The sequence below is a fragment of the Devosia sp. LjRoot16 genome, from assembly GCF_964252795.1.
GTDB lineage: Bacteria > Pseudomonadota > Alphaproteobacteria > Rhizobiales > Devosiaceae > Devosia_A.
Genome location: NZ_CAXUPH020000001.1, coordinates 1,361,088 through 1,471,899 on the forward strand (window position 1 = coordinate 1,361,088; position 110,812 = coordinate 1,471,899).

Consider the following 110,812-nt stretch of genomic DNA (forward strand, 5'->3'; position numbering starts at 1 on the left):
TGCCGAGGTCGGTGAGCTGTTCGGGGGACAGGCTGCTCGAAACGAGTATGAGCCCATCCATCTGCATGTCGATCATCGCCTGGGTGAGGTCGCGCTCGTTTGATTGGGAGGCGATGCCTTGCACCGCCTGGTAGGGGGTGCGCTCGAATCCCGCACTGATGCCGGCAAAGATGTCGGCGAGGAAGGGATTGCGCATATCGGGAAAGACCACGCCGACGACGAATGAGCGTCCGCGCAACCCGCGGGCGGCGGTGTTGGGGGTGTAGCCGAGCTTCTTTATCGACGCGTTCACCCGCTCGCGAAGCGACTCGCTCACCCCATAGGCGTTGCGCAACACCTTCGAGACGGCTGCGAACGAAACGCCGGCATCTGCGGCTACCTGCAGGATAGTGACGCGCTTCGGCTTTCCGTTGGTTTGGCCAGGCCGATTTCCCTCGATTTTGTTCATGTCACGCTCCCTTCAGCTGTCGATAGCAGAACTGTTGGATTTTCGGCAAACGGCGAGGTTCCGCTGACGATGCCGCCTTATCCTTCACCCGCAAGTCCACTCCCTTCCGTAGAAACAGCCCGTTGTATTGTCGTTCGAACGACGTTACACGACCCCGATGTGCAACCTTGCACGTTTTTTCATTTGAGCGTTGGGAGGTCGGAATTGATCAAAGGGGCTAAAGGCGTTGAGGCCATCGGTTGGGCAGCCAAGATGATCCGCCCCCTGGCCGATGGTGGTGAAGGCGCCCCGGCCAGCCAGATCACCCGAGAGTTCCATGTCGCCCGGCTCAACGGGAACGAGGTACTCCGGATATCGGCCCTCGGGCTCTATCGGGCATTCATCAACGGCCGGCGGGTCGGCGAGGACGTACTGACGCCCGGCTGGACGAACTATGACGCAAGGCTCTCCTATCAGGTCTACGACGTGGCCGGCCTGCTCAAGCAGGGCGCCAATACCATTACGATTTGGATCGGCGATGGTTGGTACCGATCGCCGCTGATGTGGATCGAGGAGCGGCGGAAGAACATCTGGGGCACCAGGGTTTCCGCAATCGCCGAGATCAGAGGCGGGGCAGATCTGGCCGATATCGTGGTGTGTACGGATGAGCAGTGGGGGAGCGGCGAAACACCCGTCCGCAAGTCGCAGATCTATTTCGGCGAGATCTTCGACGCGACCCTGGCCCCGGAAACACAAGAGGGCGTCGAGGTTGTCGATTTCGATCCTCGCAAGCTCATTGCCCATGAATGCGATCCGGTGCGCGAGCTTCTGCCGCTCGATCCGGTGAAGCAGTGGCAAGACAGCGAGGGCCGCACCCTTTACGATTTCGGACAGAACACCGCAGGATACGTTCGGCTCAGCCTCGCGGCCGAGGGGCCGTCGCAGGTTCTCATCGAGCACGCCGAAGTGCTCGACAAGCACGGGCAGTTCTACAACGGCAACTACCGCAGCGCCGAAGCAATCATCAGGCTGCACCTCGACGAGCGGGGGCTCGCAGACTATAGCCCGCACTTCACCTATCAGGGCTTCCGCTACGCCCGCGTCACCATCAGCGGGAGCGCGCGTGTCAGGCGCATCCAGTCCGTGCCGATCTCGTCCGTCCCCGAGGCGACTGCCTCGTTCTCGAGCGGCAACCAGCTGGTGAACCGCTTTTTTGAGAACGCTATCTGGTCGCACCGCTCGAATTTCATCGATGTGCCGACCGACTGCCCGCAGCGCGACGAGCGGCTTGGCTTCAGTGGCGACGCACAGGTGTTCGCCGGCACCGCCTGCTATCTCGCGGACAGCCACGACTTCCTGGTCAAGTATGTCCGCGAGCTGATGGTCGACCAGGCGCCGGACGGGGCCATCTCGCATACGTCCCCGCATATTGTGCGCGTGAAGCCGGGCAAGCGCATGCAGTACGGCTCGACCGGGTGGGGCGACGCTATCACTGTCATTCCGTGGCGGCTCTACCTGCAATATGGCGACAAAGACATCCTGGCCGAAGCGCTGCCGGCGATGCTCAAGTGGATCGATTTCGTCTGGTCGTTGACCAAGGACGGGATCGTGCGTCCGCCTGCGACGCCTGGAGCGCGCGGCTTCTGCCTTGGCGACTGGCTTCAGCCCAAAGGCCCTAGTTCCAAGCCGCTGCCGACGATTGGCGACGATGCGGCCGCAACGCTCTACCTCTTTATCAGCCTCGGAATCGCAGTCCGAGCCGCCGAGCTCGTCGGAGAACCAGAGATCGCCCGGCGGCTGTCGAAGCTGCGTTCGGAAGTCGAGACTGCTTTCCGCAACGAGTTTGTCACCCCCTCCGGCCGACTCGCCTACGACGACCAGACGTCCTACGCGCTGGCGCTGCTCCATGGCCTGGTCCCGAGCGACAAGCTGGCCGCGGCGACGAGATACTTCAGGAGCGCCATCATGCGGACGGGAGGCAGGCTCGGAACCGGCTTCATCGGGACACCGGCTTTGCTTCCGGCCTTGGTAAAGGTCGGTGAGGGGGCCCTGGCCGGTGAGGTGTTCCTGCAGGAGGATGTCCCCGGCTGGCTCTATCAGGTGCGGATGGGGGCAACGACCGTGTGGGAGCGCTGGGATGCCATCCAAGCCGACGGCACGATCTACAATCCGCAGATGAACTCGTTCAACCACTACGCGTTTGGGGCCGTGTGCGAGTGGCTGTTGGAAGGCGTCGCAGGCTTCCGGCCTGACGAGCATGCGCCGGGCTTTGAAAGCGTCATCTTCTCGCCAACTGTCGTGGATGGATTGTCCCCGGTCGCGGCCCACTACGACTCGATACGGGGCCGGATTTCGGCGTCCTGGACGCTGACGGGTGACAAGGTTCGCTACGAGTTCGTCGTGCCCGCAGGAGCGCGGGGCACGCTGCGCCTCTCTGCGGACTATCGGGACGCCGAGCTCGACGGGGCGCCGATCATGGTTGGCGCTCACCCGATCGTCGGGCCGGGTCGGCACGTCGCCGTGTTCAAATACGCTACACCGGCCAAGCAATTGGTTCATGACTCCCCGCTTGCGGCGAACATGCCCTGAGATTGCGCACGTGCAACGTTGAATGTGCAACCTTGCACACAGACAGTTTGTGGGTTAAGTCAGACAGGTATGCGCTCGTTAAGAAGCGCGGGGTGGAGCAGGGAAAGGTGCGGCGGTGCGCCTCCAGCAGACAGTGACTGCGACCAACCCGGCGAACGAGGGCACGAGGAGATAACGGAGGATTTGAATGGCTAAACTATCGATCCGCAACGTGCTGGCGGGCGCCAGTCTGTTTGCGATGGCGCTGATTGCAGGGGGCGCTAATGCGCAGCAGGTGACCCTATCGCTGCTCGTCGACAACTCGCCTGAAGTGCTGACGCGGTTCGAGGCTCTCGTGGCGGGTTTTGAAGCTGCGAACCCCGATGTCAACATCGAGATCGAAACGAGGCCCGGCGGCGAGGAAGGGGGCAACCTCGTAAAGACCCGTCTTGCAACGGGTACGATCACGGACCTTTTTACCTACAACTCGGGTTCGCTGCTCAGGGCACTCAATCCCGGGCAATTCATGGCCGATCTCAGCAACGAGCCATGGCAGGCAGATGTGCAGGAGACGTTCAAGCGCGTAGTCTCGACACCGGAGGGCGCCATCGTAGGGGCGCCATTCAGCACCGCTTCTGCCGGCGGCATCCTTTACAACAAGCCCGTCTATGAGCGGCTTGGTCTCTCCATTCCCAAAACCTGGGACGAGTTCCTCGCGAACAATGAGGCAATTCTCAAAGACGGCAAGGTCGCCCCGATTATCCAGACCTACAAGGACAGTTGGACGAGCCAGATACTGATCCTCGCCGACTTCTACAATGTCCAGGCGGCCGAGCCCGATTTCGCGACGCTCTACACCGAGGGCAAGGCGAAATTCGCGACCGACGCGGCAGCGCTTCGCAGCTTCCAGAAGCTGCAGCAGGTGTATGAGGCCGGCCTGTTCAACAAGGATTTCGCCTCGGCCGGCTACCAGGACGGCATTCGCATGCTGGCAACTGGAGAGGGCGCGCACTACCCAATCATCAGCGGTGCGCTGCGGGCGATGGGAGCAACCTATCCGGATCAGCTGAAGGATATCGGCTACTTCCCGGTGCCGAGCGATGACGCGTCCAAGAATGGCCTCACGGCCTGGATGCCGCAGGCGCTCTATGTGTCGAAGAACACGCCCAATCTCGATGCTGCCAAGAAGTTCCTGGCTTTCGTTGTAAGTCCCGAAGGCTGCGAGATTCTCAAGAGCACCGGCGGCGGCACGGGTCCCTTCCTGGTCAAGGGTTGCGTGCTCGAGGGTGCGGCGCCCGCCGTCTCCGACATGCTTCCCTTCTGGGACAGCGGTAACAACTCTCCGGCCCTGGAGTTCCTCTCGCCCATCAAGGGCCCGGCGCTCGAGCAGATCACCGTCTCGGTCGGTTCCGGCATCATGACGGCCGAAGAGGGTGCCAAGCTTTATGACGAAGACGTCCGCAAGCAGGCCCAGCAGCTCGGCCTCGCCGGCTGGTAATCTCGCCCAATTGCAGCTCCGGAGCAGTCCGGAGTTGCTCCTCGTGAAGCAGTTGGTGACGATGAGTGATTTGTCGATGACGGGGCTTGCGACGCAGCGTTCGACGCCCAGGCCGCGGTTCAAATCCGGTGGGCTGTACCCCTATTGGTTCTATGCCCCGGCGGCGGCCATCTACGTGGTGCTGTTCCTGTTGCCGACCGCGTCGTCCTTCTATTTCAGCCTGATGCGGTGGTCGCTGTTCGACGCCACCTTCATCGGCCTCGACAATTTCGCGCAGTTCCTGCGCGAGCCGTTCCTGCTGCAGGGCCTTGTCAACACGCTGACCTTCGCTGCGATCAGTGCTAGCCTCAAGGTAGTGCTCGGGCTCGGCTGCGCGGTGCTGCTGACCTCGCAGATCATCGCTCGCGGCTACCTCAGGGCGGTGATCTTCTTTCCAGTGGTCGTCTCCACCGTCGGCGTCGGCATCACCTTCACGGTGCTCATGCATCCCACTGAGGGCGCCATCAACCAGGCCCTTGCGGCTATCGGCATCGTGGGCCCCGATTGGCTGACCAACCCGCGCCTTGCCCTCATCTCCGTCGCGTTGGTCGATGTGTGGAAGGGTGTCGGCATGGCGACAGTGATCTACATCGCGGGGATCGTGTCGATTCCCAAGGACTATTTCGAGGCCGCCCGCATCGACGGTGCCTCCAAGCTGCAGAACTTCCTCTACGTGACGCTGCCGCTCTGCCGTCCCGCCACTGTGACGATCGTCACGCTCAGTCTGATCGGAGGTCTCAGGACCTTCGAGCTCGTGTGGACCATGACGCGTGGCGGCCCCGGCTTTTCATCCGACGTCATCGCCTCGGTGATCTACAAGCAGTACCAGTCGGGCTTCTACGGTCTCTCGACCGCCGGAAACGTGGTGCTGTTCCTGTTCATCGTGCTGCTCGTCGTCCCGTTGACGGCCTACTTCAACCGGCGGGAGGGCCACGAATGAAGCTGATCAAGGACTACTGGCTGGGCGTGCTCGCCATCATCGTTACGGCAGTGGTGTTCCTCGTGCCCTTCGCCTTCATCGTGCTGATGGCGTTCAAGGACCAGCAGCAATCGGCCCTTCTCGATTTCTCGTGGCCGCAGGTGAACAACCTGTGGGCGAACATTGTCGAGGTCGCTTCGACCCGCAACTGGATGCTGATCACCGCCTTCGTCAACTCGACAATCCTCACCGTCTCAGGTGTGACACTACTCGTGATCTTCTCGGCAATGGTCGGCTTCGTCCTGTCGCGCCGCCGGAGCCGCTTCAACCGCCTCGTCGAGTTCCTAATCCTCGCCGGGCTGATGATCCCGCCGGCGGTCGTGCCGACCATCTGGGTCCTGCAGGGGCTCGGCCTCTTCGGCAAGCTGCACGGCCTCATCCTGATCGAGGTTGCCTATCACCTCTCGTTCTGCGTGCTGCTCTACAAGGCCTTTATCGCCACGATCCCACGCGAGCTCGACGAGGCCGCGATCATCGACGGCGCGCGGCCGCTCGATGTCTTCTTCCGGGTGATCCTGCCGCTGCTCTGGCCGGTGACGGTGACGATCATCGTCGTGCAGACCGTCACGATCTTCAACGACTTCACCAACCCGCTGTACTACCTGCCGGGCAACCAGTTCGCGACCGTGCAGCTGACGCTCTACAACTTCCAGAGCCAGTTCGAGACGTCGTACAACCTGCTGTTCACAAACATCCTGTTGATCACCATCCCGCCGCTCGTCGTCTTCCTCTTCTTTAATCGGCAGATCATCGCAGGCATGACCGCAGGCGCCGTGAAAGGGTAGGGTTGCGAACGAGGCGAAATCTATCGCGGATCGGTCGAGATCAGCGGCGACTGCTTGCATTGCGCGTGGGCTCGTCGTTAGGCACGATGGGGCTCGTGGCGGACAATCGGGAGCGACTGCTTCTGGCGCAGAGAGCAGCGCGGTTGAACTTCTGACGTTTCATGGTGATAGCTCGCCACCTCGCCCGCCGCGTCGCTCGCAAGAGCGGCTGCCAGGCTTGCCGCCGTCCCAGGGAGAGCACGGAATTCCAGTACATGTTCGGCGATCTCCTGGCCTTTGGTGGCCAGACCGACATGAACCGCAAACTTCTCTTCAGGCTCTCGCTCACCGGCACGGCTGCCGTCCTGTTGTTGCTGGCGCTGGCCTACTGGTGGCGAGGCATTGGCACACGAGGTGGCAGGCACGCTCATGTTCGCGCTGCCGCTCGGGCACAACCTGATCAACCGCCGGTGGTAGGGGATGCTTACTCTTCCGAGGCCACCGCTTCGCACTGAGCTGCGGCATGGCTCCGGGAACAACAGCCTCCAGCGATCTAAGACGGAAGAATCTTTCAGTCTTTTGGCTTTTCGTGTCGAAGACGCCCCGGGCCGATGGAATAGTAGAAAGATACGACGCACCCCGGACCAAAGTGCGGAAGCACCTTTCTCGCCGCTGTGGCTATGATTCAGCATCGATTTTGCAGTTGCGGGTGCCTGCCGAAACTGCGGATCGAATGAAACAGTCATGGGTACGAGAGGAGTCTCCAATGGTTGACACGTCGCATGCCAACTCCGTGAAGAATGTGGTTCTTGTGCATGGCGCATTCGCCGATGGTTCGGGCTGGCGCAGGGTCCACGATGACCTGACGCAGCGCGGGTTTTCTGTGACCATCGTGCAGAACCCGCTGACCTCGCTTGCAGACGACGTCGCCGCAACCACACGGGCACTCGACCGACAGGATGGTCCGGTGATCCTGGTCGGCCATTCCTGGGGTGGAACAGTCATCACGGAAGCGGGCGTCCACCCGCGCGTGGTGGGCCTCGTCTACGTCTCGGCCCTTGCCCCGGACAAGGGCCAGACAACCAGTGACCAGTATGTCGGTTTCGCCGGAACCCCCAACTTCGTGATCGATGTGCAGAGTGACGGCTTCGGCTATCTCAACCCCGAGAAGTTCAAGGCCGGCTTCGCACATGACCTCAGCGATGAGGAAGCCGCCTTCCTGCGCGACTCGCAGGTGCCCATCAACATGTCGGTGTTCGGAACCGCCCTGACCAACGCCGCCTGGCGGATCAAGCCAAGCTGGGCCGTAATCGCGACCGAAGACCAGTCCTTCGATCAGGCGATGCTCGTTCACATGGCTGAGCGCGCCGGCGCGCAGATCACCAGGGTTTCGGCCAGTCACGCGCTCTACATTTCCCAGGCGAGCGTGGTCGCGGACGCCATCCAGGCTGCCGCGCAGGGCTCGGCTCACTGAAGAGCGCGGGCGCAGGTCTGAAGGGTTGCCGGCATCGGTCCTCGACGCCGGCAACCGCTGAGCTGCCTCAGCTCTTGGCAGCGATGAACTTCGCCAGCGTCTGGTATTCCTTGCAGCTCGTATTGCCGCAGAGCTTTTCGAGGGTTGCCAGCTGCTTGTTGGCCTTGGCCAGCTGGCCGATCTCGACATAGAGCTCGCCCAGGTATTCGGTGGCGCCCTTGTGGCGCGGGTCGAGCTTGAGCGCCTTGAGGTAGAAGCCCTGGGCGTTCTTGTAGTCGCCGGTTTTGCGCAGCGAGTAGCCGAGCAGGTTGTTGGCCTCGGCGCTGCGCGGGTCGGCGCGGACGATCTGCTTCAGCATGGTCGCCGCCGATTTCCACTTCTGGGCACGGATCAGCGCTCGTGCATCGTTGAGCGATGGCCCGCTCACGCTCTGCGAGGTGGAGTTCGATTCGTAGCCACCCCCACCGCCGCCGCCACCATCGACAGCGCGCACCGGCGCGGTGGCCAGCATGCCGACGACGAGCGTCGCGCCAGCCAGCACAGTCAGAGTCTTCGTGAGCAATTTCAATGGCATCTGGGTCTCCATTCGGCCATGCTCCCCCTAGCCACCGCATTGGGTGGCTGATGGGAACAACACCCGGGACCCGAGTTTATTCCCTTGGGAGCTCGTGGCTGAGCAGCCCCATGATCAGGTCATCGCGCCAGGCGCCATCGAGGAACACCGTCTCGCGTTCCCTGCCCTAGACCTGAAAGCCGCATTTCTCGTAGCAGCGGATGGCCCGGATGTTGCCGGCGAGAACGCGCAGCGAAACGCGGTGCAGGCCGAGCTCGTCAAAGCCATATTCGAGCACCCGGCGTGCCGCCTCTGTGCCGAGGCCGCGCCCCTGATCCTGTTGCCGCAGCAGGCCGATGGCGAGCGAGGCGCGCTTGTCGACCAGGTCCACCCGGTCGAGCCGAACCGAGCCGAGCAGCGACGCGGCCTCGATGATCCAGGCATGGGGATGCTCGATGAGAGCGCCAACCCAACGCTCAGCTTCCTTGCGGCCGAAGGCCGCGCCGTTCGGCTCCACACCATAGAGCCTCAGGTTCTCGTCGGGCTCGGCGCCGAGGGCCAAGCGTGCCTCAACGTCTGCGGCGGTCGCAGGCCGCATTGTCAGGTTCTGCGAAACGAGTATGGGCGGCATCTGGCTCCCCAGGCAATGCCGCCCTGATTAACCGTTCTCAGGAGATGCGGCGATAGCCGCCGCGTACGCCGTCGGGGCTCAGCACCAGTTGCCAGAGGTGGATGTTGCGGGCCCGGAACATGGCGGCAAACACCTGCAGGTAGAAGCGCCACATGCGCCAGAAGCGGTCGCCGTACTTGTCACGCAGACTGGGCCAGGCGGCGTCGAAATTGGCCCACCAGGCCATCAGTGTCTTATCGTAGTCGGCGCCGAAATTGTGCCAGTCCTCCATCACGAACAGCCGCTCGCTGGCGGCGGCGATCTGCTTGATCGAAGGCAGCATGCCGTTGGGGAAGATGTACTTTTCGGTCCACGGATCGCCGTGGGTGGAGGTGAAGTTGTTGCCGATGGTGTGCAGCAGGAACAGCCCGTCGGGCTTCAGCAGCGCGCGGACCTTGCTGAAATAGGCCTCGTAGTTCTTGTAGCCGACATGCTCGAACATGCCGATCGAGATCACCCGATCGAACTGGCCCTCGAGCGCCATGTAATCCATCAGCCGCGTCTCGATCGGCAGATTGCCCTTGCTCGCCTCGGCGAAGGCTGCCTGCTCCTTCGAAATGGTGATGCCGACGCCTTCGACGCCGTAGCGCTCGGCGGCGAACTTCAAAAACCCACCCCAGCCAGAACCGATATCGAGGATCTTCATCCCCGGCTCGAGCCCGACCTTCCTGCAGATCAGATCGAGCTTGGCCTCCTGCGCCGCGTCGAGCGTCGCCGCCTCGGCCCAGTAACCGCACGAATAGATCATCCGCTTGTCGAGCATGGCGGCATAGAGGTCGTTGCCGATGTCGTAGTGCCGCTCACCCACCTCGGTGACGTGGGCGCGCTGCAGGTTGAGCAGCTTGCCGCGCACGAAGCTCAGCGCCAGCCCGATATCGGGCTTCAGATGCGCATAGATGTCGTACTCGAGCAGCTTGTGGATGAACTGGTCGAGCGCATCGGTATCGAACCAGCCATCCATATAGGCTTCGCCGAAGCCGAGGGTGCCGTGGCTGATGGCGCGGCCCCACAATCGGTCGTCATGCACGGTGACATCGAAGGGCCGGCTGCCGCCGAGTTCGATACCTGCGTCTTTGAGGATGGAGGTGAAATAGGACTTTGGCCCGGCGCTCATCGCGGAACCTCGATAGTTATGATCCTAACGAAATTCTAACGCCACTCCAGCTGCCGGGCAAGCCCCGGCAACGCCATGCTGCCATTCGCTATTCTGGGTTGTCAGCGTGAAAACGCCTCGAACGGATTGCTGACGGTGAGTTGCCGGATCACCGCCTCATCGATCCCCCCGGTGCGCAGCAGCGGCAGCATAACGTCGCTCAAATGGGTGTAGGGGGTCGGGGTGCCGCCGCCGGGGATCGCCGGATCGTACCAGCCGCGGTCGTGGCTGAGCAGCAGCTGCGAGCCGAGGTCGGCATCGAGGGCGCGGAGGATCAGTTCGCTCACCGCGGCATCGGGGGCCCGGCCGACATGGTCGTATTCGATCCAGGCGCCACGCTGCGCCACGGCGATGTTGAGGCCGAAATCCTTCTCCTCCTGGGTATGGATCGAGATGAAGCGGTCGGCGCGATAGCCCTCGGCCTCGATGATATCGAGCTGGTCCATCACCACCCGGCCCTTGATGGTATGGCTGCCGATCACCGCGCCGGCGCGTTGCGCCGCCCGCGCCGCGGCCCGGAGGATCTTGGCCTCGAGGGGCGTGATGCCGTCATCGCCGGCCGAGATCTTGATCCAGGCGGCTTTGACCCCGGTATCGCCGACCCCCTCGGCGAGATCGCGATACATCTGCGCCTCGAGTTCGGCCTCGCTGGCATCGCGCACCCAGTCGGGGATCCACGGTTCGCGGTAATTGCCGGTGGGGACGACGATCGGCAAGCCGGTGGCGCGGCTGACGGCGAGATCGATATCGACGCGGAGGCCGACGCCGCCGGTCGAGCATTCGACCAGCGCGGTGATGCCGCGCGCCTTGATCGCCTCGATCTCGGGGCTCATCACCCGCACCACGTCCTGAGGATCGGCCTCGGCATAGCCGGGCTGATCGGGGGTGCGCAGATCGACGAAGACGTGCTCGTGCGGCAGGATCATGCCGAGCTCGTCGGCCCGCTTCGGCCCGAGCGTGGTGTGCAGCAGTTTCATGGATGTCTCCTCGGGCCGAACATCCCCGAGTTCGGCGCCAAAGGCAAACCTCCCAAAGCGCTTCAGGAAAAGTTGCAGACTTTTCCGGTTCGAAGCGCGTCAAGTTAAGGACTTCGGCTCGTCCGCCTCGCCCGGCACGAACTTCAAGAGGTCACCCGGCTCGCATTTGAGGTAGATGCAGATCGCTTCCAGCGTATCGAAGCGCATGCCCTTCACCTTGCCCTGGCGCAGCAGCGACAGGTTGGCCTCGGTGATGCCGACAAACTCCGCCAGATCCTTGGACTTGATGCCGCGTTCGGCCAGCAGCACGGCGAGATTGACCTTGATCGGCATCAGATGAACTGCGCATTTTCTTCGGCGATGGCGGCGGCCTCGGCCAGCGCCCAGCCGACCAGCGTCAGCACAGCGCCGACCAGCAGCATCAGCAGCATGTCGGAGCTCACCGAAATGGCCAGCTGCTTCTGCCCCGCTGGCGCCTTCCAGCTCAAGACCACGCTCAGCAGCGCGCCCGACACCAGCTTCAATACGGTGCAGGCGAACACCCCGATGGCGAAATCGCGCATCCCGGTCGCAGCGACCAGCCCGAACGGCCGGCCCTGCCGGAAGGCTTCGAGCGCCGAAGCCAGGCGCAGCAACCCCCAGCTGAGCGGCAGCACCGGCAGCAGCGCCAATGCGGTGGCGAGCAGGCGCTGACCCAGTCCGAACTCGGTGAGCCAGGCGGGAGGCACCAGCGCGGCGCCGGCCAGTTCTTCGGCCGGCGCAAAGCCCCAATAGGCGAGGCCAGCAAGCGGCAGCGCCACCGCGATGACCAGCGCAGCGACGCGCGTCATCTGGCTCAGGGTGGCAATCCGCTTGCGGCGGACGTCGTCGGGAACGGCTGGTCGGGCGGTCGTCATTGATGGCTCCTCGGGATCGGCATGCAAGCCATACAGCAATATATTATTGTTGCACAATAAGAAATCGCTGTGTAACAAGCTCGCCGTTCGCTTTTTCAACAGGAGCTTCCCATGCCTCGTATCCGTTTGTCCCTCCTCGCCCTGCTGCTGGTCGCCGTCACCGCACCGGCAATCGCCGCCACATCGAGCACCTCGAAAGGGCAAATCTCCGTCGCGCAGGTGATGCAGATGCTTGATCGCGCCGGTAGCGACCAGCATGCCGGGCAGCTGCTGCAGGCCTATCTGGGCGGAGTCGGCGAGTCGGCCGGCGTGCTGCTCAACGCCACCGATGCCAAGGGCAAGCCCTATGTCAGCTGTTCGAAGCCGATGGCGCTCAATGCCGGGCTGGTGCGCGACGTGCTGGCCAATGGCGCGCCCAACGCCAAGAGCTGGGGCGAAACCGCGGCGACGCCGCTGCTGGTCAACGCCTTGGTCAGCATGGCCGACTGCCGCTGAAACACGCGAGGCGGCAGTCGCCTGCCGCCTCGCAGTTCTGTCACTCGACCGGCTCAGCCCCAGCTGCGCAGCCCGAGCAGCTTCTCGCCCAGTTCGGTGAGCGTGGCGGTTTCGGCGTGCTTTTTCTCCCACTCGCGCGGGTCGCCGGGGAAGGCGTCACGCTGGGGGTGGTCCAGTTCGCGCCACAGCCGTACCCGCTCGGCCCGCTCGAATACGTCGTCCTCGTTGGCCGGGAACATCGAGATGTACTGCGCCATGCGCACGCGGTTGCCCGAGTTGATCGAGTGGTTGGGCCTGACGCCGTGCGCCAAGAGGGTATTGAAGATCATCAGGTCGCCCGGCTCCATCTCGATATTGGTGATCGTGAGGCCGGTGGTATCGGGATGCATCGGATCGCGGTCGGCCGGCTGGGTCTTCACCCAGGTGTCGAAATCGTAGAACAGCTCCGGAATGCACTGAAAACCGCCGATGTCGCCGTCCTGCTTGACGAGGCTCAGCACGCCCTGCACGCCGATCGGCAGCGGGTCGAGCGAGGTATCGCTGTCCCAGTGGATGAAGCCGTTCTGGTTGGGACCCGGCACCTGTTTGGGCGGGTTGAGGTTGGCGCGGTCGATCGACACCCACAGCTCCTCGATATCCCAGATATCGACGAAGGCATCGTAGACCCGCTGCTGCTGGCGGTTATCCCACAGGTACTGGTGGTTGTAGATCTCCACCATGCCGGTGCCGTTGAGCTCGGTCATGATGTGGTCGCGCCGTTGCGGCGTGTACCAGGTCGCGGGATCGTTGGGGTCCTTCTCCTCAAATTCCCAAAGCAAGGCCTTGAGCCGCTCGACATGCGCCGCGTCGACTGCATTGCGAACAATCACGTAGCCGCGTTCCTGCCAGTGCTTGAAATCCGCTTCGCTCAGCACCCTGAGCGGCAGGGTCTTGTTGATGTCCTTGAGCTGCGTCGTGACCTTCTGCGTGGTGGGATGCGAATCCCGCTTGATCCCGGCCGCCATGCCTTGCGGTGCCATGCCCTGAGCCATCGACATCATAATCCTCCATCTGATGTTCCCCTCGGGGATTGCTTCGATGCGAGGAGGCTAAGCCGGTAGAGGCGGCCGATGTTGCCGCGCTTCGGCGAATTCTGATACTATTCTGGCGTTGATGGAACCACGATGGCGCGATGAAGCCGCTTCTTGAGAAGGTGATGCCGCCGGATGACGCCTCCTGGGCCTGGCTCGATCGTCGGCTCGAGGATGCCATCCCGTTCCAGTGGCACCACCACCCGGAATTCGAGCTGACGCTGACGCTCAACTCGGTGGGCCAGCGCTTTATCGGCGATCACATCGGCGACTATGACGACGGCGACCTGGTGCTGATCGGCCCCAACCTGCCGCACACCTGGGCCAGCCGCGACAAGCGCAACCCCGCCGCACCGCACGTGGCGCGAGTGATGTGGTTCCATCCGGATTGGGCCGCCGGGCTCACCGCGTTGCTGGCCGAATTGCGTGGGGTCGCCGAGTTGCTGGCGCGGGCGCAACGCGGCCTTCGCTTTTCGGATGGAGCGGCCGCGGCGGTGCGGCCACTGATCGACGAGCTGTTCGCCCGGCCACCGGCCGATCGGCTTTCAGTGCTGATCGATATCCTGCGCCGGCTGGCCGATGACGGCGACGCCACGCCGCTGGCCAGCCCGATCGCTGCCGTGCCACAGCACTCCGCCGATCGCACCCGGATTGATCGCGTTCTCGATGTCATCCATCAGCGCTACATGGAACCACTGGCGATCGGCGAACTGGCTGACGTCGCGGCGCTCTCAGCCTCGGGCCTCCATCGGATGTTCGTGCGCCATGTGCGCAGCCCCGTATCGGTCTACATCACCCGCCTCAGGCTCGGGGAAGCCTGTGCTTTGCTCTCGGCTACGACACGGCCGATAGCCCACGTCGCTTCCGACGTGGGCTATGACTCGCTTGCCAATTTCAACCGCCAGTTCAAGGCGATGAAGCAGATGACGCCGCGCCAGTACCGGCAGAGATTCGCGGCCGGCCGCCGCTAGAGCCCGGTCGGCTTGACCGAGCAGGGCGCGCCAGCCTTGGCCGCCGCGTTGAGCACGTCAGCAACGCGCACATCCGCACCGGCCTGAAGGCCGCGCTTGAGCTGAACATAGCCCTGGGCGCCATGTTGCTTGACGCTCCAGCGCAGCTTGGTGCCGGCCGGAACATCGATGGTGCCGACATTGGCGACCAGCAGATCGGCGCCACCGACGCGACAATCGAGGGCGAGACTGCCGTTCCGTACCGCCAACCGCAGCTTTGCGCCGCGAAGCACGGCGTCGTTGAGGCCGGCCTCGGGGTTGGTGAGGACCGCCCGGTTGATATGATCCTCGGTCGTGGGCATCACCGCGTCGTTGAGGCTGTCCTGCGGCGAGGGACTGATTTCGCTATTGAGGCCACCGATCGGATCGTAGGCCGAAGCAACGCCGGTGCCGAGCAACAGCGTGGTGATCGCCGCGAGGGCGATACAGTTCATCTTATGCATTGGGATTTCCCTTAGAGCGGCAGGGGTTGCCGCCTCGTTGGGCGCCGTATCGCTGCCGCGGCTTGAACCCGGATTGAGCAGCATGTTCAGGCGAAGTTCACAGGCTGAGGTCCCGGCGACGACCGGGACCTCGCCGTCGGTCAAAGCCCGATTGCCTTGGCCGAGCAGACGGTGCCGGCTTCGACGCCGCCCGGCAGCACGTTGCTGAGCTTGAGCGCCTTGCCCGGCTGCAACGTCTTGCCGAGGCTGGCGACGCCGCTGATCCCCGCCGCCTTCCACTTGAACTGGGTGCCAGCCGGCAGCGCCACCACGCCGGCATTGGCAATACGCAGGTCGTCCGGGAACTCGCTCGGCGTCCCCGAGACGACGCAGTTGAGCGCCGCGCCGAGCTTCACGTTGGCGCTGAGCTGGCTGCCCTTTGCCTTGCCAGCTTTGCCGGGCGCGCCGTTGCCCATGTCGATGCCCAGATCGACGACGTCGAGCGGCGGATTGAGCACCTCGAAGAGGTCTTCATTGACGGTGACCTCAAGCTCAGGCTGCGGGTTGAAGATGCTGCCGAAATCTGGCGGATCACTATCCGGCCTCGCATCGTCGAAGATGTCGATGGAGTGCGAGTCGTCGCTCGAACCCGAGTCGCCGAGGCCCGGGATGTGAATACCACCCGCCGAAGCGAGGCTGGTGCTGAGAAGGATCGCCGCGAGGGCAAGGCTTGCCGATCTGGTCACGTTCATTTCAGTCTCCTGGTGCCGGGAGGGGACGGCGCCGGTCATTCGGTCGCCGGTCCAGTATTCCCGGTGGATGACTGGACGGCGGCCTTATGACGGGCTTCCACTGAACCGCCTTTGAGTGCAGTGTTTATTGCGCATTCATAATAGTTGTGGATTTGCAATGGTTCCAAATGTGCAAGTAATAGCTGCCGCCGACCCGCAAAGCCCGATGGCGCAGTTCCTGCGGCTGATGTCGGCGCAACTGCTGTCGAGCACCGCCCGTGACCTGCGGCACGAGAATATGTCGCTGGCAGAAGTTGCCTCGCTCTACCTGCTCGATCGCGACAAGGCCCTGAGGATCAACAGCCTCGCTACCGCCCTGGCGCTGTCGCTGCCGGCGGCGAGCCGGGTCGCCAGCACCCTGGTGGAGCGCGGCTTCGTCGCGCGCGCCGAGGACCCGGATGACCGCCGCGCCAAGGTGCTGACCCTCACCGCCGAGGGCACCGGGCTGCTCAACACCCTGAGTGGGAACCTCGTGGGCGAAGTGTCGCGCGTCCTCGCCACCGCCAACACGCCGGTCAGTAACCGGTTGGCGCAGCTGTTCGGCAGCATGGTCGCCGACGGCATGGCCGCTCCGACGAAGCCCGCCGAACCCGGAGACAGGCGATGAGCACCGCCGGCCGCATCATGCGCAAGCTGGCGCAGAACAACCGCCTCGCCAACCAGCGGCTGCTCACCGCGTGCCTCGGGCTGCAGCCGGGCGAGTTCGAGGCGACGAGGGTGAGCTTCTTTCCCTCGCTGAAATCGACGCTCAACCACATCCTCACCATCGACTGGTTCTACGTCGATGCGCTGGAAGGCGGCACGCTGGGTCCCAAGGCCTGGGATCCGGAGGAGCCGTTCGACGCCATCGGCCCGCTGGCGGAAGCGCAGTTTGCGGTCGACCAGCGCCTCCTCGCCTTCTGCACCGGCCTCACCGATGCGCGGCTCGCCGCCGAAACGCGGGTCCACCGTACCGGTCGCATCCAGGTCGAGCGCACCGACGACCTGCTGCTGCATCTGTTCATGCACCAGACCCACCACCGCGGCCAGGTGCATGCCATGCTGGCCGGCAGCTCGGTGCAGCCGCCGCAGCTCGATGAGTTCCTCACCGCCAGCGATTTCCGCGACCGGGTCGACGACATGGCGGCGCTCGGGTGGAGCGAAGCGGAGCTCGGCAAGTAACGATGGCTCGGCAGCATGGCGAACTGGTGCAGTGGAACGACGAGCGCGGCTTCGGCTTCATCGCGGCAGACGATGGCGAGCGGCGCTTCGTGCATATCAGCGATATCGGCCGGATCGCCACGCGACCGCGCGCCGGCGATCGGGTGTCGTTCGCACTGGGCCGTGGCAGCGATGGACGGCTGGCTGCCAGGGAGGTGAAGATCGCCGGCGCCAACCCTCTCGACGCGGAGGCGAGACGCCGTAGCGCCCCAACGCCCGCCGCACCGAGCATCGGCGTGCGCGGGGTGACAGCCGGCATCATCGTTTTGCTCGCCTTCGCCGATTATCTGCTTGGTCGGGCGCCCGCCTGGCTGCCCATCGCCTACCTGGTGCTCGGGGTGGTTGGCATCACCGTCTACTGGTTCGACAAGCGGGCAGCCAGAACGGACCGCTGGCGGGTCACAGAGCAAAGTCTTCACATCATCGATGCGATCGGTGGCATCGCTGGCGGGCTCGTCGCGCAGCAGCTGCTCCGCCACAAGACCAGCAAGCAGAGCTTCATCGTGGTCACCGTGCTGATCGCCGTCATGCACGTCGCGGTTCTGGCGAGCCTCGGCCTCGGGTGGTGGACATTCGCCAAAGTCCTGGCTTAGCCCATTGACCGTGGCGGCGCCCGCACTTACTAAAGCCGTGACTTAAGTGAGACTCGTGATGGACGATCTGGCATCCGTGCACGACCACCGCTACGACATCGTCACCAGCCGGGTGCTGAACGCCTCGCCGGCGGCGGTGTTTGCGGCCTTCGCCGATCCGGCCGTACTGTCCACCTGGTGGGGACCCAAGGGGTTTCGCGACACCATCCATGCCTTCGATTTTCGCGTCGGCGGGGTCTGGCGGCATACGCTGCACAATCCCGATGGACGCGAGCATGAGAACGAAGCGCGTTTCACCGTGATCGAGCCCGATGCGCGCGTCGAATTCGACCACAACTCGGGCAAGCATTTCACCTTGAGCTTCAGGCCGGCACCGGGCGGCAAGACGCTGTTTTCGCTCGGTATGACGTTCGAGAGCGCCGAGGCGCAGCGCGCGGCGCGGGAGCTGGTCAGCCGCTCCAATGACGAGAATATCGACCGGCTGGCGACGGTCCTCAGACAGTAAGGGCGGGCCAGAGAGCGTGTGGGACCAGTCGGTCCGAACGGCAAGGACTGCCGCACGGCCACCCCGCTATCGTGGCTTTCCCCTCATCCGGCGCTACGCGGGCGAGGGCTACGCCTTCGTCCCGCGACCCCGACGGGGAGAAGAATACGGAGAGCGCGGTGGCCACCCTTATTCCTCTCCCCGTCGGGGAGAGGGTGGATCGGCCGCAGGCCGAGACGGGTGAGGGGTTGGTGGCCACCGGCTGGCGCATCGGCGGGGTCGCTTCTAGATCAGCTTGCCGAAGAACGTCCTGATGTCCTCGACCAGGAGGTCCGGCGCGTCTGTCGCGGCGAAGTGGCCACCCGAGGGCATCTCGGTCCAGTGCACGATGTTGTTGGCCCGCTCGGCAAAACTGCGAACCGAGCGGAAATCCCACGGGAACACTGCGACGCCGGTCGGCGTGTCGTTGCGTTCCTCGCGATAGCCCGAGCCGGAGCGCGCATCCTCGAGATAGATATTGCCGGCGGAGCCGCCCGAGGCGGTGAACCAGTAGACCGAGACATGCGCGAGGTAGCGGTCGCGATCGACATATTGCACCCCTTCGCCCTCGAAGCCGAAGAACAGCTCGGTGTTCCAGGCCAGCTGGCCGACCGGCGAATCGACAAGACCGTAACCGATCGTGCCGGGGCGCTTGGACTGGATGTCCTGGTAGCCGTTGTATTTGAGGAAGCCGTCGAGATTGGCGAAGCCCTCCTTCTCGAAGGGCGTGAGCTTCTCCATCTCGCCCGGCGCGCCGGTCGGGAAGGCGAAGATCTGCTGCAGGTGGGTGCCGACCAACCCTTCCGGCGCGAGGATGCCGAGCTCCTTGCCGACGAGCGAGCCGACATCGCCGCCCTGCGCGCCATAGCGGCTGTAGCCGAGCCGCTGCATCAGCGTATCCCAGGTCTTGGCCACCCTCGCGGTATCCCAACCGGGCGCCGCCAGCGGCGTCGACCAGCCATAGCCGGGGAGCGAGGGGATGACGAGATCGAAGGCCAAAGCCGGATCGAGCCCATGGGCGCGCGGATCGCTCAGCGGCCCGATCACCTCGAAGAACTCGATGACGCTCGAGGGCCAGCCATGGGTGAGGATCAGCGGGAAGGCGTTGGGTTCCTTCGACTTGATGTGGAGGAAATGGATGGTCTGCCCGTCGATCTCGGTGAGGAATTGCGGGTAGGCATTGAGCTTGGCCTCCCAGGTGCGCCAGTCGAACTGGTTCAGCCACTGGTCGGCCAATTCCTTGATGAAGGCCACCGGCTGGCCGCGGCTCCAGTCGGTGGTCGTGGCATGCGGCCAGCGCGCCATGGTCAGGCGTTCCTTCAGGTCCGCGATCTCGTCGTCGGACACCTGAACCTTGAACGGGGTGATGGTCATTTCGTCTGCTCCGGTTGCATGGGAAACAAAGGCGCCGAGCGCCGGGACGACTGCCGCCGCAGCTGCGGCCTTCAAGAAGCTCCTGCGATCCAGATCGGTCATTGTCGGCTCCCGTTTCGCGCCGAACCACCATGGCCCGGCGTCTGAGGAGACCTTGCGCCCATCCTGCTGACAGGGCGTGGCAGCAGCGTTATCTCGTTGTGATGAAACAAAAATCCCCGCACGAGGCGGGGATTTCGAGAGTCATCGGCGCAGCAGGCGCGCCTCGAGAAAATCGCCGGTGGCGACGATCAGGGCATCGAGGGTTTCCGGCCCCGCCTCGATGTTGAAGACGTGGTCCATCGCCGCCGTCCACACCAGCTCGTCGCCCGCATGCGCATCGATCAGCCGCTCGACGCCGTCGGCGCTGACCAGCACGTCGTTGCTGCCCTGGGCGACCAGCAGCGGGCCGGCATAACCACTGAGTTCGGTCGCCGGATCCAGCGCCCGGAGCTCGGCGATCATCGGCCGGCCCAGCTGGATCGGCTGACCCCAGGGCATGGTCACATCGAGCGGGGCGCCTTCCGGCTCCGCAGCCATCACCTCGTTGCCGAAGAAGCCGGTGAAAGTTGCCATAGGATCGTTGACGCCGTTCCACAGCACCAGCGCGTCGGGCTGGCTTGTCCTGGCCACTGCCGATGCCACAGGACCGCCGAGGCTCCAGCCGAGGACGGCGAGGCGCTCGCCGTCGAGACGCGGATCGGCCTTGAGAAAGGCGATGGCGCCGATGCCGTCGGCGGCTTCCGAACTGACGGTCGCCTCGGCGAAGCTGCCGGCGCTCTCACCCGAGCCGCGATAGTCGATCCTGAGGCTGGCGATGCCGCGGTCGGCCCAGAGCCTGGCAGCGCGCGCATAGGGCCCTTCCTCGGTCCCGGTGATCGCCCACTCGCCGCGATGCCCGAGAAAGCCGAACAGCATCAGCACCACCGGGGCGGGCTCGTCGGTCTCGGGCAAGGTGAGCGTTCCGACCACCGTCTGCCCGTCGACCTCGAACCGCACCACTTCCTCGCGCGATGCAGCTGCTGCCGGCAGGGCGGCGGCAATCAGGGTCGCGGCAAGCGCGGCTGCCAGCGTCTGTTTCATCTTCGTCATTTTGAAAGTCCCTCAGTTCTGGCGGGCCAGTCCCGCCGTTGAGGGAGGTTGTCGGCCAACCCTGCTGACAGAGTGCGGCAGGAGCAGAGAGCGCCTGCTCAGAGAATTGGGTGTGTGGCCACCCCCACCCTTGATCCCTCCCCACAAGGGGGAGGGAGACGCTGGTCCGAGACCTTGCAGCTATCGCCTCCCTCCCCCTTGTGGGGAGGGAATGAGGGTGGGGGTGGCCACACGCGCCGGCCTTCGGACAGCCTCAGCCCGGCTGGCTCGCCCAGTCCGGGTGCTGCCGAGCCCATTCCTCGCGCCATTCCTTGGCCAGTTGCAGGCGGCGGCGGCCGTAGCGCTGCTCGGTCTCGGAGGCCGAGACGATGCGGTCGGTGCGGAAGTTGCGGAAGGCCTCGCGCATGCAGCACCAGCCTGCGACGATCTGCTTGCCCTCGTAATAGGCGAGTTGAACCGGCCAGATGTCGCGCTCGGACTGCCTGCCGCTCTCATCGGCATAGCCGATATGCAGCGCCTTCTCGTTGCGCATCGCGGCGCGCACCAGCCCGAGCACCGGGGTCGGCTCCTGTGGCCCGCGCATCAGCACCGGCCAGAGCCCGGTATCCTTGATGCGGTCACGCAGGTCGTCCGGCGAGGCGGTGGCGATTTTGGCCAAAGCGTTCTTTGCCGCGCCGGCAAGGCCCGCATCGGGCTGCGACTGCACCCAGCGGCCGCCCAGCACCAAAGCCTCGAGCTCCTCTGGCGTGAACATCAGCGGCGGCAGGAAGAAGCCGGGCCTCAGCATGTAGCCCACCCCGGCCTCGCCATCGATCGGCGCGCCCAGCCCGATAAGCGTCTGCACGTCGCGATAGAGCGTGCGTACCGAGACGCCCTGCTCCTCGGCCAGCGCCGCCGCGGTGACCGGGCGGCGGTGACGGCGCAGCGCGTCCATGACGGAAAACAGGCGTTCGGTCTTGTCCAAGCAATCATCTCCCAGGTCCTTCGGTTCTACCGATATTCGGCGCGCTGCACCATGCGACGGTGCTGCTGCCAGAGCCTGTCAGCAGCAGCGATTGACATTTCGGGATATCCCGAAATATGTTGATGCGAACGACAGGAGATCCCGATGAGCGGCAAACCGCACAGCCTCAACGGCATCGGCCATTTCGATATTGCCGGTCCGGATTTCGGGGCGTTGCAGAGCTTTTATTCCGGCGTGCTCGGCTGGCAGGTGACGCCACGCGGCCCGGGCTACGGCATGATCGCAACGCCCGCGGGCGGACCGGATGGCGCGCTGGTCGAGGCGGAAACCGCTTCGCTCACCCTCGGCATCGTGGTGCCCGATCTCTGCAAGGCGCTCGAAGCCGCCGAAGCCGAGGGCGGCGCCATTGCCATGCCGGTGGTCGACAATGGCTGGGTGAAAAAGGCGCAGGTGCGCGACCCCGCGGGGAACCTCCTCACCCTGATCCAGGGCTGACTGATATCGACGATTTCGACCTCGACGAAGTGCTGCGCGCCCTGTCGCATCCCGACCGGCGCGAATTCGTTGCGGCCTGCAAGGGCGAGGCGAAGGCGGCGGGCGAGCTCGCAGCGCTCTCCGCGCTTTCCCTCGCCACCGTCTCGGAGCACCTCAAGGTGCTGAGGAAGTCCGGCCTGCTGGTGCTCGAAAAACGTGGCCGCTTCTGGTTCTACCGCACCGATGCGGCGGTGGTGGAGCGGGCGGCGAAAGAGGTGGCCGCGCTGACGACCACCCCAGACGAAAAGCGCTAGCTGCGCCGTGTGATTTCGCGATGGAACGCCCGGATGTCATCGGCCAGCACGTCGGGCACTTCCAGCGCCGGAAAGTGCCCGCCCTGCCGCGCTTCGTTCCAGTGGAGGAGGTTCTGAAGGTTCCGCTCGCCCCAGGCGCGCGGCGCCGGCAGGTCGCAGTCGGCCGGCACCAGCACGCCCTGCGGCACGTCGTGCCGGGGCATCGGCGTCATGATCTCCTGATCGGCGAAGGCTTCCTTGTAGAGCCGCACCGAGGAGCCGATGGTCTGGGTGAACCAGTAGACCGAGAGCAGCGTCGCCAGCGTTTCGAACGGGAAGACGCGTTCGATGTCGCCGCCCGTATCGCCCCAGCGATGGAATTTCTCGAGGATCCACGCGGCAAGCCCGGCGGGCGAATCGTTCAGCCCCATCGCCAGCGACGTCGGCTTGGTGCCGTGCACCAGGGCGTAGGCGCCTTCAACGAAGCCGGTATAGGCGACCTGCTGAAAATACCGGGCCTCCTCCGGCGTCGGATCGTCCGGCTTTGGATAGCCCGAAAAGACATTGCAGTAGTGGGCGCCGAGCAGCCGGTCAGGATGGTGCCGCACCAGGCCCAGCATCGCGCCGGTACCGAGATCCGAGCCCGAGGTGAGAAAGCGCGGGTAGCCGAGCCGCTGCATCAGCCTGGCCCAGAGCTCTGCCGTCCGGGTCATGTTCATGCCCTTGTGGCTGGGTCGGCCGGAAAAGCCGTAGCCGGGCAGCGAAGGGATGATCACGTCGAACGACACACCGTCGATCTCGGCGGTCAGCCGGTCGACCAATGGCAGCAGCTCGACGAAATTGCTCGGCCAGCCATTGGTCAGCAGCAGCGGCACGGGGTCAGCGCCCTTGCCGCGCCCGTGGACGAAATGCACGGTCTCGCCGTCGACCAGTTCGGTGAACTGCGAATAGCGATTGAGTCGCGCCTCGGCGGCGCGCCAGTCGAACTCACTGCCCCAGTAAGCGACGAAGCGGCGGAGAAAGGCGAGGCTGGTGCCGTAATCCCAGCCGGCATCCGCAACTTCATCGGGAAAGCGGGCGTGTTGCAGCCGGCTCTTGAGGTCAGCGATGTCGGCGTCGGCAATGGCGATGGTGAAAGGGGTCATGCACTCGTCTCCATATTGGGTATGCGGAGATCGATGCCTGAAGCCTGCTGCCAGATGCTGTCAGCAGTGCGGTGAATGCCGGCGGAACTGTTGCGCCGGAGGCGGGCAAGCGGCGATGATGGGCCGAACCGGAGCGTCACAGTGGATCAGATGGTTTTCTGGATGGCGAGCGCCGCTGGGCTGGCGGTCGCCTATCTGCTGGGCGCAACGCCCACCGGTTACCTCGCCGGGAAGCTGCTCAAGGGCATCGACATCCGGCAGCACGGCTCGGGATCGACCGGCGCAACCAATGTCCTGCGCATACTGGGGAAATGGCCGGCGCTCGCGGTGCTTGTGGTCGACGTGCTGAAGGGTGCGGCGGCAGTCGCCTTTGCCGGCTGGTTCACCCAATGGCTGTCATCGGCCGTGGCACCTGCCGATCTCGATCTCAAAAACCTGCTGCCCTGGGCAATCTGCCTTGCCGGCCTCGCCGCGTTGCTGGGACACAGCCGATCGGTGTGGCTCGGTTTCAGCGGTGGCAAATCCGTCGCAACGGGGCTGGGCGTGGTGCTGGCGCTGTCGTGGCCGGTCGGCCTCGGCGCGCTGGCAGTGTTCGGCGTGGCGCTGGCCGCCTCGCGAATCGTCTCGCTCAGCTCGGTGCTGGCGGCATCTGCCGCGATCGTCCTGGTCCTGGTGCTGGAGCAACCGCTGCCCTATCGGCTGCTGGTGATCGCCGGCGGCCTCTATGTGATCGTGCGGCATCGGGCCAACATCCGGCGGCTCCTCGCCGGTACCGAGCCCCGCCTGGGGCAGGCCAGTCCGATGCCGAGGGCGGAGCTGTAGGCTCAGGCCTTCGCCAGCGCCGCGCCCTTGCCGGCAAGGCCGGCGAACACCGTCCAGTTGCGCTGCGTCATGCGCGCGCCGAGGCGCTTTTCGATATTGAGTTTCGTCGTGCTGATGCCCTTGGGATAGGCGACGATCAGCTGTGCGCCAACCATCGCCAGGAGCTCCGGCCCGTCCCAATCGCGGAGCGGCGTCCAGTCGGGCGCCTTGTGGAAGGAGCAGACGCCGAGTTCGTGCGGACGCTCTGCCGCCACCTCGGGGAACGGGTTGGCCGCGACCACCGCCGCCATATCCTTCGGCTTGACGACAAACACCTCGTTGGCCGGGCCGAGCCCGAAACCATCGACCGCGCCCTGGACGAGCTTCCGCACCGCGGCCAGGGTCTGGGTGGAACGAAGGATGATGTTGCCGGTATTGCCGATGGTCGAGACCTCATCGAGCCCGGCGGCGGCGCAGGCATCGCGCAGCGCCGCCATCTTCATTTTGGCGTGCGTCACCGGACCGATCGCACGGATCAGGGCAACGTAGGCCGCCATCAGGCGATCTCGATATCGACGCGGTGGCTGTAGTCGCGGTCCGGCCCGTAGATGGTCGAGGGGAAGTGCGGGTGGTTCACCGCATCGGGCAGGTCCTGGTCTTCGAGGCAGAAGCCGCAATGGTTGCCATAGTGCTTGCCCTCGGCCGAGACGTCAGTGGTCACCGAGTTGTAGACCTGCAGCCCCGGCCGATCGGTATAGAGCTTCAGGGTCAGGAGCTTATCCGGCCCGGTCACCACCGCCACCGGATCCTCGAAGCGGCGGTCGGTGTTGAGTACCACGTTGCCGTCATAGTCGATCGGCTTGCCGGCGGCGTCGCGCATGCTGCGCCCCTGACGGAAATCCCAGATGGTGCCATCGACCGGCAGGATGGCGCCGGTCGGGATCAGCGGGCCGCCGAGCTCGGTATAGGCCGCAGCATCGATCTTGTAGCTGTGGTCGAGCACGTCGGGGCCGGTGCCGAGGTTGAAATACTGGTGCTGCACCACGTTGATCGGGGTGCGGCGGTCGGCCTTGGCGGCAAGATCGAGGCGCAGCCGGTTGCCGGTGAGCGTATAGGTGGCGGTGAATTTGACGTTGCCGGGAAAGCCCATGGCGCCGTCGGGCGAATCAAGGGTGAAACGCACGGCGTTGTTGGCACTGTCCGCCTCACCATCCCACACCAGCCGGCCGATACCCTCCGGCCCGCCATGCAGGGTATGGCCGACGAAGTTGGTCTTCAGCTGGTAGGTTTTGCCGTCGAGGGTGAATTTCGCATCCTTGATGCGGTTGGCGACTCGGCCGGCGAGGGAGCCGAAATACGGCGAATGGGCGGGATAGCTGTCGAATTTGTCGTAGCCGAGCACCACCGAACGAAGACCGCCGGCCACCGGCACGCGCCAGTCGCGCACCAGCACGCCCCACGAAATGATGTCGACTTCGACCCCGGTGTCGCTCCGAAGCTTGAACTGCTCGACCCGCTTGCCATCGAAGCTGCCGAACTCTTCCACCGCGACGCTCATTGCCGTTATCTCCTCTTTCGTGCGACGGGTTGATAACCGCAATCCGCAAGAAGCGGAAGACTGAGCGGAACTACCAGCGGAAGCCGGAGAGGGGGAGGCGATGGACGAAGTGAAGCGGCGGGCCACCGTGCACGATGTGGCGCGCGAGGCCGGCGTGTCGCTGGCGACGGTCGATCGCGTGCTCAACGGTCGCCCCGGCGTGCGCACCGAAACCGCCGACAAAGTGGCCGAGGCGATCAAGGCGCTCGACTTCCGCCGCGACCTCTCGGCCTCGCTGCTGGCCCGGGCCCGCGATCTCGGCGTCACCTTCCTGATCCCCGATGGCCGCAACGAATTCATGCTGGGGCTGGTCGACGCCATCGCCCGGCGGGCCCGCACCACCAAGGGCGAGCGCCTGTCGATCACCACCAAACTGGTGCATGCCTTCGACGCCTCGGCGCTGGCCGGCGCACTCGGCAGCCTCGACCCCAAGAGCTGCGACTGCGCCGTGGTCGTCGCTACCGAGGACGACAAGGTGCGGCGCGCCATCGACCAGGCGTCGCGCCGCGGCATCGCCGTGGTGACGCTGGTCTCCGACCTGCCCGGTTCGGCCCGCCGGCATTTCGTCGGCATCGACAATGTCGCGGCAGGACGGACCGCCGGCTCGCTGATCGGCCGCTTCTGCCCCGCAGGTGGGATCGGTCTCATTGCCGGCTCGCTCAGCCTCGCCGACCACCACCAGCGGCGCGAGGGGTTTGAAGCGGTGCTGCGCGCCGAATTCCCCGGGCACGAGATCGTCGGCCCGCTCGAGGGGTTCGACGATGATATCAAGACCGAAGCAGCGGCGATCGAGCTGCTGAAGCAGCCGCTCACCGGCATCTACAATATGGGCGGCGGCTATGCCGGGTTGCTCAGGGCGCTCGAGCGCACCGGCAAGACCGGCAAGGTGCGCGTCGTGGCGCACGAACTCACCGAGGCTACCCGCATCGGCCTCGCCAGCGGCGCCATCGACGTGGTGATCGACCAGAACCCGGATGGCGAAATCGCCGCGGCGCTCGCCGTCGCCCGCGCCCTGGCGCTGGGGCAGGACGTAGAGCGGCGCCCCGCCCCCATTGAAATCGGTCTTTATCTGCGCGACAATCTCCCCAGAGGGTAATCCATCATAACGACGCCCCGGGAGGACTACGGCATGTTCTGTCTGCGCGGTCTTGAGGTACGTGCCTCATGACCTATCTCGGCATTGATATCGGCACTTCGGGCGTCAAGGCGCTGCTCATCGACGGGGCCGGCCAGCCGCTCGGCGAGGCCACGGCAAAGGCGGTCGAACCTACCCGGCCGCACCCCGGCTGGTCCGAACAGAACCCGGCCGACTGGTGGAACGCCACGCTCGAAGCCATCGACAAGCTGTCGAAGGCGCATCCATCGGAACTGGCCAAGGTCCGAGGCATCGGGCTTTCGGGCCACATGCATGGCGCCACGCTCGTCGACAAGAATGACCAGGTGCTGCGCCCGTGCATCCTGTGGAACGATGGCCGCTCGGCCGCCGAATGCGCCGAGATGGAAGCGGCACTGCCGGCGCTGCGCGACATCGCCGGCAACATCGCCATGCCCGGCTTCACCGCACCGAAGATCGCCTGGGTCAGGAAGCACGAGCCGGACATCTACGCCAAGATCGCCAAGGTGCTGTTGCCCAAGGCCTATATCCGGCTGCTCTTGACCGGCGAGCATATCGAGGAGATGTCGGACGCCTCGGGCACGCTGTGGCTCGATGTGGGCAAGCGCGACTGGTCGGACGAACTGCTGGCGCTCACCGGGCTCAACCGCTCGCACATGCCGCGGCTGGTCGAAGGGTCTGCGCCCTCCGCCAGGCTGAAGCGCGAATTCGCCAGCCGCTGGGGCATGGCTGATGACGTCGGGGTCGCCGGCGGCGCCGGTGACAATGCGGCGGCGGCCTGCGGTATCGGCGCCATCCAGCCGGGCGAAGGTTTCGTCTCGCTCGGCACTTCCGGCGTGCTGTTCGTCTCGAACGATCGCTTCCGCCCCAACACGAAGGGCGCGGTGCACGCCTTCTGCCACGCCATCCCCGACACCTGGCACCAGATGGGGGTGATCCTCTCGGCCACCGACAGCCTCAACTGGCTGGCCAAGATCACCGGCCAGGATCCGGCGAAACTCGCCGGCGCCGCCGAGGCCGGGTTCAAGGGCCCGGGCGAGGAAATCTTCCTGCCGTATCTCTCGGGCGAACGGACGCCGCACAACAATGCCGCGGCGCGCGGCAGCTTTACCGGCCTCAGCCACTCCACCGATCCGGCCTTGCTGGCGCAGGCGGTGATGGAAGGCGTCGCCTTTGCCTTCCGCGATTGCCAGCGCGTGCTCAAGGACGCCGGCACCGAGATGGGCCAATTGCTCGCCGTCGGCGGCGGTTCGAAATCCGAACTGTGGCTGAAGCTCATCGCCACCAATCTCGATACCGAGATCGCGCTGCCCGAGGACGGCGATTTTGGCGGGGCGCTGGGCGTCGCGCGGCTCGGCCTCTGCGCCGCCGAAGGCGCCGACCCCACGGAGATCATGACCATGCCGGCGATCAAGCGGGTGATCACACCCGACGCCGGCTTGAAGACTGCCTATGCCGATCAATATGCGCGCTACCGCGCTCTTTACCCCGCCATCGAGGAGGCCCGTAAGTGACTGATTTCTTCAAGGGACTGAAGCCCGTAAAGTTCGAAGGACCCACATCCGCAAACCCGCTCGCCTACCGGTTCTACAACAAGGACGAACTGGTGATGGGCAAGCGGATGGAAGATCACATCCGGCCGGCCATCGCCTACTGGCACACCTTCGCCTGGGAAGGCGGCGACCCGTTCGGCGGCCGCACCTTTGACCGTCCGTGGTATGACAAGGGCCTCGAGGGCGCCAAGATCAAGGCCGACGTCGCCTTCGAGTTGTTCGACCTGCTGGATGCACCGTTCTTCTGCTTCCACGACGCCGACGTCGCCCCCGAGGGCGCGACGCTCAAGGAGAGCAACAAGAACCTCAGGACCATCACCGACATCTTCGCCAAGAAGATGCAGAGCTCGCGCACCAGGCTGCTCTGGGGCACGGCGAACCTGTTCTCCAACCGCCGCTACATGGCGGGCGCCGCCACCAACCCCGACCCCTACGTCTTCGCCTATGCGGCCGGACAGGTGAAGGAGATGCTGGAGATCACCCATGAGCTGGGTGGCTCCAATTATGTGCTGTGGGGCGGTCGCGAGGGCTACGAGACGCTGCTCAACACCCGCATCAAGCAGGAGCAGGACCAGGCGGCCCGCTTCCTGTCGCTGGTCATCGAGCATGCCAAGAAGATCGGCTTCAAGGGGCAGCTGCTGATCGAGCCCAAGCCGCAGGAGCCGACGAAACACCAGTATGACTACGACGTCGCGACGGTCTACGGCTTCCTCAAGACCTACGGCCTCGAGAAGGACGTGAAGGTCAACATCGAGGTCGGCCACGCCTTCCTCGCCGGCCACAGCTTCGAGCACGAGCTGGCGGTTGCCGGCGGGCTCGGCATCCTCGGCTCGGTCGATGCCAACCGCAACGACCTGCAGTCGGGCTGGGACACCGACCAGTTCCCCAACAACCCCGGCGAGATGGCGCTGGCCTTCTACCAGATCCTCAAGGCCGGCGGCCTCGGCAAAGGCGGTTTCAACTTCGATGCCAAGGTGCGGCGCCAGTCGATCGAGCCGGCCGACCTGCTCTATGGCCATGTCGGCGGCCTCGACGTGCTGGCCCGCGGCCTCAAGGCGGCCGCCGCCATGATCGAGGACGGTACCTTCGACAAGGCGCAGGACGTCCGCTACGCCGGCTGGAATGAGAAGGGGGCCGCCGCGATGCTGAAGGGGGAACGCACGCTCGCTGAGATCGCCCAATGGGTGGAAGCCGACAACATCAACCCCGAACCCCGGTCCGGCCAGCAGGAATATCTCGAGAACCTGGTCAACCGGTTCGTGTAAGCCGATGGCCGAGTCAGCTGAGGAGTTTAGTCGCAAGCTCGCAAGGCAAGCCTTGCTGAAGTCTCTTGGCAAGCAAGCCGAGCCGCAGTTCTCAGCGGTCCGGATGCATAGCTGGACCATACCTGGCCTCGGCAGTGGCTATGGCTTCAGCGGCATCGTGGCAATCACAGGTAAGGATGGAACGCACCGATCGGTGCGTTTCATGGCCGCCCCGGGTGGGGCTGGCACCGAGGACCAGATGGCCGCGTCAGACTTCGATACCCTTTGCGACACGTACTGCCCGGATGCGGGCGAACCGTCCACCTTCTAGAGTTCTATTCAGCATGCCCACCATCCGCAATCCCATCCTCCCCGGCTTCAATCCCGATCCCTCGATCCTCAGGGTCGGCGACGACTATTACATCGCCACCTCCACCTTCGAGTGGTACCCGGGCGTGCAGATCCATCACTCGAAGGATCTCGCCAACTGGGAGCTGGTGACCCGGCCGCTGACCCGCAAATCGCAGCTCGACATGCGGGGCGATCCGGATTCGTGCGGGGTGTGGGCGCCCTGTCTCAGCCATGACGGCGAGCAGTTCTTCCTCATCTACACCGACGTGAAGCGCAAGGACGGCTCGTTTAAGGACGCGCATAACTACCTCGTCACCGCGCCCTCGATCGAGGGGCCGTGGTCCGACCCGGTCTATATGAACTCCTCGGGGTTCGACCCGTCGCTGTTCCATGACGACGACGGCAAGAAGTGGTTCGTCAACATGCTATGGGACCATAGGACCCGGCCGCTGCTGTTCGCCGGCATTGCGCTGCAGGAATATGACCATCACCAGCGAAAGCTTGTCGGGCCGATCAAGAACATCTACCAGGGGACCGACCTGAAGCTGGTCGAGGGCCCGCATCTCTATAAGCGCAACGGCAAGGACGGGCGGCCCTGGTATTACCTGCTCACTGCCGAGGGCGGCACGGGCTACGAGCACGCCGTCACCTTCGCCCGTTCGCGCCAGATCGACGGGCCGTATGAGACGCACCCGATCAAGCACATCCTCACTGCCAAGGATGCGCCGCTCAACCCGGTGCAGCGGGCGGGCCATGGCGATATCGTCGAGACGGCTGACGGCAAGACCTTCCTCGTCCACCTGATGGGTCGCCCGACCACCCAGAAGCGCCGCTGTGTGCTCGGCCGCGAGACCGGCATCCAGGAAGCCTATTGGGGCGCCGATGACTGGCTGTGGGTGAAGAACGGCCCGGTCCCCTCGCTCGAGGTGGAAATCCCGGGAGCCCGCGACGACAGCGGCTACTGGGCCGAGCAGCGTTACCAGTTCGATAGTCTGCACCCGGATTTCCAGTGGCTTCGGACGCCGGAAACCGAGCGCATCTTCTCGGTGGGCGACAACCAGCTGACCCTGTTCGGTCGCGAGTCGATCGGCAGCTGGTTCGAGCAGGCCCTGGTCGCCCGCCGGCAGACGCACTTCTCCTACGATGCCGAAGTGACGCTCGATTTCGCGCCGGTGGATGAGCGCCAGTTTGCAGGCATAACGGGTTATTACGGCCGCTACAATTTCCACTATCTCACAGTCACCGCGCATTCGGACGGCAAGCGCGAGCTCTTGATCATGAGCTCGCTTGCCAGCCACCCCGACGGCAAGCTCACCTACCCAGCGGCCCCGATGCCGCTGCCGCAGGAGGGGCCGGTGCGGTTGAAGATCGAGATCCGCGGCCCGAAGCTGCAGTTCTTCTACGCTACGGGCGATGCCAGCGCGGCCGGCAACTGGCAGCCGGTTGGCGGCGCGCTCGACGCTTCGATCCTCTCGGACGAATGCGGCGGGCATGCCGAGCATGGCAGCTTTACCGGAGCGTTTGTCGGCATGGCGGCGTCGGATCTGAACGGGACAGCGAAGCCGGCGGTGTTTTCGGACTTCGTCTACCGGCCGGTGCGGGATCCGAGCGATCGGTATTGAGGGCTGGCGCCGAGGCCGGTGCGGGCTGACCCCCACCCCTGTCCCCTCCCCCTCTAGGGGACGCGTAGCGCCCCGGAATGGGGAGGGAGACCAAAACACTGGCATTCGTGGGGAGCGTCTCCCTCCCCATGTTTAGGGGGAGGGATCAAGGGTGGGGGTCAGCCCGCGCCGGCTCCTCATTGTGGAGCGCGACCCCGACTCAGTTGCTCGCTCCACCCAAACCCCCTAACGTCCCGGCCTCCCTGTCTTTGCTGCCGAGCCGATGGACCAAGCGCCCTATTCCGCCCCCAATGCCCTAGAAAGCGCGCCCATCACGCCGATGATGTCGCAGTTCCTCGAGATCAAGGCGGTCAATCCGGGGTACCTGCTGTTCTACCGGATGGGCGATTTCTACGAGATGTTCTTCGAGGACGCCGAGATCGCCAGCCAGGCGCTCGGCATCGTCCTCACCAAGCGCGGCAAGCACCAGGGGGCGGATATCCCGATGTGCGGGGTGCCGATCCACGCGGCGCAGGATTACCTCAAAAAGCTCATCGGCTTAGGGCACCGGGTCGCCATCTGCGAGCAGGTGGAAGATCCGGCCGAAGCCAAGAAGCGTGGCTCGAAATCGCCGGTGAAGCGCGACGTGGTGCGCCTGGTGACCCGCGGCACCATCACCGAAGACGACCTGCTGCCGACCCGCGGCTCGGCCTACCTCGCCTCGCTCAGCATGGTGCGGCACGGCGAGACCGATTTCGCCCTCGCCTGGGCGGACGTGTCGACCGGCGAGACCGCGGTGCTGGACGTCTCGGCGCTGGCGCTCGGCGACGAGCTGGCCCGTATTGCTCCGGCCGAACTGCTGCTCACCGACGCGACCCGCATCGCCCTCGCCGAGTCGAAAATCCCGCTGCCCGATGCGGCGCTGGTCAGCCTCGACGGCGCCCAGTTCGACAGCGAGCTGGCGAGCAAGCGCATCGCCGCCGCCTTCCCTGGCGGCGAGGTCGACCCCACCGCCTATTCCCGCGCCGGCCGCGCCGCGCTTGGCGCGCTGCTCGACTACATCAGCGACAGCCAGAAGGGCGTACCCGTCGCGCTCCGCCCCCCGGCTGCCGAGCGGCTCAGTGCCCATATGGCGATCGATGCGGCGACCCGCGTATCGCTCGAACTCCTCGAAACGCAGCGTGGCCAGGAGAAGGGCTCGCTCCGCCACGAGATCGACCTCGCGGTCACCCCGCCCGGCTCGCGCCTCCTGGCGCGCCGGCTGGCGGCGCCGCTCTGCGACGCCAACCAGATTAACGCCCGGCTCGATGCGGTCGAGTGCCTGGTCGCCGATGGCCTCCTCACCCAGCGGCTGCGCAGCGATCTCAAATCGGTGCCCGATCTCACCCGGGCGCTGACCCGGCTGGCGCTGGGCCGGGGCGGCCCGCGTGACCTCCGCGCCACTGGCGGCGCCATTGCCGCCGCCATCGCGCTGGCCGAGCGCCTCGCCACCCTCGACCGGCCGCCGGCCGAGCTCAAAGCCATCGCTGCCCGCCTCGCCGATGCGCCGGCGGCACTCGCCGCCGAACTGGGCGGGGCCATCGATGACGAGCCGCCGCTGCTGGCGCGCGACGGCGGCTTCGTCAAACGCGGCTATGATGCGGGGCTCGATGCCGAACGGGCGCTGGCCACTGAAACCCGCGGTGTGGTGGCGGCGCTGCAGGCCCGGCTGATCGAGGAGACCGACGTCCGGTCGCTGAAGATCCGCCATAACGGCGTGCTCGGCTATTTCGTCGAAGTGCCGGCCGGGCATGGCGGCAAGCTCCTCGAAACTCCGCACCGCGAAACCTTCATCCACCGCCAGACCATGGCCAATGCCATGCGCTTCACTACGGCGGAACTGGCCGAACTCGAGGGTCGTATCGCCAAGGCGCACGATGCCTCGCTCGCCATCGAAGCAACGATCTTCACCCGCCTCGCGGGCGCTGTCGCTGCGGAGAACACCCGGCTCAGGGCCATCGCCGATGCGCTGGCCGAACTCGATGTCTCCGCGGCTTTGGCGCAGCTGGCGATGACCCGCAATTTCTGCCGCCCCACCATCGACGACAGCCTCGCCTTCTACATCGAAGGCGGCCGGCATCCGGTGGTCGAAACTAATGTGCGGGCGCAGCACGAGGTATTCGTCGAGAACGGCTGCGACCTGACCGGCGGGGCGCTGTGGCTGGTCACCGGCCCGAACATGGGCGGTAAATCGACCTTCCTGCGCCAGAACGCGCTGATCGCCATCCTCGCGCAGATGGGCAGCTATGTGCCGGCCTCGGCCGCGCATATCGGCGTCGTCGATCGGGTGTTCTCGCGCGTCGGCGCCTCGGACGATATCGGTGGTGGCCGCTCGACCTTCATGGTCGAGATGGTCGAAACTGCCGCCATCCTAAACCGCGCCACGCAGCGCTCGCTGGTGATCCTCGACGAGATCGGCCGCGGCACCGCCACCTTCGATGGACTCTCGATCGCCTGGGCGGCGGTCGAAGCGCTGCACGACCAAACCGGCTGTCGCGCCCTGTTCGCGACGCACTTCCATGAGATGACGGCGCTTTCGAAGACCCTCAGGCGCGTTTCCAACCACACCATGAAGGTGCGCGAGTGGGAGGGGGAAGTGGTGTTCCTGCACGAAGTGGCCGATGGCGCTGCCGATCGCAGCTACGGCATTCAGGTGGCCAAGCTCGCCGGCCTGCCCGAATCCGTCCTCGCCCGGGCCCGCCAGGTGCTGGGGGTGCTCGAACAGCGCTCTTCCGGCGGAAAAGCCGTCGTGCTAGACGATCTGCCGCTCTTTGCGCATCAACCGCCCACCCCGAAGGCGGCCGTTAATCCCATCCATGACATGCTCGATCAGGTGCGCCCCGACGACCTTACGCCCCGCGCGGCCATCGACCTGATCTACGAGCTTAAGAAAATCCGCGATGCAGCTCGCCGAAATTGACGCCCGACCGCGAAAACCGGCCTTCCAGTTGACTTCGGCCGAGACCATTCTCGGCGATATCCGGCGGCTCGTCGCTGGTCAGGACCCCAAGTCCGCCGCGAGCCGCGGCATTGTGCTCCAGCATGTCCGCTCCGTCCTCGCCGACGCCCGCACCGGCGCCGAGGCCGAGCTGATGGCGACCGGCAAGGGCACGCGCTGCGCGATGAACCTCAGCGCCGCCGAAGACGAGATCATTCGCGCAGTGCACCATTTCGCGGTGCGCGACGTCTACCCGGTCGACAACCCCTCCGGCGCCGAGATGATCTCGATTGCCGCGGTCGGCGGCTATGGCCGCGGCACGCTGGCCCCGGGCTCCGACATCGATCTGCTCTTCATCCTGCCCTACAAGCAGACGCCCTGGGGCGAGCAGATCACCGAATACATCCTCTACATGCTGTGGGATCTCGGCCAGAAGGTCGGGCACGCCGTGCGCTCGGTCGACGACTGCATTCGCATGGCCCGTTCCGACATGACGGTGCGCACCGCGACGCTCGAAGCGCGCTACCTCACCGGCGACCGGAAGCTGTTCGACGAGCTGGTGCGCCGGTTCGAAAGCGAAATCATGCCCAAGACCGGACCGGAGTTCATCGCCGCCAAGATGGCCGAACGCGACGAACGGCACCGGCAGATGGGCAACACCCGCTATGTGGTCGAGCCCAATATCAAGGACGGCAAAGGGGGCCTGCGCGACCTGCACGCGCTGTTCTGGATCGGCAAGTATTTCTACCGGGTCAAATCCAGCGCCGAACTGGTGGGCAAGGGCGTCTTGAGCGCCGAGGAATACCGGCTGTTCCAGCGCGCCGAGGATTTCCTCTGGGCCATCCGCTGTAACCTCCACTTCCTGACCGGCCGGGCCGACGAAAAGCTGACCTTCGACGTGCAGCCCGATCTCGCCCAGCGCCTCGGTTACAACGACCGCGCCGGCATGCTCGGGGTCGAGCGCTTCATGAAGCGCTATTTCCTCGTCGCCAAGGATGTCGGCGACCTGACCCGCATCTTCTGCACTTCGCTCGAATTCGACCACGCCAAGCCGCTCGACATGGTCGGGCGGGTGCTGGCGCCGTTCAAGCGCGGCAAGGTGTCGATCAAGGGCGAGACCGATTTCGTCATCGAGGGCGGCCGCCTGAATGTTGCCGGACCCGAAGTGTTCCAGAAGGACCCGCGCAACCTGATCAAGGGTTTTATGCTGGCGGGGCGGCACGATGCGCACCTTCACCCCGACGCCATCAAGCTGATCCGCCGCTCGTTCAAGCTGATCGGCCATGACCTGAGGAACGACAAGCAGGCCAATGCCTGGTTCCTCGAGATCCTGACGGCGCCGACCTATGTCGAGCGCATCCTGCGCCAGATGAACGAAGCGGGCGTGCTCGGCCGCTTCGTGCCGGAATTCGGCAAGATCGTCGCGCTGATGCAGTTCAACATGTACCACCACTACACGGTGGACGAGCACCTGATCCGCGCTGTCGGCGTGATGGCCGACATCGCCAATGGGGGCCTGCGTGAACAGCTGCCGCTGACGCATGAACTGCTGCCGCATCTCAACGATACGCGGCTGCTCTACGTGGCGCTGTTCCTCCACGATATCGCCAAGGGCCGGCCCGAGGATCACTCGATCGCCGGGGCGCGCGTCGCCCGCCGCTTCTGCCCGCGGCTCGGGCTCGATCCGGCCGAGACCGACACCGTCTCATGGCTGGTCGAACATCACCTGTTGATGAGCGAGATCGCCCAGAGCCGCGATATCCAGGACCCCGAAACCGCCCGCTCCTTCGCCGACGTGGTGCAATCGCCGCAACGGCTGGCGCTGCTGATGATCCTCACCGCCTGCGATATCCGGGCGGTCGGCCCCGGGGTATGGACCGGCTGGAAAGGCTCGCTGCTGCGCGCCCTCTACTACGCCACCGAGCCGCTGCTCTCGGGCGGCCATAGCCAGGTGACGCAACGTGACCGCATCGAGGCGGCAAAGACCGTATTGCGCGGCGCGCTTTCGGCCTGGCCGGCGCCGGAAGTCGATACCTATGTCGGCCGCCACTACGACCATTACTGGCTGCGCGCCGAGCCCGAACTGCAGGTCGAGCATGCCCGGATGATCCGCGCCGCCGACCAGGCCGGGCAGATGTTCGCCGGCTCGATCCGGGTCAAATCCTTCGAGTCGATCACCGAGGTCAGCTTCTACACCCCGGACCACCCACGGCTCTTGTCGCTGATCGCCGGCGCCTGCACCATGGCTGACGCCTCGATCATCGGGGCGCAGATCTTTGGCACCCGCGACGGCCGCGCCGTCGACACTTTTAGGCTGCGACGCTCCTTCACCTCGGACGAGGACGAAAAGGTCCGCGCCACCCGCATCATCGATACGGTGAAGCAGCTGCTGCAGGGCAAGCGCCAGGTGCTGATCGACCTCGGCAAGGAAAGCCGCCACAACAAGCGGCTCAAACCCTTCACCCTGCCGGCACAGGTGGCGGTGTCGAACACCATCTCGGAGAAGTTCACCGTCATCGAGGTGATGGGGCTCGACCGCACCGGCCTCTTGCATCAGCTGACGCGGCAGATCTCCGACCTCAACCTCACCATCGGCTCGGCCCATATCGGCACCTATGGCGAAAAGGCCGTCGACGTCTTTTACGTCACCGACCTCACCGGCCATAAGATCGAGTCGAAATCGCGCCAGAAAAAGATCCACGACGCGCTGCTGGCGGTGTTCCAGGGCGGGGACGAAAAGGCGGCCAAGGTGGCGAATGGGTAGCGGCCTGCTGGACGCCAACCACCGTTCCGTCCCCATCTACGGTGTCATCCCAGCGAAAGCTGGGACCCAGCTCGCCGCTGGCGCGGGCTGTGAAATGGGTCCCAGCTTTCGCTGGGATGACATCGAGTTTGAGGCGCTGATTCAGCTAACCACTCGACGCGACAGATGAGTCTCTACCGCAATTTCCTCTCGGTCGGCGGCCTGACGCTCGTCTCGCGCATTTTCGGCTTTGCCCGCGATGCGCTGATGGCGGCGGTGCTTGGCATCTCGCCAGTGTCGGATGCGTTCAACGCGGCGTTCCGCTTCCCCAACCTGTTCCGCCGGCTGTTCGCCGAGGGGGCGTTCAACACCGCCTTCGTGCCGATGTTCTCGACTGCGCTCGAAACCGAGGGCAATGAGGGGGCGAAGGAGCTGGCCGGCCGGATCATGAGCTGGCTGGTGGCGGCGATCCTCGTCGTTACCATCCTCGTCGAGATTTTCACGCCGCAGATCATGGTGCTGTTCGTCCCGGGCTTTGTCGGCGACCCCGAGAAGTTCGACCTGACGGTGTTTCTCACCCGGATCATGTTCCCCTATCTCGCCTGCATGTCGCTGATGGCGGCCTATGCGGCGATCCTCAACAGCCTGGGGCGGTTCTTTGCTGCCGCCTTCGCGCCGATCGTGCTCAACATCGTCAATATCGGGGCGCTGATCCCCCTGGCGATCCTGACGCTCGAGGCGCCGGACACGGCGTTCTGGGTGGCGATCGCCACCATGCTCGGCGGCATCGCCCAGCTGGTGCTGGTCTACTGGGCGATCCGCCGCGCCGGCTTCGTGCCGAAACTGCGCTGGCCGCGCTTTGATACCGAGGTCCGGCGATTCTGGATCCTCGCCGTGCCGGCGATCATTGCGGGCGGCATCACCCAGATCAACATCTTCGTCGGCACCATCATCGCCTCGGGCGCCGATGAGGTGATGTCGATCATCTACAATGCCGACCGGCTGTACCAGCTGCCGCTCGGCATTATCGGCATCGCCATCGGCACGGTGCTGCTGCCCGAATTGAGCCGCCACCTCAGCGCCGGGCGCGAGCTCGAGGCGCGGCAGAGCCAGAGCCAGTCGCTGTTCCTCTCGATGCTGCTGTCGATGCCGGCAGCCGGAGCGCTGATCGCGCTCTCCCTGCCGGTGGTGCGGGTGCTGTTCGAGCGCGGCGCCTTCGGGCCGACCGACAGCGTCAACGTCTCGCATGCGCTGATCGCCTTCGCGGTGGGCCTCCCGGCCTTCGTGTTGATCCGGGTGCTGCAGCCGGGGTTCTTCTCGCGCAAGGACACCAAGACGCCGACCTGGTTCGCCTTCGTCTCGCTGATCATCAATATCGTGTTGTCACTGGCGCTGTTCCCGACGCTGAAGCATGTCGGCATCGCGCTCGCCACCTCGATCGCCGCCTGGGCCAACGTCGTGCTGCTGGCCATTTTCCTCGCCCGTCGCGGCCATTTCACCATCAGCGGTGCGGAGTGGCGGCAGGAGGGCATGATCGTGCTGCTAACGCTGGTGATGTCCAGCGCGCTCTATGGCCTCGTGCTGCTGCTCGGGCCGGTGTTCGACCCCGGGTACTTCTTCCCGGTGCAGGCGCTGGCGCTGCTGGCGCTCTGCGTGTTCGGGGCGGGGCTCTACTTCGCGCTGGCGCACCTCACCGGGGTGCAGCGGCTGGGTGGGTTGTTGCGCCGGTTGCGGCGGAAGGGCTGAACGGCCGGTGCATCTGGCCACCCCCACCCAGCGACGCTAGCTCGCTTCGCTCGCAAGCTTTGCTGCCCTCCCCACAAGGGGACGACAAGAGGTCGCCCCGGGGGAGGGAGGGCGATGGCTGCACGATCTCGGTTCAGGCGTCTCCCTCCCCCTTGTGGGGAGGGATCAAGGGTGGGGGTGGCCACACGCTCAAGGTGTGCGGCTACTCGTACACCACCACCATCAGCGCCCGGGCCGGCAGCTTGCCGTCGTTGGCGATCTCATGCTCGACATCGGCCCGGTAGCGGGCCGTCTCGCCCGCACCTAGCGTTTGTTCGCCCAAAGCCGTCTTGACCCGCAGCCCGTCGGTCTGCGCCGTCAGGTGCTCGTAGGTGCCGACGGCGTGCGGGGCGCTGTGCAACCGGCTGCCCGGGGCAATCTCGACTTCGTACCACTCGACGCGGCCCGCCATCGAGGTCGGGCTCAGGATGCGCAGCCGCCAATGCCCCTCGGGGCTGTTGATCTCCGGCGTCAGCGGCACCGTCACCACATCGACCGGGGCCGCGCGCCGATGCGCCACGCCGCCGGCGATCAGATCGGCGAGGTCGATCTTCAGCGCCTGGGTCAGGCCCCAGAGCACCGCGAAGGTCGGGTTGGATTCGCCGCGTTCGATCTGGCTCAGCATCGAGCGCGACACGCCCGAGAGGGCTGCCAGCCGCTCCAGCGTCAGGTGCCGGGCCTTGCGTTCGCGCTGGATGATCGGGCCGATATCGGGGGCTTCGGTGCTTGCCATGCTGCCTTTATCGCCAAGTAGGCTCTGGCTGCCAAGCGGAAATTCCGCGATCACTTGACTATCTGTCCGTTATAGCGGAATTTCCTCCATATCGGAGGAATGACCATGCAGACCGGATATCTCGATCACCTCAAGACCGTGCTTGATGACATCGAGGCGCAGGGCCTGATGAAGCGCGAGCGCCAGATCACCTCGCCACAGGGCGGCCAGGTGACCGTGGCAGGGCGACAGATGGTCAACCTCTGCGCCAACAATTATCTCGGCCTCGCCGACCATCCGGCGATCGCCGACGCCGCCGCCGCGGCGCTCGAGCAGTATGGCTTCGGCATGGCCTCGGTCCGCTTCATCTGCGGCACGCTCGACCTGCACCGCGCGCTCGAAACCGCCATAGCGCGTTATCTCAAAAAGGACGACGCGATCCTCTTTGCCGCCTGTTTCGACGCCAATGGCGCGCTGTTCGAGACGCTGCTGACCGAAGACGACGCGATCATCTCCGACAGCCTCAACCACGCCTCGATCATTGACGGGGTGCGGCTGAGCAAAGCCAAGCGCTACCGCTTCCAGACCTCCGACATGGACGACCTCGAGACCCAGCTGCAGCAGGCGGTCGCCGACAATGCGCGCTTCCGGCTGATCGTCACCGACGGGGTGTTCTCGATGGATGGCTATATCGCCAAACTACCGGAGATCCGCGCGCTGGCGGACAAGTATGGCGCCATAATTGCCGTCGACGATTGCCACGCCACCGGGCATCTCGGCCCCGAGGGGCGCGGCACCGGCGCGCTTACGGGCGCCGAGCCCGACATCATCACCGGCACCTTCGGCAAGACGCTTGGCGGCGCGATGGGCGGCTTCATCACCGGCCCGCAGGCGGTGATCGACCTGCTGCGCCAGCGGGCGCGGCCCTACCTGTTTTCCAACGCCCTCGCCCCGGCGGTCACCGCAGGGGCGCTGAAGGCGATCGAAATCGCCCGAGGGGCCGACGACCTGCGGCAGAAGCTCAGGGACAATACCCGGAGCTTCCGCCAGCGCATGGGTGAACTCGGCTTCGATCTCCTCCCCGGCGAGACCCCGATCATCCCGGTGATGCTGGGCGAAGCAACGCTGGCGCAGAACCTCGCCGCCGCCCTCGACCGGCGCGGCGTCTATGTCGCCGGGTTCTTTTTTCCGGTGGTGCCTAAGGGCAAGGCCCGCATCCGCACGCAGATGTCGGCCGCCCTGTCGGCAGCCGATATCGACTTCGCCATCGGCGCCTTTGCCGAGGCCGGCAAGGAAGTAGGAGTGATCTGATGCGCGCCCTGGTCAAAGCCAAATCCGAGCCGGGCATCTGGATGGAAGAGCGGCCGATCCCCGAGATCGGCCCCGAGGACGTACTGGTCAAGGTGCACAAGACCGGCATCTGCGGCACCGATATCCACATCTACAACTGGGACGACTGGGCCAAGAAAACCGTGCCGGTGCCGCTGGTCACCGGCCACGAGTATTCGGGCGAGATCGCCGCCGTCGGCGCCGAGGTCCGGAACCTCAAGGTCGGCCAGCGCGTCTCGGGCGAAGGCCATGTCGTCGGCATGAGGAGCCGGGCCTCGCGGGCCGGCAAGTTCCACCTCGACCCCGACACCAAGGGGATCGGGGTAAACCTCCCTGGCGCCTTCGCCGAGTTCGTCAAAATCCCGGCCTTCAACATCATCCCGCTGCCCGACGCGATCGACGACGAACTGGGCGCTATCCTCGATCCGCTCGGCAATGCCGTGCACACGGCGCTCGCCTTCGACATTGTCGGCGAGGACGTGCTGGTCACCGGCGCCGGGCCGATCGGCATCATGGGCGCGGCGGTCGCCCGGCATGTCGGGGCGCGCCATGTGGTGATCACCGACGTGAACCCCGAGCGGCTCCGGCTCGCCACCGAAGTCGCCGACGTGGTGCCGGTCAATGTCGCGACCGAGGACCTCCGCGCCGTGATGAACAAGCTCGGCATGAAGGAGGGTTTTGATGTCGGGCTCGAGATGAGCGGCGCGCCGGCGGCGCTCGACCAGATGATCGACCACATGGTGATGGGCGGCCGCATTGCGCTGCTCGGCGTGCCGGCCCGGCCGTTCATCTTCGACCTCGGCAAGATCGTGTTCCGGATGATCACGCTACGCGGCATCTACGGCCGCGAGATGTTCGAGACCTGGCACAAGATGCTGGCAATGCTGGAGTCGGGGCTCGACGTCAGGAAGGTCATCACCCGCCGCATGTCGGCCGACGACTATGCCGAGGCGTTCAAGCTGGCGGCCGGGGGCGAGAAGGGCAAGATCGTTTTGGAGTGGTGAGATCGTGCGGTTGGCACCCCCCTCCCCAACCCTCCCCGCGAGGGGGAGGGTGTCCGCCGGTGTGCCTGGCACGATCAAGCCACAGGCACGAAACGGCACCTCCCCCCTTGCGGGGGAGGTTGGGAGGGGGGTAGAGGCAAACCCCTGATCTATAGGGACTCCCCTCATGGCTTTCACCCCGCGCGTCTTTTCCGGCATCAAGCCGTCCGGCGACCTGCATCTCGGCAACTACCTGGGCGCCATCCGGCGCTTTGTGCCGCTGCAGCAAACGCACGAGACGATTTACTGCGTCGTCGACATGCACGCGATCACGGTGTGGCAGGACCCCGAGGATCTCAGGCGCTGGACCTACGAGATCGCTGCGGCCTACATCGCCGCCGGGCTCGACCCCAACAAGTCGATCATCTTCAACCAGAGCCAGGTGGTCGAGCATGCCGAGCTCGCCTGGATCTTCAACTGCGTGGCGCGCGTCGGCTGGATGACGCGCATGACCCAGTTCAAGGACAAGGCCGGGGCCGAAGGCGGCGAAAACTCCGAGGCGGTGTCGCTGGGGCTGTTCGCCTACCCCTCGCTGATGGCGGCGGACATCCTGCTCTACAAAGCGACGGGCGTGCCGGTCGGAGACGACCAGCGCCAGCACCTCGAGCTGACGCGCGACATCGCCAAGAAGTTCAACCACGATTTCAAGAAGCAGATCAAAGGCCTGGGGGTGAAGGACGACTTCTTCCCCTTGACCGAGACGCTCTCCACCGGCCCGGCAATGCGGGTGATGTCGCTGAAGGACGGCAAGAAGAAGATGTCGAAATCCGACGCTTCCGACATGTCGACCATCTACATGATGGATGACGCCGATACGATCGCCAAGAAAATCAAGCGTGCCACCACCGACGCCGATGCGCTGCCGACCGAGGCCGCGGGTCTCGCCGGGCGGGCCGAGGCGGAAAACCTCGTCGCCATCTACGCCGCGCTCTCCGACACCTCGGTCGATGGCGTGCTGGCCGAGTTCGGCGGGAGCGGCTGGGGCAAGTTCAAGCCGGCGCTGGCGGAGCTCGCCGTGGCCGTGCTGTCGCCGATCGCCACCGAGATGAAGCGGCTCGTCGCCGACACGGGCGAAATGGACCAGATCCTCCGCCGCAACGCCGACCGGGCCCGCGCCATCGCCGTGCCTGTCATGGACGACGTGCGCAAGATCGTCGGCTTCGTCCGCTGATTTGCCCCGCTTGCGGCCCTGCCGCGCATTTGGAACAATGCCGCATCTTCAGACTTGAAGGTGCGGCGCTTTGGCTGACAGCATGAGCGAATACAAACGCAAGTTTCTCGTTGTCATCGACGAGAGCAAGGAAGCCGATCGCGCCATCACCTTCGCTGCCAACCGGGTGAAGCGGACCGGCGGCACGGTGGTGTTGCTCTCGGTGATCGACAGCCAGGATTTCACGCAGTTTCTCGGCGTCGAGGAAGTGATGCGCGCCGAGGCGCGCGAGGAAGCCGAGCGGCTACTCGATACCAAGCGCGCCCGCATCGGCCAGATCGGCGAGGGCATCCGCACCGAGACGGTGATCCGCGAGGGTGACCTGGTCAGCGAGATCGAGCGGCTGGTGGCCGAGGACGCCGGCATCGCTATCCTGGTGATCGCCGCCGCCGGCGGCAAGGAAGGCCCGGGCCCGCTGGTCAGCAGCTTCGCCACCCGCGCCGGCCAGGCGGCGCTGCCGGTGATCGTCACCATCATCCCGGGCACCATGACCGACGAGCAGATCGTCGCCGTGACGTGATGGCACGTGGCCGGACCCTTGCATTTCGGGCTCCAAAACACTAGTTTGGAATTGTTCTAACACGAGTCCGAACCTTCAGATGTTCATCCAGACCGAAGCGACGCCGAACCCGGCGACCCTGAAATTCCTGCCCGGCCGCGATGTGCTGGTGGGTGAACCGCGCGATTTCCGGCAGGCCGAATCGGCCGCCATCTCGCCGCTGGCCGCGGCGCTGTTCGACGTCCCAGGCGTCGAAGGCGTGTTCCTCGGCTCGGACTTCATTTCGGTCACCAAGGACACGGCCGAGTGGAGCCACATCAAGCCGGCGATCCTCGGCGTGATCATGGAGCACTTCCTCTCCGGCAAGCCGGTGCTCGCTGACGGCACGGCGGAAGTGGTGACCGGTGAAGAGTTCTTCGAGGAAAGCGATGCCGAGACTGTCGAGGTGATCAAGGAGCTGCTCGCCACCCGCGTGCGTCCGGCCGTCGCCATGGATGGCGGCGACATCACCTTCAAGGGTTTCAAGGAGGGCACGGTGTTCCTCCACATGCAGGGCGCCTGCTCGGGCTGCCCGTCCTCGACCGCGACGCTGAAGAGCGGCATCGAGAACCTGCTCCGGCATTTCGTGCCGGGCGTCGAGGCCGTGCAGCAGGTCTGAACGCTGCGAATTGAGTTTTGAATCGCCCGGCCCTGTGCCGGGCGATTTGTTTTTGAGGGCGGGCGCAAGCGGCCACCCCCACCCAGCTTCGCTACGGGCTACGCCCGAGCTGCGCTACCCTCCCCACAAGGGGGAGGGAGATCCGACTGCATGCTGCGGTTCTATCGTCTCCCTCCCCTCGATGGGGAGGGTAGTGGAGCTTGGCGGCTTGCCGCCTAGCGTAACTGGGTGGGGTGGGGCCCACACACCAGCCCCCGTGACAACCCACCGCCGAACCCCTATCTCTCCCACATGTCCAGCGTCCTTCTCGCCATCGATACCGCCGCGCCGCGCCTGCAACTGGCGCTGCTGGTGGACGATCATGCCGACACGCTGGTCGAGGAGATGGCGCAGGGACAGGCCGAACGGATCTTTCCCGCGATCGACGAGCTGCTGGGGCGCAACGGCGTTGCCTACAAGGACCTGACCCGCATCACGGTCACTACCGGCCCCGGCTCGTTCACCGGGCTCCGGATCGGGCTCAGCGCGGCGCGTGGGCTCGGCCTGGCGCTTGGTATCCCGGTGGTCGGCGTGCCGTCGCTGCTGGCGCTGTCGCTTACGACGCAATGCGAGGCCACCGCGGTGCTGCTCGATGCACGGCGTGAGGAGGCCTATTTCCAGCTGTTCAGCGGGCCGGCCATCCCGATCGGCGAACCGCAGGTGCTGCCGATGGACGAAGCGCGTCGCCGTGTGCCCGCCGGCGCCGGGCTGATCACCTCGCCGCTGGTCGATATCGCGGCGCTGGCGCGTTTCGCGGCCGGTGCCGACCCCAAGGGCTACCCGCCCGAGGCGGCCTATATCCGCGATGCCGATGCCAAGCCGCAGGAAAAATTCCGCGTCGCGAGGGTCGGACAATGAACTTCTGGCTGTCGCCGAATACGCTGCATGTCGAGCCGGCCCGCGGCGCCGATACCGAGACCATCGCGCGGCTCCACGCCGAGGGGTTCTATCGCGGCTGGACGCGTGAAGAGTTCGCCGCCTATGTCGCCGGCAAAGACACACCGGTCTATGTCGCCTGCGACAGCCGCCGCCGTATTGCCGGCTTCGCCATGCTGCGGCACCTGGGCGAAGAGGTCGAGCTGATCAGCATCGCGGTCGATCGCAAATGGCGGAACAAGGGCGTCGGCGCGCTGCTGATGCGGGCGCTGTTCGAGGCGGCGCGGATGAGCCCGGCCAAGCGCATGCTGCTCGAAGTGGCCGCCGACAATACCGCGGCGCTGAAGCTCTACGGCAAGTTCGGCTTCACCACTGTCGGCGAGCGCAAGGGCTATTATCCGCGTCCCGACGGCACGCCGGCCACCGCTATTGTCATGGCGAGCGATCTTGGCTAACCGGGATGTAGAGCGTGATCAGGAAGAGTGGCAGACTTTTCCACCTCCAGAGCGCGACCAGACAAATTTCGTAACGGGGGACGCCCGATGAGCAAACCCGGCATTCAAACTCTCGAAGAGCAGTGCGCCCAGAAGGGCATGCGGATGACCGACCAGCGTCGGGTCATCGCGCAGGTGATCGAGCAGGCGGTCGACCACCCCGACGTCGAGGAGCTGTATCGCCGCGCCTCGGCCATCGACGCGCGCATTTCGCTCTCCACCGTCTACCGCACGCTCAACCTGTTCGAGGAAGCGGGGCTCGTCACCAAGCACGACTTCAAGGATGGCCGGGCGCGCTTCGAGCTGATCCCGGATGAGCACCACGATCACCTGATCGATATCCGCTCGGGCAAGGTGATCGAGTTCCGCAACGAAGAGATCGAAGCCATCCAGGAGGTGATCGCCAAGCGCCTGGGTTACCGGCTGGTCGACCATCGGCTGGAGCTCTATGCTGTGCCGCTCAAGTCGGACGAGAACAAAAAATGATCCTGCGCGTCCTGCTCTTCGTCTTCTGCTACGTGCCGTTCCTCATCGTGTTCGTGCCGCTGCAGTTCCTCGTTTCGCGCAGCCCATGGTTCAACAACCAGATCCCGCGCTGGTTTCACTGGTTCGGCTGCACCTTCCTCGGGATGAAGGTGAACGTCATCGGCACGCCCTCCACCGACCGGGCGACGCTGATCGTTTCCAACCACATCTCGTGGACCGACATCATCGCCATCGGCTCCAAGGCCGACGTCACCTTCGTCGCCAAATCGGAGATCCAGAAATGGTTCTTCGTCGGCTTCATGGCCTCGTTGCAGCGCACGCTCTATGTCGATCGCAAGAAGCGCAGCGACGCCAAGCGGGTCAGCGAGGAGATGGGCAAGCGCATGGCCTCAGGCGGCGCGGTGCTGCTGTTCGCCGAGGGCCAGTCCGACCTCGGCACGCACGTGCTGCCGTTCCGCTCGGCGCTGATCGGCGCCGCCCAGCACGCGATGGAGGAAGCCGGCGCCGGCGAGGTGATGATCCAGCCGCTGACCATCGCCTATACCAAGCTGCAGGGCCTGCCGGTCGGCCGCACCGACCGTTCGTTCATCGCCTGGATCAAATCCAAGTCGGTGAAGCAGAACATCAAGGAAATCCTCACCGGCGGCACCCGCGAGGTGACTCTCGCCTTCGGCACGCCGCGCCCGCTCAGTTCCGGCACCAACCGCAAGGAACTGGCCAAGCAGACCGAGAACGAGGTCCGCCGCATGCTGGTGGCGCTCAACCGCGGCACGCCGCTGCCGGTCGCGGCGGAATAGGCTTCAGCCCAAGGCTAGTCGACGAGGCAGAAGTGGTTGCCTTCGGGGTCAGCCATGACGGTGTAGCCGTCGGCTTCGCGCAGCACGGCGGCGCCGAGGCCGATCAGCCGGGTGCGCTCGGCCGGCCGATCCGCCACTTGCACATCGAGATGGATGCGGCCCTGCACCCGGCCGCGTTCGATCTCGTGGAAGCAGAGCGTCGGACCGGGGCCATCGACCATTACCACCGGATCGGTTTCGGGGGTGAGGCCGAGCGCGGCGAGCCGGGCGATCTCCTCGTCGTCATAGGGGCGCACCGCATAGCCCTGGATCACCTCTGTCCAGAATCGGGCCAGCGGCGCGGCCCGGGTGCAATCGAAGACGATCTCCTTCAGCGTACCGCTCATTTCAGCGCCTCATCGAAATCGGCGATGATCGCGTCGGCGTCTTCGATACCGACCGAAACGCGGAACACTCCCTCGCCGGCCCAGTCGCGATAGTTCCGCTCGTCGGCAAGGGCGAAGGAGGAGCGCAGGATATCCTCGGTCGGGATGTAAAAGCAGAGCGACTTGGTCTTGCCCAGCGACACGGCGTAGCTCACGAGCTTCAGCCGTTCGGCCAGCTGCCGCGCCATGCCGGCGCTGTCGGAGTTGACCGAAAAGCTCAGCAGCCCGGAGAAATTGCGCATCTGCCGCCGCGCCAGCTCCGCCTGCTCGTGGCTGGCGAGCCCTGGCCACAGCACGCGCCGCACTTTCGGGTGCCGCTCCAGCCACTCGGCCACAGCCCGGGCATTGGCCTGGTGCTTGTCCATCCGTAAGCCCAGCGTCTCGATACCGCGGAGGATCAGGTAGGCGGAGAATGGCGACAGCACCGCGCCGTGGTGGATCAGCACCTCCTTGCGCAGCGCGGCGATCGGCACGGCGCGGCCGATCACCGCCCCGCCCAGTGCGTCGCCGTGGCCGCAAAGATATTTGGTCAGCGAGTTGCAGACATAGTCGGCGCCCAGCGCGATCGGGTTGGTACCGACCGGCGTGGCGATGGTCGAATCCACCGACAATTCGGCCCCGCCGGCATGAGCGATGGCGGCGACCGCGGCGATGTCGGTGAGCTTGAGGATCGGGTTGGCCGGGGTCTCGATATGCACCAGCCGGGTGTTGGGGCGCAGCGCGGCCGCGACATTGTCGGGGTTGGAGCTGTCGGCGAACGACACTTCGATCCCCTGCCGCGGCAGGGCATGCCGGGCATATTCTGCGACCCCGGCATAGCAGACGTCGGAGAGCACCAGGTGATCGCCGGCCTTGAGCAGGCCGGCAAACAGTCCGGTGATTGCCGCCATGCCCGAGCCGAAGCTCAATGCCGCCTCGCCACCCTCGAGCAGCGCCAGGCGCTTTTCCAGGAGCTCGAGCGTCGGGTTGCTCCAGCGGGTGTAAAAATGCGGCGCATCGGCCTCGAGGTCCGAAGCAGAAAAGCCCACCGCATCGGGGTGGGTGAAATAGGTGGTCGACAGCACCGGCGCCGGCGCCAGTGGTTCGCCGACGACGCGGGCGCCATCGCCGCCATGCAGGGCCAGAGTATTGAGGTGGTTGGTCATGGTGGTTTTCTCCGAGCAGGGAACGTGCCTCAATCCGGCGCGTGGGGCCACCCCCACCCAGCTTCGCTATGGCTTCGCCGAGCTGCGCTACCCTCCCCACAAGGGGGAGGGAGGATGCGAGAACCGAAGCTTCAGTCGTCTCCCTCCCCCTTGTGGGGAGGGATCAAGGGTGGGGGTGGCCAGGCGCACCAGCCCAGTGCTTTTGCACTCCACCCCACTTCGGTGTATTCACCCGCCCATGACCGAGCACACGCCCAAGAAGCTGTTCATCAAGACCTACGGGTGCCAGATGAACGTCTACGATTCCGACCGCATGGCGGATGCCCTGGCGCCGCACGGCTATGAGCCGGTGCAGGTGATGGAAGATGCCGATCTCGTCGTGCTCAACACCTGCCACATCCGCGAAAAGGCCTCCGAGAAGGTGTTCTCCGAGCTCGGGCGGCTGCGTGACCTGCGCGAAGAGCGCCGGGCCAATGGCCAGGACCTGATGATCGGCGTCGCCGGCTGCGTGGCGCAGGCCGAAGGCGACGAGATCGTCCGCCGGGCGCCGGCCGTGGACCTGGTGTTCGGCCCGCAATCCTACCACCGCCTGCCCGAGCTCATCGCCCGCGCCCATAATGGCGCGAAGGTCGTCGACACCGACTTCCCCGAGGAAGACAAGTTCGAACACCTGCCGGCGGCGAAAAAGGAAGTCACCCTCGCCCGCGGCCTTACCGCCTTCCTCACCGTGCAGGAAGGCTGCGACAAGTTCTGTTCGTTCTGCGTCGTGCCCTATACCCGTGGCAGCGAAGTGTCGCGCCCCCTCGAGCAGGTGCTGCGCGAGGCGCAGAACCTTGCCGAAGCCGGGGTGCGCGAGCTCACCCTGCTGGGCCAGAACGTCAACGCCTATCACGGCCTTGATGCGCGCGGCCGTAGCGTCGGGCTCGGCGAACTCTGCCATCGGCTGGCCGAGATCCCCGGCATTGCCCGCATCCGCTACACCACCTCGCACCCGCTCGACATGACCGACGAGCTACTTGAGGCGCATCGCGATCTCGAGGCGCTGATGCCCTATCTGCATCTGCCTGTTCAGGCTGGCTCCGACCGCATCCTCAAGGCGATGAACCGCCGCCACACCCGCGCCGACTACATGCGGGTGATCGAGCGCATCATGGCGGCCCGGCCGGACATGGCGCTGTCAGGCGATTTCATCGTCGGCTTCCCCGGCGAAACCGATGCCGATTTCGAGGAGACAATGCAGGTGGTCAAGGATGTCGGCTATGCCTCGGCCTATACCTTCAAGTACTCGATCCGCCCCGGCACGCCCGGTGCTTCGATGGACGACCAGGTTGCCGAAGCGAAAAAGACCGAGCGCCTGCAGCGGCTCAACGACCAGATCAACGCCCAGATGCATGCCTTCCATCGCTCGGTGGTCGGCCGCACCCTGCCGGTGCTGATCGAGAAGGCCGGCCGGCAGCCCGGCCAGATCGGTGGCCGCTCGCCCTATCTGCAGGCCGTGCATATGGATGGCCCGACCCGGTTGATCGGCCAGATCATTCCGGTCGAGATCGTTGAAGCCCGGAATAATTCCCTCATCGGCAAGATTGTCACAGTCGCGGAACCGAATCCTGCTAGCGTTATTGAGTCTCAAGCCATCGCGGCCCATATCTGAGAGGCCGCCCTTAGGAGCCCCAGAGATTTGAGCAGGCATTTGCCCCCGTCTACCGACCACGGCCCGTCCTCCCAGCTTGAACTCGCCTTCGAAGACAACAAGCTCGCCGCGCAACTCTACGGCGATTTCGACCAGCACCTGGCTTTGATCGAACAGCGATTGTCCGTACAGGCGACGCCGCGCGGCAACCACGTGATGCTGAAAGGCGGCGCCACTTCCGTCGACCAGGCGCGGCGCGTCCTCGAGTCGCTCTATGAGCAGCTCGAAGAGGGCCAGCAGATCGAGGTGTCGACCGTCGACGGCGTCATCCGCATGATCGAGACCGAGGACAGCCAACTGAGCCTGCCCACGCTCGAGAAGAAGGGCAGGGTGCGCATGGCGCAGATCGCGACCCGCAAGGCCACCATCGTCGCGCGCACTCCGGCGCAGGACGCCTATATGCGCGCCATGGACCGGAGCGAACTGGTGTTCGGCGTCGGCCCGGCCGGTACCGGCAAGACCTATCTCGCCGTCGCCCACGCCGCGACGCTGCTGGAGCGCGGCGATATCAACCGGATCATCCTTTCCCGTCCGGCTGTCGAAGCCGGCGAGCGTCTCGGGTTCCTGCCCGGCGACATGAAGGACAAGGTCGATCCGTACCTCCGCCCGCTCTATGACGCGCTCTATGACATGATGCGCCCCGAACATGTGGAGCGCTGCATCACCTCGGGCATCATCGAAGTGGCGCCGCTGGCCTTCATGCGCGGCCGCACCCTCGCCAATGCCGTGGTGATCCTCGACGAAGCGCAGAACACCACCTCGATGCAGATGAAGATGTTCCTGACCCGCCTGGGCGAGAACAGTAAGATGATCGTCACGGGCGATCCGACCCAGGTCGACCTGCCGCGCGGCGAGAAATCCGGGCTGATCGAGGCGGTGCACCTGCTCGATGGCGTCGAGGGCGTGCATATCTCGCGCTTCAACGATAAGGACGTGGTCCGTCACGCGCTGGTGGGCCGGATCGTCCGCGCCTACGAAGCCGATACGGCGCGCCGGCTGGCCGAGAACAACACGAAGGCCTGATGCAAGCCCCATTATCAATCGCCTTCGCGGTCAACGCGGAGGGCTGGCCCGAGAGCCTCGAGGCCGTGGCCGAAACCGCCATTCGCGCCGCGCTGAAGCAATCGGAAGCCGAGGTCATCGGCGTCACCGAGGTCTCGGTGGTCTTGACCGACGATGCCGAGCAGCGCGAGCTCAACCGGCAATGGCGCGGCTTCGACAAATCCACCAACGTGCTGAGCTTCCCGCAGATCGAGCCGTTCGCGCCGGTTTCAGGGCTGCTCGGCGACATCACGCTGGCGCGCGAGACGGTGGAGAAGGAGGCCGAGGAGATGGGCATTTCCTTCGAAGCGCATTTCACCCACCTGGTGGTGCACGGTTTCCTGCACCTGTTGGGCTACGACCATATCGAGGAAGAGGACGCCGAGGAGATGGAGGGGCTCGAAACCGAGATCCTCGCGAGCCTCGGCATTGCCGATCCCTACGCCGATAGCTAAATTACACCCTCCGATGAATTGAAGGCCGCACGCGGCCATACCCGATGAACGACTCCGACAGTCCGTCCGCGCCGCCCAAAAAGCCGGCGCAAACCAAGTCCAACAACGAGCCTCCTTCTAGTCCCGCCCCCGCGGTCACGTGGGGGCAAAAGATCTGGAATCGCCTGCGCGGCCTCATCGCCATGCGCACCGTGTCGCTGCGCGATGACCTCGAGGTGGCGCTCGAGAGCGAGAACAATGGCGGCACCGCCGATTTCACCCAGTCCGAACGCACGATTTTGAAGAATGTGCTCGATCTCGCCGAGAAGCGGGTCGAGGACGTGATGATCCCGCGCGCCGATATCGAGGCGATCGAGACTTCCGAGACGCTCGGCGTGCTGGTCACCCGCTTCCGGCAGGTCGGCCACTCGCGCATGCCGGTCTATTCCGACAGCCTCGACAACATTACCGGCTTCATCCACGTCAAGGACGCGTTGCGCCGGATCACCGAGCCGGCGACCGACCCCGAAGCGACGGTGCCGGTGAAGCTGGTTTCGACGCCGCTGCGCAGTAGGCTCGAAAAGCTCGACCTGGTGCGCCAGGTGCTGTTCGTGCCGCCGCTGATGCCGGTGGGCGACCTGTTGCAGCAGATGCAGCTCAAACGCGTGCACATGGCGGTGGTCATCGACGAATATGGCGGCACCGACGGCCTCGTCACCATCGAGGACCTGCTCGAAGCGGTGGTCGGCGAGATCGAGGACGAGCACGACGACGACGTGGCGCTGGTGCGCAAGGTCAACTCCAACGTCTTCATCGCCTCGGCCCGCGCCGAACTCGAGGAAGTGCGCGAGGTGATCGGCCCGGATTTCGACCCCGGCAGCCATGCCGACGAAGTCGATACGCTGGGCGGCCTGGTGTTCGAACTGGCCGGCCACGTCCCGGCCAAGGGCGAGCACGTCAACGGCATCAAAGGTTTCGAGTTCGAAATCCTGCAGGCCGACAGCCGGCAGGTCAAACGCGTCAAGATCAAGCGGCTGAAGCAACCGAAACCGCGGCCGCCCAAGCCGCCGGTGGCAAAGGCGCCGGAGGATACGCCGGCGCCGGCGGCGGAGTAGGCTCGCTGAGGGATATCCCTGTCCGCCGACGCTTGCAGTCGGGCGCCCTCTCCCGTTTACGGGGGAGGGGTGCCGACTGCCTGCTTCACGGGCTCACGCCCGCACCAGGTTCCCCACCACGATCTCGCGCCAGATCCGCACCGGCGTTACCCAGCGATCGAACTTGTTGTAGTCGCCGGCGTTGATGACGCAGGCGATGCCGGCTTCGGGGGCCAGCCAGAGCCGCTGGCCGCCATTGCCGAAGGCGCCGACCCAGCGCAGCGGCTTGTCGTAGCCGGGTGCCGGCGCTTCGTGGATGTACCAGAGCCGGCCATAGCCCAGCCCGTCCCAGGTCTGGATGGCGGGCGTCCATGAGGCTTCGATCCACGCCGCCGGCACCACCTGCCGGCCTTCGTGGCGCCCGCCATCGACCAGCATGGCGCCGATCCGCAACAGGTCCGGCGCGGTGAGGCGGAGGCCGGAGGCCGGCGACACCACGCCGTCGCTTCCCGCCATCCAGTAGAAATCGGTGATGCCGAGCGGCGCGAACAGCGCTTCACGCGCGAAGTCGGGGAGCTTCTGGCCGGAGCCGCGTTCGATCAGCGCACCGATCAGCGCCACGGCGCCGCCGGAATAGACCCATTTCTCGCCCGGGGCGCCGGTGACCGGCCGATCGAGGATGAAGCGATAGCGATCCGGCGCCATTTCCATGGCGATCTCGGAGTTGGTCGGGTCGGTATAAGGTTTGTTCTCATCCCACTCCATGCCCATTGTCATGTTGAGGGTATGCGCCACCGTCACCTTGCGCCGCTCGGGATCGGCGACGAGATCGGGATACTCGGGGAAGCCGTCGATCACCGGCGCATCGAGCGCCGGCACGAGGCCGCGCTCGAGCGCGACGCCGTAGAGCAGCCCGACAATGCTCTTGGTCACCGAGCGGAGGTCGTGCAGCACCTCCGGCCCGAACTGCACGCGGCCCAACGAATCACCCCAGCTTTCGTCTTCGCCTTCGAAATACTGCTCGAGCACCAGCTTGCCGGCGCGGCTCACCAGCAGGGCGTGGATGGGCAGCAGCAGCCCCGATTCGAAGCCCGCCGCCAGCTTCCGCTCGAGGTTGGCGGCAAAGCCCGCCGCTTCGGGCGTTGCCCTGTTCCAGTTGGTCACCGTCGTCTCCTCTTTTTTCTGTCGGGCGCGATGCTGGGGCCCGGCCGGGCAGCTCGCTTGATCACGGTTGCGCTAGCGCGGTCATTGAGTTTGTCGCGCTTTCGAACCGGAAAAGTCTGCAACTTTTCCTGAAAGCGCTCCGGCGTTGTCGGCTTGACCCGGCGCGCCCACCTCGCGACGTTGCCACATGCCCTGTGATTCGAGCGCCGCATGACCTGGCTGGCCGAGACCGTGATGCTGAGCCATGGCTGGCGACGCTTCCTCATCGTCGTCGTGGCCGGGGTGATCGCGGCGGCTTCGGTGCCGCCGTTCTTCCTCCTGCCGGCGCTGTTCCTTGCCCTTCCCGTCTGGGTCTGGGCGCTCGATGGCGCGGAACATCGGCGTCAATGGCGCCGGCTGGTCGGCCCGGCATTCCAGATCGGCTTTGGCTTCGGGCTCGGCTATTTCACGGTGGCACTGCACTGGCTCGGCGCGGCGTTCCTCCAGGAAGGCGGCGTCTTCCTCATCCTGATGCCGTTCGCCATCGTCGGGCTGGCAGCAATTCTCGCCATCTTCTGGGGGTTGGGCAGCGCACTGGCGCACCTCGTCTGGTCGGGCGGCGCCTTTCGTATCGTCACCCTGGCCAGCTTCCTGGCGCTGGCCGAATGGGCGCGCGGGCACCTGTTCTCGGGCTTTCCGTTCGATCTCATCGGCTACGCGCTGACCGCCAATGACGAGATGCTGCAGCTCGCTTCGGTGGTCGGCAGCTATGGGCTCACCTTCATCGCCGCACTGATCGCCATGACGCCGGCGCTGATCTGGCCGGCCGACCAGCGCGGGCTGGTGCGCCGGCTGATCCCGATCTTTCTCGCCATCGCGCTGATCGCGGCGCAGGTCGCCTATGGCAACTGGCGGCTCACCAGCACCACCCTCACGGCGCGCACCGATATGAAGGTGCGCATGGTGCAGCCGATGGTGCTCGAGCACGCCGACTGGTCGGTGGCCGATCCCGATGCGATCATCAACCAGCTGATCGGCCTCTCCGAAAGCAAGCTGACCCCCGCCGATCCGGGTCTCAGCGGCATCACCCACCTGGTGTGGCCGGAATCGGTGTTTCCGTTCTTCCTTACCAACTACCCCGATGGCATCGCCCGCATCGCCCGCATGCTGCCCGACACCACGCTGCTGCTCACCGGCGCGCCGCGCGAACCGATCGGCGACGACGGCCTGCCGATCCCCGACAACCCGGGCTACAACTCCATCCTCGCCATCGACAGCAGTGGCGAGGTGGTGGCGAGCTACGACAAATCGCACCTGGTGCCGTTCGGCGAATATCTGCCGCTCCAGAGTTTCTGGCGGCTGTTCGGCATCAACCAGTTCGTGCCGGGCACCAATGGCTGGGCCGCCGGCGACGGCCGCCGGCTGATGACGCCGCCTGGCACGCCGCCGTTCCTGGCGCTGGTCTGCTACGAGGCGGTGTTCCCCGGCGATATCGGCGACCCCGCGCAGGCGCAATTCATCCTCAACGTCACCAACGATGCCTGGTTCATGGGTTCGATCGGCCCGGCCCAGCACGCCCACCATGCCCGGATGCGGGCCGTCGAGACCGGGCTGCCGATGCTGCGCGCCGCCAATACCGGGGTGACGCTCAGCGTCGATCCACTCGGCCGCGTCGTCGCGCAACTGGCCGAGGAGCAGGTCGGAGTGCTCGACGTGGTGCCGTCCGAGCCGCTGCCCGGCGGCACGCTGTTCAACCGGATCGGCGACTTGCCGTTCTGGGTAGCGGTGGTTCTCGGCATCCTCGGCTCGCTCGTTGCGGCGCGGCGTCCGCGTCGCATCGCATGAATTTTCTGCAACAGCGCCCCTGGGGGACATAAAGCTTCCTTTATATGACTTGACCGCGCGATGCCCGAGTGGCAAAACACCGCTCAACTGTGCGAATTTCGCACTTTTTGACCAATTTTCGGGGGTTTCGCCTTGGCTCGGTCTTCTTATCTGTTCACCTCGGAGTCGGTTTCGGAGGGTCATCCGGACAAAGTTTGTGACCGGATTTCCGACGAGATCGTCGATCTGGTGTTCCGTGAGGCCAAGAAGGCCGGCATGGATCCGGCCAAGGTGCGCATCGCCTGCGAAACGCTGGCGACCACCAACCGTGTGGTGATCGCCGGTGAAGTGCGCGTCCCCGAGACGCTGCTGAAGCGTGGCAAGGACGGCAAGGTGCTGCTCGATGCGGCCGGCCACCCGGTGGTCAATCCGGCCAAGTTCAAGTCGACTGCCCGCAAGGCGATCAAGGCGATCGGCTACGAGCAGTCGGGCTTCCACTGGAAGACCGCCAAGATCGACGTGCTGCTGCATGGCCAGTCGGCCGATATCGCGCAGGGCGTGGACGAATCGGGCAACAAGGATGTCGGCGCCGGCGACCAGGGCATCATGTTCGGCTATGCCAGCCGCGAGACCCCGGAACTGCTCCCTGCTCCGATCTACTACGCCCACAAGATCCTCGAAGCATTGACCATCGCGCGCAAGGCCGGCGAAGGCGCGGCGATCAAGCTCGGCCCCGACGCCAAGAGCCAGGTCACCATCCGTTACGAGAACGGCAAGCCGGTCGCCGTGACGCAGATCGTGGTCTCGACCCAGCATGTCGATGCGAGCCTCTCGTCCGAGGACGTGCGCAAGATCGTCGAGCCCTATGTCCGCGCCTCGCTGCCCGAAGGCTGGATCTCCAAGGACACCGTCTGGCACGTCAACCCGACCGGCAAGTTCGTGGTCGGCGGCCCGGATGGCGATGCCGGCCTGACCGGCCGCAAGATCATCGTCGACACCTATGGTGGCGCGGCCCCGCATGGCGGCGGCGCCTTCTCGGGCAAGGACCCGACCAAGGTCGACCGCTCGGCGGCCTATGCGGCGCGCTATCTCGCCAAGAACGTCGTCGCCGCCGGCCTCGCCGACCGCGCCACCATCCAGCTGAGCTACGCCATCGGCGTCGCCAAGCCGTTGTCGATCTATGTCGACCTGCACGGCACCGGCAAAGTCGCCGAGGACAAGCTGGAGATCGTGCTGGGCGAGGTGTTCGACCTGAGCCCCCGCGGCATCCGCACCCACCTCGACCTCAACAAGCCGATCTACGCCAAAACCTCGGCCTATGGCCATTTCGGCCGGAAGCCCGGTCGCGACGGCTCGTTCAGCTGGGAAAAGACCGACCTGGTCCCGGCGCTGAAGGCCGCAGTGAAGGCTGCTGCCTGACGACTTCGGCGCTACGCAGACTCCTCCAATCAACCAGGCCATCCCCGCGAAAGCGGGGATTGCTGTTTTTGGCAGCCGGGGCCGGAACGCCGTGCTAGTGGACCCCATGACCTCCAAACCCCACCATCCCCTCAATGTCGATGGCGAGCCGCGAGCCTTTTTCGGCCGGCGCTCGGGCAAGCGCCTGCACAAAGGGCAGGACCAGCTGTTCAAGGAATTGCTGCCTGAGCTGGAGATCGCGCTCGGCGATGAGGTGCTCGATCCGACGGCGCTGTTCCCTGAGGCGAGACGGCGCGAGATCGAGATCGGCTATGGCGGAGGCGAACACCTGTCGCTCGAAGCCAGCCGCCATCGGGATACCGGCTATATCGGCTGCGAGGTGTTCTCCGGCGGCATCGCCAAACTGCTGCAGCAGATCGACGAGGAGGAGCTCGGCAATATCCGGCTCTACACCGACGACGCGCTGAAGCTGTTGCAGAAGCTGCCCGACGCCAGCCTCGATGGCGCCTTTTTGCTCTATCCCGATCCGTGGCCGAAGACCCGGCACCACAAGCGCCGCTTCATCTCGCCGCTGACGCTCGCGCAACTCGGGCGGACCCTGAAGCCCGGCGCACCGTTTCGCTTCGCCACCGATATCGAGGACTACGCGAACTGGACGCTGGCGCATATTTTGCGCGCGCCCGACTTCATTTTCGCGCCCGAGCGGCCGCGAGTCTGGCACGAGCCTTATGCTGGCTGGGAGCCGACGCGATACGAAGAAAAGGCCCGCGCTGCCGGCCGCAACACCAGCTTCTATCTGAGCTTTCTGCGCCGCTGGAACGCTGCAGGCCCGTCCTCATCCGCCGAGCGTTAATAGAACGTTCAGGCAACCGAGCACTGAAATCTGGCCACTGCCTCTGGTAAACGGCGCCTCGTGAACGATATGCGACGATGGGGATCTCGCGCCATCCGGTAACGGCTGGCCACTATTGTGCGTGGAGTTGGCGTATGCGTCAGCAGAACCGTTCGCCCGTCAACCAAGCCGTGATCGAGGAACTCTTGACCACTCGAAACAGCAAGTGGACGCTGACCGTCGTACTGCATCTCAGGCATGATACACTGCGGTTTTCCGAGCTGCATCGTGAGATCGGCAGCATTTCGCAGAAGGCGCTGACCTCAAGTCTCAGGGCGCTGGAACGCGATGGCTTTGTCAGCCGCACCAGCTATGCGACGATTCCGCCGCGGGTCGATTATGCGCTCACCGAGCTCGGTGCCGAGGCGCTGAAAGCTTTCGAGGCCTTCGAGGCTTTTGCGGCGCGCCACTGGCATCGGGTGCTGGAGGCGCGGCAGCTGTTCGACGCCCGTGACGCCGATCAGCTCGAGCCTCCGGTGCTGCGGATCAGCACCGGCCGTTGATCCCCGGGTCTTAGCCTCTGTCACGCTTTCGAGGTGGAAAGTCTCACAACTTTTCCTGAAAGCGCTCGACGGCAGTCTGCCCGGGATCAGCGAGCCGGCAGGCACGTAGCCCGCCGGCTCGGGGGATCGTCATCAGTCGAAGAAGTTATCGACGAGGAGCGAGCCCTCGTTGACCGGAGCCTTGCGGGCGCCAGTGTCAACCTTGCTCAGCACGCGGGTGTTACCGCCCACCGAAGCCTTCACCGGGGTCAGCGTATCCTTGTAGAAGTACTCGAAGGTCGAGGAACCGTCGGCCTGCTTGACCACGGCGCGGATGACGTTGTCGGTGTTCTCGTACACGTCGGTGGCTGCAATGCCCTTCTGGTTGAGCTGGGTCACCAGGAAGTCGCTGTCGAAGCTGGAATCCTCAGACGCCGCAAAGGCGGGAACCGAGAGACCGCCGACGACGAGCAGAGCGGCAAGGCCAAGAGCAGAAGTCTTCATTTTTCATGTCCCTTTCGTTTTCTGGACAACAGGGAGATCGGACTCCGCCGGCCAACTCGCAAGGCACTAAATCTGCACTCATGGCCCTTGAAATTCGATAATGCGTGCAGAGGGTTACACCAGGGAATGCCACCATCTTGTGAGAAACCCACCTCCCTCGAGGGGGGTTGGTTGCCTAAAGGAAACCATTGGTGGAAGCTGGCTTTGAGGATGATTTTGCGCGCCGATTGACCATGGTTTGATGGGAACCGGCGGCGCATTTTCAGCGTCTCAGAGCGACAAGGAGACGTGTCGTGCACCAAACCGTGAGAATCCTAAATATTCAGCAGGTGACGCATAATGTGCGCCGCTACGTGCTGGAAAAGCCCGCCGGCTACCGGTTCGAACCGGGCCAGGCCACCGAGCTGTCGCTCGATGAGGAGGGTTGGCGCGACAAACGGCACCCCTTCACCTTCACCGCGCTCAACGACTGGGACGATCTCGAATTCACCATCAAGAGCTACTTCAACACCGGCGGCGACGGCATGACCGAGCGGCTGTTCGGTTACGGCCCCGGCCAGAAGCTGGTGCTGCGCGACCCGTGGGGCACCATCACCTACAAGGGACCGGGCACCTTTATCGCCGGCGGCGCCGGGGTGACGCCATTCATCGCCATCCTGCGGCAGCTCCACCAGGACGGTAAGCTCGCCGGCCATCGGCTGATCGCGTCCAATCGCAAGGCCGAGGATATTATCCTCCGCGACGAGTTCGAAGCGATGGCGGGGCTCGAGGTCACCTGGACGGTCACTGACGAGCCAAATGCTACGGGGGTCCTGCACGAGCGGATCGACGAGGCCTTCCTCAAGCGCCACGTGCACGACATCAGCCAGAACTTTTACCTCTGCGGTCCGGATCCGATGGTTGCCGACCTCAAGGCGGCGCTGGGCGGGCTCGGGGCGGCGGCGGAAGCGCTGACCTGGGAGAAGCCCTAGGCCACCCGGGTATGTTGTTGAGCAAGCCCCATAGGCTGGCGCGGGCCGCCCCACCCTTGATCCCTCCCCGCAAGGGGGACGCGGTAGCGCCCCGAGGGGAGGGATACGCAAACTGAGATACTGGTGTGAGCGTCTCCCTCCCCCTTGCGGGGAGGGGACAGGGGTGGGGGTCCGCCCGCACCGGCGTTTCGGTTAGGGGCTCAGCCCTGCGGCTTATTCGGCCGGCTGCGGTCCTGCCTCTGCCGGGAGGCGGCTGCCGCGACCGGCGAGGGTGCGTTGCCCCAGCAGCACGGTGAGCAACGCCAGGGCGCCCGACACCACCGAGACGACGAAGCCGTTGCTGGCGCCATAGCTATCCACCACCCAGCCGGTGACGAACGAGCCCAGCGCCATGCCGATGCCGATGCCGGTCATCACCCAGGTGATGCCTTCAGTCAGCATCGCCGCCGGCACCCGGCGCTCGATCAGGCCGAAAGCCGTGATGAAGGTGGGCGAGATGGCGACGCCGCTCGCGAACACGGCGAGCGCCAGCATGGGCACACTGTCGACGAACAGCAGCGGCCAGGCGGTGATGGCGATGACGGCCAGTGCGATCGCCAGTTGCTTTTCGAGCGCCAGCTTGAGGTTGAGCGCCCCGACGATCAGGCCGACGACGAACGAGCCGACGGCATAGACGCCGATGACGAGGCTGGCCGCGCCGGGCTCGCCCAGCTTTTCGGTGATCGCCACCGCGCTCACTTCGGCCGTGGCGAAGATCGCGCCGACGAAGATCAAGGCAAGGGTGATGATCTGCACCGGCCGCTGCCGGATGGCGGACTGCCCGCCGCCCGCCATGGCGCCGCTGGGCCTCGGCTCGGTGCGGCGCTGCGCGATGAAGGCCAGCCCGCCCAGCCCCAGGAACAGCGTGCTGGCGAGCAGCCCCGCCTCGGGGAACAGCGCCACCGCGAGCCCCACCGACAGTGATGCGCCGGCAATATAAACCAGCTCATCGGCCGAGGATTCAAAGGCGAAGGCGGTGTTGAGTTCGGGCCGATCGCGGAACAGTTCGCTCCAGCGCGCCCGGATCATCGCCGGAAAGCTCGGCATCAGCGCCGCAGCAAGCGCCGCGGCGAACAGCGTCCAGATCGGCCAATCCTGATAGGCCGCCAGCATCAGGACGATGAAGGCGGCCAGAGCGACGAGCGTCGTCGGGATCAGCACGCGTGACTGGCCCAGCCGGTCGACGACCCGTGAGATCTGCGGGGCGAATAGGGCATTGGCCAGCGCGTAGGTGGCGGACACCGCTCCGGCGAGCCAGAACTCGCCATGCGTCTGCGACAGCATGGCGACGATGCCGATCGGCGCCATCGCCATGGGCATGCGGGCGACGAAACCGGCGGCAGCAAAGCCCTTGGCGCCGGGCGCCCCGAAGATCTCTAGATATGGATTCGGCATGACGATCCCTCGACATTTCGGAAGCCGCGGATTACATGATTGACATACGCGGCGTATGTGAGACATCTAGTTACATACGTAGCGTATGTCAATTAGCATACGTGACGTATGTAAGATAGGCAGAGCATGGCCCAGAGAACCCGCAGTGAAATGATCGTCGAAACCCGCGCCAAGCTGATGGCGGCAGGTCGCAAGGCCTTTGCCGAAGTCGGCTATGCCGAAGCCTCGATGGATCACTTCACCTCCGATGTCGGGCTGACGCGCGGCGCGCTGTACCACCATTTCGGCGACAAGCGCGGGCTGTTCGAAGCCGTGGTCACCGAGATCGACAGCGAGATGACGGTGCGGCTCAAGGCGCGTGCTGCCAAGGCGCCGAACGCCTGGGAGAGTTTTGTCGAGGAGGGCATCGGCTATATCGAGATGGCGCTCGAGCCCGAGATCCAGCGCATCATGCTGCGCGACGGCCCGGCAGTGCTCGGCGACCCTTCCTCATGGCCCAGCGCCAATGGCTGCATCACCGCGATGCGGCAGAGCCTCGAGGGTCTGCTCGCGGCCGGGGTGATCGCCGATGTCGACTGCGAAGCGACCGCGCGGATGATCACCGGCGCCTCCTGTTATGCGGCGCAGTGGATCGCTAATGCCGACGACCCGGTGGCCATTTCCCACCGCGCCACCGCTGGCTACCGGCGCCTCGTCGAAGGGTTGCTGCGCAACGCGCCGCTCCGCCACTGACGGCGGCCGCTGGTCTTTGATTTCGTTGCGGGCGAACTACTCGACCGCGGCTCCGGCAACGAACGCCGTCACCTTGTCGACCGGCATCTCGCAGGGTTTCAGCGCCGGCTCCATGCTGCTGGGCGGGCGGTAGATATTCAGGCTGATGCGGTCGCTGCCACCCAGCTCCTCGGCATAGAGCTTGAAGCTCTTGCCATTGGCATGCGCCGTGTTGGTCACGCCGTAGCGCCGGCCCTGATAACGGGCTGTGAAGTAGCCGCGCGGCCACGATGTCAGGATCGTCCAGACCGCGACCGGCGAAACATCCAGGGAAATCGTCATGCCCCTGATATGGGGTCGCCCGGCGCACTCGCCAATTCCCATAGGCCACAAGGTGCCAGTATTGGTGACCAGGCCATGGCGGTATAGCCTGACAGCAGCTGGCAGCCTTACCGTCGTACCATCCTGCCAACGATGGACGAGTTGAAAGGAACGCCGCATGTCAGGCACAACGCCAATGCGCGCAACACGCCGCGAGTGGATTGGTCTCGCGGTCATTGCCCTGCCCTGCATCCTCTATGCCATGGACCTGACGGTCCTCAACCTGGCGGTGCCGTCGCTGACGGCTTCGCTTAATCCCACGGCGGCGCAGCTGTTATGGATCGTCGATATCTACGGCTTCTTCGTCGCCGGCTCGCTGCTCACCATGGGAACGCTGGGCGACCGGATCGGGCGGCGGAAGCTCCTGCTGATCGGCGCCGTCGCCTTCGGCGCGGCCTCGATCCTCGCCGCCTTCGCCCCGACGGCGGAGACGCTGATCTTTGCCCGGGCGCTGCTCGGCATTGCCGGCGCGACGCTGGCGCCCTCGACGCTGTCGCTGATCACCAACATGTTCCGCGACGACCGCGAGCGGACCATCGCCATCAGCGTCTGGGTCGCGAGTTTTTCGACCGGCGGGGCGATCGGACCGGTAGTGGGCGGCATACTGCTCAACTATTTCTGGTGGGGCTCGGTGTTCCTGATCGCGGTGCCGATCATGGTGGTGCTGCTGCTCGTCGCACCGCGGCTCCTGCCTGAGTACAAGGATCCGCAGGCCGGCCGGCTGGATATCCTCAGCGCCGCCCTGTCGATGGCGGCGGTGCTGTCGATCATCTACGGCATCAAGTCGCTGGCCGAAGGCGGCGAGTTGGCGATCAGCATCGGCGCCATCGCGCTGGGACTGGCGGTCGGCATCGTTTTTGCCTGGCGGCAATTGCGCCTCACCCACCCGCTGCTCGACTTGAGCCTGTTCGCCCGCCCGGCGTTCAGTGCGGCGCTCAGCATCAACGTCTTCGGCTTCTTTGCGCTGTTCGGCATGTTCCTCGTGGTGGCGCAGTACATGCAACTGGTGCTGGGGCTGACGCCGTTCGAAGCGGGCATCTGGAGCCTGCCGGTCGGCCTCGGCTTCGTTGCCGGCTCGTTGCTCACCCCGCTGCTGCTGAGCCGGATGCGCCCGGCCTATGTGCTGGCGCTGGGGCTGACCGTCGCGGCCCTGGCGCTGCTGGTCATCGGGCTCACCGCCCCGTCGCGCGACCTGATCACCCTGATATCAGCCGACACCTTGCTGTCGCTCGGGCTCGCCCCGGTGGCGACGATCGCGGCGGACCTGGTGATGAGCTCGGCGCCGCCGGAGCGGGCCGGCGCTGCTTCCGGGCTCAACGAAACGAGCTCGGAGTTCGGAGGGGCGCTTGGCATTGCGCTGCTCGGCAGCATCCTCACGGTGCTGTATCGCGGCGGGCTCGGCGAAACCCTGCCGCATGGCCTGTCGGGTGAAGCGGTGGCGATGGCGCTGCGGGGCATCGGCGGCGCTCACAGCGCCGCGGAGACGCTGCCGGAGGGCGGCGTGGCGCTGCTGGAAGCGGCCCGCGTCGCTTACGCCGACGCCATGCTGGTGACTTCGCTCTTGGGCGCAGCGATCGTCTTCATCGCGGCGGTGACCACCATCGCGATGTTCCGCGGCATGCGACCGGCGACGGCGTAGGACGCGGCGGTCCAACACGATCGCGGATTGCGAAACGCCCAACGGCCGGCCTTCTCCCCTTGTGGGAGAAGGTGGCGCGCAGCGCCGGATGAGGGGTCCGCGCAACGAAGTGTAGCGCGCTCGGAGCCTAAGCGACGAGCGACTGGAGTACGCGGAGAGAACCCCTCATCCGGCCTTCGGCCACCTTCTCCCACAAGAGGAGAAGGCACCTAGTCCACCGCCGGTGGTTCCATACTGCGGAAGGCGCGATACCCCTCAAGCAACAGAAAAGGCCCGGGATCGCTCCCGGGCCTCTTTGCATTGGAAGAGTGCTGCCGATTACTCGGCGGCTTCCTCGGCGATTTCCTTGCCGGTCGCCTGGTCGACGACCTTCATCGAAAGGCGGACCTTGCCGCGCTCGTCGAAGCCGAGCAGCTTGACCCATACCTTGTCGCCTTCCTTGACGACGTCGGTGGTCTTGCCGACGCGCTGGGCGGCGAGCTGCGAGATATGCACGAGGCCATCCTTGGCGCCGAAGAAGTTCACGAACGCGCCGAAATCGGCGGTCTTGACCACGGTGCCCTGGTAGATGGCGCCGACTTCGGCTTCATCGGTGATCGACTTGATCCACTTGATGGCCGCATCGATCGAGGCGCCGTCCGAGGACGAGACCTTCACCGTGCCGTCGTCGTTGATGTCGATCTTGGCGCCGGTCTTTTCGACGATCTCACGGATCACCTTGCCGCCGGTGCCGATCACTTCGCGGATCTTGTCGGTCGGGATGGTGATGGTCTCGATGCGCGGAGCGAACTCGCCCACCGTGGCACGCGAGGTGTCGAGCGCCTTGGCCATTTCGCCCAGGATGTGCTCGCGACCGCCCTTGGCCTGACCGAGGGCGACCTTCATGATCTCCTCGGTGATGCCGGCGATCTTGATGTCCATCTGCAGCGAGGTGATGCCATCGGCAGTGCCCGCCACCTTGAAGTCCATGTCGCCGAGGTGATCTTCGTCACCCAGGATGTCGGAGAGCACCGCGAAGCGGTCGCCTTCGAGGATCAGGCCCATGGCGATACCGGCCACCGGCTTCTTCAGCGGCACGCCCGCATCCATCAGCGCCAGCGAAGTGCCGCAGACGGTCGCCATCGAGGACGAGCCATTCGACTCGGTGATCTCGGAGACGACGCGGATGGTGTAGGGGAACTCTTCCGCCTTGGGACGCATCGGGTTGATGGCGCGCCAGGCGAGCTTGCCGTGGCCGATCTCGCGACGGCCGGGCGAGCCCATGCGGCCAGCTTCACCGACCGAGTAGGGCGGGAAGTTGTAGTGCAGCATGAAGTTCACCTTGCCGGTGCCTTCGAGGCTGTCGACGAACTGCTCGTCGTCGCCGGTACCGAGCGTGGCAACGACGAGGGCCTGGGTCTCACCGCGGGTGAACAGCGCCGAACCGTGGGTGCGGGGCAGCACGCCGACTTCGGCAACGATCGGACGGACCGTGGTCAGGTCACGGCCGTCGATGCGCGACTTGGTGTCGAGGATGTTCCAGCGGACAATCTTGGCCTGGAGGTTATGGACGACTTCGCCCAGGTCCTCGGCCGAGACGGTGCCGGCTTCGATCTGCGACGCGTAGTGCGCCTTGACCTTGGCGTTGGCGGCATCGACCGCAGCGTAGCGCTGCGCCTTGTCGGTGATCTTGTAGGCGGCGCGGAGGTCCGCCTCGGCCACCTTCAGCACGTCGGCTTCGAGCGCCGAGTAATCCGGAGCAGTGAAATCACGCGGCTCTTTGGCGGCCAGTTCGGCCAGCTTGATGATGGCGTCGATGACCTTGCGCGAGGCTTCGTGACCGAACATCACGGCGCCGAGCATGATCTCCTCGGAAAGCTCCTGGGCTTCCGATTCCACCATCAGCACGGCGTCCTGGGTGCCGGCCATGACCAGATCGAGCTTGGACTCGGCGCGACGGTCGACGGCGAGGTTGAGGACGTATTCGCCATCAATATAGCCGACGCGGGCGGCGCCGATCGGGCCCATGAAGGGTACGCCCGAGATGGTCAGGGCCGCAGAGGCGGCGACCATGGCGAGCACGTCCGGGTTGTTTTCCATGTCGTGCTGCAGAACGGTGACGACCACCTGGGTCTCGTTCTTATAGCCGTCGGGGAAGAGCGGGCGGATCGGTCGGTCGATCAGGCGCGAGGTCAGCGTCTCGTTTTCAGTCGGACGGCCTTCGCGCTTGAAGTAGCCGCCCGGGATCTTGCCGGCGGCGAAGTACTTTTCCTGATAGTTGACCGTCAGGGGGAAGAAGTCCTGACCGGGTTTGGCGGATTTCGCCGAAACGACGGTGGCGAGCAGCACGGTCTCGCCGAGCGTGGCGAGCACGGCGCCGTCGGCCTGGCGGGCGATCTTGCCGGTCTCGAGGGTGAGGGGCTGGCCGCCCCAGTTCAGCTCAACTTTGTGGTAGTCGAAGTTGATGGGCATAGCATTGTCTTTCCATTCTGCCGGAAAGAGCGGGAACGCGGGGGCGTAGCCACCCCGCGAACTCTTCCGGTGTGCCAGCCGCCCGCCGCACCCCATGTGCGACTACGGCCCAAAATCGGCACGGTTCCGCGCTGACACCCCCCGGTCGAGGAGGGGCGGAACATGGACAAGACGATGAGCCGCTCATGTCTCTGGGAGAGGGCACCCGCTGGTGCCGTGAGCGGCCGATGATCTCGCCATGCTCCGCGTAGTTCGTCAGCCTACGCTGGTATCCGGCATAGCTGCCGGAGTGGACCCGCGAGGCGTGCCTCGTGGGTCCGGGTAGTCGTCGTAACCGACCCAGCCTTAACGGCGCAGGCCCAGACGCTCGATGAGCGCCTTGTAGCGCGCTTCGTCCGACTTCTTGACGTAGTCGAGGAGACGACGGCGCGTCGAAACCATCTTCAACAGGCCACGGCGGGAATGGTTGTCCTTGCCATGCAGCTTGAAGTGTTCGGTGAGATTGGCGATGCGTTCGGAGAGGATCGCGACCTGGACTTCCGGCGAGCCGGTATCGTCCTTCTTGGTGGCGTAATCCTTGATGAGCGCAGTCTTCCGCTCTGCGGTAATCGACATCGGAAAGGTCCTTTCAAACAGAGGATCATCGGGACGCTGCCGCCCGGGATGTCGTCCAGGTGGAGCCATGAATAAGCGCCGGCCGGGCCGGAACTCGCGCGCTCTATAGGGGAAAGGGGCTGAGAACGCCAGTTATTTGTCGGTCGCCGGGGTTTCGGCCGCGCCGTTGAGACTGTCGGAGGGGTCGAGCGAGCTCAGCGGAATAGTGAAGCGCCACTCGATGCCCAGCTCATGCACCTCGCGCTCGACCTCGCCATTGAGCGAACGGCCGACCATGTTCTCGAGCACGGTGGTGCCGAAGCCACGGCGCGGGGAGGTTTCGGCGGGGGTGCTGCCGCTTTCGTGCCAGATGAAGCTCACCGCGTCGCCAAGCCGTTTCCAGGTCAGCTCGAGCCGGCCGCCATCCTTGGCGAAGGCGCCGTATTTCACCGCGTTGGTCGCCAGCTCGTGCGCCGCCATGCCGAGGATCTGCGCCGCCTGGGCGTTGAGCCGCAGCGCGGGGCCGTCAACGATCACCCGTTCGCCATCGACCGGGCAGAACGGATCGATCTGGCTGACCAGCAGCTCCTTGAGATCGACGCCGGCGACGCCATGCGCCAGCAGCAGATCGGTGGAACGGGCGAGCCCGAAGATGCGGCGCTCGAAGTTCGAAACGAACTCGGGCACCGTATCGGCGCCGCGCGCCGTCTGCTTGGCCATGGCCGCGATCACCGTCATCTGGTTCTTCGAACGGTGCGCCAGCTCGCGCATCAGGAAGCGGACCTCGGTCTCAGCGGCCTGGCGTCGGCGCGAGGCATCGCCCAAGGCGCTCGATACGGTCTCGATCTCTTCGATCGGGAAAGGCCGCGCCTCGACCGGCTGGCCGGCGCCGAGCCGCTTGGCATCGGCCTCGAGGCCATGCACCGAGCGGCCGATCTGCAGGCTCACGCCATAAACCACCAGCACCACCAGCGCCGCCAGCAGCACACCGCCAGCGAGAAGTGACCAGAACGCATCGGCCAAGGGCTTGGCCACGACGCCGCGATCAGCCCAGGCCACCAGGGTCCAGCCGGTGAGGGTCGAGCGCTGCGCGACAACGAGGTAGTCCTTGCCCTCGGAGACGAGGCTGCGCCAGCCGACCGTCGAGCCGAGTTCATCGATCGGCGCCAGGTTGAAGGCGTCGCCGGTGTTGCCGCCCTGGTCGGCGGCGGCGATGATCACGCCTTTCCTGTCGACCAGCGCCACATGCCAGCCCTCGGGCATGCGGCTCGCCAGCAATGTGTTCGACAGCTGGCTGGCGGCGCGGCTCAAGCCGAGGATCAGCGGCTGCTGGTTGGCCGGAAAGATCGGCTGCAGGATGTTGACCACCCATTGCTGCGACACCCGTCCGAATACCGCATCCGAGATCGCCACATCGCGACTGTCGAAAGCCCGTTGCGCGGTTTCGACATCGCCGATCGGATTGGCCACCTGCTCGGATATCGGGACCCGGGTGGACAAGTCCGAGGTCATGTCGGGGTGGACGAGGTAGACGTAGGACGCAGTGTTCTCGAGCGCCACGCTGACCCGGGCGTGAAACTCAGGATAGGCGGCCGGGCTGAGCGGCGGCGTGGTGGCGAGGACGCGCAACGTGGTGATGTTGGCGTTGATCTCACGATCCACCGCCTGGACGATCGAGCGGGCATTGCCGGTGATCAGCGTCTCGACGACGCGCTCCTGCGCCTCGTTGTTGCGTTGCAGCAGGATGGCGGAGAAGACGAATGCAGGGACCAGGGCCACCAGCGCCAGGACGAAGAGGTAGACAGCAATAGGCCGCGCCGTCGGGCCACGCCGACGCGCAATAGCACTGCTCTCAGCCGGGCCCGGCCCGTCAGCCATAACGCACCCCGGCGAAAATCAACCCAAACCCCTGCTGTCTTAGAGCACGAGAACGCCCGGTTGGGCTATTGGTTCCAACGGCAGCCAGCGCTAGATGATAACGCGCTGGGGCTTGAACATGCCGGCTTCAACCCGCCCCAGCGCCACGGCGACGCCGGCGCTGCTGGCCCAGGCGCTGTCCAGCGCGATCGGCGCCGATGCGCCGCCGAGCAGCACGGGGTTGCCGTGCCGGACGGCGCTCACCTGGTCCGGGGTGAGGCGGATTTCGGGCAGCAGCGACAGCCCGGCGGAAACCGGCAGCAGCAGCGCATCGCGATCCGCGGCGGCTTCCAGCGCTTCGAGCGTCACCGCCCGCGCCTCGGTGAACGGGCCGACGGCGGTGCGACGAAGTTCGACCACGTGGCCGCACGTGCCAAGCTGGCGGGCCAGGTCGCGGGCCAGGGCCCGCACATAGGTGCCCTTCTCGCAGGTCATTTCCAGCCGGCTGATTTCGCCGGCATGTTCAATGAGCCGGAGGGCTTCGACGTAGACCGGGCGGGCCGCCAGCTCGACCACCTCGCCGGCGCGCGCCAGGTCATAGGCGCGTTCGCCGTCGACCTTGATCGCCGAAAAGGCCGGTGGGGTCTGCATGATCTCGCCGGTGAAAGCGGGGAGCGCAGCGAGGATTTCGGCCTCCGATGGCCGCACCTCTGAGCGGGCGCTGACCTCGCCCTCGGTGTCGTCGGTGGTGGTCTCCTCGCCCCATTTGATGGCGAAGCGGTAGACCTTGGTGCCGTCCTGCACGGCGGGCACGGTCTTGGTCGCCTCACCCAGGGCGATCGGCAGGATACCGGTCGCCAGCGGGTCGAGCGTTCCGGCATGACCGGCTTTCTTGGCGCCGAACAGCCAGCGGAGCTTGCCCACCGCCTGGGTGGAGGTCATGTCATAGGGCTTGTCGAGAACCAACCAACCGGAGACGTCGCGCTTTAGGGATTTTGTTTGGGACACTGGACGTGGCCTCTTTCGCCTCCCTCCCCCCGGGGCGCTACCGCGTCCCCTGGGGAGGGAATGAGGGTGGGGGTGGCCACTCGCGCCGGAGCGTGGGGCTCCACCCCACCCTTTATCCCTCCCCATCATGGGGAGGGAGACGACTGCGAGCGCAGGCTTGTTCCGGCAGGACGCTACTCTTCGTCCTCATCCTTCAGGATATCGCGCTGTACGCGGTCGGAACGCAGCAGGGCGTCGATCTTGCCGAACTCGTCAAAGGTGTTGTCGACGAAAAAGCGCAGATCCGGCGCGAATTTCAGGTCGAGCTCGGGCGCCACGCGGCCGCGGATGAAGCGGTGGTGGCGGTTGAGCGCCTCGACGATCTCCTCCGCCCCCGCGCCGCCGAGCGGCATGATATAGGCGCTGGCGAGCTTCAAATCCGGGGTCATGCGGACTTCGGGCACAGTGATGACCTTGCCTTCAAGCAGCGGATCCTCGATCTCGCCGCGGGCGAAGACGCCGGAAAGGGCGTGGCGCACCAGTTCGCCGACGCGCAGCATGCGCTGGCTGGGACCGGTGGGCTTGTGGGTGTCGCGTTTCATCGGGCTGAGTTAGGCGCTTGGCGGCTTTCCGTCAACGGTAGGGGCCTATCCGGGGTGCTGAGGAACGCCATTCGCCACACACTCGGTGTCATCCCAGCGAAAGCTGGGACTCAACTCACAGCCTGCACAAGCGGATGATTGGATCCCAGCTTTCGCTGGGATGACGGCCGGTGGGTTGGGAGACTTCTGCCACGCTATGGCAATGGTGGACTATCCCGCTTGCTCTCGACCAGCCGCTCGAGTCCGTCGAGGATGCGTTCCAGCCCGAAGTCGAAGGCCAGATCGGGGTCGCCGAGGCCATAGAGTTCGCCGACTACCGCGCCGACCCGGCTCGCCACCGGATAGGGCGAGAAATCCATGGTCGAGAGGAACGGCTCGATGGTGTACCACCACTCATCGTCGCTCATGCCGGTCTGCGCCTTGACCATATTGGCGCGCACCACGTCGCGGACCGCGCCATGCACATAGTTGGCGACGAGGATGACACAGAGATCCATCTCGACTTCGCCGAGGCCGAGCCCGTCGAAGACGCTGAGGAAGTTGTCATAGGCGCGGATGGTGTTGGGGCCGAGCACCGGCCGGTGCGTGCCGATCTGCAGCGCCCAGGGATGGGCGAGGTAGAAGCGGCGAAAGCTGCGCGCCACCAGGGTCACGTTGGCCCGCCAGTTGGCCGGGTGAAATTCCGGCGTCACCTCGCCGGCCTGTCCGGTGGCGACGGCATCGAGCATCAGGTCGAGCAGCACCGCCTTATCCGGGATGTGAGTGTAAAAGCTCATCGGCGAGATGCCGACCGCTTCGGCAACCCGGCGGGTCGAGACGGCATCGATGCCCTCGGCGTCGGCGATGGCAACGGCGGCAGCCACCAGCTCGGCGACGCTGACCCGCGATTTGGGCCCGCGCCTGGGCGCCGGGGCCCTGCCCCACATCAGTTCCAGCGTCCGGATCGGATCGCCCCGACCGACAATTTCCTCGGCCATCCGGCCTCCACAAAATAACTCTTTACAGTGTACGGGATTGGGTCTATCCAAACCCCGTACACTGCACAACGTTATATCCGCGCCCCGCGAAAGTCGAGATATCCATTCGGACATCCGGCGCGCGTGTCGAAAACCAGTCTGCTGACACGTCATGTCAGCAGGGCTGGTTAGGCTTGTCCAATGTAAGCACTGAGGAGTGAAGCAATGATCCATGCCCGCGGACTGAAGCGCAGTTTCAAGACCAAGGAAGGTGTGGTGGAGGCGGTGCGCGGCCTCGACCTCGACGTGGCGGAAGGTGAGCTGGTGGCGTTCCTCGGCCCCAATGGCGCCGGCAAATCCACCAGCGTGCGCATGCTGACGACGCTGCTGCCGCCGACCGAGGGTGCGGCGAGCGTTGCCGGCCACGATGTGCTGCGCGATGCCAACGCGGTGCGCCGCCGCATCGGCTATGTCGGCCAGGGCGCCGGCGCCGGCGGCTACAACAAGCTGCGCGACGAGTTGCTGACGCAGGGCGCGGCGCAGCGGATGAGCAGGGCGGATTCAGCTCGGCGCGCCGACGAGCTGATCGGCATGCTGGAGCTCACCGGGCTCGAAAAGCGCACCGGCATGAGCCTCTCGGGCGGGCAGAAGCGGCGCGTCGATATCGCGCTCGGGCTGATGCACAGCCCGAAGGTGCTGTTCCTCGATGAGCCCTCGACCGGGCTCGACCCGCATAGCCGCGCCAACCTCTGGGAACACATCCTCAAACTGAGGAAGTCGACCGGCATGACGATCTTCCTCACCACCCACTATCTCGATGAGGCCGATCAGATGGCCGAGCGGGTGATGATCATGGACAATGGCCTGGTCATCGCCAACGACACGCCGGAGCGGCTGAAGGCCAACCTCGCCGGCGACCGCATCACCATCGACGCGGACAATGCCGTGCTTGCCGCCGAACTCGCCGCAAACCTGCCCGAGGCCCGGGAGATCAGCCGCGACGGCGCCCGGGTCCGGGTCACGGTGAAGGGCGGCGAGGCGGTGCTGCCGGACTTCATCCGGGCACTGGACCAGCGCGGCGCACGCGTGCTGGCGGCAAATGTGCGCCGACCGACGCTGGACGATGTGTTCCTCGGGCTCACCGGCCGCTCGCTGCGGGAGACGGCGGCATGAAAGGGCCATTTGCACCGATAAGAGGGCGAGGCTCAAGCAGCGTTGCCGCTCCTCGTTTCACTCGGATCGCGCAGCCACTGGCTGCGGACCCCTCATCCGGCGTTGCGCGCCACCTTCTCCCTCAAGGGGAGAAGGAAGAGTGGTGGGTACGGATCGCGCCATCGCCTCCCTCTCCCCTTGAGGGAGAGGGTGCCTCGCGTAGCGAGGCGGGTGAGGGGCAGTATCAAATGGAGATTCACCTATGACCTTCTTCCGTGACGTCGCCACCTCGTTTACCCGCGAGATGAAGCCCACCCTCGCCGATCCCTCGTGGATGGCGTTCGGGCTGGTGCAGCCCATCCTCTACCTGGCGTTCTTCGTGCCGCTGCTCAATGTCGGCGGCTCGACCGCCGAGGCGCTGCAATGGTTCGTGCCGGGGATGATCGTGATGCTGACGCTGTTCGGCACCGCGATGGTCGGCTGGAGCCTCACCGAGGAGCTGATGAGCGGGGTGCTGGAGCGCTTCCTCTCGACGCCGATGGGCCGGCCGGCGCTGATCTTCGGCCGCTCGCTCAAGGAGATGTTCCCCTTGGCGCTGCAGGCATTGGCGCTGATTCTCCTCGCCTGGCCGTTCGGGCTGGCGCTCCATCCGATCCAGATGCTGTTCGGGCTCACCCTGCTGGCCCTGTTCGGCGCCGGGGTGGCGGCGCTCTCCTATGCGCTGGCGATCGCGGCGCGGCACAACACGTCGCTGTTCTACATGGTGAGCCAGTCGGTGGCGCTGCCGCTGATGCTATTGGGCGGGGTGCTGCTGCCGATCGAGAACGGCCCGGGCTGGCTCTACATCGCCAGCCGTTTCAACCCGTTGACCTACCTGATCGAGGCGGAACGGGCGCTGTTCGCCGGCGAGCTGTTTACCAGCACCGTGCTCTGGGGCGTGCTGGTGGCGCTCGGCACCGCGGTGGTCGGGCTCAGCATCGGCGCGCGGGCGATCCGCAAGGCGAGCCTCTGACATCTCCGGGCGCCTGCGGGCGTCCGGTCCTCCTTTCCAGAACCGAGGCCATAGTGATGAACCAGGAAATCACCATTCCCGTCCTCACCGCTGCGATCCCCAGCGGCGACGACGCCCGCGCGCTCGCATCGCGGATCGAACTGGCAATCGCCATGGGTCAGCATCAGGTCGCGACGGACCTCTATCGCCGCTTCCAGGCGCTGCCGCTCTCCGACAGCGAGCGCCGCCGGGTGCATCAGGAGTTCGCGGTGCTCGACCGGCTGCCGTGAGGGGTTGCCAACGTTCGAAAGTCTATTTAACTAACTGGTAAAGTACGAAAGAGGGTTCGCATGTACGGTTCGATCAAGATCCGCGGGGCGCGGGAGAACAATCTCAAGAACGTGTCGCTCGATATCCCGAAGCGGAAGATCACGGTGTTCACCGGGGTGTCGGGCTCAGGCAAATCCTCGCTGGTGTTCGGCACCATCGCGGCGGAAAGCCAGCGGCTGATCAACGAAACCTACCCGGCGTTCGTCCAGCAGTTCATGCCGCATTACGGCCAGCCCGACGCCGACGAGCTCGAGAACATCTCGGCCGCCATCATCGTCGACCAGCAGCGGCTGGGGGGCAACTCGCGCTCCACCGTCGCCACCGTCACCGACGCGGCGCAGATGCTGCGGGTGATCTTTTCGCGCGCCGCCGAACCGAAACTCGGCGCGCCCGGGCTCTACTCCTACAATGACCCGCGCGGCATGTGCCCCGACTGCGAAGGCATCGGCCAGGTTGCGGCGATGGACATGAGCGCGGTGGTCGATGAGAGCAAATCGCTCAACCAGGGCGCCCTGTTGCCCAAGGATTTTGCCGTCGACAGCTGGTGGTGGGAGATCTTCAACAATTCCGGGCTGTTCGACATGGACAAGCCGATCAGCAAGTACAGCGCCGAGGAGCGGGAGAACCTGTTCAACCTCGACGATGGCCGCAAGATCAAGGTCGGCAAGATCGGACTCACCTACGAGGGCGTGGTCGCCAAGCTGAAGAAGGGGTTGGGGAGCAAGGACCCGGAGAACCTGCAGCCGCATGTTCGCGTCGAGTACGACAAGATCTTCACCCGCGCGACCTGCCCGGCCTGCGGCGGCGCCCGGCTCAATGCCGCGGCACTGGCGAGCAAGGTCAACGGCAAGTCGATCGCCGAGTGTTCGGCGATGCAGGTCTCAGACCTCGCGCCGTTCGTCCGCTCGATCGAGGCGCCCTCGATCAAGCCGATGATCGCGGCGCTGGCAGCGCGGCTCGAGAACCTCGTCACCATCGGACTTGGCTATCTGAGCCTCGACCGCGAGAGCTCGACGCTGTCGGGCGGCGAAAGCCAGCGGGTGAAGATGGTGCGCCATCTCGGTTCGTCGCTGACCGACATCACCTATGTGTTCGATGAGCCGAGCGTCGGGCTCCATCCGCACGATGTCGCGCCGCTGGCCGGGCTGATGCAGCAGCTCAGGGACAAGGGTAACACGGTGCTGATCGTCGAGCACAAGCCCGACATGATCGCCATTGCCGATCATGTGGTCGATATGGGCCCATTCGCCGGCTCAAAGGGTGGCGAGATCGTCTACGAGGGCGATTTCGAAGGGCTGCTCAAATCCGGCACGTTGACCGGCAACCACATGAAAAAGTACCAGGCGATCAAGGCCGATGGGCGCAAGGCCAAGGGTCAGCTGAAGATCGCCCACGCCAAGACCAACAACCTGCGCGACGTATCAGTGTCGATCCCCGAGGGCGTGCTCACGGTGGTCACCGGCGTCGCCGGCGCCGGCAAGAGTTCGCTGATCCAGGGTTCGCTGCCGGCCGCCTACCCCGACACGGTGATCATCGACCAGAACCTCAACCGCGGTTCGTCACGCTCCAACACCGCCACCTATACCGGCATTCTCGACACGGTCCGCAAGACCTTCGCCAAGGCCAACGGGGTCGACGCGGCTTTGTTCTCGGCCAACTCGAAGGGCGCCTGCCCTGACTGCAAGGGGCTGGGGGTCACCTATACCGACCTCGCGCACATGGACCCGGTGGCGAGCGTCTGCGAGACCTGCGAGGGCAAGCGCTTCACCGAGGAAGTGCTGCAGCACAAGCTGCGCGGCAAGGCGATCAGCGACGTCTACGAGATGAGCGTCGGCGAGGCGACCGAGTTCTTCACCGAACCTGCCATCGCCAAGATTTTGAGGGGTCTCGACGATGTCGGGCTCGGCTACCTCACCTTGGGACAGCCGCTCTCGACCCTCTCGGGCGGTGAACGCCAGCGCCTGAAGCTGGCGGCGGAACTCGGCAAATCCGGCAATATCTACGTGCTGGACGAACCCACCACCGGGCTCCACATGAACGACGTCGACACGCTGATCGGCCTGTTCGACCGGCTGGTCGATGCCGGCTCGACGGTGATCGTCATCGAGCACAATCTCGACGTGATCAGCCGGGCGGACTGGGTGATCGACCTCGGGCCGGGGGCCGGCAATGAGGGTGGCAGCGTGGTGTTCGAGGGCACACCGACGGGGCTCAAGGGGGCGAAGGGCAGCTTGACGGGAGCGGCGCTGGCGGCGCGGGGGTAGGCTCGAAGGCGCCGACTGAAGCAGACGGCCCCCTCCCATCCTCCCCCATGAAGGGGGAGGTGCTCCGCCGGTTGCTTGGCACGATCGAAGACAGAGCCACGACTCTTCACCTCCCCCTTCATGGGGGAGGCCGGGAGGGGGCCGTCTCTATCAGTCGGGGAGCTTTTCCAGTTGCACCACGTCCTGCAATTCCTTCGCCCGCGCCTGGAACGCCTTCGCATCCACCGGCCAGGTTTCGGGGTTGGACGGATCGAACGCCCGGCCCTTCCATTCCTGGTAGACCATGGCGATGCCGGTATCGGTTTTGCGGAACACCGCCACCATCACCTCGCCCAGCCCGCGCAGCTTGCCATTGTCCTTGTAGGCGCCGCAGGCCATGCCGAGGGCGGGAAAGAACGTGTCCGTCTCCTCGCCGAAATTGAAGAAGCCGAGCGCCTCGTCCTTACAGATCTGCGAGTAGCCATACATGGTGGCGCGCCGGTAGTCGTCGAGGCTTCGGCCGGGCTGCAGCGTCAGCCGCGCCGCGTAGGTGGTGGTCCAGTTGTCGACCGACTCGCCTTTCGGGAAGAACTCGACGAAAGCCTGCGTGGCATCGCCATAGGTGTTCGATTCGACCAGCCAATCCGGCGTCGGCAGCACGAAGCGATGGCCCAAAGCCTCGAAACTGAGGTTCACGCCAGCGCGGCCGAGCGTCGGCGCCTCCTCGGCCAGGGTGGGCGAGGCGGCCATGAGGGCCAGGATAAGCAACAGGCTGCGCATCGACATCCTCCCGACGAAGCGGGCGGAACCTATGCGCGCGCAGCGCGGGAGTCGAGCGGGCTTGCGCGACTCATAAGTATTGGCTTATGTGTTGTGCATGGAAGCAGATATCTTCAAGGCGCTGGCCGACCCGAATCGCCGCGCCATGCTGGAGCGGCTGGCCTCCGGCGAGCTGACCGGCTCGGCGCTGGGCGAGGGCTTTGCCATCTCGCAGCCGGCGATGTCGCAGCACATCGCGGTGCTGCGCGGCGCCGGGCTGATCCGCGAACGGCGCGAGGGACGCAGCGTCCACTACGCGGTGAACCCCGACGGCATGGCGCCGCTGCATGACTGGCTGAGCCGCTACCAGGCGTTCTGGCCCGAGCGGCTCGGCCGCCTCAAGGACTTCCTCAAGGAGATGGATCAATGAGCGAATCCGAAGCCGAGCGCGTAACGGTCGAATGCGGGCTCGACGCCGCGCCGGAGAAGGTGTGGCGGGCGCTGTCGATCCCGGCCTATCGCGATGCCTGGCTGCTGCCCGACGGTGACGGCGAGCGCTTCACCGCCGAGGTGGTGGAAGCGGTGCCGCCGCATCGGCTGCGGCTCAGCTGGCGTGAGGGCGATGCCGAGGGAGAACTGGTGACCTTCACGCTCGAGGCGACGCCCGAGGGCGGCACCTGGCTGCGGCTGGTGCACGACCGGGTGGCGACGCCACTGCGCGTGCCGATACCCGCCAATACCAACACCGCGATGCTGCGGGCCGCTTAAGCCCCAACTCATCACTCAAAGCCGTTCTGAAGGAGGTTGCCGATGCGCGACATGATGCAGCTCGTCCCTATGGTCATCGAACAGTCGAGCCGCGGGGAGCGTTCGTTCGATATCTTCTCGCGGCTGCTGCGCGAGCGGATCATTTTCGTCAATGGCGAGGTCGAGGATCAGATGGCAGCGCTGATCTGCGCCCAGCTGCTGTTCCTTGAATCCGAGAACCCGGGCAAGGAAATCTCGCTCTATATCAACTCGCCCGGCGGGGTGGTGACGGCGGGCCTCGCCATCTACGACACGATGCAGTTCATCAAATCGCCGGTGTCGACGCTCTGCATGGGCACCGCCTACTCGATGGGCTCGTTCCTCCTCGCCGGCGGCGCTCCGGGCCGCCGCATGGCGCTGCCCAATGCCTCGATCCTCGTGCATCAACCCTCGGGCGGTGCCCAGGGCAAGGTCACCGACGTCTTGATCCATGCCGAGGAGAGCCAGAAGGTGAAGGCGCGGATCAACCGCATCTATGCCAAACACTGCGGCCGCACCATCGAGGAAGTCGAACGCACCCTCGACCGCGACCGCTACATGTCGCCTGAGGAGGCGCGGGATTGGGGACTGATCGACGCGATCTTCACCGAGCGAGCGGAACTGGCGATGCCGATGCCGGAACTGCCGATGGGTCGGTAGAAATTGCGCCTGGCGGCGCCACACCGCCCCCTCGCCCCTCTGGGGAGAGGGCTGGGGTGAGGGGCGCCAAGCACGCTGACATCGAGCATTTGGCTTAGCAAGGCAGCAGAGGTCGGTGTGCTTGGCTGCCCCTCACCCTGACCCTCTCCCCAAAGGGGCGAGGGGACGAGAGACCACCGACGGTGCACTTCACCGATACCCCTGCGCCTGCAGCTCGAACAGTTCGGCATAGCGCCCACCATTCGCCATCAGTTCGGCGTGCGTCCCCTGCTCTTCCACCTTGCCGTCGGCGAGGACGACGATGCGGTCGGCCATGCGGACGGTGGAGAAGCGGTGCGAGATCAGCACCGCGGTGGTGCCTTCGGCGAGGTTCTTGAAGCGGGTGAACACTTCGGCCTCGGCGCGCGCATCGAGCGCCGCGGTCGGCTCATCGAGGATGATGATCTCGGCGTTGCGCATATAGGCGCGGGCGATGGCGATCTTCTGCCACTCGCCGCCCGACAGATCCTGCCCCTTCAGAAAGGTGCGGCCGAGCATCTGGTCGTAGCCCTCGGGGAGTTTTCGGATCACCGGGTCGGCAAGGCTCTGCTCGGCGGCGGAGACGATGCGCTCGCGGTCGGCGGCCACCTCGATGCGGCCCACACCGATATTGTCCGAAGCGGTAAAACTGTAGCGCAGGAAATCCTGAAAGATCACGCCGATATGGGTGCGGAGGTCCGCCGTGGCGAACTCCTTCAGATCAATGCCATCGAGGGTGATGCGGCCCTCGTCGGGGTCGTAGAGCCGGGTCATCAGCTTGACGATGGTGGTCTTACCGGCGCCGTTCTCGCCCACCAGCGCCAGCGTCTCGCCGGCCGGTACGGCAAAACTCAGGTTGCGCACCGCCCAGTTTTCCGAGCCCGGATAGCGGAAACCGACATTTTCGAACACCAGCCCCTGCTTGACCGGCAGCGGGAAGGGTTTTGGGTGTTTGGGGTCGAGGATGGTCGGCTTGATCTCGAAGAAGCTGAACAGGTCGTCGAGATAAAGCGACTGCCCGGCGATCTGGGTGAAGCCGATCAAAATCTGCTGCAGGTAGCCGTTGAGCTGCGAGAAACTGCCCGACAGGAACACCAGCGTGCCGATGGAGAACTCGCCGTGCAGGGTGCGCCAGACGATATAGGCGTAGGCGGCGTAGTAGGTGAGGGTCGAGATCGAGGCGAGCAGCCCGGTCTGCAGGGCGCGCTTGATCGAGAGGTTGCGGTTCTCGATCAGGATCTGGTCACTCAGCCCCTTGAAGCGGCCGGAAAGGAACTCGCCGAGCCCGAACAGCTTGATCTCCTTGGCGCTGTCGGCGCTGGCGCCGATCTGGCGCAGGTATTCGAGCTGCCGCCGTTCGGGCGAGCGGTTATGCGAGATCCAGTAGGCGAGGCGGTTGAAGCGGAACTCGCCCCACACCGCCGGGATCAGCGCCAGCGCCAGCAGCCCGATCAGCAGTGGGGCGTAGAGGAAGAGGCCGGCGGCCAGCGCCGCGGCAGTGATCATCGCCTGCGCCTGGCCGAACACCTGCGAGATGACGGTCGAGCGGCTCGAGGCCTGCCGGCGGGCTCGCTCCAGCCGATCCTGGTATTCCGACTGCTCGAAGTGCTTCAGATCGAGCTTGGCCGCATGCTCCATCAGCTCGAGGCTGACGGCGTTGGAGTGGCTTTCGCCGAGGATATTGTCGACCACGTTGATGGCGCGGTTGAAGGCGTCGCGGGCGAAGACCAGTACGAACTCGCCGGCCAGCAGCGCCATCAGGAAGCTGAGCCGGCCGCTCTGCAGCCAGTCGCTCAGTTCCGGGCCGGGCACGCCGAGGCTGGTTTGATGCACCACCTCGTCGATGATCAGCTTGGTCAGCAGCAGCACCAGCGGCGGCTGGATGGCGACGATCAGCCGGAGCACGATGCTGATGCCCATCAGCCAGGGGCTGGTGCGCCACATCTGGGCGAACAGCCGACCGAGATGGCGGAAGGTTTTGAGCCGCTCGCCCTTATCGAAGGGCAAGGCATCAGGGATGTCCGGGCCGTTCGCCCCACGTCCCCCGCCCCCGACTCTACCGCCAACGCCACGCATCGAAAATCATCCTGAAATCGAGAACAACTCTAGGGTGGAGCGCGTCGCGGCGAAACCAGCAATTCGGGCAGGTAGGCGAGCCGGTCAGGGGACGGCTTGATGCGACAGCCGGTCGATGTCCTCGCCGAACGCCGTCATCTCGTCCCGGTCGGCAAACGCCGTAAGCGGCACGATCAGCGCCTCGGGTGGCGCGGTGATGAAGACGTGGGATTTGCCGATGGCGACATCGGCGATGGTCTCGTAGGCGATGAACAGCTGCCGCTCGGCCGTTGTCACTGCGAGATGGTCACCCCATTGCTCGAGCGTTACGACCGTGGGCGCGGGAATGCGGCGACGGGCCCGACGATGCGTGGCCAGCGTCATCAGGGTGGTGGCCAGCGCATAGGCGATGCCGACCAGCACGAGCGCCGCCAGCCAGAAGCGCCAGCCCCATTCCGGCCCGACCCAGTCGGCCGGCAGGAACGCCACCAGCCCGCCCGCGGCCGCGAGCCAGACCAGCAACAGCCACTTGCGCCAACCGACCAGCTCGCGCGGCAGGGACTCGTAGGCCAGCGCGTCGGCGGCGGTCAGGGTGTAGGTGAGCATGAGGAGGGGTTCGGTCACTGGAGCGAGGTCCGGTCGGCGTGGCGATTGACCAGCCCAACAAAGGCCCACTGCTCTTCCGCATCAGCTCGGGCTTGCGACTGCATGCTGCGGAGCAGCCGCCTCTCACAAGCAGCTTGGAGTGCCGCTGAAAGACGTGGCCGCGTCGACGAGTTTGCCCTGCCCATCGAAGGTGACCCGGACGTAGTACGGTTGGGAGCAGGGAAACGGATCGAATGCGGTACCGGATGACGAATAGTACTCACTGTTGTTCTCCACCACCCACCTCTCGAAGCCCGCATCGCTGATGCGCTTCATCACCTCGTCGCGAGGTTCGCCCGTAACGAACACCTCCGGCATCAAGGTTTGCCATAGCTCTGCCTCTCCGGGGCAGCGGCCCCTGTCGCGGCAGTCGAGGAAACTCAGGTGAACTTGCCGGCCGACAGGATTGAAGAAATGATCGGGCCGATACCACCGCCACCCGAGCCAGCCAGCGATCGGCAACGTCACGATAACGGCGATGACGACCAATGCCTTCGCACCCGCCAAAAGAAAAGAGAGCGCCGGGCTTCCACCAGGCGCTCTCTTTGATTGCTTGTCGACCATCGCCTAGAGCGAACGGACCACGCTCTCGACGCGGAAGCATTCGATGACGTCGCCGGCGCGGATGTCTTCGTAGTTCTCGAAGGCCATGCCGCATTCCTGGCCGACCGGGACTTCCTTGACTTCATCCTTGAAGCGCTTGAGCGTCTTCAGCTTGCCTTCGTGGATCACCACGTTGTCGCGCAGCAGGCGCACGCCGGCGCCGCGTTCGACGATGCCCTCGGTGACCTGGCAGCCGGCGACCTTGCCGACCTTGGTGATCTGGAACACTTCCTTGATCGAAGCGTAGCCGATGAAGGTCTCGCGACGCTCCGGCTTGAGCAGACCCGACATCGCTGCCTTCACGTCATCCACGAGGTCGTAGATGATGTTGTAGTAGCGGATTTCGATGCCCTCGCGGGTGGCGAGATCGCTGGCCTGCTTGTTGGCGCGGACGTTGAAGCCGATGATGATGGCGTTCGAAGCCGAGGCCAGCGTCACGTCGGATTCGGTGATGGCGCCGACGCCACTCATCAGGATCTGCGCCGACACTTCATCGGTCGAGAGCTTGTTGAGCGAGGCGTTGATCGCTTCGACCGAGCCCTGCACGTCACCCTTGATGATCAGCGGGAACTTGGCGATGCCCGAGGCCTTGAGCTGATTCATCATCTGCTCGAGGCTGGTGGCGCCGCCGCCTGCGGTCTTCTCACGGATCAGGCGCTGACGATACTCGGTGACTTCACGAGCCCGTGCTTCGGTCTCGACCACCGAGAAGCGGTCGCCGGCCGACGGCACGCCGGTAAAGCCCAGCACTTCCACCGGAATGGACGGGCCGGCTTCCTTCACCTGCTCGCCCTTGTCGTTGATCAGCGCGCGAACGCGGGCAAACTCGGTGCCGGCGACGACGATGTCGCCGATCGACAGCGTGCCGCGCTGCACGAGGACCGTCGCCACCGCACCGCGGCCGCGATCGAGCTTGGCTTCGATAACGAGGCCCTCGGCGCGCCCATCGCGGGCCACCTTGAGCTCCAGCACTTCGGCCTGCAGCAGGATGGTTTCGAGCAGTTTGTCGAGGCCGGCCTTGGTGACCGCCGAGACTTCCACGTCGAGCACATCGCCGCCCATCGATTCGACGAACACTTCGTGTTGCAGCAGTTCGGTGCGAACGCGCTGCGGATTGGCACTCGGCTTGTCCATCTTGTTGATGGCGACAATGATCGGAACCCCGGCCGCCTTGGCGTGCTTGATGGATTCGATGGTCTGCGGCATGACGCCGTCATCGGCCGCCACCACCAGCACCGCGATATCGGTGGCCTGGGCGCCGCGGGCGCGCATGGCGGTGAACGCCTCGTGGCCCGGGGTGTCGAGGAAGGTGATCTTCTGGCCGTTCTTTTCGACCTGATAGGCACCGATGTGCTGGGTGATGCCGCCGGCTTCACCGGAAACCACGTTGGTCTCGCGGATGGCGTCGAGCAGCGAGGTCTTGCCGTGGTCGACGTGACCCATGATGGTCACCACCGGCGCGCGGTTGGTCAGGTCCTCGGCCTTGTCGTCGGCCGGGATGTCATAGAGACCCTCTTCCACGTCGGCGTCGGAGACGCGCTTGACGGTATGGCCGAGTTCGGTGGCGATCAGTTCGGCGGTATCGCTGTCGATGACGTCGGTGATCTTCACCATCTGGCCCTGGGCCATCAGGATCTTGATAATATCGACGGCACGTTCGGCCATGCGGTTGGCCAGTTCCTGGACGGTGATCGCCTCAGGAATGGTCACTTCACGGCTGAGCTTAGGCGCCTGCTGCTGGTTGCGGCCCATCTTCTTGTCGCGACGGCGACGCATGGCGGCCAGCGACGGTCCCTTGTCGCGATCGGATTCCGAGCCGGCATTGGTGACGGTCAGGCGGGCCCGGGCGAAAGCTTCCTCGCCGGCACGCCGGGTCGGACGCTCGGGCGTTGCTGCAACGCGGGCAGCGCCGCCACGACGGGCGTTCTCGAGTTCGGCGGCATTGACCAGCGGGCGCGCCGCGGGAGCCGTACGAGTCTTGCGGCCATCGGCTTCGGAGGGCGGCGTCGGCGGCAGGTCAGCTGCGGGAGCCGTCGGACGGGCGCCCGGCGTTGCTGCGGCGCGACGCGCCGGCGACACGCGCGGTTCGCGCGACACGGTCGAGATTTCCGACACGGCCTCGAGAGCACGCTCGCCTTCGGCGGCCAGCTGCTTTGCCTCTTCGGCCTTCTGCGCTTCCTCGCGGAGGGCGCGGCGACGCGCATCTTCCTCGATGCGGCGAGCCTCTTCGGCGCGGGCGCGGGCCTCGTCCTCGGCCTGGCGGCCGGCGGCTTCACGCAGGGCGCGGGCCCGGGCATCGGCCTCGGTGGCGCTCAGCCCACCACCCGGACGCGGTGCGGCGCCCGAACGGAGCGGCGGCCGGCCCTGGTTGGACTGGTACGGGCGATTGCCCGACGGCGCACCCGACGAAGCGGGGCGACCCGAACCCTGGGACGGGGCACCGCCACCACCACCCTGCGGCGGGCGCGGCGTGTGTGGGGTGTGCGGCGTGTGCACCGGCGCGCCGGGCGGCACGAAACGGGTGCGCTTCTCGACGACCACAGTGTTCCGCGACGAACGTGCCACATTGGGGCGCGCCCCCATCGAGGGGCCTCCCTTCAATGACAGCGTCTTCTTGCCGCCGGCACCAGAATCTTCGCGCTTGTCGTCGTTATCAGCCATGTAACTCGCGTCTTCCTTCACGAAACCTGTCCACGAAAGCGCGGCTTCGCGCTCTCTGACCAAGTCCGATTGTAGGGCTCAGGGGGCGGCATAGCGCTGCTGCGCCGCTCAAACAACCCGTCTAGTTGGCGATGTAACGAGCCAGCCTTTCAGCTCGTTGCACCGCCGCCTGGGCCGCGCCCCCCTTGATGAGCGCAGCATGTATCACATTTTCGATCCCGAGTGCCAAACCCATTTGACCCGAATCGAGCAATTCGAAATGCGGAGTTAAGACGGGCTCAAAACCCGCCTCTTCCGCCGCCATCGTGTAGCCCTTGAGCGAACCCAGGAGCTTGTTCCTGCCGTCCTCGGCCGCGTCGGTCGCGGTGAGGAGAGCCTGCACTTCACCCGCCTCGATCGCCGCCTTGACCTTGGTCGAGCCGGTCACCAGCTGCCCCGCCTTGCGCGCCAGGGAGAGCGAACTGAGCAGTCGCTCCTCCAGCCGGCGCCGGGTCAGACCGGCGAGATCGTCGGGCACCTTCACCTCGGCCTTGAGGCTTTTGGCGAAGGCCTTCTTCTTTTGCGCCTCGGCCACAGTCTTCAGGCCAAGGGTAATCCAGACGCCGCGCCCTTCGGCCTTGCCGTCGGTATCGGGCACCACCTCGCCGTCGGGTGAGACGGCGAAGCGGATCAGTTCGGCAATCGGCTTCACCTCACGGGTGAGGGCGCATTGCCTTTCGGTTTCTTCGCGACGCGGCACCGGGTTCGAGACCTCCCGATTACGCGGGCGCCCCTTCTTCCAGCTCGGTGGCCTCGTCGGCCACCGCGAGATCGGCTTCAGTGATCCAGCCGGCCTTGAGACGGGCCTGCAGGATCATTTCCTCGGCTTCCTCACGGCTCACCGGGAAATCCTTGAAGGTGCCCTCGAACCGCTTGGTCTCGCCGTCCTTGCGTTCGGTCCAGCCCACCAGGTCGTCGGCGGCGCAACCGGCAAAGTCCTCGACGTTCTTGATCTCTTCCTTGCCCAGCGCGACGAGCATCGCCGCATTCAGGCCCGGGATCTCATAGAGCTCGTCCTCGACGCCGAGCTTGATGCGCTCGTCGTCATTGGCCTTCTCGATCGCCGCCAGGTAGTCGGAAGCGCGCTGCTGGATTTCCGCCGCGGTCTCTTCGTCAAAACCCTGGATCGAGGCGATTTCCGAAGCGTCGATATAGGCGAGCTCCTCGACCGAGGAGAAGCCTTCGGAAGCCAGTAGTTGGGCAACCATCTCGTCAACATCAAGGGCCTGCATGAACAAAGCAGAGCGCTCGGTGAATTCCTTCTGGCGGCGCTCGGACTCTTCGGCCTCGGTGAGGATGTCGATATCCCAGCCGATCAGCTGCGAGGCGAGGCGCACGTTCTGGCCACGGCGGCCGATGGCGAGGCTGAGCTGCTCGTCAGGCACCACGACTTCGATGCGCTCGGCCTGCTCGTCGAGCACGACCTTCGCCACATCAGCCGGCTGCAGCGCCGACACGACGAGGTCGGCGATCGATTCGGTCCACGGGATAATGTCGATCTTTTCGCCCTGCAGTTCGGCGACCACCGCCTGGACGCGCGAGCCGCGCATACCGACGCAGGCGCCGACCGGGTCGATCGAGGAATCCGACGAAGTCACGGCGATCTTGGCACGGCTGCCCGGATCGCGGGCGATCGAGCGGATGGCGATGATGCCATCGTAGATCTCCGGCACTTCCTGCATGAACAGCTTCGCCATGAACTGCGGATGGGTGCGGGACAGGAAAATCTGCGGGCCACGCTGCTCGCGGCGCACGTCATAGATATAGGCGCGGACGCGGTCGCCGTAGCGATAGAGCTCGCGCGGGATCAGTTCGTCGCGGCGGATAATGGCTTCGCCACGGCCCAGATCGACGATGACATTGCCGTACTCGACGCGCTTGACCGTACCGTTGACGATCTCGCCGACGCGGTTGATGTACTCTTCGTACATGCGGTCACGCTCGGCATCGCGCACCTTCTGCACGATCACTTGCTTGGCCGACTGGGCGGCGATGCGGCCGAACTCGATCGGCGGCAGCGGCTCGGTGAGGAAGTCGCCGAGCTTGGCGGCATCGTTCTTGGTCTTGGCGTATTTGAGCTCGACCTGACGCCCGGGCTCTTCCACCGCCTCGACCACTTCGAGCAGCCGCCACAGGCGCAGCTCGCCGGTCTTGGGGTTGATCTCGGCGCGGACATTGGTCTCGGCGCCGTAGCGGGTCTTGGCCGCCTTTTCGATCGCGTCCTGCATCGACTCGATGACGATCATGCGATCGATCGACTTCTCGCGGGCGACGGCATCAGCGATCTGGAGCAGCTCCAGGCGGTTCGCGCTAACGGCCATTTAGTTTGTCTCCTCAGTGGAAGCGTCTTTTTCAGATACAGATTTTGACTGGTCGGCGTCCTCGGCCGTATCGGCCTCCGGATCGTCCGAGAGTTCGACGGTCTCGATGTCTTCATCGTCGTCGATGGGGAATTCTGCCTGGTCGACCTGCGCCATGTTCATCAGCTTGTCGGTCATCACCAGCTTGGCTTCAGCCAGCATGGTCAGCGGCAGGCGAAAATCCGGATCGGTGCCCTTGGGGACGTCCGGCAGGGTGATGACGACATGGTCGCCATCGACCGCCTTGATCAGCCCGCGGAAGCGGCGGCGGCCATCGAGCAGGTCGGATAGTTCGACCTTGGCCTCGTGGCCGATATAGGCGGCAAAATCGCGGGCGCGAACCAGCGGCCGGTCGATGCCGGGCGACGACACTTCGAGGTGATACTCGCGGTCGATCGGATCCTCGACGTCGAGCACCGGCGAGACGTCTTTGCTCAGCCGCTCGCAGTCGGTGATGGCAAAGCGGCCATTACCGTCTTCGGCCATGATCTGCAGCGTCAGGCCGTTCTCCTGCGTCATCTTCACACGCACGAGGCTGTAGCCGAGATCATTGGCGACCGGCTCGACGATGCGGGCGATCCGCTGCTCGAGGCCGGTCTCCTTGATGTAGCGCTTTTCGGTGAGATCGAAGGTCATGCTGTTGCGATGGGTCTCAAGAAAACAAAAAGAGCGGGGGCCCGGTCGGCACCCCACTCTCGCTTAGAGCCAGAGATGTTGTTGGCGCTCATATAGCGCCGATGGCCCTTCGACGCAAGGTGATGCGTCCGGACTGTGCTTCACGGCTCCAGCGTCTATGGTGCGAGCCAAGATTCGAACTCGGAGCAGCACTAATGAAGACACGCGCGGCAGTGGCATTCGCGGCGAAGAAACCACTCGAAATCGTCGAGCTCGATCTCGAGGGGCCCAAGGCCGGCGAAGTGCTGGTCGAGATCAGGGCCACCGGGATCTGCCACACCGACGCGTTCACACTGTCGGGCGCCGATCCCGAGGGGTTGTTCCCCTCGATCCTCGGCCACGAGGGGGCCGGCGTGGTGCTGGAGGTCGGCGCCGGGGTCACCAGCCTCAAGCCGGGCGACCACGTGATCCCGCTCTATACGCCCGAATGCCGGGAGTGCCCGAGCTGTCTGAGCCGCAAGACCAACCTCTGCACGGCGATCCGCGCCACCCAGGGCAAGGGCCTGATGCCGGACGGCACCTCGCGCTTCTCCTACAAGGGCCAGACCATCTACCACTATATGGGCTGCTCGACTTTTTCGAACCACACGGTGCTGCCCGAGATCGCGCTGGCGAAGATCGATCCCAGGGCACCGTTCGACAAGGTGTTCTATATCGGCTGCGGCGTCACCACCGGGGTCGGCGCGGTGCTCAATACCGCCAAGGTCGAGGCCGGCGCCACCGCCGTGGTGTTCGGGCTGGGCGGTATCGGGCTCAACGTGGTGCAGGGGCTGAAGCTTGCCGGCGCCGACATGATCATCGGCGTCGACCTCAATAACGACAAGCGCGCCTGGGGCGAGCGCTTCGGCATGACGCACTTCGTCAACCCCAAGGAAATCGAGGGCGACATCGTCCCGCACCTGGTCAACCTCACCAAGCGCGGAGCCGATCAGATCGGCGGCGCCGACTACACCTTCGATTGCACCGGCAACACCACGGTGATGCGGCAGGCGCTGGAAGCGAGCCACCGCGGCTGGGGCAAATCGGTGGTGATCGGGGTGGCCGGCGCCGGGCAGGAAATCTCCACCCGCCCGTTCCAGCTGGTCACCGGCCGCACCTGGATGGGCACCGCCTTCGGCGGCGCCCGCGGCCGTACCGATGTGCCGAAAATCGTCGACTGGTACATGAGCGGCAAGCTCGAGATCGACCCGATGATCACCCACACGCTCAGGCTCGAGGACATCAACCAGGGGTTCGAGCTGATGCACCACGGTGAGAGCATCCGCAGCGTGGTGCTGTTCTAGGGGGGACTCGACCACCGGCCGCGCCCTCCCCCTTGAGGCATGGCTATCGCATATGGAAAGCCACCGGCCGTTGTGTGAGTGCCTTCTCCCCTTGTGGGAGAAGGCCACCCAGCTACTGTCAGTGCCCCATATGCGATAGCCCTGCCCCTTGAGGGGAGGGAAGCGATAGATCGAGTTTGAGGCGCCCAAAGCTCCAAGCGAAGCTAAAGCCCCAACCGCGCCCGCAGCTCCGCCTCGCTCATGCTGCCCGGCTTGGCCCCCTTCGCCACCAGCTCGTGGCCGATCGTGACCAGCCCGGCGTTGAGCGGGGTCGGCACCCCGTACAACCGGCCGAGCAACACGATCTCGCCGTTGAGGTAGTCGGTCTCGATGGTGCCGGCGCCGCGTTTGAGGCTCTGGATCGAGGAGCCGCCAGTGCGGGTGACGCCGGCGACGGCGCCCATTTCCATCAGGCCCTTGCGGCGCGGATCGGCATTGCCGACCGCCACCCAGTCGATGCCGGCGGCGGCATAGACCGCTTCGGCCTCGGCCTGGATCGCATCCAGCAGCGGGCCGGAGCGGCTCCCATGGCCGAGCGCCGCCTCGACCACATTGCCGAGATTGTCGCGCAGCTTGCCGTATTTGGAGCGCATCACCTGCTCGAGCGGAAAGGCAGCAAAGCCGGCGCTGTCGAAGGCAGTGGCGATCGCCGCGACGTTATCGTCGAGCCCATGCGGATAGCGGCCGAGGTCAATGAGCCCACGCTTGGGCGTGCCGTAGCAGATCACTTCGCCCGGCGTCACGTAATCGGCTGGCAGCATCACCGTCATGGCGTAGACGTTAGGGAACAGCCGCAGCGCCAGCCGCTCGTTGTTGACGCCGTTCTGGGCGCAGACCACCGCCTGGGTCGTGACGCCGGCGGCCCGCAACTCGTCAAGCGCCGGAGCCGTATGCTGACCCTTCATGGTGAGGAAGATGACGTCGTCGGGCCGGAACTCGAGCTCATCAGGCGCGCCGACCACCGGGAAGTTCACCAGTTGCGCAGCCGTGGTGGTGCGGAACATCAGCCCGCCATTGTTCCGGATTGCCGCCAGCATATCGCCGCGGGCGATGCCGACCACATCGTGGCCGGCGCTGGCGAGGGACGCTGCGAAGGTGCCGCCGATGGCGCCGACGCCGTAGATGATGAACCGCATGCTGAACTCCTTTGGCCCAGCTTGGCGGTAATGGGCGGCCCGAACAAGGCAGTCCAAAGTAGCGTGAGATAGCCGGCGGCGGGGTTCACGTACCCAGCGCTTGTCCCACCGCCGGCCGGACCGTCACTGGGCAGCAGCCAGACGGTCTTTGCTATCCGCCTGAGGCGGAGTGGGATGGGCGCCGCCGCCGGCGCCCAGGGGTTCGACACCGCGCAAAGCGGTAAGGGCGACAATGGCGATCAGCAGCAGCACGCCGGCCTCCACCGTCGCCACCAGCTGCAGCGCCGAGGTGAAGGCAGCACTGGCCGCGGTGAGCAACGGCGCGCCGTCGGGGAGGCTGGCAGCGACACCCGCCGCGCCGGCCAGCGTTTCGGTGGCGAAATGCGTCTGCGCCTCGGTCAGCCCGGCCGGCAGGTTGCCGGATAGCAGGCTGCGATAGACCAGCGTGCCGAGGCTGCCGAGCGCGGCGATGCCGAGCGAGAAGCCGAACTCCGACGAGGCCTCCTGCAAGGCGGCGGCCGCACCGGCTCGTTCCGGCGCGACAAAGCCCATCATGATGCCGGTGCCGAGCGTCACCATCGGCGCGCAGCCCAAATTGAACAGGGCGAAGCCGACGATCACCGCGGGCACGCCGTAGCTCTGGATGAGGAACACCACGATCAGCAGGCCGATAATAGCGACGCCCATGCCGGAGGCGATAAGCAGGCCGGGGCGGATGGTCTGCGCCAGCTTGGGCGCCAGCATGAAGGCGACGATCATCAACAGGATCGCCGGCAGGCCGCAGAGCCCGGCCCAAAGCGGGGTAAGACCGGCAACGAGCTGAAAATACTGCGCCGTCAGCACCATGATGGCGCCGGTGACGGTGATGAGGAACATCGCCCCGATCACCGCAGTGAAGGCGGCGTTCCTGAACAGCTTCAGATCGACCAGCGGATGGGCCAGCGTCACCTGGCGACGGATAAAGACGATGGCCAGCAGCAGCCCGAAAGCGATGGCGCCGAACGGGGCAAGCGACACATCGCCCTTGGCCAGTTCCTTCAACCCATAGACCATGGGCAGGATGGCGCCGAGCGACAGGATGACGCTCACCAGGTCGAGCCGGCCGGCCTGCGGCGCCTTGTATTCGGGCAAGAGCGCCGGGGCGGTGACGAGCAGCAGCAGCATCACCGGCACGCCGAGCAGGAACGGAGCGCCCCACCAGAAATGCTCGAGCATGACGCCGCCGACCAGCGGGCCGAGCAGCATGCCGCCCATGAAGCAGGTGAGCCAGATCGAGATGGCGAAGCCGCGCTGCCGCTCGTCGTGGAACATGTTGGTGATGAGCGCCAGGATCGAGGGCGAGAGCGTTGCGCCGGCAATACCGAGGAGGCCGCGCGCTGCGATCAGCATCGTCGCCGAGGTGGAGAAGGCGGCCAGCACCGAGGCGGCGGCAAAGGCGGCGCCACCGAACATCAGCAGCTTCCGCCGGCCGATGCGATCGCCGATGGTGCCCATGGTGATGAGGAAGCCGGCAAGCAGGAAGCCGTAGATATCCATGATCCAGAGCTGCTGGGCACTGTCGGCGCCGAGCGTTTCGCTGATCCTGGGGAGGGCGAGCAGAATGACCGAGACGTCGATGGAAATCAGCAGCGTCGGCAGGGCGAGGACGGCAAGACCGGTCCATTCGCGGGCCGTGGCGCGGGAGTTCGGGGCTGACATGGCGGCTCCTTTCACTTAAGGTGTGACTTAAGTAATCGAGCATAATGCTTAAGTCAACGCTTTAGTGATGGTACCTTCTCGCCGCATCGCAGACCCCAAACTGGGTGACATTCCCGCGAAGGCGGGAACCTGGTGGGATGCAGCAGCGCTGGTGGAGGTTGAGGGATCGCACTGGGTCCCCGCCTTCGCGCATACGCGCTAAGTTGGGGTCGTGCCCCACCCACCGGGAACGGCAGGGGTTGGTTGTGGCGCGACGCCGATTATCAATAAACCGTCATGCCCCGGTTGTATCCATCGGCAACCGACGATAGTTTGCCGGCCTCCTTCCCCGACTCCCCAACCACGGACATCGACACATGGAATACCGCCGCCTCGGCAAGGCTGGCCTGCGGGTCAGTGAATTTTCTTTTGGCGCCTGGGTGACCTTCGGCAAGCAGGTCGGCGAAGACGCCGCCGCTTCGATCATGGGTTACGCCTACGACAACGGCATCAACTTTTTCGATAATGCCGAAGGCTACGAGCAGGGCAATGCCGAGGTCGTCATGGGCGAGGCGCTGAAAGCGCTGAACTGGAGCCGCGACAGCTATGCGGTGTCGTCGAAAGTGTTCTGGGGCGGCGCGAAGCCGACGCAGAAAGGGCTTTCGGCCAAGCACGTCACCGACGCCGCCCATGCCGCGCTGAAGCGCCTGCAGGTCGACTATCTCGACCTCTATTTCTGCCACCGCCCGGATATCGATACGCCGATCGAGGAGACGGTGCGGGCGATGCACAACCTCATCACCCAGGGCAAAGTGCTGTACTGGGGCACCTCGGAATGGTCGGCGCAGCAGCTGACCGAAGCCTACGCCGTGGCCCGCCAGGAACATCTGACGCCGCCGACGATGGAACAGCCGGAATACAACCTGTTCCGCCGCGAGAAGGTCGAAGCCGAGTTCCTGCCGCTCTACAGCCTGTTCGGGCTCGGGACGACGATCTGGTCGCCGCTCGCCTCGGGCATTTTGACCGGCAAGTATAATGACGGCATCCCCGCCGACAGCCGCATGAACCTGCCCGGCTACGAGTGGCTGAAGGCGCGGCTCGACAGCGACAAGGGCCGCGACGAACTGGCGAAGGTGAAACAGCTGGCCAAGCTCGCCGACGAGGTGGGCCTGCCCATCCACCACCTGGCGCTGCTCTGGTGCAACGCCAACCCGAACGTCTCGACGGTGATCCTCGGCGCCTCGAAACTCAGCCAGCTCAAGGACAACCTGAAGGCGCTCGACTCGAAGTCGAAGATGACGCCGGACGTGCTGGCCAGGATCGAAGCGATCATGGGCAACGCGCCGGAAGCACCGCGTCGGTTCTGAGATCTGACGGGCGGGGCCAAGGCTCCGCCCTCTTCTCTATGTGAATGGGCTCCACGCACTGCGTCTCCCAAACCACCGGCTGTCATCCCAGCGAAAGCTGGGACCCAACTATCGGCTGGCACGGGCTGAGAAATGGGTCCCAGCTTTCGCTGGGATGACACCGAGTGTGGGGAGATTGCGGGGGCACAGTCGATAGAGCGCCCGCGACCAATGCGCAGCATTGCGGCCGCGCCCTTTCATCAGCGCCCCCCGCACACTAGACATAGCGCACTGCTATTGGAGGCATGATCGGGTGACGGTGCGCTGGCGCATTGTGGGACTGGCGCTGGCAAGCCTCGTGTCGATCGTCGCGATGACCGGGGTGATGGCCTATGGGCTGTGGCTCGCCGATCATTTCGTGCAGCGGATCGATGCGGTGCACCGGCGCTTCGAGGTGATTGCCGAACTCGATGGCCGCGCCAACGCCTATGCCAGGCAGGTGGCGAGCGTGCTGTTGCTGGGGCGCGGCGAGATGCCCGCGGTACAGACCGCCCGCATCGACATGGAGCGCACCTTCGCCCGCCTCAGCCGCGCCACTCGCGACGAGCTGACGACGCTGGGCGGCATCGCCGAAGTGGTACCCGAGCTCGAGCAGCTCGAGGACGTCAGGCGGATGATCGAGCTTTACCACGCGATCGATGCCTCGGCGACGCGGGCGCTGGCAGCGGCGCGCGACGGCAAGGCGGACGAGGCCACCCAGCTCTATGGTCGCGACGTCGCCTTCCGCCTCGCCAACGAGCTGCAGCCGCTGATCGATCGGGCGCTGGCCGAGGAGCGCAACGAGGTGGCAGCCGAGTTGAAGCAGGTGCAGCAGACACAGGGCACCATCCTCGTCGTCGCCGGGATCCTGGCGCTGCTGTCACTGGCGGTGCTGAGTCTCCTGGGCGTGCTGCTCTACCGCGCGGTGCGTCGCTCGGGCGAGCGGCTCGAGGCTGAGATCGAGACGCGGACCAGCGAGCTGCGCGACGCCAATGCGCGGCTGCGTGCCGTCGATGTCAGGCGCACGCAGTTTCTTGCCGATGTCAGCCATGAGCTGCGCACCCCGCTCACGGTGCTGCGCGGCGAGGCCGACGTGGCGCTGCGCGGCCAGCCTGACATCAATGACCTCCGCCAGTCGCTCGAGCGCATCCGCGGCCAGTCGGTCGATATGTCGGGGCTGCTCGACGATCTCATCGCCTTCGCCCGCACCGATGCCGAAAGCCAGCAGCACCTGCCCACCGATATCCGGCTCGACGAGATCGTCGGCGCGGCCGTCGAAGAGGCGCAGGTATTGGCCGAACCGCGCGAGGTCAGCGTCACCACTGAGCTCAGTGACAACGGCGCACATGTCGATGCGGATTTCCGCCGGCTGAAGCAGGCGCTGATGATCGGGCTCGACAATGCAGTCAAGCACTCGCCGCCCGGCAGCCGCATCACCATCAGCAGCAGCCGCGGTGCTGCGACGGCAACGGTTGCAATCGCCGACCAGGGGCCCGGCGTCAGTGACGAGGACCGGCCGCGGGTGTTCGAGCGGTTCTATCGCGGACACGGCGAGGGCGACCTCGAGACCCAGGGGCTGGGGATCGGCCTCGCCATCGCCAAGGATATCGTCGAGCGACACGGCGGCAGCATCCGGCTCGACAATGGCGCTGATGGCGGCGCGGTGCTCACGCTCGAATTGCCGCTGGCGAAAGGAGGGGCACGATGAAGGTCCTGGTGGTCGAAGACGATCGGCGCATCGCCTCGTTCCTCGAGCGCGGGCTGGCGGCCGAGGGCTATCAGGTCAGCGTCGAGAACGATGGCCGCGACGGGCTGGAGCGGGCGCGGCAGGACGATTTCGAGCTGATCATCCTCGATCGCATGCTCCCCTATGTCGACGGACTGGAGATTACCCGGCTGCTGCGTGAAGAGCGGCGTCCGGCGATGATCTTGATGCTCACAGCCAAGGATAGCCTCGCCGACAAGATCGAAGGGCTGAAGGGCGGGGCCGACGACTATTTGACCAAGCCCTTCGCCTTCGACGAATTGCTGGCGCGCCTCGTGGCCTTGCGCCGCCGCCGCAGCGAGATCGATCATGAGAGCCAGCTCGCCATCGGGCCGCTGACGCTCGATCCGCAGTCGCGCCGGGTCAGCCGCGACGGCGAGCCGATCAGCCTGACGGTGCGCGAGTTCGACCTACTGCGCTATCTGATGAGCAACCCGGACAAGGTAGTGAGCCGGCAGCGGCTGCTGAACAGCGTCTGGGAATATGGCTACGATCCGGGCACCAAGATCGTCGACGTCTATGTCCGCTATCTCAGGGCCAAGATCGATACCGAGGGCACCCCGTCGCTGATCCAGACGGTGCGCGGCGTCGGCTACATGATGCCGAGCTAACCCCCGACCGGCTCTCTCCAAATTCTAACCAAGCGCTCAACCCTGTCTAATTTGGCTAGCTTAGCCTGCTCGCTGCTTTTCGAAGTGACGAGGAACCTCCGATGTCCGACGAGATCTGGCCCGCCATCAAGGTCGAGCGCTTCTATGATGAGCCGCTGGCGCATTACGAAGCCCGTCGCCGCGAGATCGTCAGCATCATCACCGGCTTCCGCAACGGCCGCTACGAAGGCGCCGTCGCCGAGCGGATGGAACAGCGCCTGATGGCGCTGCAGGATGGCATGGTGGTTCCCGCTGTCGCCTGACCCGATTTTGCCACCGTCGAGGAGAAGGCCCGGTTTGACCGGGCCTTTTGTTTTGGGCCAAGCTCTGCTCGAAAGGCCACCAAACGAGGAGACCCGCCATGCGCTACATGATCATCGTCAAGACCACCGAACCGGCGCCGCCGCCAAGCTCGGAAATGCTGGCGGCGATGGGCAAGCTCAACCAGGAAATGATCGAGGCCGGGGTGCTGCTGGGCGGCGAGGGCCTGCAGCCGTCCAAGACCGGCGCCAAGGTGGCGATGCAGGGCGGCAAGCTGGTGGTGAAGGACGGCCCGTTCACCGAGGCCAAGGAGCTGATCGGCGGCTTCTGGATCATCAAAGCAGACTCGCTCGACGAGGCGATCGGCTGGGTGAAGAAGATTCCGATGTGGAACGAAGGCGAAGAAGTGGAAGTCCGCCGCGTCTCCGAGGTCGAAGACTTCGCCTATGCCTATGACGAGGTCTCGGCCGAAGCGCTGGATCGCGAGAAGGCGCTGCGTGACAGCGGCCAGTGGCCGGAGCAGCGCTAGAGCGTCACCGCGACAGGCCCAGACGGCGATCGGTGGCTTCGGGGCAATGACGCCCCGAAGCTTCAGTTTCATCCGCGGCTGCCGCGCGGCTCGAGGCGAACAGGCGGCCGACGAAGCCGCCTATCGCGCGCCAGAGCGACGGCTTTTCCCACAGACCGGCGTCCGGATGCGCCTCCCATGCCGCTTCGCCGGTCCGGCGGGCGAAATCTTCGCCCCAGTGCTGCTTGTAGGCGTTCTTGTAGAGATAGCTGGCGGGGATCATCACAAGTCTCCTTTCGACTTGAACCGATTCAATTGATCAACGCATGATCGCTTGAATCGGTTCAAACATACGCTTCGATGCCAGAGAGTCAAGCGGAATTTGAACCGATACAAAAGCGTGCTATATGACTAGGAGTTGGCTAGGATGCCCTCAGGCAATCGAGACGATTGTCCTCGGGGCGGCAGACGAGCCGCAAAAACTGGAAAGGTTCGGATGGCACGCGATCTGGTGCGCTTGAGCGATGTGGCAAAGGCGGCGGGGGTGTCGCAGGGCACGGCGTCGAACGTGTTCAGCCGGCCGGACCTGGTGCGACCGGAGGTGCGCGAGCGGGTGCACCAGACGGCCCGCGACCTCGGCTATGCCGGACCCGATCCGCGCGGCCGGCTGCTGCGCGCCGGCAAATCCAACGCCATCGGCGTCGCCACCGCGGAGCCGCTTTCCTACTTCTTCGAAGATCCGTTTGCCCGCGTACTGATGCAAGGCATCTCGGAGGCCTGCGATGCGCGCGGCGCCGGCCTGGCGCTGGTGTCGGCCCGCAACAGCGAGCGGCTGGCCTGGAATATCCAGAGCGCGCTGGTCGACGGATTCGTGCTGCTCTGCATCGAGAATGGCGAAAAGCTGGTGGAGCTGACGCGCGAGCGGCAGCTGCCCTTCGTGGCGCTGGCGCTCGGCAAGCCCGACGACACTATCTCGGCCATCGGCGTCGACGACTATGCCGGGGCGCAGATGGCCGCCCGGCATCTGGCGCAGCTCGGCCACCGCCGCTTCGGCATTCTCGGGCTCGAGCTCGACGACGCGCATGAGGGGCCGGTCGGCAGCGCCGCAATCGCCGCCGCCACCTACTCCACCTCGCGCGACCGCGCCTATGGCTACTTCGAGGAGCTGGCGCTCTACGGCATCGACCGCGAGACCATCCCGATCTACGAAACCCGCAGCACCGCCGAGAGCGTCAGGCGCGGGCTCGACTACATCCTCACGGCCGGCGAGCGCCCCACCGCCATTCTGGCGATGTCCGATCGTGTCGCCATGTTCGCGCTCGAGATCATCGCCGAACGCGGCCTCAGCGTCCCCGACGACATCTCGATCGTCGGTTTCGACGGCGTGCCGGAAGCCGCCACCGTCAACCCGCCGCTCACCACCGTGGTGCAGCCGATCGCCGAAATCGGCCGCCGGGCGGTCAAGACCATCCTCGAGCACGATGGCGGGGTGCACCGCGAAAGCCTGCCGCTCGAGCTGCTGGTGCGAAACAGTACCGCAGGCCCAAGCGCGCGATCGTGACTTGATCCGGGGGACGTGAATGCCCAGATTCCGGCTATGCGGATTTTGCTCGCCACCGTCGCGGTTATTGCCCTCAGCTCGGGGGCGCTAGCCTATTGCCCTCCGGTGCCCGACGTCGCCAAGGACGGGTACCAGGGCAACGACTTGCAGCGCACGCTGTGCCTGCAGAACGAGCTGGCGCAATCGGCCCAGGATCGCGCCATCCGGAGCGAGATTGATGCAACGCTGTCGAAACTGCAGCGCGACCTGCAGCAGCAGAAAATGCTGCAGCAGCAACTGCAAACCGAGCTGATGCGGACCAAGCCGAGCTATTTGCCTTAGGGCGTGGAGACACTACTCGCCGCCGGGTGCGGGCTGCCCCCCACCCCTGTCCCCTCCCTGCAAGGGGGAGGGTGACCAAAACACTGGCCTCGCAGTCTGCGTCTCCCTCCCCCTTGCGGGCAGGGATTAAGGGTGGGGGTCCACAGCCACCAGCGGTAGCGGCACGAGCCCGAGCTACTCCGCCGCCGCCCGCGAAAATTCCTCCAGCGCGGCCAACTCGTCGCCCATGCGGTCCGGCCGGTACGGGCGCAGCGGCGCTTTGGCGACCTGGTTGCGTCCACTCTGCTTGGCCTTGTAGAGCGCCTGGTCGGCGGCCTGCAGCAGGTCGGTGACGCTCTGCGAGGTGTGCGGCACCGAGGCAACGCCGAACGAGGCCGAGATATCGGTGCCGTGCGTGTTGCTCAGCTCCTCGATCCTGAGCCGCAGCAGTTCCGCCTTGTCGGCGGCCCGCTCCAGCGGGCAATCGGGCAGGATCACCACCAGTTCCTCGCCGCCGAAACGGCAAACGATATCGGTCTCGCGCAGCGAGCCGGTCAGCGTCAGCGCGGCATCGCGCAGCACCTGGTCGCCAAAGCTGTGGCCATGCTCGTCATTGAGCCGCTTGAAGTGATCGAGATCGACCATGATCAGCGAAATCTCACGGTTCTCGCGCTCGGCCAGCCGGACGAAGCGCTGCAGGCAGTCTTCCATGTAGCGGCGGTTGTAGAGCCCGGTCAGCGGGTCACGCAGCGCCTGGTTCCGGAGCTTTTCGCGCAATGCCATGTTGGCGAGCGCCAGACTCATGCCATCGGCCAGGGCCGAACCCAGCGCGGTGATGTGTTCCAGCCGCTGCTCGGCGCTGACGCCGGAAGCGAACAGCTGCAGCAGCCCGACGATTTCGCCCCGCGCGATCATCGGGATTTCGAGCGAGGTCTCGTTGCCGACATGGTGGCTGCAGCACAGCTTGGCGGAATCGGCGCGGTTGAGGTGCGGCTTGCCGCGCTTCACCGCCCAGCAGGCGGTGGGGTTGATGGTTTCGGGCAGCGCGTCGTTCTCCGAACGCCCCCAGGTGGTCGAGAGCACCAACCGGTCGCGGGAATTGTTGAACACATAGAGCGCCCCCGAGAAGCCGGGCACCAGCTCCATCGCCGTCGCCTTCAGCACGGCATTGGCGTCGGCATGGTCCGAAGCGCTCTGCAGCACGTCCGCCATCTCGAACAACCGCCCCACCTGCTGGCGCGCCCTGTCGGCCGCCTCCACCGCCGCGGCGCGGCCATCGGCCTCGGTGGCCGAAGACCGGAAAGCATAGAGCAGGCCGAGGATGGCGAGCAGGCCCGCTCCCAGCTGCATCACCAGCACCAGCATGGTACCGGCCTGGATACGGACATCGTGCGTGCGTACCCTGAGGTCAGTATCGCCGAGCACCCGGCCGACGCCAGCACCGATGGCCGTTACGGTCTCGCCGGTACGGCGGCTCGCCAGCAGGTCGAGCCCGGCTTGCCGGTTGCCGGAAGTCGCGAGGTCGATCGCTTCGTTCCAGTTGTTGACCAGCCCGGCGACAAGTTCGCGCAGGCGCTGTGGTTCGGCCGATGGCGAGGCCGCGATCGGGCTTACCACATCGAAGATCGCAGCATCGGCGCTGCTCAAGCGCTCGACCTGGGACAGGTAGGTGCGCAGCGCACCCGCTTCCCCGGTGAGGAAGTGCATGATGTCGGCATCGGCGTCGGCCACGGCCTGGGACATGGCGCGCAACTGGTCGGCCTCGCCCCTGAGCTCGGTCATGGCGCGCTGCTGGCCACCGACATGCATGAACCCGGCGATCGCCGTCACCACCAGCGTGACCACCAGCGCAACGGTGGCGAGCGACAGCAGGCGCGAACGAGCCCGCACCGGCAGCGGCTTGGGCTCAGTCACAGCGGTGAGGCCGGCGAACATCGGATTGGAAAGCCCCCAGGCTCCTCGATTGGGGGCATAATGCCAAAGATCGGCATTGCTGCGTTCGGCCATCGGGAGAAGCGCTTAGCGGGCGATGAAACGGTGTGGTGAAGACGGAGGCAAGCAAATCGCTAAAAATGCGTCCGCGCCCCACCCGTTCGACAGTCCCGCGGGAATCTGGCTCGATTCGCATGAACCCATGTCGAAACCCGGCGGCGGCGTTCGATTAGCTCACGACCCCAAGCCAGCGCACCATCGCAAGCGGAGAACCACCATGCTCTACATCTGCCTCGTCCATTTCGACGACAAGGAAGTGTTCCGCCGGATGAGTGAAACGGAAAAGCGCGAGCTCGACATCGCCTCGACCGGCTATGACCGCGAGCTCGAAGCCAGCGGCAACCTGATCCGGGCGCAGGCGCTGCAGGCGCCCGAGAGTGCAGTGCTGGTGCGGGTGCGGGACGGCAGGATCTCGGTGACCGACGGCCCGTTCCTCGAGACCAAGGAGCAGCTGGGTGGCTTCATCCTGATCGAGGCGCGTGACCTCAACGACGCGATCCGCATTGCCGGCGGCATTCCGCTGGCCCAGCACGGCACCATCGAGGTACGACCGATCTACCAGGTGCCGAAACACCAGGACGCGGCCAGATGAGCAGCCGCGCCCTGCAGTTCGAATCGGCGTTACGGCCGGACGGCAGTGACTTCGATCTCGACCAGCCAGCCAGGGCTGACAAGGCCGGCGACGGTCATCACCGAGCGGGCCGGCAGGTTGGGCTGCGCCTCGGTGCCGAAGAACTTGGTGTAGCCCTTCATGAAACCCTCGAAATCGAGCTTGCCGTCCGGAGCCACGAGATAGGCCTGCATCTTGACCACATCGCCGAGCCCGAGACCGAGATCGGCCAGGGTCTTCTCGATCGATTGCAGGACGCTGGTGGTCTGGGTCTCCATGTCGCCATAGGCGGCAGGGGTGGCCCGATCGGCGCTCTCGTCAACGACGCTCGGAACGGCGCCGCTCAGATAGATGGTGGTCTTGCCAGCCGGAATTTCGACGGCGCGGGCGATCGGGAAATTGGAGTTGGGGTTGGTGTGGCGGATCACATCCTCCGCCAGCACCGGGCCGGCTACGAGGATGGCGAGGCCGAGGGCCAGGGCAAATGTCTTGGTGCTGAGGAGTCTGGTCATGCTGGTCTTCCCAATAGATGGAGATACAGGTCCCAAAGGGACGCACCGTCCGGACAGAGCCCGGACGGCGGGGTCACCGCGCGCTTAGCGCGCGTCGGACACTTCCTCGACCGTCACCGGCTCGGCGAAGTCATTGCCGAAACTGGTGCGGATATAGGCGACGACGTCGGCGATCTGCTGGTCGTCAAGCACGGAGCCGAGCGCCGGCATCGCCTTCTGGCCGTGGATGATCAGGTAGATCGGGTAGCCGGCAGATTCGAGGTTGGCGTTATTGGCGAGCGCCGGGTACTTGCCGGCGCCCACCGCGCCCTGCCCCTCAGGCATGTGGCAGCCGGCGCAGATAGCCTTGTAGATGTTCTCGCCGCCGGTCTGGGTCAGCTTGCTGGGCGAGGCGAACATGGCCGCGTCCTGCGCCATGGCCGGTGCCGTCAAGAACAGGGCGAGGGCCGCCGCCGCGGCAATCGTGAGCTTTGTCATGTCAAAGTCCTTTCTGAAACGGCGGTCAGGCGGCGGTCACATGCGCATGCAGGCGCTTGATCGCATCGATGGCGGAGAGGATGGCGCCTTCCTGCCAGGCCGGCAGGTAGGAGATGTGCTCGCCCGCCATCAGGGTGCGGCCATCCATTGCCGCGGCGGTGGCATACTGGTTCTCTTTGTCGGCCCAGATGCCGAAGCAGCCCAGCACCCACGGCACCCGGTGCCAGGTGACGGCCACGCCGTTGGAGAACTCCTCGGTGTATTGCGGATGGATCTGCGCCCCATATTCGACGGCCTTCTTCACCCGATCCTCGGGCGACATGGCGTTGAACTGGTAGGCCGTGGCGCCCCACGAATAGCCGCCCAGCAGCACGCCCGGACCATCGCTGAAATAGTTGGTGGAGGGGTAGGAGATCAGCGAGATCGGCAGGTTGGTGTAGGTGATACCGCCATAGATGCGCTCGTCCTGCTCCCAGAAGCGGCGCTTGAACTCGAGGCCGAACTTCACCGAACCGGCATAGGACATCGAGTCGATGACCGCGGTCATCTCGCCCGACAGGTTGTGCTCGATCTGGCCGAGGACGGAGAACGGGATGGTGCAGATGCAGTAGTCGGCGCTCGCCGTCTCAGCGCCCTCGCCGCTCTGGCTGTCGACATAGGTCACCGTCACGCCGGTATCCGACTGGTCGATCTTGGTGACCTTGGCGTTGTAGGTGATGAGATCGCCGACTTCCTTCTCGAACCCCTTGGCGATCATGTCCATGCCGCCGACCGGCTGGAAGATGGTCGACTGGTGCTCGATGCTGTCGCCGTCGACGAGGTGCTGCCAGACGCGCGACTGCAGCACGTCGGAAAGCGTCATCGGCTCGGACGGCACCGGCGCGCCATCGACGCCGCCGCCCGGCTCCTTGGCCCAGCCGCGGAACTCCGAGGTGTCGTTGCTCTTCACGTAGGCATAGTTCTCGTCGAGCACGCCCCAGGTCTTCAGCGACTCCAAGAGGAGCTTGGCATCATCGGCGCTGACCGTTTCGTCGAGGGCGTTCTGGTTGACCACCTTGGCGAGCAGTTCCGAGACATGACCGCGATAGTCGGTCAACGCCTCGCGGAAGCGGACGGGCTTGCCCCCGAAGGCGTCGGTGCGGTGCAGGTAGGCGTTGAAATTGGTCTGGATGAAGGGCTCGAGCTTGACGCCGAAGCGCTTGCAATAGTCGAGCACGCCATAGTGGTGGTGCGGGATGCGCCACGGGCCCGGGTTGATGTAGTTGCCTTCGGCGAACTTCACCTCCTGCTCGAAGCCACCCAGCTCGACATATTTGTCGCCGCCGCGCAGCGTCCAGCAGCGGCCGCCGGCCTTCTCGCGATACTCCAGCACCTGAACCTTGTAGCCGACGGCACGCAGCTCGAGCGCCGCGGTCATGCCGGCAAGACCGGCGCCCAGGATCAGCACCGAAGCGCCCTTGGGGTCGCCTTCCAGCTTCACCGGGCCGTCATAGGTCGAGGCCTGGGCGAAGCCGAGCGTCGTCATGGCGTTGTACATCGCGACACTGCCGGCCACAGTACCGATCATCGCCAGCAGGTCGCGCCGGCTCATTCCAGACTTGAATTCAGTCATGATATTCCTCCGAAGGACGACGTTTCCTTCCGCTTCCCATTCGGTCAGGCCGTCACTTCGAGGCTAAGCTTGAGCACATGAGGCTGGCAACGTGATTACTCGCGACAATTCAATCTATAGATCGCCTAAGCTTTGGCACGAATTTGCTGAAAGGCCCGGGTTGCCAAGGGTTTTAGCCACGCTAAAGCCGATGCCGGCTGGCGGCGCAGCTGCATCAGACTTTCGTCTAGTCAGCGTGTGGGTGCGTACCTCATGACCCGGCCAATCGACATCGAGGCGGTATGGCGCACCGAATCGCGCCGGGTGCTGGCGACGCTGATCCGGCTGCTCAGGGATTTCGACCGCGCCGAGGAAGCGCTCAACGACGCCTTCCTCGCTGCCGCCGAGCAATGGCCGCGCGACGGCATGCCGGCCAACCCGCGCGCCTGGCTGGTTTCGGCCGGCCGCTTCAAGGCGATCGACCGGCTGCGCCGCAAGGCCCGGTTCGATGTGGTCGCCGCCGAACTGGCGCTCGAAGAGGAGGCGCAGATGCCGCCCGAAGCCGAATCCATCGCCGATGACCAGCTGCGGCTGATCTTCGTCTGTTGCCACCCGCAGGTGCCCGCCGACGCGCGCATCGCCATGACGCTGCGCGAGACCTGCGGGCTCATGACCGAGGAGATCGCCGCCGCCTTCCTCGCCAAGCCCACCGCCATCGCCCAGCGCATCGTCAGGGCCAAGAACCGCATCCGTGAGCTCGAGCTGCCCTATGAGGTGCCCGAGCCGCAGGATCTGGCCGAGCGGCTCGATGCGGTGCTCCGCACCGTCTACCTGATCTTCAACGAAGGCTACGCCGCCAGCCATGGCGACAACCTGCTGCGGGCCGACCTCTGCGCCGAGGCGATCCGGCTCGGGCGGCTGCTGATTGCGCTGCTGCCCAACCCGGACGCCGAGGTCGAGGGGTTGCTGGCGCTGATGCTCCTGCAGCACTCGCGGCGCGACGCCCGCACCGATGCGGCCGGCGACCTGGTGCTGATCGCCGACCAGGACCGGCGGCTCTGGGACCGGGCCGAGATCGCCGAGGGCATTGCCCTGGTCAACCGGCTGATGGCGCGCCCCGAGCTCACCGCCTACGGCATCGAGGCCGCCATCGCCGCCCAGCACGCCATCGCCGCCTCGCCCGACGCCACCAACTGGGGCGAGATCGTAAAACTCTACGACCTGCTGCTGCGCGCCGATGCCTCGCCGATCGTCATGCTCAACCGCGCCGTCGCCATCGCCATGCGGGACGGGCCGGAAGCGGGGTTGAGCGAAATCGAGACCATACGCCAGGCTGGCGCACTCACCGAGTTCCGCTACCTGCACGCCGCCCGCGCCGACCTGCTGCGCCGGTTGGGCCGGACGGAGGAGGCCCGGGCAGCGTATGTGGCCGCACTGGAACTGACGCACCAGGCGGCGGAGCAGCGGTTTCTGGAGGGGCGGCTGCGGGCGCTGGGCTCCCCTGCGCCTTGAGGGGCAACCGCGCATCGCGGCAAGCAGCTGACGGGCCGGTGCGGAAAGAGCACCCCCACCCCTGTCCCCTCCCCGCAAGGGCAGGGCAATCGCATATGGGTTTTGGGCGGAGAACTTCGTTCTCCAATGGCCGAAGAGTGGATTGCGACCGTATCCGCTGTTCCGCTTTCGATTCTGTTTGGTTCTTGTTCCGATTCAGAGACCAGAGGACCGCCCTGGGCGACGTTCGCTCCGAAACAGAACCGGATTCTACCGGCAAAGTCATATGCGATTGCCCTGCCCGCAAGGGGGAGGGAGACGCTCTCGCTGACGCCAGTGTTTTGGTCTCCTCCCCCCTTGCGGGGGAGGGACAGGGTGGGGGTGCTCTTCCCGTACGGAACTATCGCTCCGACATAGCCGCCCCTTCACATAGGGAAGCGCTTTCGACCATCACCCGCGCGCCAGCTTGCCCCGCCCTTCCGGCAGCACGCGGTGCGGGGGCTGGGCGCCGTCGATGAAGGCGCGGATGTTGACGATCACCGTCTCGCCCATCTCGAGCCGCGCTTCGAGCGTGGCCGAGGCCATGTGGGCGGTGAGCACGACGCGGTTGTCGCGCGCCAGCTGCAGCAGCCGCGGATCGATGCCGTTGCGGCTCTCGAACACGTCGAGCGCGGCGCCCGAGAGGTGCCCGCTCTCGATCTCGGCGATCAGCGCCGCCTCGTCGACCAGTTCGGGCCGCGACACGTTGACGACGAAGGCATCCTGCCGCATCCGCCTCAGCCGTTCGGCGCTGAGGATGTGGTGGGTCGAGCGGCTGAGCGGGGTGTGCAGGGAGACGATATCGACCTCGCCGACCATCTCGTCGAGCTCAGCCCAATAGGTGGCGCCCAGCGCTTCCTCGACCTGTGGCGGCCGGCGGTGGCGGGAGAAATAGTGGATGTTGAGGCCGAAGCTGCGGGCCCGGTTGGCGACGGCGGTGCCGATCCGCCCCATGCCGACAATGCCGAGCGCCTTGCCGCGCAGCCGCCGCCCCAGCATCCAGGTCGGCGACCAGCCGGGCCACTCGCCGGTGGCGGGCAGCACCTGGGCGCCTTCGACCAGCCGGCGCGGCAACGCCAGCATCAGCATCACCGCCATGTCGGCGGTATCCTCGGTCAACACCGACGGGGTGTTGGTGACGGTCAGGCCCGCGGCATAGGCCGCTTCGATGTCGATATTGTCGAAACCGTTGCCGAACTGGGCGATCAGCTTCAGCTCCGGTGGCAGCCGGGCGATCAGCGCCGCATCGATCGGATCGTTGATCGAAGAGACCAGCACATCCTTGCCCTGAACGCCTTCGATAATGGCATCGGCGCTCAACACGCCATCGACCGGTTTCGAGGTCACCTCGAACAGCGTCGCCATGCGCGCCTCGATCTGTTCGGGCAGGCGTCGCGTCACGAAAATCTTGGGTCGGCTGAGGGTCAAATGAAGCGCTTTCAGCGACCATTAAGGTCTTTTGCATAAGTGTAGAAAAAAAGCACACCCCTGCAAAGTCATGTTCGGCAAAGTCAGCTCCATGCTCCTCACGAGGCGCTCCCACGGGCGGCAGATCAAGACGATTCTGCGCGCCGCACTCCTCACCGCGATCACCGCGGCCGGCCCCGTTATGCCGGCGCTGGCGACGGCCGCCGAAGGGCCGAGCGGCTTGCCGCTGCCGCGCTTCGTCACCACCCGCTCCAACCCGATCAACGTGCGGGTCGGACCGGGCACCAAATACGGCGTCGCCTGGGTCTATGTGAAAGCCGGCACGCCGGTCGAGATCATCCAGGAGTTCGACACCTGGCGCAAAATCCGCGATGCCGACGGTTCCGAAGGCTGGCTGCACCAGAACCTCTTGCAGGGCAAACGCGCCGGCCTCGTCGCCCCCGCCGCCGCCGAGCCGGTGGCGCTGCGCCGCGACCCCAATGACCAGGCCGGCGTGCGCGCCTGGCTGACCCCGAGCTTCCGCGTCGACATCAAGGAATGCGACGGCAAGTGGTGCAAGGTGATCGCCACCGCGCATCCGGTCAACGGCAGCCCGCAGAGCTTTGACGGCTGGGTACACCAGGGCGACCTGTGGGGCGTCTACAAGGACGAAGCCTTCGACTGAGGGGCGGTGCCTTCACACGATCCGGTGCGGGCTGCCCCCCCACCCTTAATCCCTCCCCGCAAGGGGGAGGGAGACGACAGTCTCGATATCGGTGAGCGTCTCCCTCCCCCTTGCGGGAGGGGACAGGGGTGGGGGTCAGCCCGCACCAGCCCAGCTACAGGAAACCCTAGCTCCGAACCTTCCGGACCCGCACCACCACGTCGACATGCGTGATGTCCATGCCGCGGGGCGGCTCGGGCAGGTTCTGGATGACGATGGACGAGGCCGGAATATCGATCACCCGCTGCTCGTCCTCGAGGTAGAAATGGTGATGGTCCGAGGTGTCGGTGTCGAAGTAGGAGCGCGACGCATCCACCGCCACTTCGCGCAGCAGGCCCGCTTCGCGGAACTGGTGCAGGCTGTTGTAGATGGTGGCGAGCGAGACGTTGACCCGTGCCGAGGCGGCTTCGGCATGCAGCTGCTCGGCGCTGACATGCCGATGCGCGCCGGCGAACAGCAGTTCGGCGAGGGCCACACGCTGACGTGTCGGCCGCAGGCCCGCCATGCGCAACACTGCCGTCAAGCACGGTCGGCGAGACGGAACGGTCCTTGCGGTGAGGCTGCGGTCGGTCATCTGGTCCTTGGCAACGAGGCGTATCAGCTTGCAGCTTATAACTTTCGCGCCTCTTCTGCACAAGCGGCGGTCGGTCGCGGCCGGCGCTCGCGACGGTGGGTCGCGGCGCGCACTTCCTTGGGCGCGCTTGACCCCCCGCCCCCCGCTCTCTAGTAACGGTCTCAACTGACCGACGGAGAAAGCCGGCCGATGACGGATCGGAAGAACGCCTACGGGTATGACGACCTGATCCGCAGCGGAACGGGGGAGCTGTTTGGCAAGGGCTATGCCCAGCTGCCCGCCCCGCCGATGCTGATGTTCAACCGCATCACCGAGATCAGCCGCGAAGGTGGCGCGTATGGCAAGGGCCTGGTGCGCGCCGAACTCGACGTGGACCCCAGCCTGTGGTTCTTCCAGTGCCACTTCATCGGTGACCCGGTGATGCCCGGGTGCCTCGGCGTCGACGCCGTCTGGCAGATGCTGGGGTTTTACCTGTGCTGGGACGGCTCGCCCGGCAAGGGTCGGGCACTCGGCTGCGGCGAGGTGAAATTTTCCGGCCAGATCACTAATGACGTCAAAATCGTCGAGTATGGCATCGACCTGAAGCGGGTGATGAAGTCCAAGCTCGTGCTCGGCATCGCCGACGGCTGGGTGAAGGCCGACGGCCAGATCATCTACGAGATGTCCGGCCTGCGCGTAGGCCTGTTCACCTAATGGTTTCTTGATTTGCGCGCTTTCGAAGCGGAAAAGTCGCACAACTTTTCCTGGAAGCGCGACGCCCGCCGCCGGACCTGAGCCGCGGCCATAGAGGAGGCAATATGAGGCGCGTTGTCGTCACCGGCATGGGGATCGTCTCCTCTATCGGAAACAATCTCGATGAAGTGATCGTGAGCCTCAAGGAGGCCAAGTCCGGCATTGTCTTCGCCGAGGACTACGCCAAGTACAACTTCCGCTGCCAGGTGCATGGCGCGCCCAAGCTCGATCCGTTCGCAGTGCTCGACCGTCGCACGACCCGCTTCATGGGCAAGGGCGCGGCGTGGAATTACATCGCCATGCAAGAGGCGATCGCCAATTCCGGGCTCGAAGAAAAAGACATCAAGAACCCGCGCACCGGCATCATCATGGGCTCGGGCGGCCCCTCCACCCCCACGCTGATCGAAGCGGCCGACATCACCCGCGAACGCGGCCCCAAGCGCATCGGGCCGCTGGCCGTACCCAAGGCGATGAGCTCGACCGCTTCGGCGACGCTGGCGACGCCGTTCGGGATCCAGGGCGTCAACTACTCGATCACCTCGGCCTGCGCGACCTCGAAGCACTGCATCGGCGCCGGCTACGAACAGATCCAGTGGGGCAAGCAGGACATCGTGTTCGCCGGCGGCCACGAGGATCTCGACTGGTCGCTCAGCAACCTGTTCGACGCCATGGGCGCCATGTCCACCGATTTCAACGCGACGCCCGAGAAGGCCTCGCGCGCCTATGATGCAAAGCGCGACGGCTTCGTCATCGCCGGCGGCGCCGGCGTCCTGGTGCTCGAAGAGTACGAACACGCCAAGGCGCGCGGCGCCACCATCCTCGCCGAACTGGTCGGCTATGGCGCGACCTCGGATGGCTACGACATGGTTGCCCCCTCGGGCGAAGGCGCCATCCGCTGCATGCGGCAGGCGCTGTCGACGGTGAAGGGCAAGGTCGACTACATCAACCCGCACGCCACCTCGACGCCGGTTGGCGATCTGAAGGAAATGGAAGCGATCCGCACGGTGTTCGGCAATGGCGAGAGCTGCCCGCCGATCTCGGCCACCAAATCGCTCACCGGCCACTCGCTCGGCGCCACGGGCGTGCAGGAATCGATCTACTGCATCCTGATGATGCGCGAGAAGTTCCTGTGCGAAAGCGCCAATATCGAGGAACTGGACCCGGTGTTCTCGGACATGCCGATCCTGAGGCAGCGCCGCGACAACGTCGATATCGGCATCGCGCTCAGCAACAGCTTTGGCTTCGGCGGGACGAACGCTACGCTGGTGTTCCAGCATCCGGACGCCTGATCCCGCGGGGGCTTCGTGCCCGCCTCACACCCCCTCCCAACCTCCCCCGTCCAGGGGGAGGTGCCGATCCAGTACTGGTCTTCGATCGTGCCACAAGCACCGGCAGACACCCTCCCCTCGACGGGGAGGGTTGGGGAGGGGTGCGCAGCGAGCTGGATGTAGCTGACGTTACCCCAGCATCTCCACCGCCAGCGCCAGCACGCGCTTGAACGCCGTCATATCGGTCAGTTCCTGCCCGACCGCCGCGTCACCCACCACCACGGCGCCGCCGCGGTTCACTACGCCGCCATGCAGCATCAGGTTGTCGATGAAGCCGAGATCCTCGATCAGGATATGATCGGGGCCGCGCGGCTTGCCCTCGGCATCGGCGTACCACTCGCCATTGAAGTGGTCGCGGGTGCGGGCGCCGTGGTCGGCCTTGACGTTGGTATAGGCGAATGCGGGCTTGCCCTGGGCGCACATGAAGCCGAGCTCGAAACAGGTGCCGGTGTCCGCGGCGATGCCGCGGAACGGCGTCAGGTTGGCGATGATCGCATCGGCCGAGTGCATCAGCTTTTCATCGATGGCGCTGATCGCCAGCCCGAGCTCCCATTTGCTGTTGGTCGGCGGGAACTCGAGGTCGCCGGGCGACACCGGCACGAGACCCGCCTCGCGGGTCAGCGCAATCTTCAGGTCGAGGATTTCGCGGGCATTGGGCAGAAAGACTTCCGGGCCGGCGAGATAGACGGATTTGGGCATGATGGCTCGTTCAGATGGCGTCAGTG

The 110,812-nt window shown here is 65.4% G+C and carries 111 protein-coding genes (2 of these 111 only partly in view); 62 read left to right on the top strand and 49 right to left on the bottom strand.

Annotated features, from left to right (window positions below; translation table 11 throughout):
- Positions 1–448, bottom strand: the 5' portion of a protein-coding gene (locus tag ACSQ23_RS06285; RefSeq protein ID WP_436090085.1) for a LacI family DNA-binding transcriptional regulator. Its footprint begins 581 nt before the window's first position; only the first 448 of its 1,029 coding nucleotides appear in the window; the start codon lies at positions 446–448; its stop codon lies off the left edge, out of view.
- A 204-nt stretch (positions 449–652) separates the two neighbouring features.
- Between ACSQ23_RS06285 and ACSQ23_RS06290 the strand changes: the two genes are divergently transcribed.
- The 4 genes from ACSQ23_RS06290 to ACSQ23_RS06305 all read left to right on the top strand — a co-directional run bounded on the left by ACSQ23_RS06290 (position 653) and on the right by ACSQ23_RS06305 (position 6,296).
- On the top strand, positions 653–3,016 hold the full coding sequence (locus tag ACSQ23_RS06290; RefSeq protein ID WP_436090086.1) for a family 78 glycoside hydrolase catalytic domain: 2,364 nt from the start codon (positions 653–655) through the stop codon (positions 3,014–3,016).
- 187 nt (positions 3,017–3,203) lie between these two features.
- The gene (locus ACSQ23_RS06295) at positions 3,204–4,493 is read left to right on the top strand and encodes an ABC transporter substrate-binding protein (RefSeq protein WP_055874110.1); all 1,290 of its coding nucleotides are present in this window, start codon (positions 3,204–3,206) and stop codon (positions 4,491–4,493) included.
- Between the two features lie 76 nt (positions 4,494–4,569).
- Positions 4,570–5,472, top strand: coding sequence for a carbohydrate ABC transporter permease (locus tag ACSQ23_RS06300; protein WP_055875924.1), 903 nt, complete (start codon positions 4,570–4,572; stop codon positions 5,470–5,472).
- Positions 5,469–6,296 (top strand): carbohydrate ABC transporter permease, encoded by an 828-nt coding sequence (locus ACSQ23_RS06305; RefSeq protein ID WP_055874113.1) that lies wholly within the window; start codon positions 5,469–5,471, stop codon positions 6,294–6,296. The genes ACSQ23_RS06300 and ACSQ23_RS06305 overlap by 4 nt, the downstream gene beginning before the upstream one ends.
- Before the next feature lie 77 nt (positions 6,297–6,373).
- Here ACSQ23_RS06305 and ACSQ23_RS06310 read toward each other — a convergent pair whose 3' ends face one another.
- Positions 6,374–6,706 (bottom strand): hypothetical protein, encoded by a 333-nt coding sequence (locus ACSQ23_RS06310; protein WP_436090087.1) that lies wholly within the window; start codon positions 6,704–6,706, stop codon positions 6,374–6,376.
- Between the two features lie 302 nt (positions 6,707–7,008).
- Between ACSQ23_RS06310 and ACSQ23_RS06315 the strand changes: the two genes are divergently transcribed.
- Positions 7,009–7,749, top strand: a complete 741-nt coding sequence (locus ACSQ23_RS06315; protein ID WP_055994387.1) for an alpha/beta fold hydrolase — start codon at positions 7,009–7,011, stop codon at positions 7,747–7,749.
- 67 nt (positions 7,750–7,816) lie between these two features.
- Here ACSQ23_RS06315 and ACSQ23_RS06320 read toward each other — a convergent pair whose 3' ends face one another.
- The 6 genes from ACSQ23_RS06320 to ACSQ23_RS06345 form a co-directional block, all read right to left on the bottom strand.
- Positions 7,817–8,323, bottom strand: a complete 507-nt coding sequence (locus ACSQ23_RS06320) for a tetratricopeptide repeat protein (RefSeq protein ID WP_436090088.1) — start codon at positions 8,321–8,323, stop codon at positions 7,817–7,819.
- A gap of 166 nt (positions 8,324–8,489) precedes the next feature.
- Positions 8,490–8,933 (bottom strand): GNAT family N-acetyltransferase, encoded by a 444-nt coding sequence (locus ACSQ23_RS06325; RefSeq protein WP_436090089.1) that lies wholly within the window; start codon positions 8,931–8,933, stop codon positions 8,490–8,492.
- A gap of 37 nt (positions 8,934–8,970) precedes the next feature.
- A complete protein-coding gene (gene cfa, locus ACSQ23_RS06330) occupies positions 8,971–10,086 on the bottom strand; it encodes a cyclopropane fatty acyl phospholipid synthase (RefSeq protein ID WP_436090090.1) in 1,116 nt (371 codons plus the stop codon).
- A gap of 101 nt (positions 10,087–10,187) precedes the next feature.
- Entirely contained in the window at positions 10,188–11,102 is a 915-nt protein-coding gene (locus ACSQ23_RS06335; RefSeq protein WP_055874132.1) for a phosphotriesterase family protein, read from the bottom strand.
- 99 nt (positions 11,103–11,201) lie between these two features.
- Positions 11,202–11,435 (bottom strand): helix-turn-helix domain-containing protein, encoded by a 234-nt coding sequence (locus tag ACSQ23_RS06340; protein WP_055874135.1) that lies wholly within the window; start codon positions 11,433–11,435, stop codon positions 11,202–11,204.
- Positions 11,435–11,998 (bottom strand): hypothetical protein, encoded by a 564-nt coding sequence (locus tag ACSQ23_RS06345; protein ID WP_055994376.1) that lies wholly within the window; start codon positions 11,996–11,998, stop codon positions 11,435–11,437. The genes ACSQ23_RS06340 and ACSQ23_RS06345 overlap by 1 nt, the downstream gene beginning before the upstream one ends.
- A gap of 111 nt (positions 11,999–12,109) precedes the next feature.
- On the opposite strand from ACSQ23_RS06345, the gene ACSQ23_RS06350 reads away from it, so the two are divergent.
- Entirely contained in the window at positions 12,110–12,493 is a 384-nt protein-coding gene (locus tag ACSQ23_RS06350; protein WP_436090091.1) for a chlorophyllide reductase, read from the top strand.
- Between the two features lie 53 nt (positions 12,494–12,546).
- Here ACSQ23_RS06350 and ACSQ23_RS06355 read toward each other — a convergent pair whose 3' ends face one another.
- Positions 12,547–13,497, bottom strand: a complete 951-nt coding sequence (locus ACSQ23_RS06355; protein ID WP_436090572.1) for a phytanoyl-CoA dioxygenase family protein — start codon at positions 13,495–13,497, stop codon at positions 12,547–12,549.
- Positions 13,498–13,664: 167 nt separating this feature from the next.
- Between ACSQ23_RS06355 and ACSQ23_RS06360 the strand changes: the two genes are divergently transcribed.
- On the top strand, positions 13,665–14,534 hold the full coding sequence (locus tag ACSQ23_RS06360; RefSeq protein ID WP_436090092.1) for a helix-turn-helix domain-containing protein: 870 nt from the start codon (positions 13,665–13,667) through the stop codon (positions 14,532–14,534).
- Here the strand turns inward: ACSQ23_RS06360 and ACSQ23_RS06365 are convergent.
- On the bottom strand, positions 14,531–15,016 hold the full coding sequence (locus ACSQ23_RS06365) for a hypothetical protein (RefSeq protein WP_436090093.1): 486 nt from the start codon (positions 15,014–15,016) through the stop codon (positions 14,531–14,533). The two genes, ACSQ23_RS06360 and ACSQ23_RS06365, sit on opposite strands and share 4 nt — an antisense overlap.
- A gap of 140 nt (positions 15,017–15,156) precedes the next feature.
- The gene (locus tag ACSQ23_RS06370) at positions 15,157–15,747 is read right to left on the bottom strand and encodes a hypothetical protein (RefSeq protein ID WP_055874149.1); all 591 of its coding nucleotides are present in this window, start codon (positions 15,745–15,747) and stop codon (positions 15,157–15,159) included.
- 205 nt (positions 15,748–15,952) lie between these two features.
- On the opposite strand from ACSQ23_RS06370, the gene ACSQ23_RS06375 reads away from it, so the two are divergent.
- Genes ACSQ23_RS06375 through ACSQ23_RS06390 form a run of 4 tightly spaced genes read left to right on the top strand, consistent with a single transcriptional unit; the run spans position 15,953 to position 18,084 of the window.
- On the top strand, positions 15,953–16,393 hold the full coding sequence (locus ACSQ23_RS06375; RefSeq protein WP_055874153.1) for a MarR family winged helix-turn-helix transcriptional regulator: 441 nt from the start codon (positions 15,953–15,955) through the stop codon (positions 16,391–16,393).
- On the top strand, positions 16,390–16,947 hold the full coding sequence (locus ACSQ23_RS06380) for a DinB family protein (protein WP_436090094.1): 558 nt from the start codon (positions 16,390–16,392) through the stop codon (positions 16,945–16,947). Before ACSQ23_RS06375 ends, ACSQ23_RS06380 begins: the two co-directional genes overlap by 4 nt.
- A gap of 2 nt (positions 16,948–16,949) precedes the next feature.
- Complete coding sequence (locus ACSQ23_RS06385; RefSeq protein ID WP_436090095.1) at positions 16,950–17,579, top strand: DUF1294 domain-containing protein; 630 nt, start codon at positions 16,950–16,952, stop codon at positions 17,577–17,579.
- 58 nt (positions 17,580–17,637) lie between these two features.
- Complete coding sequence (locus ACSQ23_RS06390) at positions 17,638–18,084, top strand: SRPBCC domain-containing protein (protein ID WP_436090096.1); 447 nt, start codon at positions 17,638–17,640, stop codon at positions 18,082–18,084.
- 264 nt (positions 18,085–18,348) lie between these two features.
- Here ACSQ23_RS06390 and ACSQ23_RS06395 read toward each other — a convergent pair whose 3' ends face one another.
- From ACSQ23_RS06395 to ACSQ23_RS06405, 3 genes are all read right to left on the bottom strand, one after another.
- Positions 18,349–19,578 carry an epoxide hydrolase family protein gene (locus ACSQ23_RS06395; protein WP_436090097.1) on the bottom strand — a complete coding sequence of 410 codons (1,230 nt, stop codon included), beginning with the start codon at positions 19,576–19,578 and terminating at the stop codon, positions 18,349–18,351.
- Positions 19,579–19,719: 141 nt separating this feature from the next.
- Positions 19,720–20,607, bottom strand: coding sequence for an alpha/beta hydrolase family protein (locus tag ACSQ23_RS06400; protein ID WP_436090098.1), 888 nt, complete (start codon positions 20,605–20,607; stop codon positions 19,720–19,722).
- Positions 20,608–20,860: 253 nt separating this feature from the next.
- A complete protein-coding gene (locus ACSQ23_RS06405) occupies positions 20,861–21,571 on the bottom strand; it encodes a helix-turn-helix transcriptional regulator (RefSeq protein ID WP_436090099.1) in 711 nt (236 codons plus the stop codon).
- A gap of 144 nt (positions 21,572–21,715) precedes the next feature.
- Here ACSQ23_RS06405 and ACSQ23_RS06410 point away from each other — a divergent pair, with 144 nt between their 5' ends.
- Positions 21,716–22,066, top strand: coding sequence for a VOC family protein (locus tag ACSQ23_RS06410; RefSeq protein WP_436090100.1), 351 nt, complete (start codon positions 21,716–21,718; stop codon positions 22,064–22,066).
- Between the two features lie 29 nt (positions 22,067–22,095).
- On the top strand, positions 22,096–22,359 hold the full coding sequence (locus ACSQ23_RS06415; RefSeq protein ID WP_055874174.1) for an ArsR/SmtB family transcription factor: 264 nt from the start codon (positions 22,096–22,098) through the stop codon (positions 22,357–22,359).
- On the opposite strand, the gene ACSQ23_RS06420 is transcribed toward ACSQ23_RS06415, so the two are convergent.
- A complete protein-coding gene (locus tag ACSQ23_RS06420; RefSeq protein WP_055994364.1) occupies positions 22,356–23,483 on the bottom strand; it encodes an epoxide hydrolase family protein in 1,128 nt (375 codons plus the stop codon). The genes ACSQ23_RS06415 and ACSQ23_RS06420 overlap by 4 nt on opposite strands.
- A gap of 150 nt (positions 23,484–23,633) precedes the next feature.
- On the opposite strand from ACSQ23_RS06420, the gene plsY reads away from it, so the two are divergent.
- Entirely contained in the window at positions 23,634–24,305 is a 672-nt protein-coding gene (gene plsY / locus ACSQ23_RS06425) for a glycerol-3-phosphate 1-O-acyltransferase PlsY (RefSeq protein ID WP_055875933.1), read from the top strand.
- A 2-nt stretch (positions 24,306–24,307) separates the two neighbouring features.
- On the opposite strand, the gene ACSQ23_RS06430 is transcribed toward plsY, so the two are convergent.
- Positions 24,308–24,841, bottom strand: coding sequence for a DUF1697 domain-containing protein (locus tag ACSQ23_RS06430; RefSeq protein WP_436090101.1), 534 nt, complete (start codon positions 24,839–24,841; stop codon positions 24,308–24,310).
- A complete protein-coding gene (locus ACSQ23_RS06435; RefSeq protein WP_055874182.1) occupies positions 24,841–25,842 on the bottom strand; it encodes an aldose epimerase family protein in 1,002 nt (333 codons plus the stop codon). Before ACSQ23_RS06435 ends, ACSQ23_RS06430 begins: the two co-directional genes overlap by 1 nt.
- A 100-nt stretch (positions 25,843–25,942) precedes the next feature.
- Between ACSQ23_RS06435 and ACSQ23_RS06440 the strand changes: the two genes are divergently transcribed.
- From ACSQ23_RS06440 to murJ, 8 genes are all read left to right on the top strand, one after another.
- Positions 25,943–26,977 carry a LacI family DNA-binding transcriptional regulator gene (locus tag ACSQ23_RS06440; RefSeq protein WP_436090102.1) on the top strand — a complete coding sequence of 345 codons (1,035 nt, stop codon included), beginning with the start codon at positions 25,943–25,945 and terminating at the stop codon, positions 26,975–26,977.
- Positions 26,978–27,045: 68 nt separating this feature from the next.
- Positions 27,046–28,509, top strand: a complete 1,464-nt coding sequence (gene xylB / locus ACSQ23_RS06445) for a xylulokinase (protein ID WP_436090103.1) — start codon at positions 27,046–27,048, stop codon at positions 28,507–28,509.
- Positions 28,506–29,813: a xylose isomerase gene (xylA, locus tag ACSQ23_RS06450; RefSeq protein WP_436090104.1), complete on the top strand. Its 1,308-nt coding sequence runs from the start codon at positions 28,506–28,508 to the stop codon at positions 29,811–29,813. The genes xylB and xylA overlap by 4 nt, the downstream gene beginning before the upstream one ends.
- 4 nt (positions 29,814–29,817) lie before the next feature.
- Positions 29,818–30,123: a hypothetical protein gene (locus ACSQ23_RS06455; RefSeq protein WP_436090105.1), complete on the top strand. Its 306-nt coding sequence runs from the start codon at positions 29,818–29,820 to the stop codon at positions 30,121–30,123.
- 13 nt (positions 30,124–30,136) lie between these two features.
- Positions 30,137–31,765 carry a glycoside hydrolase family 43 protein gene (locus tag ACSQ23_RS06460; protein ID WP_436090106.1) on the top strand — a complete coding sequence of 543 codons (1,629 nt, stop codon included), beginning with the start codon at positions 30,137–30,139 and terminating at the stop codon, positions 31,763–31,765.
- Positions 31,766–32,027: 262 nt separating this feature from the next.
- On the top strand, positions 32,028–34,703 hold the full coding sequence (gene mutS / locus ACSQ23_RS06465) for a DNA mismatch repair protein MutS (protein WP_436090107.1): 2,676 nt from the start codon (positions 32,028–32,030) through the stop codon (positions 34,701–34,703).
- Positions 34,684–37,485, top strand: a complete 2,802-nt coding sequence (locus ACSQ23_RS06470) for a [protein-PII] uridylyltransferase (RefSeq protein ID WP_436090108.1) — start codon at positions 34,684–34,686, stop codon at positions 37,483–37,485. Before mutS ends, ACSQ23_RS06470 begins: the two co-directional genes overlap by 20 nt.
- 165 nt (positions 37,486–37,650) lie before the next feature.
- Positions 37,651–39,210 (top strand): murein biosynthesis integral membrane protein MurJ, encoded by a 1,560-nt coding sequence (murJ, locus tag ACSQ23_RS06475; protein WP_436090109.1) that lies wholly within the window; start codon positions 37,651–37,653, stop codon positions 39,208–39,210.
- Between the two features lie 202 nt (positions 39,211–39,412).
- Here the strand turns inward: murJ and ACSQ23_RS06480 are convergent, their stop codons facing one another.
- The gene (locus tag ACSQ23_RS06480) at positions 39,413–39,982 is read right to left on the bottom strand and encodes a helix-turn-helix domain-containing protein (RefSeq protein ID WP_436090110.1); all 570 of its coding nucleotides are present in this window, start codon (positions 39,980–39,982) and stop codon (positions 39,413–39,415) included.
- 105 nt (positions 39,983–40,087) lie between these two features.
- On the opposite strand from ACSQ23_RS06480, the gene ACSQ23_RS06485 reads away from it, so the two are divergent.
- The 9 genes from ACSQ23_RS06485 (at position 40,088) to ACSQ23_RS06525 (ending at position 47,392) form a co-directional block, all read left to right on the top strand.
- Positions 40,088–41,272, top strand: coding sequence for a glycine C-acetyltransferase (locus ACSQ23_RS06485; protein ID WP_436090111.1), 1,185 nt, complete (start codon positions 40,088–40,090; stop codon positions 41,270–41,272).
- Entirely contained in the window at positions 41,272–42,294 is a 1,023-nt protein-coding gene (gene tdh, locus ACSQ23_RS06490) for an L-threonine 3-dehydrogenase (protein WP_055994332.1), read from the top strand. Before ACSQ23_RS06485 ends, tdh begins: the two co-directional genes overlap by 1 nt.
- A gap of 166 nt (positions 42,295–42,460) precedes the next feature.
- The gene (gene trpS / locus ACSQ23_RS06495; protein ID WP_436090112.1) at positions 42,461–43,504 is read left to right on the top strand and encodes a tryptophan--tRNA ligase; all 1,044 of its coding nucleotides are present in this window, start codon (positions 42,461–42,463) and stop codon (positions 43,502–43,504) included.
- A gap of 82 nt (positions 43,505–43,586) precedes the next feature.
- On the top strand, positions 43,587–44,063 hold the full coding sequence (locus ACSQ23_RS06500) for a universal stress protein (RefSeq protein WP_069907595.1): 477 nt from the start codon (positions 43,587–43,589) through the stop codon (positions 44,061–44,063).
- Positions 44,064–44,142: 79 nt separating this feature from the next.
- Positions 44,143–44,700 carry a NifU family protein gene (locus tag ACSQ23_RS06505; RefSeq protein WP_055994315.1) on the top strand — a complete coding sequence of 186 codons (558 nt, stop codon included), beginning with the start codon at positions 44,143–44,145 and terminating at the stop codon, positions 44,698–44,700.
- Positions 44,701–44,991: 291 nt separating this feature from the next.
- Positions 44,992–45,597, top strand: coding sequence for a tRNA (adenosine(37)-N6)-threonylcarbamoyltransferase complex dimerization subunit type 1 TsaB (gene tsaB, locus ACSQ23_RS06510; RefSeq protein ID WP_055874224.1), 606 nt, complete (start codon positions 44,992–44,994; stop codon positions 45,595–45,597).
- On the top strand, positions 45,594–46,070 hold the full coding sequence (gene rimI / locus ACSQ23_RS06515; protein ID WP_055874226.1) for a ribosomal protein S18-alanine N-acetyltransferase: 477 nt from the start codon (positions 45,594–45,596) through the stop codon (positions 46,068–46,070). The genes tsaB and rimI overlap by 4 nt, the downstream gene beginning before the upstream one ends.
- Positions 46,071–46,157: 87 nt before the next feature.
- Positions 46,158–46,595: a Fur family transcriptional regulator gene (locus ACSQ23_RS06520; protein WP_055874230.1), complete on the top strand. Its 438-nt coding sequence runs from the start codon at positions 46,158–46,160 to the stop codon at positions 46,593–46,595.
- Positions 46,592–47,392: a lysophospholipid acyltransferase family protein gene (locus ACSQ23_RS06525; protein WP_436090113.1), complete on the top strand. Its 801-nt coding sequence runs from the start codon at positions 46,592–46,594 to the stop codon at positions 47,390–47,392. Before ACSQ23_RS06520 ends, ACSQ23_RS06525 begins: the two co-directional genes overlap by 4 nt.
- A gap of 14 nt (positions 47,393–47,406) precedes the next feature.
- Here ACSQ23_RS06525 and ACSQ23_RS06530 read toward each other — a convergent pair whose 3' ends face one another.
- The gene (locus ACSQ23_RS06530; RefSeq protein ID WP_055994306.1) at positions 47,407–47,778 is read right to left on the bottom strand and encodes a VOC family protein; all 372 of its coding nucleotides are present in this window, start codon (positions 47,776–47,778) and stop codon (positions 47,407–47,409) included.
- A complete protein-coding gene (locus tag ACSQ23_RS06535) occupies positions 47,775–48,962 on the bottom strand; it encodes a trans-sulfuration enzyme family protein (protein ID WP_055874240.1) in 1,188 nt (395 codons plus the stop codon). The genes ACSQ23_RS06530 and ACSQ23_RS06535 overlap by 4 nt, the downstream gene beginning before the upstream one ends.
- 238 nt (positions 48,963–49,200) lie before the next feature.
- On the opposite strand from ACSQ23_RS06535, the gene miaB reads away from it, so the two are divergent.
- The 4 genes from miaB (at position 49,201) to ACSQ23_RS06555 (ending at position 53,242) form a co-directional block, all read left to right on the top strand.
- A complete protein-coding gene (gene miaB / locus ACSQ23_RS06540) occupies positions 49,201–50,613 on the top strand; it encodes a tRNA (N6-isopentenyl adenosine(37)-C2)-methylthiotransferase MiaB (protein WP_055874243.1) in 1,413 nt (470 codons plus the stop codon).
- Between the two features lie 27 nt (positions 50,614–50,640).
- The gene (locus ACSQ23_RS06545; RefSeq protein ID WP_055874246.1) at positions 50,641–51,675 is read left to right on the top strand and encodes a PhoH family protein; all 1,035 of its coding nucleotides are present in this window, start codon (positions 50,641–50,643) and stop codon (positions 51,673–51,675) included.
- The gene (gene ybeY / locus ACSQ23_RS06550) at positions 51,675–52,148 is read left to right on the top strand and encodes an rRNA maturation RNase YbeY (protein ID WP_055874250.1); all 474 of its coding nucleotides are present in this window, start codon (positions 51,675–51,677) and stop codon (positions 52,146–52,148) included. The genes ACSQ23_RS06545 and ybeY overlap by 1 nt, the downstream gene beginning before the upstream one ends.
- A gap of 182 nt (positions 52,149–52,330) precedes the next feature.
- Positions 52,331–53,242: a hemolysin family protein gene (locus ACSQ23_RS06555; protein ID WP_156384473.1), complete on the top strand. Its 912-nt coding sequence runs from the start codon at positions 52,331–52,333 to the stop codon at positions 53,240–53,242.
- A 93-nt stretch (positions 53,243–53,335) separates the two neighbouring features.
- Here the strand turns inward: ACSQ23_RS06555 and ACSQ23_RS06560 are convergent, their stop codons facing one another.
- Entirely contained in the window at positions 53,336–54,385 is a 1,050-nt protein-coding gene (locus ACSQ23_RS06560) for a serine hydrolase domain-containing protein (protein WP_055874256.1), read from the bottom strand.
- Positions 54,386–54,595: 210 nt separating this feature from the next.
- Between ACSQ23_RS06560 and lnt the strand changes: the two genes are divergently transcribed.
- From lnt to ACSQ23_RS06580, 4 genes are all read left to right on the top strand, one after another.
- Positions 54,596–56,209: an apolipoprotein N-acyltransferase gene (gene lnt, locus ACSQ23_RS06565; protein WP_436090114.1), complete on the top strand. Its 1,614-nt coding sequence runs from the start codon at positions 54,596–54,598 to the stop codon at positions 56,207–56,209.
- 132 nt (positions 56,210–56,341) lie between these two features.
- A complete protein-coding gene (gene metK / locus ACSQ23_RS06570; RefSeq protein WP_055874262.1) occupies positions 56,342–57,607 on the top strand; it encodes a methionine adenosyltransferase in 1,266 nt (421 codons plus the stop codon).
- A 106-nt stretch (positions 57,608–57,713) separates the two neighbouring features.
- Positions 57,714–58,460: a tRNA (guanine(46)-N(7))-methyltransferase TrmB gene (gene trmB, locus ACSQ23_RS06575; RefSeq protein WP_436090115.1), complete on the top strand. Its 747-nt coding sequence runs from the start codon at positions 57,714–57,716 to the stop codon at positions 58,458–58,460.
- A 134-nt stretch (positions 58,461–58,594) separates the two neighbouring features.
- Positions 58,595–59,002 (top strand): winged helix-turn-helix transcriptional regulator, encoded by a 408-nt coding sequence (locus tag ACSQ23_RS06580; RefSeq protein ID WP_436090116.1) that lies wholly within the window; start codon positions 58,595–58,597, stop codon positions 59,000–59,002.
- Between the two features lie 132 nt (positions 59,003–59,134).
- Here the strand turns inward: ACSQ23_RS06580 and ACSQ23_RS06585 are convergent, their stop codons facing one another.
- The gene (locus tag ACSQ23_RS06585) at positions 59,135–59,485 is read right to left on the bottom strand and encodes a hypothetical protein (RefSeq protein ID WP_055874271.1); all 351 of its coding nucleotides are present in this window, start codon (positions 59,483–59,485) and stop codon (positions 59,135–59,137) included.
- A gap of 293 nt (positions 59,486–59,778) precedes the next feature.
- Here ACSQ23_RS06585 and ACSQ23_RS06590 point away from each other — a divergent pair, with 293 nt between their 5' ends.
- Positions 59,779–60,456 (top strand): FAD-binding oxidoreductase, encoded by a 678-nt coding sequence (locus ACSQ23_RS06590; protein ID WP_436090117.1) that lies wholly within the window; start codon positions 59,779–59,781, stop codon positions 60,454–60,456.
- A 213-nt stretch (positions 60,457–60,669) separates the two neighbouring features.
- On the opposite strand, the gene ACSQ23_RS06595 is transcribed toward ACSQ23_RS06590, so the two are convergent.
- On the bottom strand, positions 60,670–61,890 hold the full coding sequence (locus ACSQ23_RS06595) for an MFS transporter (RefSeq protein ID WP_436090118.1): 1,221 nt from the start codon (positions 61,888–61,890) through the stop codon (positions 60,670–60,672).
- A gap of 126 nt (positions 61,891–62,016) precedes the next feature.
- Between ACSQ23_RS06595 and ACSQ23_RS06600 the strand changes: the two genes are divergently transcribed.
- Entirely contained in the window at positions 62,017–62,622 is a 606-nt protein-coding gene (locus ACSQ23_RS06600) for a TetR/AcrR family transcriptional regulator (protein WP_436090119.1), read from the top strand.
- Between the two features lie 36 nt (positions 62,623–62,658).
- On the opposite strand, the gene ACSQ23_RS06605 is transcribed toward ACSQ23_RS06600, so the two are convergent.
- The gene (locus ACSQ23_RS06605; protein WP_055874285.1) at positions 62,659–62,943 is read right to left on the bottom strand and encodes a hypothetical protein; all 285 of its coding nucleotides are present in this window, start codon (positions 62,941–62,943) and stop codon (positions 62,659–62,661) included.
- A 157-nt stretch (positions 62,944–63,100) separates the two neighbouring features.
- Here ACSQ23_RS06605 and ACSQ23_RS06610 point away from each other — a divergent pair, with 157 nt between their 5' ends.
- Entirely contained in the window at positions 63,101–64,621 is a 1,521-nt protein-coding gene (locus tag ACSQ23_RS06610; protein WP_436090120.1) for an MFS transporter, read from the top strand.
- Positions 64,622–64,939: 318 nt separating this feature from the next.
- Here the strand turns inward: ACSQ23_RS06610 and pnp are convergent, their stop codons facing one another.
- From pnp to ACSQ23_RS06640, 6 genes are all read right to left on the bottom strand, one after another.
- The gene (pnp, locus tag ACSQ23_RS06615; RefSeq protein ID WP_055874291.1) at positions 64,940–67,072 is read right to left on the bottom strand and encodes a polyribonucleotide nucleotidyltransferase; all 2,133 of its coding nucleotides are present in this window, start codon (positions 67,070–67,072) and stop codon (positions 64,940–64,942) included.
- Positions 67,073–67,417: 345 nt separating this feature from the next.
- Complete coding sequence (gene rpsO, locus ACSQ23_RS06620) at positions 67,418–67,687, bottom strand: 30S ribosomal protein S15 (protein ID WP_055874294.1); 270 nt, start codon at positions 67,685–67,687, stop codon at positions 67,418–67,420.
- A 132-nt stretch (positions 67,688–67,819) separates the two neighbouring features.
- Positions 67,820–69,544, bottom strand: coding sequence for a sensor histidine kinase (locus ACSQ23_RS06625; protein ID WP_436090121.1), 1,725 nt, complete (start codon positions 69,542–69,544; stop codon positions 67,820–67,822).
- A gap of 90 nt (positions 69,545–69,634) precedes the next feature.
- Complete coding sequence (gene truB, locus ACSQ23_RS06630) at positions 69,635–70,660, bottom strand: tRNA pseudouridine(55) synthase TruB (protein ID WP_436090122.1); 1,026 nt, start codon at positions 70,658–70,660, stop codon at positions 69,635–69,637.
- 44 nt (positions 70,661–70,704) lie between these two features.
- Positions 70,705–71,112 (bottom strand): 30S ribosome-binding factor RbfA, encoded by a 408-nt coding sequence (rbfA, locus tag ACSQ23_RS06635; RefSeq protein WP_055994281.1) that lies wholly within the window; start codon positions 71,110–71,112, stop codon positions 70,705–70,707.
- Positions 71,113–71,306: 194 nt separating this feature from the next.
- Positions 71,307–72,089 carry a TetR/AcrR family transcriptional regulator gene (locus ACSQ23_RS06640; RefSeq protein ID WP_055994279.1) on the bottom strand — a complete coding sequence of 261 codons (783 nt, stop codon included), beginning with the start codon at positions 72,087–72,089 and terminating at the stop codon, positions 71,307–71,309.
- Positions 72,090–72,293: 204 nt separating this feature from the next.
- On the opposite strand from ACSQ23_RS06640, the gene ACSQ23_RS06645 reads away from it, so the two are divergent.
- The 4 genes from ACSQ23_RS06645 to ACSQ23_RS06660 all read left to right on the top strand — a co-directional run bounded on the left by ACSQ23_RS06645 (position 72,294) and on the right by ACSQ23_RS06660 (position 76,805).
- Complete coding sequence (locus tag ACSQ23_RS06645; RefSeq protein ID WP_436090123.1) at positions 72,294–73,241, top strand: ATP-binding cassette domain-containing protein; 948 nt, start codon at positions 72,294–72,296, stop codon at positions 73,239–73,241.
- 241 nt (positions 73,242–73,482) lie between these two features.
- Complete coding sequence (locus ACSQ23_RS06650) at positions 73,483–74,232, top strand: ABC transporter permease (RefSeq protein WP_436090124.1); 750 nt, start codon at positions 73,483–73,485, stop codon at positions 74,230–74,232.
- Positions 74,233–74,288: 56 nt separating this feature from the next.
- On the top strand, positions 74,289–74,501 hold the full coding sequence (locus ACSQ23_RS06655) for a hypothetical protein (RefSeq protein WP_436090125.1): 213 nt from the start codon (positions 74,289–74,291) through the stop codon (positions 74,499–74,501).
- A gap of 60 nt (positions 74,502–74,561) precedes the next feature.
- Positions 74,562–76,805: an ATP-binding cassette domain-containing protein gene (locus ACSQ23_RS06660; protein ID WP_436090126.1), complete on the top strand. Its 2,244-nt coding sequence runs from the start codon at positions 74,562–74,564 to the stop codon at positions 76,803–76,805.
- Between the two features lie 150 nt (positions 76,806–76,955).
- Here the strand turns inward: ACSQ23_RS06660 and ACSQ23_RS06665 are convergent, their stop codons facing one another.
- The gene (locus ACSQ23_RS06665) at positions 76,956–77,564 is read right to left on the bottom strand and encodes a hypothetical protein (RefSeq protein WP_436090127.1); all 609 of its coding nucleotides are present in this window, start codon (positions 77,562–77,564) and stop codon (positions 76,956–76,958) included.
- Between the two features lie 97 nt (positions 77,565–77,661).
- Between ACSQ23_RS06665 and ACSQ23_RS06670 the strand changes: the two genes are divergently transcribed.
- From ACSQ23_RS06670 to ACSQ23_RS06680, 3 genes are read left to right on the top strand one after another with little or no spacing between them, the layout of a single operon-like run.
- Positions 77,662–77,973, top strand: coding sequence for an ArsR/SmtB family transcription factor (locus ACSQ23_RS06670; protein ID WP_055874328.1), 312 nt, complete (start codon positions 77,662–77,664; stop codon positions 77,971–77,973).
- A complete protein-coding gene (locus tag ACSQ23_RS06675) occupies positions 77,970–78,311 on the top strand; it encodes an SRPBCC family protein (RefSeq protein WP_436090128.1) in 342 nt (113 codons plus the stop codon). The genes ACSQ23_RS06670 and ACSQ23_RS06675 overlap by 4 nt, the downstream gene beginning before the upstream one ends.
- 42 nt (positions 78,312–78,353) lie before the next feature.
- The gene (locus ACSQ23_RS06680) at positions 78,354–78,989 is read left to right on the top strand and encodes an ATP-dependent Clp protease proteolytic subunit (protein ID WP_436090129.1); all 636 of its coding nucleotides are present in this window, start codon (positions 78,354–78,356) and stop codon (positions 78,987–78,989) included.
- A gap of 189 nt (positions 78,990–79,178) precedes the next feature.
- Here ACSQ23_RS06680 and ACSQ23_RS06685 read toward each other — a convergent pair whose 3' ends face one another.
- From ACSQ23_RS06685 to rimP, 7 genes are all read right to left on the bottom strand, one after another.
- A complete protein-coding gene (locus ACSQ23_RS06685) occupies positions 79,179–81,014 on the bottom strand; it encodes an ABC transporter ATP-binding protein (protein WP_436090130.1) in 1,836 nt (611 codons plus the stop codon).
- Positions 81,015–81,167: 153 nt separating this feature from the next.
- Positions 81,168–81,686, bottom strand: coding sequence for a hypothetical protein (locus ACSQ23_RS06690; protein ID WP_156384472.1), 519 nt, complete (start codon positions 81,684–81,686; stop codon positions 81,168–81,170).
- Positions 81,687–81,791: 105 nt separating this feature from the next.
- Positions 81,792–82,271 carry a hypothetical protein gene (locus tag ACSQ23_RS06695; RefSeq protein ID WP_055994261.1) on the bottom strand — a complete coding sequence of 160 codons (480 nt, stop codon included), beginning with the start codon at positions 82,269–82,271 and terminating at the stop codon, positions 81,792–81,794.
- Positions 82,272–82,274: 3 nt separating this feature from the next.
- Positions 82,275–84,971: a translation initiation factor IF-2 gene (infB, locus tag ACSQ23_RS06700; RefSeq protein WP_436090131.1), complete on the bottom strand. Its 2,697-nt coding sequence runs from the start codon at positions 84,969–84,971 to the stop codon at positions 82,275–82,277.
- Between the two features lie 121 nt (positions 84,972–85,092).
- Complete coding sequence (locus ACSQ23_RS06705) at positions 85,093–85,710, bottom strand: RNA-binding protein (protein ID WP_055874346.1); 618 nt, start codon at positions 85,708–85,710, stop codon at positions 85,093–85,095.
- A gap of 19 nt (positions 85,711–85,729) precedes the next feature.
- Complete coding sequence (nusA, locus tag ACSQ23_RS06710) at positions 85,730–87,331, bottom strand: transcription termination factor NusA (RefSeq protein ID WP_055874349.1); 1,602 nt, start codon at positions 87,329–87,331, stop codon at positions 85,730–85,732.
- Positions 87,332–88,006: a ribosome maturation factor RimP gene (gene rimP / locus ACSQ23_RS06715; RefSeq protein WP_055874352.1), complete on the bottom strand. Its 675-nt coding sequence runs from the start codon at positions 88,004–88,006 to the stop codon at positions 87,332–87,334.
- 194 nt (positions 88,007–88,200) lie between these two features.
- Between rimP and ACSQ23_RS06720 the strand changes: the two genes are divergently transcribed.
- On the top strand, positions 88,201–89,328 hold the full coding sequence (locus ACSQ23_RS06720; RefSeq protein ID WP_436090132.1) for an S-(hydroxymethyl)glutathione dehydrogenase/class III alcohol dehydrogenase: 1,128 nt from the start codon (positions 88,201–88,203) through the stop codon (positions 89,326–89,328).
- A 203-nt stretch (positions 89,329–89,531) separates the two neighbouring features.
- Here ACSQ23_RS06720 and ACSQ23_RS06725 read toward each other — a convergent pair whose 3' ends face one another.
- Together ACSQ23_RS06725 and ACSQ23_RS06730 are read right to left on the bottom strand one after the other, a co-directional pair.
- Positions 89,532–90,503 (bottom strand): ketopantoate reductase family protein, encoded by a 972-nt coding sequence (locus tag ACSQ23_RS06725; protein ID WP_436090133.1) that lies wholly within the window; start codon positions 90,501–90,503, stop codon positions 89,532–89,534.
- Positions 90,504–90,626: 123 nt separating this feature from the next.
- Entirely contained in the window at positions 90,627–92,201 is a 1,575-nt protein-coding gene (locus ACSQ23_RS06730; RefSeq protein ID WP_436090134.1) for an MFS transporter, read from the bottom strand.
- 356 nt (positions 92,202–92,557) lie between these two features.
- Between ACSQ23_RS06730 and ACSQ23_RS06735 the strand changes: the two genes are divergently transcribed.
- The 5 genes from ACSQ23_RS06735 to ACSQ23_RS06755 all read left to right on the top strand — a co-directional run bounded on the left by ACSQ23_RS06735 (position 92,558) and on the right by ACSQ23_RS06755 (position 96,770).
- Positions 92,558–93,547, top strand: a complete 990-nt coding sequence (locus ACSQ23_RS06735; protein WP_436090135.1) for a potassium channel beta subunit family protein — start codon at positions 92,558–92,560, stop codon at positions 93,545–93,547.
- Between the two features lie 292 nt (positions 93,548–93,839).
- Positions 93,840–95,273, top strand: a complete 1,434-nt coding sequence (locus ACSQ23_RS06740) for a sensor histidine kinase (protein WP_436090136.1) — start codon at positions 93,840–93,842, stop codon at positions 95,271–95,273.
- Complete coding sequence (locus ACSQ23_RS06745; protein WP_436090137.1) at positions 95,270–95,941, top strand: response regulator transcription factor; 672 nt, start codon at positions 95,270–95,272, stop codon at positions 95,939–95,941. The genes ACSQ23_RS06740 and ACSQ23_RS06745 overlap by 4 nt, the downstream gene beginning before the upstream one ends.
- 101 nt (positions 95,942–96,042) lie before the next feature.
- Entirely contained in the window at positions 96,043–96,243 is a 201-nt protein-coding gene (locus ACSQ23_RS06750) for a hypothetical protein (protein WP_055874368.1), read from the top strand.
- Positions 96,244–96,341: 98 nt separating this feature from the next.
- Positions 96,342–96,770, top strand: a complete 429-nt coding sequence (locus ACSQ23_RS06755; RefSeq protein ID WP_055874371.1) for a YciI family protein — start codon at positions 96,342–96,344, stop codon at positions 96,768–96,770.
- A gap of 4 nt (positions 96,771–96,774) precedes the next feature.
- On the opposite strand, the gene ACSQ23_RS06760 is transcribed toward ACSQ23_RS06755, so the two are convergent.
- Positions 96,775–97,032, bottom strand: a complete 258-nt coding sequence (locus ACSQ23_RS06760; protein WP_436090138.1) for a hypothetical protein — start codon at positions 97,030–97,032, stop codon at positions 96,775–96,777.
- A gap of 213 nt (positions 97,033–97,245) precedes the next feature.
- Between ACSQ23_RS06760 and ACSQ23_RS06765 the strand changes: the two genes are divergently transcribed.
- Both ACSQ23_RS06765 and ACSQ23_RS06770 read left to right on the top strand, forming a co-directional pair.
- A complete protein-coding gene (locus ACSQ23_RS06765; protein WP_436090139.1) occupies positions 97,246–98,310 on the top strand; it encodes a LacI family DNA-binding transcriptional regulator in 1,065 nt (354 codons plus the stop codon).
- Positions 98,311–98,346: 36 nt separating this feature from the next.
- Positions 98,347–98,631, top strand: coding sequence for a hypothetical protein (locus tag ACSQ23_RS06770; RefSeq protein WP_436090140.1), 285 nt, complete (start codon positions 98,347–98,349; stop codon positions 98,629–98,631).
- 174 nt (positions 98,632–98,805) lie between these two features.
- Here the strand turns inward: ACSQ23_RS06770 and ACSQ23_RS06775 are convergent, their stop codons facing one another.
- A complete protein-coding gene (locus ACSQ23_RS06775) occupies positions 98,806–100,617 on the bottom strand; it encodes a GGDEF domain-containing protein (protein WP_082527843.1) in 1,812 nt (603 codons plus the stop codon).
- A 202-nt stretch (positions 100,618–100,819) separates the two neighbouring features.
- Between ACSQ23_RS06775 and ACSQ23_RS06780 the strand changes: the two genes are divergently transcribed.
- The gene (locus tag ACSQ23_RS06780; RefSeq protein WP_055874387.1) at positions 100,820–101,194 is read left to right on the top strand and encodes a YciI family protein; all 375 of its coding nucleotides are present in this window, start codon (positions 100,820–100,822) and stop codon (positions 101,192–101,194) included.
- Positions 101,195–101,223: 29 nt separating this feature from the next.
- Here ACSQ23_RS06780 and ACSQ23_RS06785 read toward each other — a convergent pair whose 3' ends face one another.
- From ACSQ23_RS06785 to ACSQ23_RS06795, 3 genes are all read right to left on the bottom strand, one after another.
- A complete protein-coding gene (locus ACSQ23_RS06785) occupies positions 101,224–101,724 on the bottom strand; it encodes a RidA family protein (protein WP_055874390.1) in 501 nt (166 codons plus the stop codon).
- An 84-nt stretch (positions 101,725–101,808) separates the two neighbouring features.
- On the bottom strand, positions 101,809–102,201 hold the full coding sequence (locus tag ACSQ23_RS06790) for a c-type cytochrome (protein WP_436090141.1): 393 nt from the start codon (positions 102,199–102,201) through the stop codon (positions 101,809–101,811).
- Positions 102,202–102,226: 25 nt separating this feature from the next.
- Entirely contained in the window at positions 102,227–103,813 is a 1,587-nt protein-coding gene (locus ACSQ23_RS06795; protein WP_436090142.1) for an NAD(P)/FAD-dependent oxidoreductase, read from the bottom strand.
- A 252-nt stretch (positions 103,814–104,065) separates the two neighbouring features.
- Here ACSQ23_RS06795 and ACSQ23_RS06800 point away from each other — a divergent pair, with 252 nt between their 5' ends.
- Positions 104,066–105,304, top strand: coding sequence for an RNA polymerase sigma factor (locus tag ACSQ23_RS06800; protein WP_055874399.1), 1,239 nt, complete (start codon positions 104,066–104,068; stop codon positions 105,302–105,304).
- A gap of 429 nt (positions 105,305–105,733) precedes the next feature.
- On the opposite strand, the gene ACSQ23_RS06805 is transcribed toward ACSQ23_RS06800, so the two are convergent.
- Positions 105,734–106,687: a 2-hydroxyacid dehydrogenase gene (locus ACSQ23_RS06805; protein WP_082527921.1), complete on the bottom strand. Its 954-nt coding sequence runs from the start codon at positions 106,685–106,687 to the stop codon at positions 105,734–105,736.
- 154 nt (positions 106,688–106,841) lie between these two features.
- On the opposite strand from ACSQ23_RS06805, the gene ACSQ23_RS06810 reads away from it, so the two are divergent.
- Complete coding sequence (locus ACSQ23_RS06810) at positions 106,842–107,414, top strand: SH3 domain-containing protein (RefSeq protein WP_082527922.1); 573 nt, start codon at positions 106,842–106,844, stop codon at positions 107,412–107,414.
- A 166-nt stretch (positions 107,415–107,580) separates the two neighbouring features.
- Here ACSQ23_RS06810 and irrA read toward each other — a convergent pair whose 3' ends face one another.
- Positions 107,581–108,027 (bottom strand): iron response transcriptional regulator IrrA, encoded by a 447-nt coding sequence (gene irrA / locus ACSQ23_RS06815; RefSeq protein ID WP_082527844.1) that lies wholly within the window; start codon positions 108,025–108,027, stop codon positions 107,581–107,583.
- 189 nt (positions 108,028–108,216) lie between these two features.
- Between irrA and fabA the strand changes: the two genes are divergently transcribed.
- Both fabA and fabB read left to right on the top strand, forming a co-directional pair.
- A complete protein-coding gene (gene fabA, locus ACSQ23_RS06820) occupies positions 108,217–108,720 on the top strand; it encodes a 3-hydroxyacyl-[acyl-carrier-protein] dehydratase FabA (protein ID WP_055874410.1) in 504 nt (167 codons plus the stop codon).
- A 104-nt stretch (positions 108,721–108,824) separates the two neighbouring features.
- Complete coding sequence (gene fabB, locus ACSQ23_RS06825) at positions 108,825–110,048, top strand: beta-ketoacyl-ACP synthase I (RefSeq protein ID WP_055874414.1); 1,224 nt, start codon at positions 108,825–108,827, stop codon at positions 110,046–110,048.
- Positions 110,049–110,216: 168 nt separating this feature from the next.
- On the opposite strand, the gene ACSQ23_RS06830 is transcribed toward fabB, so the two are convergent.
- Positions 110,217–110,786: a nucleoside 2-deoxyribosyltransferase gene (locus ACSQ23_RS06830; protein WP_055874418.1), complete on the bottom strand. Its 570-nt coding sequence runs from the start codon at positions 110,784–110,786 to the stop codon at positions 110,217–110,219.
- Positions 110,787–110,806: 20 nt separating this feature from the next.
- On the bottom strand, positions 110,807–110,812 hold the end of the coding sequence (gene guaD, locus ACSQ23_RS06835; RefSeq protein WP_436090143.1) for a guanine deaminase. 1,368 nt of this gene lie beyond the right edge of the window; the window shows 6 of its 1,374 coding nt (coding positions 1,369–1,374); its start codon lies off the right edge, out of view — the gene reads right to left on this strand; the stop codon is at positions 110,807–110,809.

Excerpts from the sequence above, each read along its gene's own strand:
- ACSQ23_RS06295 (WP_055874110.1), top strand. The coding sequence starts at position 3,204 with ATGGCTAAACTATCGATCCGCAACGTGCTGGCGGGCGCCAGTCTGTTT.
- ACSQ23_RS06300 (WP_055875924.1), top strand. The coding sequence starts at position 4,570 with ATGACGGGGCTTGCGACGCAGCGTTCGACGCCCAGGCCGCGGTTCAAA.
- ACSQ23_RS06305 (WP_055874113.1), top strand. The coding sequence starts at position 5,469 with ATGAAGCTGATCAAGGACTACTGGCTGGGCGTGCTCGCCATCATCGTT.
- ACSQ23_RS06310 (WP_436090087.1), bottom strand. The coding sequence starts at position 6,706 with ATGAGCGTGCCTGCCACCTCGTGTGCCAATGCCTCGCCACCAGTAGGC.
- ACSQ23_RS06315 (WP_055994387.1), top strand. The coding sequence starts at position 7,009 with ATGAAACAGTCATGGGTACGAGAGGAGTCTCCAATGGTTGACACGTCG.
- ACSQ23_RS06320 (WP_436090088.1), bottom strand. The coding sequence starts at position 8,323 with ATGCCATTGAAATTGCTCACGAAGACTCTGACTGTGCTGGCTGGCGCG.
- ACSQ23_RS06325 (WP_436090089.1), bottom strand. The coding sequence starts at position 8,933 with ATGCCGCCCATACTCGTTTCGCAGAACCTGACAATGCGGCCTGCGACC.
- cfa (WP_436090090.1), bottom strand. The coding sequence starts at position 10,086 with ATGAGCGCCGGGCCAAAGTCCTATTTCACCTCCATCCTCAAAGACGCA.
- ACSQ23_RS06335 (WP_055874132.1), bottom strand. The coding sequence starts at position 11,102 with ATGAAACTGCTGCACACCACGCTCGGGCCGAAGCGGGCCGACGAGCTC.
- ACSQ23_RS06340 (WP_055874135.1), bottom strand. The coding sequence starts at position 11,435 with ATGCCGATCAAGGTCAATCTCGCCGTGCTGCTGGCCGAACGCGGCATC.
- ACSQ23_RS06345 (WP_055994376.1), bottom strand. The coding sequence starts at position 11,998 with ATGACGACCGCCCGACCAGCCGTTCCCGACGACGTCCGCCGCAAGCGG.
- ACSQ23_RS06350 (WP_436090091.1), top strand. The coding sequence starts at position 12,110 with ATGCCTCGTATCCGTTTGTCCCTCCTCGCCCTGCTGCTGGTCGCCGTC.
- ACSQ23_RS06355 (WP_436090572.1), bottom strand. The coding sequence starts at position 13,497 with ATGGCGGCCGGGATCAAGCGGGATTCGCATCCCACCACGCAGAAGGTC.
- ACSQ23_RS06360 (WP_436090092.1), top strand. The coding sequence starts at position 13,665 with ATGAAGCCGCTTCTTGAGAAGGTGATGCCGCCGGATGACGCCTCCTGG.
- ACSQ23_RS06365 (WP_436090093.1), bottom strand. The coding sequence starts at position 15,016 with ATGCATAAGATGAACTGTATCGCCCTCGCGGCGATCACCACGCTGTTG.
- ACSQ23_RS06370 (WP_055874149.1), bottom strand. The coding sequence starts at position 15,747 with ATGAACGTGACCAGATCGGCAAGCCTTGCCCTCGCGGCGATCCTTCTC.
- ACSQ23_RS06375 (WP_055874153.1), top strand. The coding sequence starts at position 15,953 with ATGGCGCAGTTCCTGCGGCTGATGTCGGCGCAACTGCTGTCGAGCACC.
- ACSQ23_RS06380 (WP_436090094.1), top strand. The coding sequence starts at position 16,390 with ATGAGCACCGCCGGCCGCATCATGCGCAAGCTGGCGCAGAACAACCGC.
- ACSQ23_RS06385 (WP_436090095.1), top strand. The coding sequence starts at position 16,950 with ATGGCTCGGCAGCATGGCGAACTGGTGCAGTGGAACGACGAGCGCGGC.
- ACSQ23_RS06390 (WP_436090096.1), top strand. The coding sequence starts at position 17,638 with ATGGACGATCTGGCATCCGTGCACGACCACCGCTACGACATCGTCACC.
- ACSQ23_RS06395 (WP_436090097.1), bottom strand. The coding sequence starts at position 19,578 with ATGACCGATCTGGATCGCAGGAGCTTCTTGAAGGCCGCAGCTGCGGCG.
- ACSQ23_RS06400 (WP_436090098.1), bottom strand. The coding sequence starts at position 20,607 with ATGACGAAGATGAAACAGACGCTGGCAGCCGCGCTTGCCGCGACCCTG.
- ACSQ23_RS06410 (WP_436090100.1), top strand. The coding sequence starts at position 21,716 with ATGAGCGGCAAACCGCACAGCCTCAACGGCATCGGCCATTTCGATATT.
- ACSQ23_RS06420 (WP_055994364.1), bottom strand. The coding sequence starts at position 23,483 with ATGACCCCTTTCACCATCGCCATTGCCGACGCCGACATCGCTGACCTC.
- plsY (WP_055875933.1), top strand. The coding sequence starts at position 23,634 with ATGGTTTTCTGGATGGCGAGCGCCGCTGGGCTGGCGGTCGCCTATCTG.
- ACSQ23_RS06430 (WP_436090101.1), bottom strand. The coding sequence starts at position 24,841 with ATGGCGGCCTACGTTGCCCTGATCCGTGCGATCGGTCCGGTGACGCAC.
- ACSQ23_RS06435 (WP_055874182.1), bottom strand. The coding sequence starts at position 25,842 with ATGAGCGTCGCGGTGGAAGAGTTCGGCAGCTTCGATGGCAAGCGGGTC.
- ACSQ23_RS06440 (WP_436090102.1), top strand. The coding sequence starts at position 25,943 with ATGGACGAAGTGAAGCGGCGGGCCACCGTGCACGATGTGGCGCGCGAG.
- xylB (WP_436090103.1), top strand. The coding sequence starts at position 27,046 with ATGACCTATCTCGGCATTGATATCGGCACTTCGGGCGTCAAGGCGCTG.
- ACSQ23_RS06455 (WP_436090105.1), top strand. The coding sequence starts at position 29,818 with ATGGCCGAGTCAGCTGAGGAGTTTAGTCGCAAGCTCGCAAGGCAAGCC.
- ACSQ23_RS06460 (WP_436090106.1), top strand. The coding sequence starts at position 30,137 with ATGCCCACCATCCGCAATCCCATCCTCCCCGGCTTCAATCCCGATCCC.
- mutS (WP_436090107.1), top strand. The coding sequence starts at position 32,028 with ATGGACCAAGCGCCCTATTCCGCCCCCAATGCCCTAGAAAGCGCGCCC.
- ACSQ23_RS06470 (WP_436090108.1), top strand. The coding sequence starts at position 34,684 with ATGCAGCTCGCCGAAATTGACGCCCGACCGCGAAAACCGGCCTTCCAG.
- murJ (WP_436090109.1), top strand. The coding sequence starts at position 37,651 with ATGAGTCTCTACCGCAATTTCCTCTCGGTCGGCGGCCTGACGCTCGTC.
- ACSQ23_RS06480 (WP_436090110.1), bottom strand. The coding sequence starts at position 39,982 with ATGGCAAGCACCGAAGCCCCCGATATCGGCCCGATCATCCAGCGCGAA.
- ACSQ23_RS06485 (WP_436090111.1), top strand. The coding sequence starts at position 40,088 with ATGCAGACCGGATATCTCGATCACCTCAAGACCGTGCTTGATGACATC.
- tdh (WP_055994332.1), top strand. The coding sequence starts at position 41,272 with ATGCGCGCCCTGGTCAAAGCCAAATCCGAGCCGGGCATCTGGATGGAA.
- trpS (WP_436090112.1), top strand. The coding sequence starts at position 42,461 with ATGGCTTTCACCCCGCGCGTCTTTTCCGGCATCAAGCCGTCCGGCGAC.
- ACSQ23_RS06500 (WP_069907595.1), top strand. The coding sequence starts at position 43,587 with ATGAGCGAATACAAACGCAAGTTTCTCGTTGTCATCGACGAGAGCAAG.
- ACSQ23_RS06505 (WP_055994315.1), top strand. The coding sequence starts at position 44,143 with ATGTTCATCCAGACCGAAGCGACGCCGAACCCGGCGACCCTGAAATTC.
- tsaB (WP_055874224.1), top strand. The coding sequence starts at position 44,992 with ATGTCCAGCGTCCTTCTCGCCATCGATACCGCCGCGCCGCGCCTGCAA.
- rimI (WP_055874226.1), top strand. The coding sequence starts at position 45,594 with ATGAACTTCTGGCTGTCGCCGAATACGCTGCATGTCGAGCCGGCCCGC.
- ACSQ23_RS06520 (WP_055874230.1), top strand. The coding sequence starts at position 46,158 with ATGAGCAAACCCGGCATTCAAACTCTCGAAGAGCAGTGCGCCCAGAAG.
- ACSQ23_RS06525 (WP_436090113.1), top strand. The coding sequence starts at position 46,592 with ATGATCCTGCGCGTCCTGCTCTTCGTCTTCTGCTACGTGCCGTTCCTC.
- ACSQ23_RS06530 (WP_055994306.1), bottom strand. The coding sequence starts at position 47,778 with ATGAGCGGTACGCTGAAGGAGATCGTCTTCGATTGCACCCGGGCCGCG.
- ACSQ23_RS06535 (WP_055874240.1), bottom strand. The coding sequence starts at position 48,962 with ATGACCAACCACCTCAATACTCTGGCCCTGCATGGCGGCGATGGCGCC.
- miaB (WP_055874243.1), top strand. The coding sequence starts at position 49,201 with ATGACCGAGCACACGCCCAAGAAGCTGTTCATCAAGACCTACGGGTGC.
- ybeY (WP_055874250.1), top strand. The coding sequence starts at position 51,675 with ATGCAAGCCCCATTATCAATCGCCTTCGCGGTCAACGCGGAGGGCTGG.
- ACSQ23_RS06555 (WP_156384473.1), top strand. The coding sequence starts at position 52,331 with ATGCGCACCGTGTCGCTGCGCGATGACCTCGAGGTGGCGCTCGAGAGC.
- lnt (WP_436090114.1), top strand. The coding sequence starts at position 54,596 with ATGACCTGGCTGGCCGAGACCGTGATGCTGAGCCATGGCTGGCGACGC.
- trmB (WP_436090115.1), top strand. The coding sequence starts at position 57,714 with ATGACCTCCAAACCCCACCATCCCCTCAATGTCGATGGCGAGCCGCGA.
- ACSQ23_RS06580 (WP_436090116.1), top strand. The coding sequence starts at position 58,595 with ATGCGTCAGCAGAACCGTTCGCCCGTCAACCAAGCCGTGATCGAGGAA.
- ACSQ23_RS06585 (WP_055874271.1), bottom strand. The coding sequence starts at position 59,485 with ATGAAGACTTCTGCTCTTGGCCTTGCCGCTCTGCTCGTCGTCGGCGGT.
- ACSQ23_RS06595 (WP_436090118.1), bottom strand. The coding sequence starts at position 61,890 with ATGCCGAATCCATATCTAGAGATCTTCGGGGCGCCCGGCGCCAAGGGC.
- ACSQ23_RS06600 (WP_436090119.1), top strand. The coding sequence starts at position 62,017 with ATGGCCCAGAGAACCCGCAGTGAAATGATCGTCGAAACCCGCGCCAAG.
- ACSQ23_RS06605 (WP_055874285.1), bottom strand. The coding sequence starts at position 62,943 with ATGACGATTTCCCTGGATGTTTCGCCGGTCGCGGTCTGGACGATCCTG.
- ACSQ23_RS06610 (WP_436090120.1), top strand. The coding sequence starts at position 63,101 with ATGTCAGGCACAACGCCAATGCGCGCAACACGCCGCGAGTGGATTGGT.
- pnp (WP_055874291.1), bottom strand. The coding sequence starts at position 67,072 with ATGCCCATCAACTTCGACTACCACAAAGTTGAGCTGAACTGGGGCGGC.
- rpsO (WP_055874294.1), bottom strand. The coding sequence starts at position 67,687 with ATGTCGATTACCGCAGAGCGGAAGACTGCGCTCATCAAGGATTACGCC.
- ACSQ23_RS06625 (WP_436090121.1), bottom strand. The coding sequence starts at position 69,544 with ATGGCTGACGGGCCGGGCCCGGCTGAGAGCAGTGCTATTGCGCGTCGG.
- truB (WP_436090122.1), bottom strand. The coding sequence starts at position 70,660 with ATGATGGGGAGGGATAAAGGGTGGGGTGGAGCCCCACGCTCCGGCGCG.
- rbfA (WP_055994281.1), bottom strand. The coding sequence starts at position 71,112 with ATGAAACGCGACACCCACAAGCCCACCGGTCCCAGCCAGCGCATGCTG.
- ACSQ23_RS06640 (WP_055994279.1), bottom strand. The coding sequence starts at position 72,089 with ATGGCCGAGGAAATTGTCGGTCGGGGCGATCCGATCCGGACGCTGGAA.
- ACSQ23_RS06645 (WP_436090123.1), top strand. The coding sequence starts at position 72,294 with ATGATCCATGCCCGCGGACTGAAGCGCAGTTTCAAGACCAAGGAAGGT.
- ACSQ23_RS06650 (WP_436090124.1), top strand. The coding sequence starts at position 73,483 with ATGACCTTCTTCCGTGACGTCGCCACCTCGTTTACCCGCGAGATGAAG.
- ACSQ23_RS06655 (WP_436090125.1), top strand. The coding sequence starts at position 74,289 with ATGAACCAGGAAATCACCATTCCCGTCCTCACCGCTGCGATCCCCAGC.
- ACSQ23_RS06660 (WP_436090126.1), top strand. The coding sequence starts at position 74,562 with ATGTACGGTTCGATCAAGATCCGCGGGGCGCGGGAGAACAATCTCAAG.
- ACSQ23_RS06665 (WP_436090127.1), bottom strand. The coding sequence starts at position 77,564 with ATGCGCAGCCTGTTGCTTATCCTGGCCCTCATGGCCGCCTCGCCCACC.
- ACSQ23_RS06670 (WP_055874328.1), top strand. The coding sequence starts at position 77,662 with ATGGAAGCAGATATCTTCAAGGCGCTGGCCGACCCGAATCGCCGCGCC.
- ACSQ23_RS06675 (WP_436090128.1), top strand. The coding sequence starts at position 77,970 with ATGAGCGAATCCGAAGCCGAGCGCGTAACGGTCGAATGCGGGCTCGAC.
- ACSQ23_RS06680 (WP_436090129.1), top strand. The coding sequence starts at position 78,354 with ATGCGCGACATGATGCAGCTCGTCCCTATGGTCATCGAACAGTCGAGC.
- ACSQ23_RS06695 (WP_055994261.1), bottom strand. The coding sequence starts at position 82,271 with ATGGTCGACAAGCAATCAAAGAGAGCGCCTGGTGGAAGCCCGGCGCTC.
- infB (WP_436090131.1), bottom strand. The coding sequence starts at position 84,971 with ATGGCTGATAACGACGACAAGCGCGAAGATTCTGGTGCCGGCGGCAAG.
- nusA (WP_055874349.1), bottom strand. The coding sequence starts at position 87,331 with ATGGCCGTTAGCGCGAACCGCCTGGAGCTGCTCCAGATCGCTGATGCC.
- rimP (WP_055874352.1), bottom strand. The coding sequence starts at position 88,006 with ATGACCTTCGATCTCACCGAAAAGCGCTACATCAAGGAGACCGGCCTC.
- ACSQ23_RS06720 (WP_436090132.1), top strand. The coding sequence starts at position 88,201 with ATGAAGACACGCGCGGCAGTGGCATTCGCGGCGAAGAAACCACTCGAA.
- ACSQ23_RS06725 (WP_436090133.1), bottom strand. The coding sequence starts at position 90,503 with ATGCGGTTCATCATCTACGGCGTCGGCGCCATCGGCGGCACCTTCGCA.
- ACSQ23_RS06730 (WP_436090134.1), bottom strand. The coding sequence starts at position 92,201 with ATGTCAGCCCCGAACTCCCGCGCCACGGCCCGCGAATGGACCGGTCTT.
- ACSQ23_RS06735 (WP_436090135.1), top strand. The coding sequence starts at position 92,558 with ATGGAATACCGCCGCCTCGGCAAGGCTGGCCTGCGGGTCAGTGAATTT.
- ACSQ23_RS06745 (WP_436090137.1), top strand. The coding sequence starts at position 95,270 with ATGAAGGTCCTGGTGGTCGAAGACGATCGGCGCATCGCCTCGTTCCTC.
- ACSQ23_RS06750 (WP_055874368.1), top strand. The coding sequence starts at position 96,043 with ATGTCCGACGAGATCTGGCCCGCCATCAAGGTCGAGCGCTTCTATGAT.
- ACSQ23_RS06755 (WP_055874371.1), top strand. The coding sequence starts at position 96,342 with ATGCGCTACATGATCATCGTCAAGACCACCGAACCGGCGCCGCCGCCA.
- ACSQ23_RS06760 (WP_436090138.1), bottom strand. The coding sequence starts at position 97,032 with ATGATCCCCGCCAGCTATCTCTACAAGAACGCCTACAAGCAGCACTGG.
- ACSQ23_RS06765 (WP_436090139.1), top strand. The coding sequence starts at position 97,246 with ATGGCACGCGATCTGGTGCGCTTGAGCGATGTGGCAAAGGCGGCGGGG.
- ACSQ23_RS06770 (WP_436090140.1), top strand. The coding sequence starts at position 98,347 with ATGCGGATTTTGCTCGCCACCGTCGCGGTTATTGCCCTCAGCTCGGGG.
- ACSQ23_RS06775 (WP_082527843.1), bottom strand. The coding sequence starts at position 100,617 with ATGGCCGAACGCAGCAATGCCGATCTTTGGCATTATGCCCCCAATCGA.
- ACSQ23_RS06780 (WP_055874387.1), top strand. The coding sequence starts at position 100,820 with ATGCTCTACATCTGCCTCGTCCATTTCGACGACAAGGAAGTGTTCCGC.
- ACSQ23_RS06785 (WP_055874390.1), bottom strand. The coding sequence starts at position 101,724 with ATGACCAGACTCCTCAGCACCAAGACATTTGCCCTGGCCCTCGGCCTC.
- ACSQ23_RS06790 (WP_436090141.1), bottom strand. The coding sequence starts at position 102,201 with ATGACAAAGCTCACGATTGCCGCGGCGGCGGCCCTCGCCCTGTTCTTG.
- ACSQ23_RS06795 (WP_436090142.1), bottom strand. The coding sequence starts at position 103,813 with ATGACTGAATTCAAGTCTGGAATGAGCCGGCGCGACCTGCTGGCGATG.
- ACSQ23_RS06800 (WP_055874399.1), top strand. The coding sequence starts at position 104,066 with ATGACCCGGCCAATCGACATCGAGGCGGTATGGCGCACCGAATCGCGC.
- ACSQ23_RS06805 (WP_082527921.1), bottom strand. The coding sequence starts at position 106,687 with ATGGCGACGCTGTTCGAGGTGACCTCGAAACCGGTCGATGGCGTGTTG.
- ACSQ23_RS06810 (WP_082527922.1), top strand. The coding sequence starts at position 106,842 with ATGCTCCTCACGAGGCGCTCCCACGGGCGGCAGATCAAGACGATTCTG.
- irrA (WP_082527844.1), bottom strand. The coding sequence starts at position 108,027 with ATGACCGACCGCAGCCTCACCGCAAGGACCGTTCCGTCTCGCCGACCG.
- fabA (WP_055874410.1), top strand. The coding sequence starts at position 108,217 with ATGACGGATCGGAAGAACGCCTACGGGTATGACGACCTGATCCGCAGC.
- fabB (WP_055874414.1), top strand. The coding sequence starts at position 108,825 with ATGAGGCGCGTTGTCGTCACCGGCATGGGGATCGTCTCCTCTATCGGA.
- ACSQ23_RS06830 (WP_055874418.1), bottom strand. The coding sequence starts at position 110,786 with ATGCCCAAATCCGTCTATCTCGCCGGCCCGGAAGTCTTTCTGCCCAAT.